Below are 112,312 nucleotides of genomic sequence, written 5' to 3' on the forward strand. Positions count from 1 at the left end.
AACGATACAGGATAAAGGAGATTGATCAGAAGCTGAGAAAAGAGAGGACTGTTAGAGAAGCGAGAATTCTGCACAGAGCTAAAAAGTTTGGAGTTAATGTTCCTTATATCTATGAAGTTGATTTGAAGGATATGAAAATTGTCATGGAATTCATTGAAGGAGAGCGTTTGAAGGAGTATTTGGAGAGAATCCCCATAGAGGAACGTTTAAAATTTTGCCGTGAAATTGGAAGACAAATTGGAAAACTGCATGAAGCTGGTATTGTTCATGGAGATTTGACAACATCTAACATGATTTTAAGAGATGGGAAAATTTACCTCATAGATTTTGGGCTGGCAGAGTTTGATAACACACTTGAAGCCCAAGGCGTTGATTTACATCTACTAAAGAGAGCTATGGAAAGCACACACTACAAATGGTTTGAGGAAGGCTTCGAGGCTGTTCTTGAGGGCTATGTAGAGGTTAGAGGCGAAGAGAAAGCTCAAAAGCTGAAAGAAAAGATAGAGGAGATTGAAAGCAGAGGCAGGTATGTAAGGGAGAGAAAGTGGATTAAGTGAATGCCCGCCACACCCTCTCAAAAATCTTCTTCTCTTTTCCTCTCTTGGCGCGGTAAAGCTTTTCAACAATCAGCTCTGGAGTGCTTTTGCCCAAAACCCCAAACTTTGGCTGTCTGTCAACAATTAGGTTGAGATTTTCATCCAAGCCTTGAGCTTCGATACCATCGACTCTCGCAAAGGGCAGCTCCTTCTTTAAATCCTCGCCCAAATGTGACACAATGATGACATAGAATCCTTTTTCATAAGCAATCTTCAAGAGCTCCGCTATTATCTTGACAGCAGCTCCGGGTTCTGTTATTGCTTCAAACTCGTCAATCAAAATCAGCTTTCTCCCATCGCTTGTCAGTGCTCTCACAAAGCTCTTTAAAGCTGTTTCAAAAGCTCCGGCACCGTAAATGGATCGCTTTCGCTTGAAGAAGAAAAGCTCGTCTAAAACCTCGACCCAAGCTTTCTCGGCATTAACTGGAAAGCCCATATGAGTTAAGATAACTATTTGAGAGGTAAGCTCAAGCAGTGAAGTTTTTCCACCACTGTTTGCACCTGTCAAAATAACGACCCTCTCACCGTTTACACCATTAAACTCTATTGGAGCCTTTCCAACAACATAGCTAACCGGCTGAGGATTCTTAATGAACAGATGCCTCCCATTTATGAAAGTGATTCCTCCTTCAATCAGCTCTGGGAATGTAAACCCTTCTGTAAATTCCTTCACAGCCCTTAAAAACTCCAGCTCATAGGCTTTGTTTATCTCCTCTCTAAGCTTTGGTATGAGGTGTTTTATTTCATCAAGAATTTCACGACTCTTCAAATACAACTCAATTTTGAGTTCCCTTTCCAGTTCTTGGTGCAAAGCCTCAATGCTCTCTGGAAGGACTTCGATGGGATAGAGGTTTTCTCGTGAAAACAGTTCAACAGTAAAGTTTAGCCTTTCACTGAGTCTTTTCTCCGCTTCATTTATTTCCTCAAGGATTTCACTCTCAATTTCGCTGAAGTGCTTAAATATTGCACCATAGTCCCCTTCTCTGAGCTCTTTTAGAAATTCCAATAGCTCCTTACCAGTCAAAGTTAGGCTGAATCTCTCAAGCTTTTCTGCGATTTTTTTGTTTAACCTTCTCTCTTCTTCTGCTATCAGCTCGTCAAGGTTTTCAATCAATTCTCTTCGCTTCATTATTTCCTCTAACTCTCCTAACTTTTTCAAAATTGATTCAGCAACACTTTTTTCTCCAAGAAGGTTAGCAATTTGTGATAAAGCTTTCAATGTCTCTCTATTCTCCCAAAGAGGCATGATATAGAGCTCAGGAGCAATTTCACTTATGCTAAGCTCGACGTCAATTCCAATCCCTACGGTGCTTAGGGTCAAATCATATCCTTCCAAAGGCTCTGTTGAGACTTCACACACTCCCAAAGCTTGGGCTTTTTCTAATTCACTTTCATCAACGACCAAAAGCCTATCGTGCAGAAAATCCTTTTTAAAACGAATTGGCTCGATTTTTGCCAATATCCCTTTCAGTTCTGGCACAATTCTTGGAAAGTTTTCTTTAAAATAAGTCTGTCTCCTAAGAATCTCCTTTTTGTCATTTGTGGGTTCAAATTTATCAAGATAAGCTAAGCTCTCCTTAAGTTGAATCCTTTTCTTTATTTCCTCACGGATGCTTTTGTAGATTGCTCTCGCTTCGCTGTTGAGCCTCATCTCTTGATGCTTATCGCAAAAGTTTATGAATATTTTCCCCTGAAATACAACATAAAGTTTAAAATTTTTAATGTGTATCGGTTGTTATGCTGTTTGGGAAACTCATTAGCCCAAGATATCACTTGAGAATTTGGAAGCTGAAATTTGAGAAAGAGAAAATTAAAGAGGGGTTAAGGCTGAGAAGCATCAAGTTCATTGAATTTCACGATAATTCTTACGATGCAGAGCTTAAAGTTGATTCTCTTCTCGCATCTGCAGTTAATGAAAAGTATGTCTACCTGATGAAGTTTGACGATGGAAATTTGCTCGTAATCAGCAAAAAGCCCTTAACCAAAGAGGGAATTCTAAAGCAAGACGCTTACTTGGTTCGTGATGAGGCTACACTAAAAAAGTTAATTTTAAGCCAAAGCTCTAAAAAAGCGCAGATTCTTATGGAATTCCAGCCCTTTATTGTCTGGTTTCCAATAGCGGTGATTCTGGTGTATCTGTCAAAAAGGATATCGACTTTGGAATTTCTCTTAGCATTCGGTGGGTATTTTGTTATAAAGAAGCTTCTCAGGATTTTGGAATACTACATCTTGGGGGTACTGCAGAGAATAGGGAAAAGGTGAAATTAAAGATAGTTTCCTTTGATCTTCTCGACAACTCTAATGTCATAAATCCTCGTAACCGGGTACTGTCCCTTCTCGTCTTTTTCCACGGCTTTCACCATGTCCCAGATTGTAAGTAAAGCGACACTAACCCCTGTTAGAGCTTCCATCTCAACCCCTGTCTTGTAGTATGCTCTTACTTCACAAGTTGCCTCAATGTAATCTTCTCCAAACTCAAAGCTTATGTCAACACCAGTTAGCGGAATAGGATGGCACAGCGGTATTATCTCCCAAGTCCTCTTTACTGCCAAAATTCCAGCTATCTGTGCAGCTGCAAGTACATTTCCTTTTTTAGTTTTACCCTCTTGGATAAGCTTTATTGTCTCCGGTTTGAGCCTTATCTTTCCTTTGGCAATCGCCTTTCTAAACACAACATCCTTATGACCAACTTCCACCATTTTAACGCCTTTTTCATCCACATGAGTGAGCTTCATGCAACCACCACTTTTTCTACAATGGAAAAGTATTTAAGCTTTGAATTCTTACAATACATCGAAGTCCGAGGTATGGGGGTGATAATATGGATGAGTTCATTGTCGCAACCACCGAGCATGTTCCTGGTTACAAAGTCGTCAAGGTTCTTGGCATTGCGCGAGGGGCAACCGTTAGGGCTAAGCACATTGGAAAGGACATCCTTGCTGGGCTTAGAAATATAGTTGGTGGTGAGGTCAAAGAATACACTGAAATGCTTGCCGAGGCGAGAGAAGTGGCAATTCAAAGGATGATCGAACATGCGAAGAGCATGGGAGCAAATGCCGTCATTGGCGTTCGCTTCATGACCTCGAGCATTGCCGCTGGAGCCGCTGAGATTTTTGCATATGGCACGGCAGTTATTCTTGAGAAAGAGTAGTTAACGTATCAATGACTTCCTCAATCTTTGGTTTTTGTGATATAATCGATCCAAAAAGGAAAATGAGAGTAGACAAATAAATTAAACGAGACATTGGGAATTCACCACAATAAGGCAATTAGGAGAGTAAAAGCAACAAGTAAAACGGTTATTGCGTCTATAACCCAGTTGTCATGTGCGGTCTTGCCTTTGGGCATTTTCATATCCATGTTCGTTTCCCTCTGAGATGTTGTCTGAGAAGTTATACTCCCACGATAACTACTCCAAGAAACCATCCTGTAGCTGCACCTAGCGTGGCTACTATGCCAGCCTTAATAAGTGCTGTTCCCATCGCTAGCCCCCCACCAATTGTTACAGCCCCCATTTTCTCGGAATGTGTAATTTTCCATACTACAAAGCTTTCATGCCCAACTGCTCCTCCTACCACCATCCCCATGGCTATCAATACCAACCCTATAACTAAAGCCTTCCTCCACATTTCAATCACCCCAAGCTTTCGGCAATTTTTGCCGTAATAGTGCTCTCAATTAATGCGGCAATAAAAATCAGAATCATTGAGATAAGAAAGAGTTTAAAGAATTCTTTAGCGTCCTCCTCGCTAATTATTTCTTCTTTCTTACCCAAGGCGAATCTTAACAGCTCGTAAGGAATCTTAAAACCAGCAGCACCAGCAATGATGATAGCAGGGATCTCGAAGATGCCGTGAGGGAGAATCAAGAGGAAGAAAGTTTTAAGCTCCCCTAAATTTAGATAAGCGTAGAACATTACCCCTACGTTTACACCATTAAAAATCAAGTTTAAGAAAGTTAAGCCACCAAACGTTAAAACACCGCCGAAAGAAAGCAATAATACAACCTTAAGGTTGTTAAGGAAAATATAATGGAAAGAAAACATGTTCTCATTAAATTCATGTTCCAAAAGGGGTGCAGAATTAATATCATAAAGAATCCCATAACGTTCTGAAAGACTTAAAACCAAAGAGAAAGCCAATAGAGAAAAGCAATGACGAAAGAATCAAAAATATTCTTCGCCTTTTCATAAATTTAACACCTCAAGGCAAGATTAAAAATGCTAGTGAAGCTATGATCTCTGTTATACCCGCAATTTTTAATATCATCTGATCTCTTGAGTTCAGGTAAAATATCATTCCCACAAACAACATTGCAACGGGAAATAGCGGAAACTTGAAACCAAATCTGAGATAAGCAACAGCATAATACATAGATGATATTAAAGAGGATATGAAAAGCGTCTTGTAAGTTCCCCGAATAATTATAAAACCAATACCCACAAGGAACAACAAGATAGCAATTGTACTCGTAGCCATTATGCTTCCCTCCAAAGGGTAAAAGTAAAAGTTCGAGAATAAAAGCTCATCCAACAATCAAAACTCCAGTCCCTATTAAACCTAACCCAAGATACGATGCAACGACAGTAGCAGTTGTTCTAACAGCCTGACGCTCGGCAATGCCCCAAAGTATACTACCAGCCGCAGTTACAGCAGACCCTGCTTCGACGGTACTCTTATCCCCACTTGTGTCCTTATGATGCCATGCATGCCAAGCCCATAATGCGAGTCCTATATTGCTGCTTTCAACCGCTCCTCCAACTACCATCCCTATGGTTATCAATACCAACCCTAACACTAAAGCCTTCCTCCACATTTGGGACACCTCCTGGTTCTTCATATTATGAATGTTGTGGATACTACTTAAAGTTTTCTTCATAATTATTGTCGCCGTGTTTTTTTTTTCTTATAATTTTGTTTGAACAAGTGACAATATATAAAAGGTAATTATTTTAAACAAATTAATTGCTATTCAAGAACTGGTGATGAGTGTGAAAGCCATCAACATAGCGATGAAGGATTTCGAAGTTAGCATTAGAACAAGAAAATTTCAAATAATAATAGCTCTCTTCACAATAATCTCTCTGGGAATGATTTATAGCTCAAAAAGACTTGGCATAAGTGCAAACTTATATAAAACGCCCTTCCAAATGCTCTTCCTCTCAAGCTTCTCCAATGCGTTCAACTACTCAATAGCCTCATTAGGAATTCTCCTTGGAGCAACTGCAATAAACGAAGAAATTGAAAAAGGAACCCTAAAGTTAGTAGCTTCAAAGCCAGTATATAGGGATGAAATAATTGCTGGCAAGCTCCTGGGGGGTTTGTTAACCCTTAGCGTAGCCTTAGCGTTGTTCTATATCTTAACAGTGGCTTTTGCACTAATCTTAGGAGTTCTAATAACCGGAGATGACCTGATGAAGTTTTTAGCAACTTTTCCCTTCAGCACGCTCTATGGATTAGTTTTCTTGAGCTTGGGTCTGTTAGTTTCAACACTCATTAAAAAATCTAAAAATGCTCTAATAATGTCAATTTTCCTGTTTGTCTTCTTTGGCTTTTTGCTTTCAATAATCGCTGGGGTAGTAGCATTTGCAGTGGCTGGCTTGCCTCCAGTTCCCAATATCCCCGAGAATGCTACAAATCTGAGCGATGAACAGCTTCAAGAGATATTCCTTAAAGACCAGGCATATCAGGCATGGCTGACCAAGCTGACAATAACGGCAGAGAAAATCCTTTATATCTCTCCAAACTACCATTATCAGGAAATAATCAGGATACTCTTTGGAGGAAAACCTCAAATTAGTGATATAGTATCGGCCTTAGCTTATGAGCAGAGTGTCGTGGAGGAAAGATCAATCGTAGAGAGTCTTGGGCTGGTATGGGAGAATATCACTGCACTACTTATCATGTTCATTTTTCCTTTTGCGATGGCCTATGTAAGGTTCATGAAAGCTGATTTGAGGTGATAGTATGTATGCCATAGAGATTGAAAACCTCACGAAGAGTTACGGGAATTCTAAAGCTGTCGACGGTTTAAGTTTGGAGGTGCATAAGGGAGATGTTTTTGGATTTCTTGGCCCAAATGGTGCCGGAAAAACCACAACAATACTAAGCATGTTGGGCTTAATAATCCCTGACAGTGGAACCGTAAAAATCTTGGGATAGATATCTTTAAGGGACTCCTACCACATATTATTCCGGTCAAACTTATATTAATAGTAAGCTTTATAAACAAGCACAGCATAAAGGAATGTAAAGCTTACTTTACAGGTGGTGACAATGAACCCAATTTTGAATGTTGCAATTAAAGACCTTCAAGAAAGTATTAAAACCAAACGACTAGCAATAACACTTGCAATTTTTATTTTAGCTGGAATTGGGATGGCTTACTGGCTAAAGAGTGTAATGATGAATGTTCCATTTTCATCCGGAGACGAGCAGTTTTTAAGCAGAGCCATAAGGGGAAACCTCCTTTCAACAGCAAAGAACTTTCTTGCAATATTTTCCATGCTGATAGGTGCTGATGCGATAAACAGAGAAATCGAAAGCGGAACGATAAAAGTGACACTTGGGCATCCTATTTACAGAGATCAGTTTATCCTTGGAAAACTCCTTGGAAGGGCAGTTACTGTTATGTTTGGCTTTGCAATTTTTTCTGTGGTGAGCACAGCATCGATGCTTATAATAGGGATTCCTCTCAACACTGACATACTTCTGACTTTCATAAAGCCTCTGCCGTTCTTCGTACTATTCTCCCTTGTGTACCTTTCACTTGGGGTGCTCCTTTCAACGGCGATAAAAAAGCCCTCGACAGCAATAATAGTTGCAATAATACTCCCAATTTTTCTTGAGATGGTTTATCCGATGGTTGTGTCTATGGTAATAGCCATCAAGGCCTTTGCCTCTGGTGGAGCATCACCCCAAGCAATTCAGGAGATCGTTAGGAAGGTGCAGACATTTCTCATGATACAGCCTGGTTTTCACATGGAAAACATTAACAATGCAATATTTTATGGAATGACTTCCTCTCAAATTGCTACCTCTGGCGTGGCATTTCAGGTATCACCTCAGATATCAGGTGTATCATATGTTGAAGCACTGAGCTTGGCTTGGAAGAACATAGTCTTACTTTTTGTCATGATGCTGATTCCATTTGCCCTTGCCTATTTGAGATTCATGAAAGCTGATTTGAGGTGATTCTATGTACGCTATAGAGATTGAAAACCTGACAAAAAGTTATGGAAATTTAAAGGCTGTTGATGATCTTACATTAAACGTCGAAAAGGGCATTGTATTTGGATTTCTTGGCCCGAACGGTGCTGGAAAGACAACAACGATATTGAGCATGCTCGGCCTTATCATACCCGACAGCGGGAGCATAAGAATTCTCGGACACGACGTTTTCAGGGAGCCAATTCAAGTAAAAGAAAAGATTGGATTTTTGCCAGAGAATGCCACCATCTATGAAGAACTAACAGCTTGGAAAAACTTGGACTTTTTCGCAAACTTCTATAGGTTTTCACGGCAAGAAAAGGAAAAGCGCATTGAAGAGCTTTTAAAGCTCGTTGGACTTTGGGATGTGAAGTACAGGAAAGTTAAGACATTTTCAAAAGGAATGAAGCAACGCCTGCTGCTTGCTCAAGCTCTGATAAACGATCCCGAGGTTCTTATCTTGGATGAGCCAACGAGTGGACTCGATCCTGAAGGTGCTTACTTGGTGAAGAGCATCGTAAAGGAAGAGCGCGAAAAAGGGAAGACGGTGTTCTTCTCCTCACACGTATTGAGCGAAGTCGAAGAACTAAGTGATAAGGTTGGAATAATTGTGAAGGGCAGGCTTAGAGCATTAGGAACCCTTGAGGAAATTAAAAAAGAATTCATGGAGCTTGAAGGGTATGAGATAAAGGTGGAAACCAAACAGCCTCTGCCCGAAATTGATCTGCCGGAAATAATAAGCATCAAACGTATCGGCGATAGTAGGGCAATAATATTTGCAAAGGAGGATATCAGGGAAGAGCTTTCGGAATACCTGTCAAGGAAAGGGATAACGATTCTGAGCCTTGAAATAGAGGAGCCAAGTTTGGAGGATGTTTTCTTGAAGACAATCTACAAGAGGTGATAAAAATGAAGAAGCTCTCTACTGTGATGTTGCTGTTTCTTCTTCTGTCTTCAATTGCTCAGGCTCAGCCATGGATTGAAGTTTTTCAGGGAAAGGTAAAGATAGGTGAAACCCTTATAGTGGGGAAGTATCAAATCAAGATAACGCAGGAGAAAGAAACTCTGATGCCCTATGCAATAATCTACAAAGGTAATGAGATAATAAAAGTTGCAGGGCTGAATGATACAATTGAAGCAGAAAAAATCAGGATAATCCCGGGAAGCTTTAATCCCGAAAGTGAAGAAGTCTTTTTGGTTGTCCAGTATGAGCCAAGCCTGTTCAATGAGATAAAACCCAAAGCAGGGCTTTCATTCAGTGTGAATGGATACTCCATAAAAATCCTAAACTCATCAGAAGAAAGCGCTGAGCTAAGCATAAATGGGGCTGAGATAATAGTGAAGAGCAACACATCCCGGGTTTATGACAAACTTGCATTTGTGTACAATGGTGAAATTCTGCGTGTTTATTATGCCGACGTCAGCGTTAAATTGGAAGAGAAGAGAGATTATGAAATCTATTATCCATTTGAAAGCCTAAACGTCAAGGCTGGGGAGGAAATTAGGATTCCAATTTCCATAATAAACAACGGAAACGATGAGCTGCAGCTTCCCGTTCAGGTAACTTCAAAGCCTCCCAGCTGGGACGCTAAGATAATCGACGGACAGAGTGGATATGATGTCAGTGAGATCATTCTTAGACCAAAAAGCTCTGCACAGCTTTTCCTTGATGTAAAGATACCCGAAGACAGTGAAGGTATTGAAACAGTAACCTTTGCAGTTGGTGAAGAAATAGGTGCTGTGAAAATCAGCGTTACAAAAGAAAGTGGCATGGAAGTGAAAGTTCCAATTCTCGGCGTGGAGGCTGAAGCAGGTGATACCTTAAAGCTTCCCGTTGAGATAATCAACAAAGGAAAGGAAAAAGAGGTCACCCTTGAGGTTAAAGGGAAGCCTCAAAACTGGAACGTTTACTTCATGCTTAATGGACAGAGGGTTAGGTCAGCCCTTCTGGATAAACAGTTATCTTTTACCCTCGTTATTGAAACCCCAAGGAATGCAGACCTTGGGATGCATAGTATAGCGTTCTCTGTAAACGGTATAGAAAAGAGGGTGTCGGTTTTCATCTACAGGACCCACAAAGGGGAACCCGCAAAGCTCATACTGACGGTCAAAGACGAAGATGGGAACTTTGTTGGAAAAGCAGAGGTAACGGTCGGAAATGAAACGGCCTTTACGGACAGCTACGGAAAAGTGGAGCTTGAGGTCAAGTCCGGAAAATATTTGCTTGTGATAGAAAAAGAGGGCTATGAGAAGTTTGAAAAAATCATTAAGCTTGAGGATGGAGAAGAGAAAAGCCTTGACGTAACGCTGGTCAAGCTTCCCTACTACTTTACCGTAGAGGGTCAAGGAGATATAGTGCAGGTTAAAACCGGAGGAATTGGAACGTATACGTTCACAATAAACAATCTTGGAAAGAATGATGATACGTATTCGCTGTCCTGTTTAGGAATCCCTGAAGAATGGTCTGCCGAGTTTTACATGAACGAAATCCCTATAAAAAACGTTCAGGTTGATGCAGGTAAATCAAAAGATGTTCTGCTCAGAATAATTCCTCCGTTCAATGCACAGCCCGGCAATTACAACATCACGATAAGCATAAAAAGCTCCTCCGGAATTGAAAGAACTCTTTCGCTGATGGTTAAGCTTGTTGGTGAATATAGGATTGAGCTTTATCCCCAAACACCGATGATAAGCGTTAAGGCTGGAAGTGAGGGAAGGGCTGTTGTAAACCTTCAAAACTCTGGAACAGCTCCAATAACCAATGTAAAATTTGAGGTCTCCGCTCCCCAGGGTTGGGACGTTAAGGTTGTCCCCAGCTCAATTCCTGAACTTAAACCGATGGTTTTTGGTGGTGGGAACGTCAAGGCAATTGCAGTGCCCTCTCAACATACGAGCGTTCAGGTTATCGTGAAGGTGCCAAAAACCACTCCTGCTGGGACATACCAGATAACCATCACAGCCAAGGGCGATCAGGCACAGGCAAGTACTCAGATAACGGTTAGAGTAACTCAGAGCTCAAAATCAGCCTACCTTGGAATTCTGATACTCCTCTTGACATTTGGTGCAGTGATATGGATGATGAGGAGGGTAGGGAGGAGATGAATGTCTTCAATATAGCAATGAAAGAATTTTACGTTTCAATAAAGAGCAAGCGCTTTGTCATAATCCTTCTCCTTTACGTTATTTACCTCCTGCTTGTGGCATACGCTTTAAGGAATCATCTTGCGGAGCTCTCAAAGCCAACTGTTGGCACTACAAATCTTGAGCCCTTTGGGACCAGAGGAGAAGTATTTCAAACACCGCTTTCAATGATGCTTATAGCTAACTTTTCCTTCTTCACGATAATTGGCGGCATAATGGGAGCCTCCCTTGGAGCCGATGCCATAAACAGGGAAATTGAAACCGGAACAATAAAGACACTTCTTGGACATCCCGTGTACAGGGATGAGGTAATAAATGGAAAATTTTTGGGAAATGGTCTCGTTCTTGGAATAACCGTCATGGTAGGATACCTTTTTACCGTTGCGTACCTTCTGATAATTGGAATTCCCATCGATGGTGAATCCTTTTTTAGGGGGCTTATTGCATTCCTTGTAACACTGCTGTACTCCCTTACGTTTCTAAGCATCGCAATTCTTATTTCAACAATGGTTAGAAAGCCCGAGACTTCGATGCTTATCTCAATCGGGCTGGCGATCTTCTTAACTCTGGTCTATGGAATTATAGTATCTTTAATTGCCGAGCATCTTGCCGGAGAAATGCCGCCTTATGGCCCAGCGTTTAGGGTGTGGAGAGAGAACGTTCTGCTCTGGGAGCAGAGGCTTCACCTCATAAATCCAGCCCATCATTATGCCGCTTTAGTGCTTGCTGTATTTGCAGGAGACAGAATAGCCAATTCATACCTCCCCCTGTCAGAAGTTCTGGCACTTGCACTGAACAACTTAGCAATGCTGGTGGTGTTTTTAATGCTACCCTTTGCCCTTGCTTATGTGAGGTTCATGACAAGTGATTTAAATTAAACAAATCAAAAATTGAAAGAGAAGTCAGCCCTTGGCAACTCCAATAGGTCTCATCCTTGCAACCAGCTTTGCAATTCCTGCCTTTGCAACGACATTGACGACGTTGTCAACGTTCTTATAAGCCCCCGGAGCCTCTTCAGCGACAACCCTTAGACTCGCTGCCCTGATGTAGATTCCTCTCTGCATGAGCTCATTTCTAAGCCTGTCCCCTCTGTACTGCCTTGTAGCGGCTTTTCTGCTGAGAACTCTTCCAGCGCCGTGGCATGTTGAACCAAATGCTTCTTTCATTGCCCCTTCGGTTCCAGCTAAGACATAGCTTGCGGTTCCCATTGAACCAGGAATAAGCACCGGCTGCCCGACGTCTCTGTAAATCCTTGGCACCGCCTCATGCCCAGGTGGGAATGCCCTTGTAGCACCTTTTCTGTGAACAACAACCTTAACTTTTCTTCCATCTACCTCATGCTCCTCAAGCTTGGCTATGTTGTGGGCAACATCATAAACAATGTGCATCCCAAGATCTTCAGCTTTTTGTCTGAACACTTCTTCAAAGCTCTCCCTTACCCAGTGGGTGATCATCTGCCTGTTTGCCCAAGCGAAGTTTGCAGCAGCTTTCATAGCACTGAAGTATCTCTGTCCCTCCTCGCTTTGGAACGGGACGCTGACAAGTTCTCTGTCTGGCCATGGGATCCTGTATTTTCTGTTGGCTTTTTCCATAATTCTGAGATAGTCGCTTGCAACCTGATGACCCAAACCTCTTGATCCTGTGTGAACCATCACAACCACTTGCCCCTCGAAAAGGCCGTAAACCTCAGCCACTTCTGGATCGAATACCTTGTCCACAACTTGCACCTCAAGGAAGTGATTTCCGCTGCCAAGAGAGCCAAGCTGTGGTGCACCTCTTCTCTTTGCTGTATCACTTACGTAAGAGGGGTTTGCTCCTTCCATTCCCCCTCCTTCTTCCAGTCTCTCCAAGTCCTCTCTCCATCCGTAGCCGTTGTCAACTGCCCACTTTGCACCCTCTGCTAAAACGTCATCAAGCTGGGTCCACTGAAGCCTGACCCTTCCTTTGCTACCCAATCCGCTTGGAACGTTCTTGAAGAGCGTATCAATGAGTTGCTTGATCTTTGGTCTTACATCCTTCTCGGTAAGGTTTGTTCTGATTAACCTCACTCCACAGTTGATGTCATAGCCCACTCCACCTGGGCTGATAACTCCTTCTTTGGCGTCAAAAGCCGCAACACCACCAATTGGGAAACCATATCCCTGATGACCATCTGGCATGACTATAGAATACTTGTAAATTCCAGGAAGCATGGCTACATTCGCAGCTTGCTCAAGTGTTCTATCTTGACGCATTTTTTGAATTAAAACATCATCTGCATAGACTCTCCCGGGAACCCTCATTCTCTTGTCAAACTTGGGTATCTCCCATCTTATCTGATCTATCCTTTTCAATGGAACCATTCCCCCACCTCCAATTAAATTAACTCTCTATGTAATTTAAGAGCTTTGCTTTACAGATCCGGCACCAATTGGACAATCCAAGTTCCATCTTCCAACTGCTCAATCTTCATGTCATGATATGTTATTGCCTTAACCTCCTCCTTGGGTTCATGTTTTCCATAATCTAAGGACTCTCCATAAGCTTTGGCTTTGAGCCTGTACCCCTCTTTGGTTTTCTCAATCTTGACTTCAAAGTCTGAAAATACAAGCCCTTCAGTATCATGGAGAATTAAGAGCTCCTCAAGGAAGTTGTAGAGCAGAGCATACAAATCCTCACCGCTAACTTCAATCTCTCTCACTTCTTTTGGTTCGACTTTTTCCACATCTACCATTACGTCAAACAGTGCTATGGCAACATTCTCAAAAGCTTCTTCAAGAGTTCTTCCGTATCCTCTAATTCCTATATCTGCGGTATGTTCATAATGCTCCCACTTTCTCATTTTCATTCTCTCACCTCCGATAGGTTAATATTCCTTGGGGGTTTATTAGGCTTGGGTGAGAATATGAGGGAGATAACTCCAAGGAAGATTATGGAGATGAAGGGAAAAGAAAAAATTGCCATGGTGACAGCTTATGATTATCCTTCAGCACTGATAGCAGATAAAGCGGGAATTGACATTATTTTTATTGGAGATTCCCTCGGCATGGTAGTTTACGGCGAGCCAAATACTTTAAATGTCTCTATGGAGCAGATGATTTACCACACGAGGGCTGTTGCTAAAGCCGTTAAGAGGGCCTTAGTCTTGGCAGATATGCCCTTTATGAGCTATGAAGTGAGCATTGAGGAAGGGCTTAGAAACGCGGCAAGGCTCATTCAGGCAGGTGCTGATGCTGTGAAAATTGAAGGGGGTTATGATCACAAGAAGCTTGTTAAAAGGCTTGTGAGGGCTGGGATTCCAGTAATGGGACACACCGGTTTAACACCCCAACGCTATCTCCGTTTAGGTGGCTACCGCCTGATAGGCGAAACTGAAGAGGAGATCGAGGAAATCCTTAGGGATGCAAAAGCTTTGGAGAAATCGGGGGCATTTGCTGTTGTTCTGGAGTTTGTACTTGCAGATGTGGCAAAACTTGTAACGGAAGAAGTTAAGATACCAACGATTGGAATTGGCTCCGGACCATATGTTGATGGGCAGGTTTTGGTCTGGCATGATCTTTTGGGAATTTATGAAAATGTTCCACCATTTGTCAAAAAATATGCCAACTTGGGAAGCATGATTCAGCTTGCCCTTGAAGAATACAGAACCGATGTGAAGGAGGGCAAGTTCCCAGAACCGAAACACTACTGGGAGTTTTTAGATAAGGAAGAGTTTGAAAAGAAGAAAAAGAGGGCAATTGAAAAACTCATGAGAAACTCATTAGAGTTCTTTGATGACTAACGCCGTTCACTCTTAATTTTTGAAACTCCCAGGGTTCCTATCATTATCAGAATAAAGCCCACAGCATGATACACCGTAAAATTCTCCCCAAGAAGTATTGACAGTCCAATGGCAACGGCTGGTGCTGGTGTTATTATTGCAGTAGCCTTTGAGAGGTTGATGAGTCTTATTGCTGAGTACCACAAAACTTGAGTTAGCGCAATTATCACTCCCTCAACTACAGCAAGTTTTGTAAATTCTAAATCAAGACTTAGAGCCAAAACTAAAAGAATCAGTCCCCCAAATGTGTTTCTGAGGGTAGCTATTAAATATGGGGAGTACTTCAACTGTTTGGCAATTGTGTGTCCGATCTGCCAGAATAATGGTGTTAGCAAAAGCAATACATCCCCTCTCTTAGGCTCTATAAATCTTCCCTGAGTTATTACAAGGACTATCCCCAAAAGAATTATCAGCGAAAGGACAAGCTGCTTTTTAGTTATCCTTTCCCTTAGGAATAGGTATGAAAGGACAAACGAATACAATACCTCACTCCTTGTTATCAGAGATGCATTTATTGCCGTGCTCATTCTGGCGCCATATGAGTACGCAATGTATGCCAAAGCGGTTCCAAAAAGGCCCACAAGAAAAGCTTTATGAAGATGCTCGGGGCTTTCTTTTAGCTCTTTCCATTTGCCTGAGGGCAAAATCATTACCCACAATATCAAAGAGGCAAACAATGCAGAAAACGCTGCAAAGCTGAGAGGGTTAACTGGATTTGATTTAATAACAACTGGTTCAATTCCTACAAGGATTAGTGCGATGAAAGCAAACAGTGTTCCCTTGGCTTCTTGATTCATACGGCTCACCAAAGGATTTGGATTATTCCTGCACAATCCCAATACACTCTAAAGCTTAATTAAAAATGCTTAAAGAGTTTGTGTATGCCTTGATAATTTATGCAGGGGAGAACAAAGTTTTGTTATGGCGCCGGGGCGGGGATTTGAACCCCGGAGGGCTTAACGCCCACGGACTCTCCAGGCCCGCGCCTTCCCTGGCTAGGCTACCCCGGCACTAAAAATAAGAAGAGCAATCATGAGATAAGCTCGATTTCGATTGTTACGTCTTCAGGAACGCGAATCCTCATTATCTGCCTCATAGCCCTCTCATCAGCCTCAATGTCAATAAGCCTTTTGTGAACTCTGAGCTCAAATCTATCAAAGGTTGCAGTTCCCTCACCATCCGGACTTTTCCTTGTTGTTATCCTGATTCTCTTTGTTGGGAGTGGTATAGGACCGCTCATCCTAACTCCTGTTCTCTCTGCAATTTGCTTGATTTGATCAGCTACCTCATTAAGGGACTTTATATTGGTGCTTGCAAGCTTGATTCTTGCTTTTTGCATTTTTGCCACCTCTTAAGAAGCTTCAGTTAAAAGAAAGAACTTAGAAAGAAAGGGCTTCACTCGCCCTTCTGAATGGATATGACCATACCAGCAGCGACTGTTTGACCCATGTCTCTGATAGCGAATCTACCGAGCTGTGGAATCTCCTTAACTGGCTCGATGACCATTGGCTTGGTTGGTCTGAGGATAACGATAGCTGAGTCACCGGTCTTGATGAACTGTGGGTTCTGCTCAACGATGTTACCTGTTCTTGGATCAAGCTTTGCAAGGAGCTGTTCAAATCTAACGGCAACCTGTGTGGTGTGTGCGTGGAGAACTGGTGTGTAACCAACGGTAATGGCTGTTGGGTGGTTGAGGACGATAATCTGAGCCTTGAATGTGTCCTTTGGTCTGACAACTGTTGGAGCCTTGTCTGGGTGTCCAGCGACGTCACCTCTCTTAATGTCGTTCTTGCTGACACCTCTGACGTTGAATCCGATGTTGTCACCTGGAAGAGCCTCTTGGAGTGGCTCGTGGTGCATCTCAATGCTCTTGACTTCACCCTGTATTGGCTTGTGGAAGATTGTACTGGCTGGCTCGAAGATGACTACATCACCGACCTTAAGCTTACCTGTCTCAACTCTACCGACTGGGACTGTACCGACACCCTTAATTGAGTAAACATCCTGGATTGGGATTCTGAGTGGTTTATCGACGGGCTTTGGTGGCTCTGGAATCTGATCAAGTGCCTCGATGAGTGTTGGCCCCTTGTACCATGGCATCTTGTCGCTCTTCTTAACGACATTGTCACCTTCCCATGCTGATGTTGGGATGATTGGGAAGTTCTTGTAGCCGAGCATCTTGAGGAGCTTCTCGACCTGAGCGGCAACTTCTTTGAACCTCTTCTCGTCGTAGTTAACCATATCCATCTTGTTTATACAGACAATTATGTGGTTGATACCAAGTGTTCTTGCAAGGAATGCGTGCTCCTTGGTCTGTGGCATGACACCGTCTGTGGCTGCAACGACGAGAACTGCAGCGTCAGCCTGTGAAGCACCGGTGATCATGTTCTTAACGAAGTCTCTGTGACCTGGAGCGTCAATGATTGTAATGTATCTGTGTGGGGTCTCGAACTTGGTATGAGCGACGTCAATTGTAATACCTCTTTCCCTCTCTTCCTTGAGCCTGTCCATGACCCAAGCGAACTTGAATGACTTACCCTTTTCACCCATCTCCTCGAACTTCTTAATGATCTGCTCTGGAATGTTGGCTGTGTCGAAGAGCAGTCTTCCAATCATGGTGCTCTTACCGTGGTCGACGTGTCCGATAAACACAATATTAACGTGTGGCTTCTCCTTTGCCATTTTTATCCACCTCCAAATTTCTGCCTAACCTTATTGACTGGGATAGGTTTTTAAAGCTTTCTGTAACCTCGGCTCTCTTGAGCGGGAAACCCGCTTTTTGCAAGAGAGCCTCATGAGTCCAAAGGAAGATACAGGAGAGGGTTTAAAAAGTTAACTAATTGCGGTTTTTGCAAAATGGTACTTTCAGAACAAAGAGCATCCAATGTGTATGCTCTAACTCGTTTTGTGTAGAACTCTTTGACTTTTTCTTTTGAAAGCTTCGCCCTTTAGGGTGGGGATGCAGTATTCTTGGGTCTGCCGTTCAAATCACTGAAAGCCTTTTAAGTTTTGGAGTGGTAAGGACTCTGAAAGAGTCCTTTCAGGGATAGCCCTCTTGGAGGGCTTTCACCGTGCCCCTGAAACGGACGCCGACAGGCGTCCTTCGAAAACTGCCCTCTTGGGCAGTTAGAGTTTGAGATACGATAACCCCGAGCCTGTCTGCTCTGGCAGGTAGGGGTAATGGGCCTGAGACCGGGCCTGCAGGCTGAGCCGAAACCGGTGACGGGAGTAGTGATGAGCCCCCAAACCAATGAAGCGCCCTGGAGGAGGGGTTATGACTCCCGAGAGGAACCCTCACCCTTCAGGGCGGGGAGGAGGTCAGATAAACTGTATTGCCGGCTTCATTTCCTTCAATTTTTCACCTCTCAACTTCAAACCAATCCTCAGCTCTCAGTGTTTTCTCCCTCCAGTAGGGAAGTGTAATCTTTGAATATCTAACATTTGGATTGTACGTAACTACCACCCTATATCTGCCCTTCCACGGGAAATACCAGTCCTTTATTTTCCCATCTTCATGTCTTCTGCCCCATGAAAACTCGTAGATACCAACAATTTCCTCACCAGGTTGAAGAACCTTGAGGTTTTCATCCGTTGGAGGCAAGAGCGAGGGTCTTGGGCCAGAATATTTAATCTGGGTTCCATTCTCAAAATAAATCTCGATACTTAGGGAGATCCATCTCATGGGAGCTATCACCCTCACCGGAGCAGCACCAACGTTTTTCAATCTGAGGGTTATGTTGAAAATTTCGTTTGATGTCAAAGCTTTTGGAGAAACACTAACAGAAAGAGACAAATTGCCTTTATATAACATCTTCTGGGTACTGTTTTCTACATTCTCAGAATTCATGATATCTACAGAATCAGAATCTTCGATCCTCTGATTCTTCCCGCCAACAATTAAGAGTACTAAAAGGAGCGTAATAAGAATTACCACCTTTTTCACTTTATCCACCTTGATCTATAAAGATATTCCACCCTCCGTTTATATAAACCTTTTCTGACATAGTTAATGGAAAATAATCCATAACTGTTACAGAAATACCATAGCAAAAATCAAATTGTAAAAAGTCAGAAGAGAAAAAGTCAGAACTGTGGACAGATGTCCTTCTCCGTTGGTGGGTTTGGATCGAGCCCCTTCCTCTGTCTGATCTGCCTAATTATTTGGATAGCAAGTTCCTGGGGAACTCTCTCGAATCCTGCATGTTCAGTGCTCCACAATGCTCTACCACTTGTTGCACTTCTGATTGCTCCAGCAAATCCAAACATCTCAGCAACTGGCGCCTTTGCAATGATGGTCATGACCTCACCTTCCTGCCTCATATCAAGGAGCTGACCTCTTCTCTGGCTGATTTCCCTGCTGACTGGGCCCATGTACTCGTATGGAACGTTGATGATAACTTTCTGGTATGGCTCGTAAAGGACCGGACCAGCTTTCATCATTGCACAGTGAATGGCTGTTCTAATTGCTGGATAAATCTGGGCTGGACCTCTGTGTACGTTGTCCTCGTGGATTTGTGCATCGACTAATCTAACGATAACCTTCATGACCGGCTCTTTTGCAAGTGGCCCCTCATCCATTGCTTGGTGGAAACCATCAATGAGTAAGTCCATAACCTCGTTGAGATACTGGATACCCTTGGTGTTGTCAAGGAATATGTTTCCTCTGTAGACATCAACAATACCTCTGGCGATATCGTAGTCCATTCCGAGCTCAGCAAGCTTCTTCGCAACAGCTTTTCTGTCCTTTGGTCTTCCCTCTGGAATTTCGCCATCTCTAATTGCCTGATAGATGTTGTCTGGCATTGGCTCAACTACAACGTAGAACCTGTTGTGCTTGTTTGGTGACTTGCCTTCAACGATTGGGCTGACCTTTGTGATGCTCTCTCTGTAGACGACAATTGGTTCTGAAACATCAACATCAATGCCCCAGTCTTCTTTGAGCTTGTAGAGCTTGACCTCTAAGTGCAATTCTCCCATACCGCTGAGTAAGTGCTGTCCAGTTTCCTGATCAATCTTAACTTGAAGTGTTGGGTCTTCCTTGGCTAATTGCCTGAGAGCCTCGATGAGTCTGGGCAGGTCTTTAATGTTCTTTGCCTCAATTGCAACTGTAACGACTGGCTCGCTTGTGTAGTGCAGAGCTTCGAACGGTTCAATTGGTTCTTGAGCGACTGTCTCACCAGCCATTGCATCTCTCAAACCAGTTACAGCGACAATGTTGCCTGCTGGAACTGCCTCCATGTTGACCCTCTCTGGACCCATGTAGATACCGACCTGCTGGATTCTGGCTTTCCTCTTTGCAGAGATAAGGTAAACCTCCTGACCAGTCTTAACGGTACCGCTCCAGACTCTGCCTGTTGAAACCTCACCGGCGTGCTTGTCAATGATGATCTTTGTAACAACCATGACCATTTTACCTTTTGGATCACATTTGAGCATTGCCTGACCGACATCGCTGTTGATATCACCGCGCCAGAGGTGTGGAATTCTGTACTTCTGAGCCTCTAACGGGTTTGGCAAATGCCTAACGACCATGTCAAGGACAACAACGTGGAGCGGAGCTTTCTTCCTGAGGGTCTTCAGATCACCTGCATTTGTTAGGTCAATTATTTCCTTAAATGAAACTCCAGTCTTTTTCATGAATGGAACGCTGAGAGCCCAGTTGTAGTAAGCTGAACCGAATGCAACGCTTCCATCGTTAACGTTAACCAGCCACTGTTTCTTGAACTCCTCTGGAGCATATCTCTTGATGAGCCTGTTAACGTCTGTGATTATCTTAACGAATCTCTCCTGCATCTGCTGTGGGGTAAGCTTAAGCTCTCTGATGAGTCTATCAACTTTGTTGATGAAGAGAACGGGCTTAACGTATTCCCTCAAGGCTTGTCTGAGAACTGTTTCAGTCTGTGGCATAACTCCTTCGACAGCGTCAACGACTATGATTGCACCGTCAATTGCTCTCATCGCTCTTGTAACGTCACCACCGAAGTCAACGTGACCGGGAGTGTCAATTAAGTTAATCAGGTACTCCTTTCCCTCGTACTCGTGAACCATTGAAACGTTAGCTGCGTTGATTGTAATTCCCCTCGCCTGCTCCTGCTCATCGAAGTCAAGGACAAGCTGCTTTCCTGCAAGCTCTTCGCTAATCATACCCGCCCCTGCCAGCAGGTTATCACTCAATGTTGTCTTACCGTGGTCAATGTGAGCAGCAATACCCATATTTCTAATTCTCTCGGGCTGAGTCATCAGCTCCTTAATTTTTGCAATCATCTCTTCCCTTCTTCCCATTTACACCACCTTCATGAGCATGTTCATCATTCAGTTAAAAAGTTGGGTTATAAATCTTTCCATAGGGAAGAATAGAGAAAGTTAAGCCATTATTGTTTCCAACTACCCGACTTTTGCTGGGAACTGTAGCGTCATGAATATAGAGAAACCTGTTAAAGGGTTTAACTCTTCAATACATTATCAAAGTCCCAAGTGCCCTCTCAGGTATTTTAAATCCACATCAGCTGTCATATCTATGTTTATTGGGGTCACACTAACTTTTCTCTCGACTTTTACTGCATACATATCAGTCCCTGGCTCAAGCACATCTCTTGGACATTGTGTGCCAACAATCCAGTAATAGGGAGTCCCTTTTGGGTCTATTCTCTCCTCTACTGACGGCTGGTACATCCTCCTTGCTAAGCGCGTGATCTCTATTGGAGTGCTTTCATCTGCATCATAGGGAATGTTAACGTTGAGCATATCAACGCCCTTTGGAAGCCCCTTTTCAAGAACTGCTTTCGCAATCTTTTTCAGAAATAACTTTGCCATTGTAAAGTCTATCTCTTCCCCTGCACCGAATTTGTACTTCTCTCTGTTCACTTCTAAACTTATCGCAATGCTTGGAATTCCGTGGGTTGCTGCTTCAATTGCAGCACTTGCAGTTCCGGAGATTGTGATTTCAGTACTCATGTTTTCTCCCAAGTTAATCCCGCTAATTGCTAAATCAAAACTTCCAAATCGAGCCAGTGCAAATATTACACAGTCAACGGGCATTCCATCTAAGGCATAAGCCGCTTTTACTCCATTTATCGTTACACGTTTCGCTCTCAGAGGTCTGTGCAGAGTCATTGCCCTTCCGCTTGCACTCCTCTGAAACATTGGTGCAACGACATAAACATCTCCAAGTCCTCTAAGTGCCTCAATTGCGGCTCTTATCCCTCTTGAGTAAATACCATCGTCGTTTGTTATGAGTATCTTTGGCATGGATTAATCTTGTCAAATCAACTTATAAATTTGTGGTAGAAAAATAAAAACTGTTCAGACTATTACTGAGTTCTGCTTGGATGGCAACTCTTCTGGAAGAGAGAAGTAAGCCACAATTTCAAGGATTCTCGCTACAAAAATTATCAATAGCCCAATGAGTATTATTGCAGTCAGAGCTCCTATGAAATAGAGTAATCCTGTCGTTTTAAAGAGATCTACATCTGTATGTTCAGCTATCAGCTCATAGCTTTTCTTGAGGTAGTAAGAACCAAGCGAAAACATAATCCAGAAAATTACAAAGCCCACAAGAATGCTCCCTATGATTGCCATTATTGCTCCAAAATTCTGCATTTCATGCTCAAATGCTCTTGGACCGCCCATTGCTATTATCGATGTTCCAAGAACTGCTATGATGGCGATTATTAACGCAAGAAACGCACCGATCTGGAGAATGAATGAGATGAGGTAGTTCTTGAAAATTGCTTCATCGCCGGTTTCATTCGAAATTTCTTTCACAGCTAAGAGAATAAGTACAATGCCGACTATGCTTAGGGCACTGCCCAGCCTTGGAACTACACCACCTACTAATGCTAAAATCGCGCCAATTCCTCCATACATCTTGGCTTGACTCAGTGTCATGACGATCACCTGGATAAATTACTAAATTTGTAGATATAATCTTTTCTCTTTTTTAAGTTGAAAATAATCACAGCAACTTTAAAAACCCAAGCCTCGATGCCTTGGTAGGTGAGAAAATGAGTTATTGGACAAGTGAAGACAACGTTGCTGGAAGAAAAGGGGTTGCATTGTTCATAATCCTACCAACTATTGGTTGCTATCGTTACAGAATAGGGCAAGCCTGCTACATGTGCTCATATCCTGCATCTGCACCAAAGATGCCGTGGAATCAGGAGGAAATAGTTGAATATGTGAAAAAGGCTCTTAAAAAAATTGAAGATAAAGAGAGAGTTGCCGTGAGAATCTTTACTTCTGGTTCATTTCTTGACGACGGTGAGCTTAAACCAGAGACGAGAAAAAAGATTTTCAAACTTTTGGCTGGGTATGATAATATCAAGGAAATTGTGATTGAATCAAGATCGGAGCTTGTGAGATACAATGCCGTTAAGGAACTTGCAGATATTGCCGAAGACAGGCACTTTGAAATTGCAATTGGGCTTGAGACCGCAAACAATGATATAGCGGATGTATGTATAAACAAGGGCAATACTTTTGAACAATTTGTCAATGCCAGTGAAGAAATAAGAAGTGCTGGTGCGAAGGTTAAAACATATCTCCTCCTAAAGCCAATTTTCTTAAGCGAGAGAGACGGGATTGAAGATGTAAAAGAGAGCATAAAAAAAGCCGCCCCTTATACTGATACATTTTCCATAAACATCACAAACATACAAAAGGGTACAGTTTATGAAAGACTCTGGGAAAAACGGGAATACAGACCTCCTTGGCTGTGGAGTGTTGTCAAAATATTAAAATGGGCAAAAATGACATTTCCGGAAAAAAGAATCCTCAGCGATCCAGTAGGAGCCGGCTCAAAAAGAGGCCCTCATAATTGCGGGAAGTGTGATAAGATGATTGCCGATGCAATAAGGAAGTTTTCAACAACCCAAGAACTCAAATATCTTGAGAATCTCGAGCATGAATGCATAGCGGAGTGGGAATATATAGTTCAGGAGGGGCTCTTAGACTGGCAGTTACTCACTTATTAAACTTCACCATGTTTTTACATTTGTAAACATAATTTATGGCAAAATCTTCTAAAAAAGTGTTCATTTGCATTGTCAAAACTGTTGAATAAACTCTTGAAACTCTCTTTTTAATGCACAAAGATATGTAATCTTTACTTTGGGCGATATCACACTTTTGGTTTTCGAAAGCTTTAAATGTTTTACATACGTAAAAACTTTGAGCAATTTGCAGGTGATGATTATGGCAGATGTCGAAATTAAGACGGAGGGCTATCTCACCATAGGAAAAACTGACCAGGTGGAAATTGACGTCGATACTTTTCTTTGCAAAGGCTGCGGGATCTGTGTTGAACTTTGCCCAAGAAAAGTCTTTGAATGGAGCAAAGAGCTGAGCGAAAAAGGTGTTCATTATCCTGTTCCAGTTCACGCTGATAAATGCGTTAAATGCAAGCTCTGTGAACTCTTGTGTCCAGATTTCGCCATAGCCGTTAGGTGGTAGCTATGATTATTCAGGGTGATGAACCAGAGCAGATTAGACTTTTAAGAAAGCTTTACCCTAAGGGAAACTATTTCATGCAAGGTGATGAGGCAATAGCGTATGGAGCGATCTTTGCAGGCTGTAGATTCTATGCGGGCTATCCAATAACACCAGCAAGTGAAATTGCCGAGACAATGGCAAGAGAATTGCCAAAAGTTAAGGGTTACTACATCCAAATGGAGGATGAGATTGGGAGTATTGCTGCTATCATTGGTGCTTCTTGGACAGGTTTAAAATCAATGACTGCTACAAGTGGTCCGGGATTCAGCCTGATGCAGGAAAATCTGGGCTATGCTATTATGACTGAAACTCCAATAGTTGTAGTTGACGTCCAGAGAAGCGGCCCGTCAACTGGACAAGCAACAAAAGGCGCCCAGGGGGACTTTTTCCAAGCAAGATGGGGAACTCATGGGGACCATCCAATTGTTGCTATTTCACCAATAAGCGTTGAAGACTCGTTCTGGGAAACGATAAGAGCATTTAACATATCCGAAAAGCTTAGGATTCCGGTTATTCTGCTTGCTGATGGTATAATTGGGCATACAAGAGAGCAGATAAGAATTCCAGATCCGGAGGAAGTTGAGATAGTTTACAGAAAGCTCCCCAAAGATGAGGAAGAGGCTAAATATCCATTTGGTGATGTTGATGGTTCTCTTGTTCCGCCGATGCCTCTCTTTGGTCACGGTTACTTCACTCATGTAACAGGCTCAACTCACAAAGAGACAGGTTTGAGGGATGTTTACACTCCAGAGGTTCACATAAAACTTGTAAACCGCTTGCACAAGAAGATTGAGAAGCACGAAAAGGAGATAGAAAAGTGGGAAGAGTATTTCACCGATGATATGGAAATCCTCGTAATAAGCTGGGGAGTTTCAGCTCGTCCCTCTCTTGGTGCTGTTCTCAAGGCAAGAGAGGAGGGCATAAAAGTTGGGCTCTTCATTCCAAAGACCGTACATCCGTTCCCAGGTAAAAAGGTTAAGGATCTTGCAAAGAAGGTCAGAGCAATTATCGTCCCAGAGATGAACCTTGGGCAGCTGATCCTTGAAGTGCAGCGCTATGTGAACGATGACGTAATTCTAAAAGGGGTTAACAAGATCGGTGGAATTCCTTTAACGGTTGAAGAAATTCTCCGCGAGATAAGGGGTGTGTGAGATGGCTAAGGAGATTTACACCAAATATAAAATGGCAAAATATCTGAGAAAAGAGGCTTTGCCGACAGCTTTATGCCCCGGCTGTGGTGGTGGCACTGTTCTCAATGCCTTTGCAAATGCAATTGACCAGCTCAAGATTGACCCAAGGGATTTGGTTGTTGTGAGTGGAATTGGTTGTTCAGCCTGGATTGCGTCACCGTACTTCTTAGCTGACACCCTTCACACAACCCACGGAAGGGCAATAGCCTTTGCAACAGGTGTTAAGGTTGGTCTGCCAGACAAAAAGGTCGTCGTGATTAGCGGAGATGGCGATTTAGCTGGAATTGGTGGAAATCATCTCATCCACGCGGCGAGAAGAAATATTGACATAACAGTCATCTTGGTGAACAACTTCATTTACGGAATGACTGGCGGTCAAGTGGCTCCAACAACACCTTTTGGTGCCAAAACGACAACAACACCCTACAGAAACATAGAGCATCCTTTGAACATAGCCGAAGTTGTGGCTGAAGCTGGAGCGAGTTATGTTGCAAGGTGGACAACTGCTCACGTTTACCAGCTCATTGAGAGCATAAAGAGAGCTCTCCAAGTGAAGGGCTTCTCACTTGTTGAGGTCATCTCACAGTGTCCAGTTCAGTTTGGAAGGAGGAATAAGATGAAAGAACCGGCTGAGATGCTCAGATGGTTCCTCAGGAACTCCATACCAATAAGCAAGGCAAAGAACATGAGCAAGGAAGAATTAGAAGGAAAATTTGTAATCGGGGAATTTGTTAACAGACAAAGGCCAGAATTCACGGAAGAGCTTAACAAACTGATTGATGAAGTTGCCGAGCACTTTGGTCTGGGTGATGAAGATGCAGATTAGACTTGCCGGTATAGGTGGGCAGGGTGTTGTTTTGGCAGGTGTAATCTTGGGTGAAGCCGCTGCAATTGAAGGACTAAATGTTGTTCAGACTCAGGATTACAGCTCAGCTTCAAGAGGTGGACACTCAATAGCTGATGTTATCATTTCAAAGGAACCAATCTACGACTTGATTGTCACTAAGGCTGATGTTCTTGTGGCTTTGGCTCAGCTTGGCTATGATACTACAAAAGACTCACTTAGAAAAGATGGGCTTTTAATAATTGACACGGATTTAGTTAAGCCGGATAGAGAGTTTATTGGGGCTCCTTTTACAAGATTGGCGGAGGAAAAAACAGGGCTGGCCTTGACAGTCAATATGGTAGCTCTTGGTTATTTGGTTGCCAAAACTGGAGTTGTTAAGAAAGAGAGTGTTGAAGAGGCTATAAGGAGGAGAGTTCCAAAAGGAACCGAAGATATTAATTTGAAAGCCTTTAGGGTTGGTTATGAGGAGGGATCAAGATGAAATATCCATTTCCCGTTGGCAAAAGTGATTTTATACAAGGTGATGAAGCTATAGCAAGGGCTGCAATTTTAGCGGGGTGTAGATTTTATGCAGGTTATCCAATAACTCCAGCAAGCGAGATTTTTGAAGCAATGGCTCTCTACATGCCCCTTGTCGATGGTGTATCTATTCAAATGGAAGATGAATTAGCAAGCATTGCTGCTATTATTGGTGCCTCATGGGTTGGAGCTAAAGCTATGACTGCCACAAGTGGTCCAGGATTTAGTTTGATGATGGAAAACTTGGGTTATGCCATTATGACTGAAACACCTATAGTTGTTGTTGACGTTCAGAGGAGTGGCCCCTCGACGGGGCAGCCCACTTTAGCAGCTCAAGGTGATGTTATGCAGGCAATTTGGGGAACTCACGGAGACCACAGCTTAATAGTGTTAACCCCTGCAACCGTTCAGGAAGCTTTTGATATGACCATTAGGGCATTCAACTTGGCTGAAAAGTACAGAACACCTGTTATTCTTCTTACAGATGCTGAAGTTGGACACATGCGTGAAAAAGTTGACATACCAAATCCAGAAGATATAGAACTCATTTACCGCAAGTTACCCGCAAATGAAGAGGAAGCAAAGTATCCATTTGGTGATATTCACGGTGATTTAATACCTCCAATGCCAATCTTTGGAAAAGGATACCGCACCTATGTTACTGGACTTACCCATGATGAGAAAGGAAGACCAAAGACAGTAGATGCGGAAATTCACCGCAAGCTTATTGAAAGAATTGTAAACAAGATTGAAAAGAACAAAAAAGATATCATCGATTATGAAACTTTTGATCTTGATGATGCTGAAGTAGCAATAATAAGCTATGGAATCGTTGCTCGTTCTGCAATTAGGGCTGTAAAGATGCTCCGCAGTGAGGGAATTAAGGCAGGCTTGCTTAAGCTCAACGTTGTATGGCCTTTTGACTTTGAGATGATCGAAAAGATAGCAGAGCAGGTAAATGCAATTTACGTTCCGGAGATGAACCTCGGGCAGGTGTACCATCTTGTCAAAGAAGGAGCAAATGGAAAAGCGAGAGTTGAGCTTATTCCGAAGATTGGTGGAGAAGTTCATACACCTCAGGAGATTGTTAAAGCCGTTAAGAGGTGTGAGAAATGTATCTGAAGCTCAGCTATGAAATTAGGGACAAATATCTAAGAAAGGACATGCTCCCAACGATTTTCTGTCCTGGCTGTGGTATTGGTTCAGTTTTACAATACACACTGAGGGCAATCGATGAGCTCGGTTGGAGTAAAGATGATGTAGTTTGGGTGAGCGGAATTGGATGTTCGTCAAGAGTTCCAGGATTTGTGGACTTTGATGGTCTGCACACAACTCACGGAAGAGCTTTAGCCTTTGCCACTGGAATAAAGATGGCAAATCCAGATTTGAAGGTCATAGCATTTATGGGAGATGGAGACACAGCAGCAATTGGCGGAAACCACTTCATTCATGCAATCAGGAGAAATTTGGATGTCACTGTAATACTCATCAACAACTTCACATATGGAATGACGGGAGGACAAGTAGCGCCAACTACACTTAAAGGACTTAGAGGAACCACGGCACCATACGGAAGCTTTGAAAATCCATTTGACATTGCTGAACTTGCTGTTGCCGCTGGGGCAAACTATGTCGCAAGATGGACTGTCTTTAACTATCTTCAGGGTATAAACAGCATAAAGAAAGCTTTACAAAAGAAAGGTTTCAGCTTAGTTGAGTTCCTTTCACCCTGCCCAATCAGCTTCGGAAGGAGAAACAGAATGAAAACTGCCCCCGAGCTGATAAAGTGGTACAACAAGATTACAGTGCCAATAAGCAAAGCAAAGAACATGAGCCCAGAGGAGCTTAAAGGTAAGATTATTATTGGTGAGTTTGTTGACAGGGACAGGCCGAGCTTGGATGAGGAATACGAAGCGTACAAGAAAAGGGCAAAGAAGATGATGGGGTGGGAAGAATGAGGAAAGAAGTCCTCATCAGCGGTTTTGGTGGTCAGGGTGTCATCTTGGCAAGTGTAATTCTCGGGAGAGCTGCAGCAGTTTATGAAGGTCTTTACGCTGTTCAAACTCAGTCTTATGGTCCCGAGTCAAGAGGTGGGGCAAGCAAGGCTGAAGTTGTTATAAGTGATGAACCAATTGACTATCCAAAAACTTTACGTCCAGATTATGCAGTTTTCTTATCACAAGAAGCCTACCAAAAATACCTCACTCATCTAAAGGAAAATGCCATATTAATCATCGAGAAGGATTTGATACCACACAGAAATGAAGAAGTCGAGAAAAAATTGAAGCTCAAAGTTTATGCTTTGCCACTTACTAAAATTGCTGAAGAAACAACAGGACTGAGCTTAACGATGAACATTTTGGCATTGGGATTATTTGTTGCATTAACTGAAATTGTAAGCAGAGAAGCAATAGAAAAAGCTGTCTTGGATGCTGTTCCAAAAGGAACAGAGCAGATAAACCTGAAAGCTCTCCACAAGGGGTTTGAGCTTGGAGAAAAAGCTCTAAAAGGCGAGCTTTAATTTTCTGTTTTTTCTTAAGTTTTTGTCCCACGGAAACTTTATCAACCATGACTTTTAATTATTGAACATGCTAATCAACGAAACTAAGAACAAGATGTGGCACGGAAAAGTCAAATTGGCGGACACTTTTTTTAAAAGGTTTAAAGGTTTAATGCTTACTCCTAATGTCAATTATGCCCTTGTGTTCATTCTGCCAGCCGAAACAAGGGCAAATGCTTCAATACATATGTTTTTCATGCTTCAGAGCATTGATGTTATATTTCTAAACTCGGCAAGAGAGGTTGTAGATTTCAAAAAAGCCAAGCCATGGCGTGTTTACATCCCCAGGGAAGCTGCAAAATACATTATTGAGGGACCCCACGGAATTATCAAAGCTCTTGATGTGGCAATAGGAGATAAACTAAGCTGGATAGTGGAGGATGAAAAGGAAAAAGCTGTACCCTCACCAAGCAATGTTATTAATGGAGTGTCATTTAAGAAAATTAACGGAACGATAAGCTTAGCTGAGCCGAAGCCAAAGCTTAAAGAGCCGTGATGTTTATGGAGTTTTTAGAGTGCATTAAAAAGCGGATCATCCAGGATGATGAGCTCAAAAATGAGCTTTATTCCCTAATCCTCTATGGTTCATTTGTAAGGGGAGATTTTCTCGAAAATGTAAGCGATTTGGACTTTTTTGCAGTAATAATAAAAGATGAGTCAATTATTCCAAAGCTTAGGCAAGTCTTGGAGGATTGCACCAAAGAAATCAATGCCGTTGAAGTTGACTTAGCGTGGGAATATCTGGAGAATATAAGCGATCCACTGAGAAGAGGAGTTCCTTTCAAGTTTTTGACCATCTATCAAGAAGATTTTCTTGAAAATCACATCGTCGTTTACGGCAAGGATATAGCTAATATCCTACCAAAATATAAATTTGAGAATCTTTTGAGCTGGAGAATAGAGCGAATTTTAAAGCTGATCGAGAGATCTAAGAGGAATCCAAAGCTGATGCATATATTAGCTGGAGAAACCGCAAGACTTTTAGCCCTAATTAATGGAGCAAAAAGCCTCAGGAAGAAGGATATTGTAAATGCTCTTGAGAAAATTCGGGATGAAGAAGCTCTCGAGGTATACAGAGCTTACCTGAATGGGAGAAAGCTCAAGTTCGATGAAGGATTCCTGACGAGGTTTATAGAAGCAAGGATTGATAGGATTAAAAAGATCCTTTAGGCCTCTTCCCTTAGAGCAATTGACATTTTACGTTAGAACACCCTAAAGTCAATAGCGATGTTATATTGGTAGGGGGCATAAGGTCTAACCTTCCTTCTTTCCAAGAATTTGACTTTCTTCCCGAGCTCTCTCGCAACAGTCTTGATTTTTTCCTCATGTTTCCCAAACAAGTCATCTTCATGAGAAAACCCATAATAGTGAATTATTCCTCCGCTCTTTACACTCAGCATAGCCTCTCTTAAAAATTCATGTGCGAACTTTGGAAGGTTCATGATGACTCTATCGGCTTTAATCTGACCAGCAACTTTTCTGACGTCTCCCAAGATTGGAATTACATTGGGCGTTTTATTCAGTCTCTTATTTTCTTCTAAATATTTTACCGCCCAGGGATTTATGTCGCATGCAAAGACGAGCCTAACTTTTTTTGCAAGCAAAATTGAATAAGGACCAACACCAGCAAACATATCGAAAACTATTTCTCCTTCTTTAGCTTTTTTAAAGATTCTCATTCTTTCTGTTGCTAAGCGAGGGGAGAAATAAACCTTTGCAACATCCAGCTTAAGCTTTATTCCATTTTCTCTATGCAATGTCTCTGTCCTCTTTTCCCCCGCTAAATGGATGAGCTGTCTAATCCTAAACTCTCCAGAAACTGCGCTTCCTTTTGCGAAAACAGCTTTTATATGCTTGTGAACTTTTAAAATTGCCTCTCCAATTTGTTTCCCATACTCCATAAGTTCCTCTGAGAGTTCAATTACTGCTATATCTCCAATTATATCAAAGGAAGAGGGAAGAAGAGATCTTAGATAGTCAGGAACATCTACAACTTCCCGATAGCTGTGAGGTCTCTTTTCAATTGGTTCAAATTCTGTCTCAACGATTTCAAATCCTTCAACTCTCTCTTTTATGGGAAAAATTAGAAAATCCCCCTCTCGCTTAACTTTGTAGTTTTTATCCAGAACATCAAGCTCGATAAGCTTTCTTCTTACTTTTTCACCTTCATGTTTATGAACTCTAATTCCAAGCATTTTTCATCAAATTCAGAAGGGAAGTGCAAATTTAAAAGAATTGTGAACGAAAACTTTTTAAATGGACTTAGGGCTTAAGATATTGGACGCCCCGGTGGTGTAGCCCGGTCAAACATGCGGGCCTTTCGAGCCCGCGCCCCGGGTTCAAATCCCGGCCGGGGCACCAGAACTCTTTTGCTTGCTTCTGTCCTTTCGGAAATATTAATAAAAACACGAAAGCAAAATTTTACTTTACAAAGAATTCTGCAAGAAGATCTATGTACTCCTCATTTACACCACTTAAGTATTTGCTTACTTTTTCTCCCGTTTGATTTCTGTCTTTTCCAGCGAGAATTATCACAATTTGCTTTTCTGTCCAAACATTTCTTTTAATGAATATTCCTTGCTCCCCTTTGATAATCTTCTCCTGCTCTTCTAAGCTTAGTGCTTGTTGTACATATTTTCCTACTCCATCGTATGCTTTTGGGCCCCCAAGGATTATTATAAATCTCGAGCTCTTGAGCTTCCCAAACTCCTGAGGTTTTGCTCTAATAACCATTACTCCAAAGCTTTCTAAGGATTTCTTGAGTTCTTTTCCTTTTATCTCCCAATCAATGTCATTTGCAAGTATGACTGTTTGTACAATTGGGGCAAATGTCTTAATGGGTCTAAATTCCGAGCTCCATTCGATCAAGTCTTTCAAAACTTTGAACTCTTTCCTCCCGCCAGCTTCAATTTCAAAGGAAACATATGCACTCCTGAATCCGTCTCCTCTATGGTTCTGATCTCTTGTTATTATTGCTCCCATGTAGTCAGTTGAAAGCGCCACTATGTCAACGATATCGGGATTTATTGCTTTCAGCAATCTAATTCTTTCGATAATCTCCTGAGATGCAGTTAAATTGAGCGTTTTAAAACCAACAGGAATTGAAATTTTGTCGTCTAAGATTTTTGAATCAATGATTTTGTCAATCAGTGTGAAATCCAGTGCAGATACGCTTTTTAGATAATTTGAATTCCCAAAAAGCTCCTCTTGAAGTTCGGCAAACTCCTTAATGTCATCTTTAACATCAAGCTTTAAACTCCGAATCCTATCTTTTGCAAACTTTAAGCTTTTAGGAGGCAGCAAATATTGCCATCCAAAAGCAGTTCTTGTCTCATTTGTGAATTCAAGAAGTGAAGTACTCTTAATGATTTCTCTGTTCTTTATTCCGATCTTGGCAGATGAAGGTATAAACGGCAAAATTGAGGGTATCTCTGATAAGTAAGACTTTCCCAATTCAACTGCTTTCAGCTTTACCTCCTCGATGAAGGGTAAAAGCTCAAGTCCCAAAGCTGTTGCTATACTGCCGTTTTTGTACGCTTCAAATCCTCCAATATGTTTACTCGAACCTAACTTTATGAGTTTGTTTTTAAATACAGTCCCATCATACAAAGTACCGTGAGTCACTATCAGTCCAGCATTGTTTATTCTAAGATATCTGAGAAGCTTGTCTATGTCCTTCCTTGAAATTTCCCACTCTTTCATCCACAAATTAGATAAAATAATCACATCTGGCTTGAACTCCTCTAATGCAGAAGACAGTTCATTGGAAGTTATCACTGCAATGTTGTATTCATCAGCAAGATATTGCCAGCTGTGGAAACTCAGGAAATCGGAGTGCTTACCAAAAGGTCTGAGCAGGGAGAGGACATCTTTGTAGTCACTCATGTTATAATGATATCTTTCAAAGGAGAGATTGACCATCAAATCCAAATCCTTGAGATTTTGAACCATTCCCCAAAGTTTTAGGGAAGGATCAACTATAAGTATCTTTTTGCCCCCGGGATTCGGAACAAAATATATCCCTACAGGACTTTCGACAATGTTTCCCTCTTTGTCCTCAATAACTGCCTTGAATTCGACTAAACTTCCCGGAGGTTGGGGAGGTATAGTTGCCTTTCCATAAAATGTCGTGAAATTGAATTTCTGGGTTAAGAACCTACTTGTTATTATGTTATACATAGTCTCATTTTCGTTTACCGTAGCTTCTGAAGCATAGAGCCACTTCCAATTTCCTCTGTTTACCCTATAGTAAATTCCCATCTTTACAATTCCAACGTCATCTATACCGTAAAGATAAACTGTATAGGAAGTATTTGGGGAAACAGTAAGGAATTTTGGATAAAGATTCCCAACAATTATAACTGGGGGACGTGGATTTTTTACAAGAGCAACAACCTCAGCATGGGTAGGAGGCAAGGCAGTCAATATCATTATCATCAACAAAAATAATGAGATATGTATCCTCCTCATTTTTCACCACCAATACTATTGTTTAGACTTCATGGTATTTAGCCTTTTGTTGAGTTAGATTTTTAAGAAAAAGATGGACAAATAATCCAGGTGGAAATATGAAAAAATTCATGACCCTAGTGTTGTCCTCAGTCATCCTTATCTTTACCGGCATAGCTTTTGGATCAGTTAATTTGCCTTTTTCTAAGATTTTGAGCACATTCACCCTTGAAAATTTAAAATTAGCAGTATATGACCCCAAGAAACTTGGCACAACTGAGACGATAATACTTCAGATAAGAATGCCCCGTGTGCTACTTGCATATCTTGTGGGACTCAGCCTTGCCTCTGCTGGAACAGCTTCCCAAGCTCTGTTTAAAAATCCTCTTGCCGATCCTTACATATTAGGAATAAGTGGTGGAGCTGCTGTAGGTGCCGCCTTGGCGGCTTTGTATTTTCCAACACACATGGGGATTTTTGCCCTTGTTGGAGCTTTGATTTCAGTTGGTATTGTTTACAATATTTCAAAAATTGATGACCACATACCGGTGGATACACTTTTATTGGCAGGAATCGCCTTTGGGTTTTTTGCTCATGCTGTAACCTCGTACCTCCTTTATGTTGGAAGAGAAAGAATCCACATGGCAATTTTCTGGCTCATGGGGACATTCAACGGGGCAACGTGGGATGATGTCAAGCTTGTTCTTTTTTCATCTATTGTGGGATTTTCATTTTTGATGCTTAGGTGGAAAGAGCTAAACCTTCTGCTTTTTGGAGAAGAGAGCATAGCACTCGGCTTGGATTTGAACTTCTATCGAAAAATTATAATATTTGTGATCTCCATGCTTACAGCGTTTGCTGTTGCAACAAGCGGAATAATTGGATTTGTTGGACTTATAAGTCCTCATGCCATGCGTTTAATGTTTGGACCAAACCACAAGAACCTCTTACCAGCAGCAGCTCTCTTTGGAGGGTCATTAATGGTATTTGCAGACTTACTGGCAAGGATAGTACTAAAACCTGCTGAAATACCTGTAGGCATAATAACGGCTCTGTTTGGGGCGCCTTTCTTCATTTACCTCCTTATGAAGCGTAAAAGGGGGGAACTTTATGCTTGAAGTTAATATTTCATTCTCATATGGTTCACGAAGAATCCTCCATGATGTGGAGTTTTCTGCTCAAAAGAACTCTCTCCTTGCTATCATTGGCCCCAACGGTGCGGGTAAGTCCACTTTGCTAAAGTGCATGGTGGGTATTCTTAAGCCTGAGGGGTATGTGAACTTTAATAACATTAACTTGATTGAGTTAAAACCTAAAGAACGGGCAAAGTTTATCACCTACGTTCCTCAAACCTCCGTTCCGGAATTTGCCTTCACGATTGAAGAGTTTGTTGAAATGGGCACATATGCAACAAGGGGCGATATAAAAGAAGCCCTAAGGAAAGTTGGGATGTGGGAAAGAAGAAAAGAATTTGTGACGAACTTAAGTGGCGGTGAATACCAGCTTGTCCTCATTGCGAGGGCATTGGCCCAGGGAAGCGAGGTAATTCTTTTGGACGAGCCCACATCTCACTTGGATATCAACCACGCCCTGCTTGTAATGAACCTCCTAAAGGACATCAAAGAGGAGAAAATAGTTATAGCTGTTATGCACGACCTAAACTTGGCATTACAGTACTCTGATGAAATTATTCTGCTGAACAAAGGGAAGGTTGAGTGGAAAGGAAATACTAAAGACCTCAAACCGGAAGTTCTGGAAAGAGTGTACAGTGTCAAAGCCAAGATACTTAAGGTTGAAAATAAGCCAATAGTTCTGGTGGAGATCTAAGGACTTAGTGCTTTCAAAAGCTCATGCGAGATTTCTTCCCTTATCTTTTCCCTGTTCTCCTCTGTTAGGACATAGAGCTTTCCTTTGTTTTTGAATCTATGCACCCATCTCCTATGCAGAGTTGCCAGCAGGGGCTTTTCACTCCTCAAAGCTTCCTCTATAACCTTTGCAAACTCCTTGCTCTTGAACTCCATCGCACCAATTTCGTCAATTATTATGACATCTGCATTTCGGATGGCTCTTCTTATTGCAGAAACTCCTATTTTGTCTAAATCTTCAACATTCACGAAATACTTTCCAACCCTGGGATATCCTTCTCCAACCCATGCTAAAGTGCCCTCTTCATTAGTATCAAGTGCCCTAATCTTAAATCCAACTCTTTTCCCTTGTTCTCTAACTTCCTGTGTGACCATCCCACCTATCCTAAAGCCACTCTTTCTGAGATCTTCTGCAATTTTAAGAACAAGAGTTGTTTTTCCTACTCCAGGCACTCCCGTTACAAAGATCTTCATGGCATCACCAGAATCTTTTAACATTGCTTAAAAATTAAAAAATTGTGGAAATCAAAGATGTGTCAGCTGTTGTTTTCTTCGCCGCTCTCATTATGGTGGTCTTCGTGATGTCCCTCTTCATGATGATTCTCTTCCTTGTGCTCCCTGCCTTCTCTATGATGCTTTTCTTTTTCCTCCCATCTTACCCTTATGAGCTCCTTCTCACTGTGATACCTTGTTTTTATCATATCTCTAAGCTGAGCTAAAAGTTGCTTGGCTAACTCATAGTTCCCGTTATCATATGCTTGTTCTACTTGTTCCAATAGGCTCTTCTCCTCAGTTACATTGAATCCAAGCTCTTCAAGTCTCTCAATTATGTCTTCAAGTTTTTCCAGCTGTATCTTGAGCTTCATAGTTTCATTTTTGTGCATCATTACCTGCATCTCCTCACTGCCCATTTTTATGACAACCTCTGCAAGTGATTTGGCTGCAATGGCAAGTCCGTACGCTTTTCCATATTTCGTTTCATTATATGCCTCTTTAGCTTCTTGGAGGTGATCCTTTGCCCTCTCAAGGAGTTTTTCGGCGGCAGGAATAGAGGTGTTTGCAATTAATGATTCAGCAAGGGCTGTTCTGTTCTCTGCAATTTGAATAGCAAGCAAGGCATCTTCTGCGGATATGGTCGTATTTTCACAAGTTACATTGGCGTTAAGCTTTTCACGGATCCTTTCTCTAACCCTCTCTGTAATGTTCTCTGAATATGGAGTGTTTATTATAACGACCGCTGTAGTGTTCAGCAAATTGAGTATCTGAGTCTGATTTTCAAAATTGTCTTCGTCCACATAGATTATGATTGTCCTTCCAGTTATGTTTTCAGCTCTTCTAATTGCCGTTACATCCTCTCCGTAAACGATGACAACTTTAACATTTTTCATCAATTCGGAGTAGTTTTCAAATAAGTACTGAAGCACTGCAAGGTTGGTTTCATATCTGTTTGCTCCCCATCTCCTGACATATGGTATTCCAAGATCTTGGAGGTCACTTAGATATTGATCAACTACAGCATTAGGACCTCCGATTACAAGAACTAAGTCCGGGGCTCTTGCAACTATCTCCGATGTAACATTTGGGTCGTAAATTCCCCACGGTGTTACAACCACAGATGCATTTAAGTACTCGGCAATTTTCTCAGCCAGAGCATGGTCAGCTTCATTATCACTCACTAATATTACTAAATTTAAGCTGGTTGCTGTTCCACTCTGAGCCTTTGATAAGGGTGCTGCACTTGCTAAAACCAAAAACCCAAACAAGAGAGCAAGTATTTTTCTTCCCATCATGCGCTTTCACCTCACTTATTTCTACTAAAAACGTTGTATTTAAGCTTTTTTCACGAAATCGTCAATTAACATTCACGTTTGTTTATAAAAAAGCCCCCATATCTCTTTTTGTCCTTTTTATCGTTAACAACCGTTTTTAATCGTTTATTATTGTTTAACCTCGAAAATAATGTTCGTTTTTAGGATTTTAGTGGTTAGCTACAGCAAATCTCTGATATATTCGCCACATCTTTGATTTTTAAATTTATAAAGAACAAAGCTTAAATCAGAAATTTGAGAAGTTCATTAGGTGGTGGAAATGAAGCTTAAGTACAAGCCAGAGGAACTTACCAAGCTCCCAAGGAGTGTTGAGTATAGAGATAAGAAAGTTTACCTCATTGATCAGAGGCTTTTACCTCGGGAGTTTAAGGTCATATCTCTAAGCACTGTTGAGCAGGTTGCAAAAGCCATAAAGACAATGCAGGTGAGAGGTGCTCCAGCTATAGGAGCAGCAGCTGCTTTTGGTTTAGCCTTATATGCCGAGAGGAGCAGGGCAGAAACAAAGGACGAGTTTTTTAATGGATTTTACAGGGCATATGAGATCCTGAAAAACACCCGTCCGACAGCGGTGAACCTTTTCTGGGCTCTCAATAGAATAAAAAAACTTGTCGAAGAACACAGAGAAGACAGCTTAGCTGAAATAAAGCGCTTGATAGTCAGGGAAGCTCAGAAAATAGCGGATGAAGATGTTGAAGCAAACCTAAGGATGGGACACATTGGAGCCGAAATTCTGCCAGAGGGGAATGTACTAACTCATTGTAACGCCGGAAGCTTGGCGACTGTTCATCTCGGCACTGTTGGTGCCGTTTTAAGGGTTATGCACAAAGAAGGAAAGCTCAACTTACTGTGGGTTGACGAGACAAGGCCGGTTCTGCAGGGTGCCCGCTTATCTGCGTGGGAGTATCACTATGATGGTATTCCACTCAAGCTCATTGCCGATAATATGGCCGGCTTTGTAATGCAGCAGGGAAAAGTTGATGCCATAATTGTTGGTGCCGATAGAATCGTTGCAAATGGCGACTTTGCAAATAAGATTGGAACTTATACTTTGGCTGTATTAGCTAAGGAGCACGGGATTCCATTCTTCACAGTTGCACCGCTATCAACAATTGACATGAGCCTTAAGAGCGGCGAGGAGATACCAATTGAAGAGCGCAGCAGGGAGGAAGTGCTGACATGCGGCGGCTGTAAGATAGCACCAGACGTTGATGTCTACAACCCAGCTTTTGATATTACGCCTCACAAGTATCTGACGGCAGTAATAACAGACAAAGGCGTTGTTTATCCTCCATTTGAGAGGAACTTGAAAAAGTTGTTTTGAGGATTTGGAGGATAAACTTTAATTTTCCCAACATCTTTCTTATATTCCGGTGATGCTCATGCAGTTCTTCAGCTTAAAGACGAGGATAGTCTTAGGGGAAGGAAGCTTGGGCTACATAAAGAGCATTGCAAAGAAGCACAGCAGAGTTTTAATATTCTCAAGCAAATCAATGAGAGTTCACGGGTTTTTAAATGAGGCAATGAACTATGTGGAAGATGCAAATGCAGAGGTTGAAGCAATAACAGGAGTTCCAGCAGAGCCGAGCTATGAATACGTCGAAAGTATAATGCCAAAGGTCAGAGAGTTCCAGCCAGACTTGATAGTTGCCTTAGGCGGAGGAAGTGTAATAGATGTGGCAAAGGCAGTTAAGGTTTTCTATGATGGCACAGAGCTTAAGTTTGAGGAGGTTGCATTCATAAGCCGCTTTGAGAAGCCAAAGCCAATTCCTAAGCTCAAGACTCCATTAATAGCAATCCCTTCAACGAGCGGAGCCGGGAGTGAGGTTTCAGCGGCGAGTGTTCTTAAAAAAGGAGATATTAAATACAACTTGGTAAGCTTTGAAATTGCGCCAGAGTTTGCAATTCTTGATCCAAGGTTGCCGAGGACAATGCCAAAAGAAGTTGCAAGGAACAGCGGACTGGATGTTCTGGTGCACGGAATTGAAGCTTATACAACAACCGCAGCGACACCTTTCAGCGATGCAATGGCGATCAAAGCCATAAAGCTCGTCTACAAGTGGTTACCGCTCTCAGTTCAAGGTGATGAAAAGGCAAGAGAAAATGTCCACTACGCAGCGACAATGGCCGGAATAGCTTTTCTTAATGCCCGCTTAGGATTGTGCCACAGCTTAAGCCATAAAGCGGCTTGGATTGCCCCTCACGGCTTGTTAAATGCAATATTCTTGCCCTATGTTATGGAGTTCAACATGAGGAGCGAATATGCAAGAAAACGCTATGCAGAGATAACAAGAGAGCTGGGCTTTAACACTGCTCAAGAGCTGATTGAAGTCATCAGAGAGTTCAATGAGATGCTTGGAGTTCCAAAGCTGAGTGAACTTGTAAGTGAGGAAGAATTCCTATCAAAGCTTGACGAAATGAGCGAAAAAGCCTACCACGATCCGCTGATAAACTTCAACCCAGTTGAGCCAAGCATTGAGGAAATAAAGGAGCTGTATAAGAGAGCCTTCTATGATTGAAGGATTTCTTTTACCCTTTTTACAAATCGTCTCACGGCGTCAAGGGAATTTATTACCTCAAAAATCTCTTCCCCATCAATATCATAGTACTCATGAGCGATAGCATTACGGTAGAACACAAGACTCTCCAGCACAGTTTGAAGATTTTTGTCAATGATTCCAGCTTTTCCAAGCTCTTTAAAAATCGCTCTATATGTCTTTGGAATTCCCAACCCATATGCGAGGATTAATTCCTCCCCCAAGTCTATTACCCTAATTTAAAATAACAAAGATAAGCATTGAAGAGGCATAAAATGTTTTTCTATCCCTTAGATCATCAACGTTCTTAATCTCCATGCTATCTAAATCACTAAGAAACCTCTCTATATCGCTGATAATCTTTCCAATTCTCTCGATGTCAAACATTGCTCAGTACCCTCTTCAGATGCCTTTCTAAAAGGGGTTTAAAATCCCAGTACTCCTTGAATGCTCTTGCTTTTATTCTATGGAGCTTTTTTTCATCTCTAACGAACAACGGCTTTCCTTCACTAAGAACTCTGAAGCGGATATATATCGGCAAATCCCAGAAAATTGAAATATCAATCTTTCGTGAGGAAAAGCTCAAGATTTCACGCCTTTGGGCTTTGGTTATTTTAGGTTCAGTTATCACGCAAATATCATAATCGGAATATGGTTTAGCTTTTCCAGTAGCCTGAGAACCAAAGAGATAAACAGCAATGATCCATGGATACAGCTTTAATTCCTCGACAACTTCCTCAATCATCAGTTGCAAATTGGTATCAAAATTAATAAAGGTTACTAATTATCCACTAACATGCATATCCTCCTTAGAAAAGCCATTGAAGAAAAGTTTGGCAGGCTTAATGAACTCCAGCTTAGAGCTTTTAGTGAGATTAGCTCAGGAAAGAGTGTTTTAATTATTGCTCCCACGGGAAGCGGAAAAACTGAAGCTGCTGTTCTGCCCGTTTTAGATGCAATTTTGAAGAATGGTTTAAAACCAATCTCCGCCCTCTACATCGCTCCCATCAAAGCTCTGAACAGGGATCTGCTTGAACGTTTGGAATGGTGGGGAGCTAAAACTGGGATTAGAGTTGAAGTAAGACACGGCGACACTTCCGCATATAAAAAAGCAAAGCAGACAAAAAACCCTCCACACCTTTTGATAATCACCCCCGAAACTCTTGGAGTTATTTTGACAATGAAATCGCTCAGAGCTTATTTGAAAAATATCAAATTCGTCATTGTTGACGAAATAGCAGAGCTCGTTGACAATAAAAGAGGAGTACAGTTAATTTTGGGTCTCGAGAGGCTTTCTGAGATTGCGGAATTCCAGAGAATTGGATTAAGCGCCACAATTGGAAATGAGGAGGAGATAAAGGAGTGGTTAAAAGCTGATGTCATTGTAAAGCCTTCACTCAGAAAGGAGTATTCAGTAAAAGTCCTCTTCCCCTCTCCTGATGAAAGAGATTTAAAGCTTGCTGAAAAGTTAAAGCTTCCTGTAGATGTGGCGACTCGTTTGAGGGTTCTCTGGGATATTGTGGAGAAGCATAAACGGGCTTTGATTTTCACAAATACAAGGCAGTTTGCTGAAATCTTAGCTCATCGCTTAAAAGCTTGGGGCAAACCAGTTGAAGTTCATCATGGAAGTTTGTCAAAAGAAGCGAGGATACAAGCTGAGAGGTTCCTAAAAGAGGGGAAAATCAAAGCTTTGATATGCACTTCTTCTATGGAGCTCGGCATCGACATAGGAGACGTGGATGTTGTCGTTCAATACATGAGTCCGAGACAAGTAAACAGACTAATTCAGCGCATAGGGAGAGCAAGGCATAGATTGGGAGAAGTTAGCAGGGGCTACATAATCACGGCTAATGTTGAGGATTATCTTGAAAGCCTAATAATAGCTCAAAGAGCTATTGAAGGAAAGCTTGAGAGAGTTAAGCCGTACGAAAATGCTCTCGATGTCTTAGCTCACTTCATTGTCGGCTTGCTGATTGAATATAAACATCTACCAAAGGATAAGCCATTTGAGATTGCCAAGAGAGCTTACCCATACAGAAACTTAAAATGGGAGGATTATGAAGGAGTTTTAAACATCTTGCAAGAGGCTCATCTGATAGGCTGTGATGAAGATAAAGGCATTCTCTTCTTGAGGAGAGGAGCTTATGCTTATTACTACGAAAATCTCTCAACAATTCCCGATGAGATATCTTACAGAGTTTTTGACGTTTCAAGCGGGCATATAATAGGTCGTTTGGACGAGAGCTTTGTCATGGATTTGGAGGAGGGAACGGAGTTCATAATGAATGGCAAAAGTTGGATCCTTCTTGGTATTGATGAAGAAGCAAAGCTGCTCAAAGTGAGAGAGAGCAAAAGCCTTGAGAGTGCAATTCCGAGCTGGGAAGGTGAGATGATTCCTGTTCCTTTAGAAGTCGCTTTGGATGTTGGAAGACTGAAAAGGGAGTTGCTGTTTGACTTTGAGAGAGCGAAAAGGATTATTAAAGATGTTGAATTTAGTGAGGAAGAGCTGAGGAAAGCCAAGGAAATTCTCGAAATGCAAGAGCCTTTAAGCACAGATAGAGATGTCGGTATTGAATCCCTGCCAAAGGCTCTTGTAGTCCATGCGGACTTTGGGAATCAGGTTAATGAAGCCATTGGAAGATTTGTGTGGAGTTTTCTCTCAATGAGATATGGTAAAGTTTTCACAATGAGAGCGCAAGCCCATGCAATTGTGTTTAAAACTCCATTTCAGCTCAATCCGAGTGAAGTGAAAAGTTATCTCCTCCAAGACGGCAGAGCTTTGCCCTTTGTGATTTCAAAAAGCTTAAGGGGGAGCATAATTTACAGATGGAGAATGCTGAACGTGGCAAAGAGGATTGGCGCTTTGAGGAGAGAAGCTAAAATAAGAAAAATCGAGAGACTTTTTGAAGGCACGATAATTGAGAAGGAAACCCTAAATGAGCTTTTCCATGACAAGCTCGACATCGAGAATGCAACTGAAATTTTGGACAAAATAAAAAGCGGCATAATTAGAATTAAAACCACCTTAAATTCTGAACCTTCACCATTAGCAGAGATGAATATAAACATCGGCGGAGAGTTCCTAATTAGCGGAGAGCTTGAAAAAGATGAAATCCTTGAGCTGTTCAAACAAAGGTTGTTGGATACTGAAGTTATGCTGGTGTGTATAAACTGTGGCTGGAGCTCAAGAACGAAGGTTTCCCGCTTGAGGGAGCGCTTAAAGTATCTGGAGTGTCCCAAGTGTTCTTCAAGAATGATTGCCGTTGCTCATCCAATTGATGCAGAAGAATTCCTCAAAGCTTTTAAAAAACTCAAACAGAGTAAAAAGCTGGAAAAAAGTGAGGAGAGAGCCTACAGAAAGCTAATAAAGGCAGCCGATTTAGTTCAGAGTTACGGCTTCGATGCAGTTTTGGCTTTAGCGAGCTACGGGACGGGGCCAGATACTGCAGCCAGACTTTTGAGCCAGTACAGAGGTGAGGCGCTACTGGTTGCTCTGATGGAGCGTGAAAGGGAGTTTATAAGGACGAGGAGATTTTGGGTGGATGGGAGAGATGGGAAAGTGAGAAAAGACTGAACACATCTATTGTTAACCTGTCTCTTAGACACTCCGAAAAGTTATTAAGTATCGCCCCGATACTAATAAAAGGGTGTTTATTTTGTTCAGCACGAGACCTGTTAGGAAGGAGGAAGAATTGTTCGGAAGGAAGCACAGGGAAGCTGTTGGAAGAATATATAATGCAATCCAAGATGGAGACTTTGTGGCAGTTCTTGGGCCAAGAAGGGTTGGAAAAACGAGCGTCATAAACGTCTTTCTGAACAAGTATGGCTCCGAGTTCTACTACCTCTACTATGACCTGGCCTTTGGAATGGGGAGGGAAGCAATAAGCTACTTAGAATTGACTCCCGTACGGACGAATATTCCAACAAAAGTCCTTGATTACTCCGCGTCCCTGAATTTTGGCATCTTAAGAATGGATATCAGACCCAGGGGGATAGTAGAGTTCCAGAACGCATTTATCGGGCTTTTGAGGTTTCTGAACAGGACGGGCAAACAGACTGTTATCGTCTTTGACGAAGCGCAGGTTCTCCCACGGTTCACACCGCTGAACATGCTTGGAATCCTCCAGACGATTTCAGATTCCTTTGAGAACGTTACGGTGATACTTTCTGGATCAATGCCGGGACTTCTTGAGCGAGTAATAAACCCAAGCGGCGAAAGACCGTTTTTTGCAAGATACGTGGAGAGGGTGAACATCACGAGGTGGTCAACTGAGGAAGGGCTGGAGTACCTCAAGCTGGGGCTTCCGTCCGTGGAGTTAGAGGAACTTAAGGAAGCAGTTATCGAGCTCTCGGGCGTTCCGGGCTTTTTAGCGTATTATGGAAAGCTCAGGACAAGGGGATTATTCCATTCAGAAGCTCTTGAGGAGACCGTGAAATACGCTATCAGGCTCTGGACCCTTGATCTGCAGAATTTTTTAAGGATATATAGATCCCCTGGATACATAGTTGCGCTACAAAGAGTTGCGAAAGGGCCATCAACTGGAGTAACCACTGAGGAAATAATAGCTGAGGTGAAAGCAACCACTGGACTGTCAGGGGTCAGAATAAAGAACATGCTCAGGAACCTTGTGGATGCAGGTCTGCTGGTAAAGCCGAGGAGAGGTCTCTACGTGATTCCGGAAAGACCTCTTAGGAAGGCTGTACTTAGTTTTAAAGGCAATTTCTCTAATCCTCGAACTTTTTGATGCCGCCAAGGTCTTTTCGCTGGATCAACCTGAGGAGCTTCACCGCGTAAAAGACCCAAAGTGCGTTCTTCTCGTCGTCCAAAAGACCGTCAATGAGTTCAAGAAGCTCTTTTTCAGCTTTTTGCATAGCGTTTTCAGAGAAGTCCGCGAACTCAAGCCCCTTAACGATAGCGAGGACTTCTGAAGGAATTCCTGTCTTAGGTGTTCTAACTTTCAAGTCTTCTGTCTCTGTTTTCCTGCCAGAGATTTCGGCGAGGAACTGACGGAACTCTTCAAGTTCTGGCTCAATGTCGATGCCGTTTCTCTTGAGGATGTATAGCGGATCGTCCGTTTTTTCTGCTAGTGCCTGATAGAGTGCGTCGAGTTTCTCTTCAGATACATCTCCTGTTAGTTTATCCACTATTTTCGATGCTTTTTGGATAGCGGTTATTATTTTTTCTTTATCTTCGTTCTTTACAGGAATTCCTCTTTCTCTTGCTGCCGATATTATTTCATCTGCTACTTTTTCGGGATTTTGCTTCATTTCACCGTACTTTACTCCACCGAGCACTAGTGAATCAAATGCGTCGCCCACTGCATGTCCGACATGTTTTGACGTACTCTTGGCAATGTGGGAGAGTGTGAGTGCAAGGAATGGATGGAGAAGCATTGTGCGTAGATCTTCTGGGTGCTTTTGCTTTACGTTTTTATGGTAGAAGTCACGGGATTCCATGCTCCTTATATATATAGGGTTCACCTGTGTCATCCACATGCTTTACAGCCTCTAGCACCTTATGGATTCTCTTCTCGTCCTGTTCGGGATCCACACGCTTGAGCAGCTTTGGGATGTTTCTCGTACCACGTACTATAAGGAATCCGATTTTTCGTACCTGGTCCCGAGTCAGCCCGTACTTTCTTGCGAGTTTTGCGTATATATCTTCTTCCTCTTTCTTCTTCCCCCCGAATATGAACATCCCGGCCAAAGGCAGAAGTGACAAGGGCACCACCCCTCAAACCTCAGCATTGAAAGAAATAAGCCTTTCGAAGTCCTTTAAATCCCAAACAAGCCAGTTCTCCTTCTTTTCCACTCTCTTAGCAACCAACCCATAAACCATTTCCCACCCTTCCAATCCTACAAGTTTGCTTTTCCTCTCCAACTTTTCCAAAATTCTCTTAGCTTCTCTCTCACTCAAATTCTTCCATTTAACCTCCACAAACAACACTTTCCTCTCTCGCTCATTCAAAGCAAGCAGATCAATCTCCTCTTTTTTGTGCCACCACTTCCCAATCCTCATGAACCTGAAAGGCAACTCTTTCCGTTTATTCAGCTCAATTAGAAATTGCTTTGCAATTTCCTCAAAAATCCAGCCAAGGTAGTTGTTGAAGTCCTTCATCACGAGCTCAATGAGCTCTTCACCCTCTCCGGTCTCTATTAAATCTGAGTTGGGATAAACGTAGCGAAACCAAAAAGCAAAATACGGGTCAGTTATGTAGTACCTCCCCTTCCTGCTCTTCCAGCTTGCCGTTACGGGAATTTCTCTTCGCACTAAGTCGAGGTCAATGAGAACACTTAGATATTTCCCTACAGTGGCTCTCTCCAAACCTGTTTCGTTTACGATTTCATTGAGCGTAGTTTTTCCCCTCGCTATCGCTTCCATTATGGCAAAGTAGTTCCTCGGCTCCTCGAGTTCCTCCCTAAGGATAAAAAGTGCATCTCCATAGAGGAACGAATCTGCTCTGAAGTAATCCAGCAGGTTTTCTTCAATGCTCTTTTCGTCATTGAACTCAAGAAGATATGCTGGGGTTCCTCCCAGTATCCCATAGACCTTTACAAACTCCTCAAGAGAATACCGCGGAAAGAATTCCTTCGCACTGAAAAAATTCAGGGGTTTAAGCTTCATCTGTGCAGTTCTTCTGCCGTAAAGGGGGCTTTTATAGCCGAAAAGCTTTTCCACCATGGAAATGCTGGAGCCGCAGATTATGAGAAATATTTTCCCCTGCGAGAGCTTTAAGTCCCAGTACTCCTGAAGTATTGAAGGCAAAACCTTGTTCCCCTTCACAAGATAGGGGAATTCATCGATAACGATGATGAGCCTATCTTTGAGAGATTTTTGATGAAGATACTCAAAAAATGCGTCCCAGCTCTGAAGTGGATTTTTCCTCAGAAATTCATCGTTAAAATACTCAGCTAACTTTTCCGAGAAGCGTTTTAGATTCTCAGATTCACTCGTTTCCCTTGCGAGGAGATAAACCCCTCCATGTTTCTTTATGAACTCAAGCAACAGAGCTGTCTTTCCGATCCTCCTTCTTCCGTATACAACTATGAATTCTGCTTTCCCCCTTTTCAACCTCTCCTCAAGCAGTTTCATCTCGGTTTCCCTATCGATGAACATATTATATACTCACCAGTAAATTACTTGCAAGTAAACTATTTAAGATTTTCGAAATTTTGACCGCTCTCCCTTCAGGATAATTGCAAAATCTCCAGATAGAGAACTCCTATTGAAAAGAAAAACAAAAACCTCAGCTCTTCCCAAAAATATCATTCACGGCAGTTAAGAACTCACTCGCTTTAACGACGTCTCTCACATCTATATGCTCATTCTTTGTGTGGGAAATATCCAAGTTGCCGGGTCCAAAGACTATGGTCTTTGTTCCGTTGTACATGAAGTTTATTGCGTCTGTCCAGCTCCTCATTCCTCCAAATTCATCCAAGCCAGTTAAATCCATTGCCCTCTTAGCTATCTGAACAATCTCCTCACTCTCATCAAGCTCATAACCATCCCATATCTCTGTGTATTCATATCTCAGCGTGTACTCCTCAAGTATTGGATCAAATAAGTCAAGAATATCCTCAACTTCTTGCTCCGGTAACAGACGAGCTTCAAGACGACCCTTACATAGAGCTGGGATTAAGTAATATGGGTTTTCACAGACAAGCTCCTGCAGTCCAACGTGGGGGTCAAAGTACTTTCCTTTCTGCTTAAATGGTTCCAAAGCCTTAAGCTCCTCTAACATTTTATAAGTCAGCTCAATGGCATTTTCTCCACTTTCAGGACAAGCCCCGTGGGCTTCTTTTCCGTCAACCTCAAAGTAAGCCTCAATGTTTCCAGCGTGGGCTATGTGAACTTCAAGATCAGTTGGTTCCAAAACAATTGCCATCTTTGGTCTGTACCGTTCCATAAACAAAGCGGATCCTCTTCCTCCCTTTTCCTCATCGCTGACAAACACAATTCCAACGTTTAAGTCCTTGTCTTCCTTCTTTAGGCTTTCAAGCATAAGCAAAATGCTCGCCAAACCTCCTTTTACATCGCTCGCTCCAGTTCCATAGACGATGTTGCCTCTTATGAATGGTTGAACCCTTATGTCAATTGTATCCATGTGCACCTCATAGAAGAGCTCGGCATCAGGATTAACGATGAGGTTTATTATCTCGCCATCGCTCTCTATATGGACATCATAACCGAGTTTGTGGAGGAACTCCATGATATGCAACGCCAGTCTGTCTTCCTTTCCTGAAGGGGAAGGGATTCTCAGCAGATTAATCAAAATTTCCTTGGCTCTCTCAGCTTTCATTCAAATCACCTAACCATTAGTAGTGGTGAGCCTTTATAAAGTCTCCCTAACTTTTTAAACCTTGGCGCTAATTTTCAAATGGGCGATGAAGAGTTTTACCCTTGCTGACGAGACTCGCTCCCTCGGATGAGGACGCGGTCCCCCCTGGAGCCCCTTTTGAGGTGATGAACATGATTCCCATCGAGATTCCGCCGAACACTGTAATGCTCAAAGGCATTGGCTGGGACTCAAACATATACTTAGTTAGAGACGAAAATGAAGCGCTGATAATAGACACTGGGACTGGAGTGTACTGGCACAAATACATAGATATCTGGCTCAATGAGAACTATTTGAAAGGTGCTGAAAAAATTACAATTTTCAATACCCATGAGCACTTTGATCATGTTGGTGGGAACATGGCTTTTAGGAGATATTTCGAGGAGAGAGGAATCAAAGTTTACTTTGCAGCTCATAAATATACGGCTGAAGCATTGGAACGCGGAGATGACTACGTGATACTCTCATTCTACCATGGAAGAAGCTACACTCCCCATGAAGTCCACCTAAAGCTGAGTGGTGGAGAGGCTTTGCGAGTTGGCAACCTTGAGCTGATTGTAATTCACACTCCCGGACATACAAGGGGAAGCGTTTGCCTGTATGAGCCGAATGAAAAGCTGCTCTTCACTGGAGACACAATTTTCAACAAGACTGTTGGAAGGACGGATTTTCCTACAGGAAGCTTAGAGATGCTCAAAAAGTCTCTCCAGAAGCTTGAAAAGCTTGACGTCTATCTTGGTTTGCCGGGTCATGGAAGGGTAATTAAAAACTGGAAAGAAAACCTTGAGTACATAAAGCACCTTCTGGAGGACTTCGAATGAGAAAGGGCTCGGTAAAAGAGGCATTGGCAAAGATAAAGTACGACCCAAGAGAAAACGAGAGCGATTACTACATAGTGATTGAACACCGGGGAGCTTATGAAAACATCAAGAAAATCCCCGTAGAAATCATTGAACTTGGGCACGGCTACTTCTTTATTGGTGAAACGCAGATTCCTTATCACAGGATTTTGGCGGTTGTTAGGAAAGATGGGAAAATCGTGTGGAGGAAGAGGGGAGTAAGCGAAGAGCTTAAATTCTGAAGTTTCCTATACCGTGTTTTTCATCAAGTTAAGTTTTTAATCAATCAAAATCACCCTTCATCTGGTGATGGTATGATAGACGCTCACGCTCATTTTGAGTTTTATAAGCGGGATGCACCAAAAATTATAGATGAGTGTAAAGCTGAGCTTAAAGCCGTTGTTGACTCAATAACGGAGTACAGAAAAGCTCATGTATGGAAAAGCTGGGAGATGCTGAAGCCTTACTTCGGCTTTATCTTCCCAACGCTTGGCTATCATCCAAACGAAGCGAGACGGGGGAATTGGGAGAAGGTTAGGAAGGTTGAGGAGTTCATATGGGATCATAAAGATGAAATCGTTGCAGTCGGCGAAATTGGCTTGGACTACCACTACGCTGAAAATGAAAAGCAGAAAGAAAATCAGATGAACATTTTCAAGCACTTCCTCAAATTAGCACTTGAGATTAAAAAGCCTGTAGTCATTCATGCCAGAGAGTCTGAAAAAGAGGCATATGAAATTGTTCAGCACTATGGTGTAAATGCTTACTTCCATTCTTTCGCTGGAAGTAAAGAGCTGGCGAAGGAGATTGCAGAGAACGGACATTACATCGGGATAAACACTGGTATTGTCTTCATTCCAGAAGTCAAAGCTGCGGCAGAAGTTCTCGATGTTGAGGCAGTTTTGGTAGAAACAGACTCTCCTTATATGAGCCCATTTAAAGGACAGAGAAATAAGCCTTGCTACGTAAAGGTAGTAATTGAAGAGATAGCAAAGCTTAAAGAGCTGAGCTTTGAAGAAGTAGAGAGGATAACTGAGGAAAATGCTATTAAATTTTTCAATCTAAAGCTGAGGTGAGAAGATGCACATCATGGAAGAGCTCAAAACCCTTTGCAGAGAGCTTGGAGAGGAAAGCCTAATTCCAAGAATTGAGTCATTCATAGCCCTAAACAAAGAGTTCGAATCCAAAAAGGGCAAAGAATTTGTTGAAGTTTCCATATTGGGATTTGCAGAGGGAATTCTGACAACACTCAAACTCAAGTATCCTGAGAATGAGAAAGTTAGGAGCTTGCTTGAGAAAGTAAGCACTCAGAGGAAAGAACTCGATATAAAGTTCAGAAAACCAAAGCCGCCGATTTTTGATGAATGATCAGCCCTGGCTGTAGTCATCATCGCAGAGCTCAGACCGTAGAAAGGTCATCACATGCCCGCCATTAAATTGTTTTATTCCTTAATTTTTAAGTTTTTCAGTAGAACTCCTTGAACAGCTCGACCTCCTGTATGTACGAGCGTTTAAGCTTTAGGGCTGTTTTGGCTCTCTCAAGTTCCCTTCCTAGGTAAAAAGCATGCCTCGGTGAGATTTGGAAGTGCTCAAGAATTGTGTCAATTATTGCATTTGGTTCTTCTCCCACTATCGTCAAAATCTGCTCGGATCCTCTATGAGCAATCACCCAGATTTTCCCCTTTTTTGTAGAAATCCTGAAGTAAATATCTTCGAGCTTAACTTCCTTCTCTTTAGCTTTAATTATAGGGGATTTAATCTCATACTCAACTTTCTCGCTCCTCTTCTCCTTCAAAATCAGCAGATCAAAACCTAAATCTTTGGGCATGTCGAAGAGCATCATGTCCAAAGCTCTCCTCAGCTCCTTGACTGCTCCTCTACATTTGGGGCTAACTTCCGTAGTTAAAAGCAGAGAAATTTTCAGTTCTTTGGCGAAACCTGCCATAACTGCGTTTATCCCAACGCTGTCAGCATCAATTAGTTCAACAACATTGCCAACACCAGCCAATAGTACATCATCTGGATTTCTCTCGCGATAGAGCTGAAAAGCTGTGATTGAGCGGGCTAAGTTAGGGATATGCTCAAGAATAAGGTCGGGAATAATTCGTTTATAACCTAAATCAATGGCTTTTTCTTTGAGCATTTCCAAAAATTCAACTCTTTCATGTGGATCCCTTGGAAAGAATCCTTTTTTCTGGTTTGTAGGTATTAAAACCACTGGTTTCTCAATCACAATCTCCTCAAGGTTGCTCTCGTCAATGCTGAGGAAAAGGTCGGCATAATCTAAAGCTCTCTCAATTTCCTTCGTGTTTAAGGAATCAAAGCTTACTGGAACATCATATCCTCTTTCCCTCAGAGCATCTCGAACTTCTGGAATCACCTCGATAAATTCCAGATTCGTTTCTCCGCTTACCATCCCAATGTCTATGATGTCTGCTCCACTCTCGAGGTAATAAACCGCTTTATCAACTGTCTCATCAACGCTCAGCTCTGGTGCATCGACTATCTCAGCTAAGATTCTGTGTGGAAAGTCAAAGCCTACCGGCAGGTTTCCAATTAAGAAGTTGTAGGGCTTTTTGAGGGCTCTTTTGATATAAACTTTGTTTTTCGTCTTATTTTTGATATCCTCAACCTTCTTAAGCGCATCCCGTTGAAAGAGATCATCGGCGGGAACTTCCTTGCTCAGCTTGAAGCCTTCTCTCAACGCTTTCAAAACTTGAGGCAGATCAAAGGCATATTTCGGTCCTTTGAACGTTGGGATGCCAAGTTCATCTTCGATTATTTGAGCTGAGCCCCTAACAAGGCCGGGGATGAGAATTAAGTCGTGATCTTCACTTTTTATGCCGGCTTTTTTTAGGTAGTGGGCTATGAGCTTTGGTGTCAAAAAAGCGGCTACGCTGACGGGAGCTACAAATACATCGCAGTCTTTACCGTATTTTCTCACCAACGGCTCAGCAAGTTTTCCCGTCACAAGGAGGATCTTCATGTACTTAACTCCGCTTCTTAAGTTATAAAACCTCTCCCAAAATTTTATTAACTCAAGTGCTTCCTCTTTAACTAAGGTGAGTTGGATGATCGAAGTTGAGAACTTAACTAAAAAATTTGGGGACAAAATTGCCGTTGATGGAATAAGCTTTCATGTTCACGATGGTGAAATTTACGGTCTTCTGGGACCAAATGGAAGTGGCAAATCAACCACAATGAAGATCCTTGCCGGAATTTTGAAGCCCACCACCGGAAAAGTTCTGGTTGAAGGGATAAATGTCGCTAAAAATCCAATTGAAGTTAAAAAAATAGTTGGCTATGTTCCAGAGACACCAATTTTGTATGAAAGCTTAACACCAAGCGAACTTTTCAACTTTGTCGGAAGCATAAGGGGGATTCCTAAAGATAAACTTGAAGAGAGGGTGAATTACTTTGTTAAGGCTTTTGGCATTGAGGAGTATTTAGAGCAGTTCATTGGAACGCTCAGCTTTGGAACTCAGCAGAAGGTTTCTCTGATAACCGCTCTTTTACATGACCCAAAAGTTCTCATCTTGGATGAGGCTATGAATGGGTTAGATCCAAAGTCAGCCAGAATTTTAAGAGAGCTTCTGCTTGAATTCAAAAATGAAGGAAAGAGCATAGTTTTCTCCACACATATTCTGTCCTTAGCTGAGGTCATCTGCGATAGAATCGGCGTCATCTATCAGGGAAAGATAATTGCAGAGGGAACAATTGAAGAGCTTAAAGAGAAAGCCCATGAGGAAAGTCTCGAAGATGTCTTCCTCAAGCTCACAGAGAGCAAAGATGAGATTGTTCATATAGTTCAGGCCCTCAAGGAAAGCCTATAGGTGTGTTAAATGTTTGAGGTTGTTAAGATTCTTTACCGCGAGCTCCATTACCAGATTTTAAAGAGGAATCCACAGATAGCAAATGACGAGAAAAAATTCAAAAAGCACCTCAAGAATGCAGTCAGCATAAAAAGAAACGTTGCAATTCAGAGCATAGCTTTCATTTTCTTTGGAATCATGATGGCTATAGGACTTTTCTTTTCTGATGACAAAACCTATATAGTTGCGATGCTGTCTTCTTTGGCATTAATTCCATTCATATTTTCACTTTATGTTACAACAGTCCAATCGTCTTATGTGGTCTCGCTCGGTTTGTTTGAACCAATGAAATCTTTACCGATAAGAATTGGAGCACTCTATTTAAGTGAGCTCTTGGGAATTGATCAAATCCCAGCGTTGGCAATGATTTTGCCAAGCATAGCTGTTGTCAGTATGAGGTATCCTTTGAATGGAATTTTAGCTCTGCTGTGGGTTTTCGTGGGAATGCTTGCTGGTCACACAATTGGACTAATAATATACTCCACTTTTGGGCTTAGGATTAGCTACAGAAAAAGCAGAAGCGGAAGCTTAAAAAATCTTCTTAAAATTCTGGCGATATTTGCGTTTATGGGACTGTTCTATGGGGTAAGCTATATGCAAGGGTACATTCAGGAGCACAGCGAAAAGGTTGCTGCAGTCATTGGCAGGTACTCTATAGCTTATCCCTTTACAATTTCCTCGATTTTTGATCCAAAGAAGAGCGTTGTAATGCTTTTGCTTTATGTTGCGGTGTTTATTCCTCTCTACCAGCTTGCTCTCAAAAGAGTCTGGAGCGGGATTCTTGAACCAAAGCTCGAATCTGAAAAAACCAAGACATCAAAATTCAGAGCCTCTCTTGGTGGAAAAGTCCTCAATCTCACACTCAAGGATTTGAAAATAATCTTCCGAAAGACTGCAATGATAACTGGGTTTTTGATGCCAATTTATGTTTTACTGCCCCAGATACTCATGACAATACAAAGTGGAAATCTTTCAATTATGAGAGCAACTTACTTCCTCTTCATCTTGGGGGTCTTTACAATCCCTGGAGCAGATGCCGTGCTTAAGGTAGAGGGCAAAGTTTTAGACTTCCTCAAATCCTTGCCGCTCACCAAGAGAGAATACGCCCTCAGCAAAGCTCTCTCAATGTCTGTGATCCCTATGCTACTTTCGGGCTTGATTTTGATTCTCGCCGTTTATTATGATCCAAAGGCTCTCATCCTGTTCCCCTATATATTCCTACTCCCCCTGAATGCTTCATTTCTGACAATGGCATATTTCTTCCGCTATGAGGAGGTTGAGCTTGGAATCCCAGAATTCAACATTGGGCATATGATTGTACTTATGATTCTGGTCGGGATGCTCTTTGGAGTAATTACCCTTCCATTGTTTCTGCTTACGTATCCGCTTGAATATTTCATAAGCTTCGGAATTGGTTTGGTAAGTTTAGGGATTTTGTATAGGTTACTTTAGCTTTATTACCTTCTTAGAACTCTCTCAACAACAGGATCAATAATTTTGTACTTTTTTCTGCCATCTTTAAGCTCCGGCGTAATCCAGCTCATTTTTTCAAGATTCCGAAGCAATTCAGCGAGCCTGGAGTTTGGAACTCTCTTGCTGTTTCTCTCCAGATAATCTTTTATAAGCTCCCATCTGTCGTACCCTCTTGCTATTGCCTTTAGTATCAGAACGTAGCGGAGGCTTCTTTTTTCCAGCTCCTTTAATTCCCCTTTTAAAAAGTCCTCAGCTCGTTTCATAACACCTTCTAAGGCTTTTTCGAGGCTTTTAATTTTAATGTATTCGTTACCAAAATCAACAAGCCAACCTGGAATCCCATCGAGTATCTCAACGGCTTTTTCAATATCATCTTCGCTTATTTGGATGCTTACTTCTTCAAATCCCTGTCTAAGAAATTCCTTTGAGAGTTCTCTTGAGAATGGGACGATGGTAAGTTCCTCGCAGACTCTCCCATAAAGAGGACTTTCATAATTATCAATTCCAATAAAGTCATGAAGAAGTCCTACCTCAGAACCAGTTAAGATAAAATGAACGTTCCTAAGATTATCATAGCTGTATGCAAGCAGTGCCAGGAACTCTTTTCCTCCTTTGGAGCCATAAAACCTCAGATACTGGGCTTCATCAATTCCTATTACAACACCAACGTCATTAAGAGCTTCGAGAACTTCCGAAAGAAGGACTTCTCTTTTGAACCTTACGTCAACTCCAAAAAGTTTGACACCTCTAATATATTTCAATGCATCTATGATTTTTTCCTTGAATTCACCTTTTAGAGAGTTTAGAGATTTTTCGAATGTTCGAATTAGCACGTCATTTGTTATCCAGCCTCCAGAGTCAAAGTACAGCTTTCTTGCGTCAATATAAATACCATTTCCGAGTTCATTAAGAGCGACCCTTAAAATTGAACTTTTGCCTATCCTTCTAATTCCTAAAAGCAGAACCAATGGTTTATCAGCGAGCTTCTTAAGCGACTCAATTTCTTCTTCTCTGTCAAAAAGCTCTTTCCTATCCATCTTTGGTCGTGGATCAAATAACATAAGTAATGCCCCCGTTACTAAGTAACGCCCCCATTACTTATAATCCTTTTGAATGAAACTTGAATTGAAAAGAATCAGCATGTAATATGAAAAACCCCTAATACTTTCTTCCCCTTTCTCAACTCATTGAAGAGCTTTATTGCTTCTGGAGTCGGTTTTTCTACAATTTCCTTGCCTTTGACAAGTTCCTTAGCTTCAGGTAATAGCCTTAAAGCACCATAAATTCCGGTTCCTACAATCAAAATATCAAAATCCTCTCTAAGGTAATCCTTCAGCTCATCCGGATCAAACTTGTGACTTGTTCCATGCTTTTTCTTTGACAGCTCTTTTTTTCTCCGTTCAATTTTTCCAGAAGGATAAATAACAATGTCATATGGGTATTCCTTACCTTGGACAACAATCTCTCCAAACCTCACAGAATCAATCATAAGCTCACCTCCCTTAGGCTTCTCAATGCATCATCAAGTATCTTACCATGATCAAAAGCCAGCTTTAAGCTCTTAATCTCATCAAAGCTGAAGACTTTTGCCTCTCTGGCATCATCTCCTCCCCTAAGATTTCCATGCCCTTTGGCTAAGAATGCTATTGTAACTGTATGTCCCCTTGGGTCTCTGTTAGGATCGCTGTAAACTCCAATGAGCTTTATCAGCTCAACATTCAGCCCTGTCTCCTCCTTTGCCTCTCTAATTGCTGCATCTTCTACTCTCTCTCCGTACTCAACGAAGCCACCTGGCAAAGCCCAGTGGTTTTTGAAAGGCTCGTGTTTGCGTTTTATTAAAACAATGCCATCCTTATAGAAGATCACTAAATCAACCGTTAAGCCAATGCATTTATGAACTTCGGCTTTTAATTCGGGGTATTTTTTTAAGATGAGCTTTGTTATATCCCTTTTGACTGGAGCCATATCATAACCTTTAGGAGCTTTAATTAGCAAAACATACCTGTCCATACCTCCCACCCCGAGTTTTTGCCTCAGAGAAGTCCCGTATCATCACTTCTCAGCGTGCTGACGTCTCTTCATCGGTCACTATTTTTTCGACTTTCACATTTTTAGCATTTTCTCTGGCTTCGTCAAAATCAAAGAAAGGAGTGCGATATTTAAGGAAAAATGCGGTGAATGAGACCGTCATTTTTAATGCTTTCATGAATGGGTATTGCTTGTAGAAGTATGAGAAATATGCCAAAAAAGAATCACCAGCACCTGTTGTTTCAGCAACTGACATTTTTATGGGCTCAAAGTGATACCTTTCCCCTCTATAAACTGCTTCTCCTCTATCAGCTCCATTAGAAATGAGCATGACTTCTGGTTTGTTATCTATCTCATCGAGCATCTCAAACTCATTAACATCTGCATGGACAATTTTGGCGTTGCTTAAAAATGAAGCGTTGGTTTTCTTTAGTCCAACTTTCCCGTTTTCAAAGCTCCTGACGAATCCCTGGACATCAATGGAGATAAAGCCTCTCATTTTCTTTACGATCTCTCCTGAAATCTCATTGGCAACAGGATTTAGAAGTATAATGTCCCAGTTATCAGTAGGAATCTCAGATACTCTAAAAGAGTCAGCTTTGGACAGCAGCCTTAAGATTCGTGTGTTTTCATCGAGATATCTAAGCTCGTAGGTTGTAGTGTATTTTGAGGGAAGAAGCGTAATCCAAATTCCCCTTTCTTTAAGTTCTCTCAACCATTCTTTTGGGAAATCTTTTCCGACTTTGGTTATAATTTCCACATCACAGAAAGGAGAGAGCACCAAGGCAGAATAGTACACTCCCCCACCAATTCTCTCAATTCGAACATTCCCTCTGAGTATTATATCATGGGTTAAATGTCCTACTATCAAGCACTTCATACTTAAATCCCACTTCAGCTCTTATGCACTATAATTTAAAAGCTTGTTCATCAAAAAATTTATTACTTGAAAATCCAACTTTTGTTGGTGTTTCGTTTGATTGAGGGCATATATGTTCCCCATGTGACACCATTTGATGACAATGAGAACATCAATGAAGAAGCCCTGAGAGAGCTTATTCACTACTTTGAAAATGCCAGGGTGAGCGGTTTTGTAACCTTGGGGAGCAATGGCGAGTTCCCGTATCTGAACTTTGAAGAGAAGATGAGAGTTTTAAAAATAGTTTGCGAAGAAACAAACCTGCCAGTTATTGCCGGTGTAACTGAAAATTCAACACGAGAGACTGTAAAACTGGCAAAAGAAGCTTGGAATCTTGGTGTTGATGCCCTTTTGATAGCTCCCCCCTATTATTTCAAACCCAATGAAAAGGAGCTCTTTGCTCACTATTCTGCAATAGCCCAGAGCGTTGAAGCTCCGATCCTGATCTACAATGTTCCCAAGTTCACTGGCATAAACATTCCAATCCAAGTAATTGAGCACTTAGTTGAAGAATATTCGAACATAATAGGGATTAAGGATTCAAGTGGCTCAATTGGGAGGATAGGTGAGCTTATCAGAAGACTCGGCGAAGATATGAGCATCTTAGCTGGAACTGCGGATTTGATTTATCCAGCATTGGCATTAGGAGCCCATGGAGCAGTTATAGCTGTTGCAAATGTTGCTCCCCGCTTATGCGTTGAGCTTTACACCGCTTTTCTTGAAAAGAAATATGAGAGAGCTAAACGTCTTCAACTGATGATAAACTATCTCAACGAGATCTTGGTGAAAAGATACAACCAGATAAGTGCAATAAAGGAAGCTATGAACATGCTTGGCTTAAATGTTGGTTACCCAAGGATGCCCTCCCTGCTACTTGATGAGCAGGCTGTTCAAGAGATTGAATTTGCACTTGCAGAGGTTGGATTGCTGTGAAGGCTCAGCTACGTCGATCCCGGGCATCAATACCCCAAAGGCCAATCTACATCATCGCCTGGGTATATATTAAAAAAGAAGTTAAAAAGTTTTAAATCACAAAACATTCAAGTACTTATGAACCTGAAAGCTCAGCCCAACGTTTTCTCTCCCCAAGATTTTAGCAGCAGCTTTATAAAACTCCATCAGTTGCTTTTGTGTTAAATCAATTGGCTCCTTTGGCTGAATTACCAGTGGGGCTGAGCCTTCAAGAAGAGAAGCATACCATTCGATGTTTTCAAGCTTGGTGTCTTTTGTAACCACAAGCTTGGCATAGACCTTTGCACCAGCCTTCCTCAAGATTTTAATGCTCTCAACTTCCATCATCACTAAATCTCTCCACGCACCTGTTGCTCTTGCGCTTTCATCCTTTATGTCAACGCTTGCGTAATCGACAAGATGGGCAATTTCGGCAATCCTCTCTGGAAAACCTCCGTGAGTTTCGAGGAAGTTCTTAAAGCCGAGTTCACTCGATTTTTCCATTAGCGCTTTCAAAGGTTTAATTTGTAGAGTTGGTTCTCCCCCAGTGTAGCTGATTGAATGAACATCTCCCGTGTCAAGGCTCAAAATAACATCAACAACTTCATCCAAGGTGGCTGGATTGGGTTTGTATTTAAATTCTCCAGAAAAAGGCTCAATCTCATAGCGCCACTGTAGGACTTTTGAGGCGTCTATAAACTGCCTTGAGTCGCACCACACACATCTAAGGTCGCAACCAGCAAATCTGACAAAAATCTGTCTTCTACCGAAAGCTGAGCCTTCCACACTCCCTCCTTCACCCTGCCAGCTGTTAAAGATCTCAGCTAAAATAAGCCTATAGCTCAATTCCCTTCACCTTATCGCTCACATAGCCCTCAAGGATTTCAATTCTAACCTCTCTCTGCTCTCCAGTTAAATCTGCCATCAGCCTCACCGCATTTGCATAGTCCCACAGCCTCCTCTTTGCGTCTTCGTCGATTACCTCACACATCACTATGATCTCTTTTGCATTTTCCCTGCTTGCAATCTCAACTACCCTCATTGCATCACTAACTGTGAAGAGCCCCTTCTTTTTGAACAGCATGAAACCCACCTCAAACGTATTTCATTAAAAGCCCCACGGCTTCTTCCAAAACTTCTCTATCTTCAGCGTCCACTACTCGATCGAGATAATGGAGCGCCTTAATATTTAAAATTAGGTATGCCTCATCTCTATTTAAGCCTAAGTCATATGCCTCATAGAACACAATTTCCCGCTCTAATGCTTCATTGAGCATCCTAATGAAATAATCAATCTCTTCAACGCTTAAATCACTCCAACGGCTTTCAATTTCATCAAAATACCTCTCCAAAATTCTCAAGGTTTCATAATCAACTTTAAGCGTGCCCTCAATGTACGGAAACTCTCCAATGCGGAATATCTTTATCCCTTCATCATCCTGAATTCCCACATAGTCCCACAGAAGGAACCCCTCAATAACATTCCCTCCTCCATAGCGGCTTGTTAAGTATGTGAAGCGTTCCATGATATTTTCCATGTCCATTAAAAACTCTTCTTCATCCTCAAATCTCACGATTTTGCTTATTGTTCCAGTCATTGCTTACACCTGTTGTACTTTCATACTTCATGTAGGGCTAAGTGTTATAAGTCTTTGGCTCCTACATTATTATGCCCGAGGAGTATTGGGTTGCGATGACCTCGGGACCCCCAGGGGGGCGACATCTTTAATGCCCCCCGAATTTCCCACACTCCAGAAAAACTAAAGGGTTCAGAAAAGGGAAAAAGATGAGTTCATTCCTCTTTTATCATCACTAAGAACATCTTGAACTTGTCTACCGCCTTTAAAGCGTGAGGTTCGTTGGCTGGCATCACTATCATGTCTCCTTCTTCAAGGTAATAGGATTTCCCTGAAATCACAACTTCAGCTTTGCCTTCTAAGATATAAACAAGCGCGTCAAAAGGAGCAGTATGCTCGCTCAATCCTTGATCCTTATCAAACGCAAAAACTGTTACTGTGCCGGTTTTCTTATCTATTATGGTTCTGCTTACTACTGCACCTTCCTGATACTCCACCATGTCCTTCAGCTTTTTAACTTTCGGGTGTGCATTCATTTGAGGTCACCTTTATAAACCTCTCAGGGAACATATAAATACCCTGCGCCACACAGTATTTTTATATCCTCCTTTCAACTGTCTCAAGGTGTTACTATGGTCACACTGATCATAGCAGAAAAACCGAATGTCGCAAAAAAGATTGCATATGCCCTTGCTGAAAGAAAACCAATAAGAAAAACACTTTATGGGGTTCCATATTATGAATTAAGCCGTGATGGAAAGAAGATCATCGTAGCTCCAGCAGTTGGTCATCTCTATACATTGGCTCCAAAAACCAAAACCTATGGCTATCCGATTTTTGACATCGAATGGGTTCCGGTCTATGTTGCTGAAAAAGGAAAAAGCTATGCTAAAGATTATATCAAAGCTTTGAGAGAGCTTGCAAAAAGAGCTGATGAGTTTATTGTGGCTTGTGATTATGATACTGAAGGTGAAGTAATCGGTTATACAGCACTAAAATATGCCTGCGGTGTTGATCCAAAGAAAGCAAAGCGTATGAAGTTCTCTGCATTAACAAAGCGGGACATCCTCAAGGCGTGGTACAACCTTGAACCGACAATAAACTTTGGAATGGCAGATGCCGGAATAGCCAGGCACATCCTCGACTGGTACTGGGGTGTCAACCTTTCAAGGGCTCTGACGCATGCCATAAAGCGTGCAAGCGGTAAATGGATGATTTTGAGTACAGGTAGAGTTCAAGGACCTACGCTCAAATTCTTAGTTGAGCGGGAAAAGGAAATTGCAAACTTCAAGCCAACCCCATACTGGGTCATAAAGATGACTTTGGAGAAAAACGGGAAGCAGTATACAGCCACCTACGAAAAAGAGCGCATCTTAGATGAGGAAGAAGCAAAGCGCATTGTTCAAGAGGCTAAGAAAGGGCCAGCTTTTGTCGAGAAAGTTGAAGTCAAGCAGCAGAAGAGAAATCCCCCACATCCATTTGACTTGGGAACACTCCAGAGAGAAGCTTACTCTGCTTTTGGTTATTCTCCAAAGAAGACCTTAGACATTGCACAGCGTCTTTATGAAATGGGAATCTGCTCATACCCCAGAACATCTTCTCAGAAGCTCCCAAAAAATCTAAACTACAAATACATAATTCAAAGCCTCGCAAAGATCCCTGAATATAAACCTTTCGCCCATGAGCTTTTGGGTAAACCTCAGTTGAAACCAGTTGAAGGGCAAAAAGATGACCCAGCTCATCCAGCAATTTACCCTACTGGTGAACTGCCCAAACCCGGAGAGCTAACTCAGGAGGAAAAGAACATCTACGATTTGATAGTTAGAAGATTTTTGGCAGCATTTGCAGATCCAGCAGTTAGGGAGATTATGAAGGTCATAATAAACTCAAACAATCACCACTTCATTTTGAGTGGAGCAAGGACAGTAAAGGAGGGCTGGCTTAAAATTTACGGTAAATATGTCAGCTTTGATGAAGTTATTCTGCCCAAGTTTAGAGAGGGAGAACCTGTCAAGGTTATTCAAATCAAACGTGAGAAAAAGAAGACAAAACCTCCCGCGAGATATTCGCCGGCAAGTGTTATCAAGAAAATGGAGGATCTGGGAATAGGAACAAAGGCAACAAGAGCACAGATTTTGGAGACGCTTTATCAAAGGGGATATATCGAGGGAAAAAAGAAAATTAGGGTAACCCCTCTTGGCATGAAGGTAGTTGAAGCTTTGGAAAAGAACGTACCAGAAATTGTAAGTGTTGAGCTTACAAGGGAATTTGAAGAGAAGATGGACGAAATTATGAAGAGAAAGCTTAGCAAGGATAGGGTCATTGAAGAAGCAAGGGGTCAGCTGATAAAGATTCTCAGGGAGTTTAAAGCCAAAGAACTTGACATAGGCAAGGAACTCATGGAAAAGTTGTTGGAACGTGAAAAAAACAAAAAATCAAAGAAAAAAACTGCTAAAGAGCTGACAGCTGAGGAAGAAGAAGCCATAAAAAACGCTGTTGAAAATCATGAAAAGAAAAGTAATAACCTAATAATTGTGGGAAAATGTCCCAAATGCGGTGGGGATTTAGTTGTGAGATACAACAGAAAAACTGGGAAGCGGTTTGTAGGTTGCTCTAACTGGCCCAGTTGCGATGTCACATATCCTCTTCTTCAGAGAGGGAAAATAATCCCCACAGGAAAAGTTTGTCCCGAGTGCAATGCTCCAGTAGTAAAAATCAAAGAAGGGAAGAAGGAATACGAAGTATGTCTGGATATGAAATGCAAAAAGAAAATGGACAAAAATAAATATTAGCCAGCAAAAAGTATTACAACTCCCCCAACAAAACAAGCAAACCATAACACAAACGCCTTTATCATCTGACCCTTTTCCTCTTCATAAAATCCTGCAATTGACGTCTTATAAATAAACCATCCAGGATAAAGCACCAAAAATATCACGAAAAGATATGCTGCTGTCTTTGGTGATGTCGGTCCCATTATTCTTGCCAAAATGCTACCGACTATGGGCAAAACAGCAAGTTTGTAGGCAGTTGCCAACTTAGGTTCACCCCAAATATTAAATTTTACACAATTGTATAAAAAACTTTTCAAGAAGGATGCAGATTGTTTGTAATAAGTCAAAAAATAGCAAACTTAAAAGTTGCCAAAATTAAAGCGCCTCTTTCAGAAGTTTAAGCATCTTTGGTTTGAGTAGAATCCTTGGATGCTTTATCAGTGCTTTGAAAACTTCCTTGTAGTCTCCAGCAGCTATCTTTTCAGCATCTGCACCGCTTAATGCCTGAACTGCAGCATCAAGCTCATCATCACTGAGCTTCTCACTTATCTGCCTGACCTTTAGAATCCTAAGCAATTTTTGACCTTCTCCAGCCCACCATTCTTCTGTGTAACCTTTGAGAAGTTCAAGGTTCTCTTCGCTCAAAGCTTTGTCGATCCACTTGCTCGCTATTGTTGCCGCTTCCATGGCTTCCGCCATTCCTCCTCCGTGCATTGGATTTACTTGTCTTGCCGCATCTCCGACAACTACAACGTTGTCTTTAACGAGTTCTTTCAAAAAGCCGCCAACAGGAACTCCACCGACGTTAACCTCCAGAATCTTTGTTCCCTTTATGTTGTTCTCTTTGAGCCACTTTTCGAGGTAGTATTTTGCTGTTTTGGGATTATCTCCGTTTATTCCAATTCCAACATTTGCCCTATCTTCATCTTTTGGAAAGATCCATACGTAGCCTCTTGGGGCGATGTTATTTCCAAAGTAGAGGTGAATCAAATCTGGATCGAACTCAAAATTCTCGATTATCATTTCATATTCATAGGCTGAATCAATCTCGTGAGGTGGTAAAAAGCTGTTTATTCCAGCCCATCTTGCCACTCTGCTTTCTACCCCATCAGCCGCGACAATAACGTCAGCATAAATCTCCAAAGGTTCGCCTTCGTGCTTAGCCTTAACTCCAGCTATCTTGCCTTCTTTTCTTATTAAGCCAACAGCCTCTGTCTTTGCCATAACGTCTGCTCCAGCCTTGGCTGCATAATATGCCAGCATCTTGTCAAAGATTTTCCTTTCCAAGATTACACCTGCAACCCTATCATACCTGATTTCAAGTCTATAGCCGCTCGGGGAATATATTGCAGCACCATAAATTTCCCTATTTATAAAACGCCTATCCAACGGAATGTCATACTTTTTAAATGCCTCTATTCCTAAGCCTTCTCCACATCTTTTTGGTGTTCCAATTTCGGCTTTTTTGTCAATCATGAGAACACTGTATCCCTTTTTAGCCAAATTCCTTGAGAGAATTGGCCCCGCAATGCCGGCTCCAACCACTACAACATCATAATGCAGCTCCATTTCACTCACCCTCCTTGGCACTCAATGCTCCAACTGGACATGCCAAAACGCAGAACTTACACCCAATGCATTTTTCTTGAAAGAACTTCCATTCGTCGTTTTCAATTATTATTGCTTCTTTTGGGCACACTGCTACACAAGAGCCACAAAGATAGCACTTTTCTTTATCAATTAGAATCTCAACCTGTGGAAGCGCCATAGATGGACCCCCTTGCTATTTTGCCACTTTTCTCAATTTTTCCTCGTCTATCTTTATTGTTCTGTCTTTTATTGTTAACGGTACAAACTTGTTTAGCTCTTCAGCCTTCTTGATGACCTCCCTCTCCTTGATGTTTAAGCGATCGCTGAGATCTTCAATTGTAGCTTCACCATAAAGCATCAAATAGTGAAGTATTGCCAGCTGTGTCATGTCTCCGATCTCTTCCAAATAGCGTTCCTTTATCGTCTTCACAAGCATATCCCTATAGCTTTCAAGAGACTTTAAAGCCTCCAGCAGGATGTGCAGCTGTTTATTGGCATCAATAAGGTTGAGAACCATAGACTGAAGGGTATTGGGAGACTCTTCAAGGTTTTCCAGATCTATTTCAAATCTCTTCAACTTGGGCTTTTCGTCCAGCTTTATGCCCCTGTACCAAAATAAATTAGGAGTCACAGTGACAACATAAGTGCTTGACAAAGTTATTTTATAATACTTCCTAACAGGCCCTATGAATTTACCTTCCTTCTCGTATGATTTGAGGAGTCCCTCCCTTTCCATGATTTTGAGGTGTTTTGAGACTGCCGTTGAGGAAACGCTAACCTTATTGCTTAATAAGCTGAAGTAGCATTCAGTACAAGTTAAATGACTGAGCAAATCTCTCCTCACCTTATTTCCCAGAATGTAAAATATATCCGGTTCAGACATGTCCCCCACCTACTCAAATTTGTAGCGTAAAGCTTATATAGTGTGCATCCAACCTTTGGTTGACAACTTTAAATTTGCAAACTTTATTAAAATGTTGCACTCTAAAGGTTATAAACCTTTAGCTCAAGAATTTGGAGGTGTTTGGAATGGGATTGATAAGCGATGGAGATAAGAAGGTCATAAGAGAGGAGTTTTTCTCAAAGCTAACTAACCCAGTCAAGCTCATCGTGTTCATTGGCAAAGATCACTGCCAGTACTGCGAGCAGTTAAAGCAGCTTGTTCAGGAAATCAGCGAGCTGAGTGATCTTGTTAGCTTTGAAGTTCATGACTTCGACACTGAAAAGGAACTGGCACAGAGATACAGGGTTGACAGAGCTCCAGTTACAGTAATCACCCAAGACGGAAAGGATTTTGGCGTCAGATACTTTGGTCTCCCAGCAGGGCACGAGTTCGGTGCATTCCTTGAGGACATAGTTGATGTCTCCAACGGAACAACTGACTTGATGAAAGAAACCAAGGAAACACTCAAAGAAATCGATAGGGACGTCAGAATCTTGGTCTTTGTCACCCCAACCTGTCCGTACTGCCCCATGGCAGTTAGAATGGCTCACAAGTTTGCCCTCGAAAATGCACTTGCTGGAAAGAACAAAATACTTGGAGACATGGTTGAGGCTATTGAGTACCCAGAATGGGCTGACCAGTACAGGGTGATGGCGGTTCCAAAGATTGTCATACAGGTTGACGGTGTCGACAAAGTTGAGTTTGAGGGCGCATATCCAGAAAAGATGTTCCTTGAGAAACTTCTTGAGGCACTCGAGTGATTTTTTTAAAGCCTTTTTCTATTTTAATTTTGATGACAATGAGGATTTTCATCATCAAAGCAAATCATGCTCATACAAAAGCGGATTTCAGTCTGAAAGATCTACCCGGGACAAGTGGTAGGATTGATTTACTCTGCCGAAGCATTAACTCCGCTTTTTTGCTCTCCCATGGCTTTCGCAAAAATGTTAGGGTTTGGCTAAATCTAAATGGTCCTCCGAATCCGCCTAAAACCATTCGATTCGAAGGTAGCGAGATTAGACCCAAGACAATAAATCCAGATGAGAGGAGCATTGCAAAACTGATAATTAAAGCACTAAAAGCTGGCGAAAGGATCAAAGATCCCAGCAAAGAGCATCAAGTCTTGCCCGGAATTCACATCAGCAATTTAACCTTTGAGGACATAATCAGAAAAACCCTCAAGACTGCAAAGCTCTACTACCTTCACGAAGAAGGTAAACCGATAGCTGAGGTTAACTTTAAAGGAAACATTGCGTTTATTCTTGGAGATCATGTTGGATTATCTGATGAAGATGAGGCTTTCCTTGAAAACATTGCAGAAAAGATTAGCATCGGAAGAAAGAGTTACCTAACCTCACATGTTATTGCCTATGTCAACATCTTTCTGGATAATTTGGGTATTTAGGCTTCTTCTTTTTCGAATTCAAGCTTTAATGCTGTGTGCTCCTGCTTAATTTTTTGGACAAGTTGGGATATTTCATCACTTAAGCTTCTTAGCTTTTCTGATAGCTTGCTGAGCTCTTCAACTACAAGTTCGAGGGCTTTCTCGCTCTCTTCTACCTCACGCATTGCTTCTGCAAGCTTTTCTTCTTCCTCCTTCTTGTAAATCTCGATTTTCAGGCTGTCAAAATTCCATTCAATTTTTCCATCTTTAATATCAAACTCAGCCTCAATTCTTACAACGTCCTCTTTTTTAACTCCAATTTCTTGGAATTTGTTGAAGAGATACTGGTTAAGCTCGGCGGCAGCCCTAACAACTTCTTCGGGATTAACTTTTCCCCTTGTAATAGCGAATAAAACTTTTCTCACCTTGTTTGCATAACCAGCCGCTCTAACAAAACCAGTTAAGAGGCGGGGCATGTTAACCACCATATTCTTTTTATTGTTTAAAATTATAAATCAGTATCGGTGAACTGCATGAATATCCTGATTTTTGGACCTCCTGGAAGCGGAAAATCCACACATTCTCGAAAAATAATTGAAAAATACAATCTGGTATATATCTCCTCCGGCGATATAATTAGGGGAGAAATAAACAAAGGTACTACACTTGGAAGAGAGATGGAGAAATATCTTTCACAGGGAGATTTAATCCCCGACATTGTGGTTAATACTCTTGTCCTCTCAAGACTTAGGAGAACACGAAACAACTTTATAATCGATGGATATCCCAGAACTGCAGAGCAGGTTTTGGCATTGGAGAACTATTTATATGATCACGGAATTAGGCTGGATGTTGCAATTGATATATTCATATCAAAGGAGGAAAGCATTGAGAGAATAAGTGGAAGGAGAATATGCAGTAAGTGCGGGGCAGTATACCATGTCCACTATAAACCACCAAAGATCCCAAACACGTGTGACATATGTGGCGGGAAGATCATCCAGAGACCTGATGATAAACCGGAAATCGTTTCAAAGAGGTATGACGTTTATATAAAAAACATGAGACCAATAATCAAGTTCTATAGAAAACAGGGGGTATATGTCCAAATTAACGGTCATGGTGGAATTGAGGAAGTGTGGGAGAGAATCAGACCGCTTTTAGATTACATCTACAACAAAGAGAAAAAGAGAAAGGAGCATGAATGACAGAAAAATCTTTTATTTCAAACAACAAACTTGACTTGGGTGAGTCTTGATGAAAGTGAAGTTTTATGCAACATTGAGAGACCTGACCGGAAAAAAAGAGATTGAAATCAAGGGTGTAAAAACCGTAAAGGAACTTTTGGACACGCTTGACAAGATGTTTCCAGGGATCAAAAAAGAGCTAATTGATGAAGATGGAGACGTTAACGGCATGATACTCGTCAATGGACACAATATTGTCCATCTGAAGCTTTGGGATACAGAGCTGAAAGAGGAGGATGTGGTACATATATTCCCCCCCGCTGGTGGTGGTTAATGGCTGTTGCAGAAATTTGCCTCTTTCCTCTCGGAACAGATACTCCAAGTGTTGGAAATTATCTTGAACCAGTGATTGAGGAGATAAGAAGGAGTGGGCTAAAGTACATGGTCTGCCCAATGGGAACCGTAGTAGAAGGCAATATTGATTCAATTCTTAGACTAATTAAAAGATGCCATGAAGTAATTTTCAAAGCTGGAGCAAAAAGGGTGGTAATAAGTGTGAAAATTGATGACAGGATAGATAAACCTATCACAATAGAAAGCAAGCTTGGGATTTAAGATGGCACAGTATTTTGATAAAATTGCTTACCGCTATGATGCATGGTATCAAACAAAGGTTGGGCAGTACGTTGATAGAACGGAAAAAAGGCTCATTTTTTCTATGATTAAAACGAAAAGAGGACGGGCACTTGACTTGGGCTGTGGTACTGGAAATTACACCCTCGAGCTCTATAGAAGGGGCTTTGATGTGATAGGGGTTGACCTGAGTCAAGAAATGCTCAAAATTGCCAAAGCTAAAATCCCAGATGTTCTTTTTATCCGGGCCAATGCATACAACCTGCCATTCAAAAAAGAAGCCTTTGATTTGGTATTAAGCGTTACAATGTTTGAGTTTATTCACGAACCTGAAAAAGTTCTGAATGAAATATACAGGATATTAAAGCTAGGAGGGGAAGTGGTTATTGGAACCATGAATGGAAAAAGCTTGTGGTTCCTCTTCAAGCGAGTTAAAAGCCTGTTTGTTGAAACAGCATACAGATATGCAAGGTTCTACACTTCAAAAGAACTGGAATCACTCTTAGCAAATGCAGGATTCAGCGATGTGGAAAGCAAGAGTGTTATATTTTTCCCATCATTCTTCCCGTTTGTTGGGATTGCAGAGAAAGTTGACCGCAAAGTTAACAAAAAGTTGAAGAATCTTGGGGCGTTCATAGCTGTTAGGGGAGTTAAGAAGTGACAGAAAAGAAGGAGATACTCTTGATAACAAGAGAAAAAGCATTCGAAAGAGCAAGACACCTCAAACGAGAAAACGAGCTTATCTACGGCGTTAAATTCATCATAGATCATAAATATCTTCCGCTTGATATCCTGATACCTACTCAAAGAGAGCTAAGTGAAGCAAAGCTGCTAATTGTTTTACAGGAGATCAAGCATGGTTACGACGCTCCTATTATAGTGTTGGAACATCAGAAGAAATATTACATCCTTGATGGTCACCACAGAGCTTATGCACTTAAAAAGCTGGGGTTTTCTCAAGTGGAATGCCTAATTCTAAAACCAAAAAAAGAAATTAAAACAAAAATTGAAGAAACAGTTCAAAGATCAAAACTAAAAAGTTTAGACGACATAAAAATAGTGAGAAACAAACACTAACCCTGGCTATAGATCACATACTCTTTGTCCGCTATAAACACTGGCTCAATTCTCTTGCCTCTTATAATAACTTTATCGGCACCGTACTTCTGCTTGAGCTGTTCTATATACTGGGCAAAGACTTGAGGCATCTCCACATCTGCAGTTATTGTGTTTACACCAGCTTTAACTGAAATGCCTTCTTTAACTGGTACATACTTTATGATGTCCATATATGGCTCAAATGCTGCATTCTCGTCCTCATTGTTTGTTCCTTGTGTTCTGACCAGATAGATAATTGTAGCCCTCAAATATAGGCTAACTGTGTAGTCCTTGTCAAACTCTGCCTTTAATGTGAGTTTACCGCTTTTTCCCTCTGGGACAACATAAATTGGGTTGGAAAGTTTGCCATTGAATTCTGGGGCACTTACTAATGCTCCCACAGGGCCTTTTTGGATGAGTACAATCTCATACTTAGTTGCATTTGGAACATTGAGCATTACTTCAACTGGTTTCTCATTCAGATGATCAATGTTAACATTGGTTGCTATTGTTTCATCTGCTATCAGCTTTCCGTTTTTGTATGCCCTGAGCTTTATTGTCGCATCCTTCACGTCTCTACCAAAGGCTGATATGTAGAGTCTGGCTTTATACTCTCCGGGCTCAAGCTTTTTGATAGGGCTCCACGTTCCATTTTTATAAACCTCTATCTTGTAAACTACAAATGGGTGGAACTCATAGACGTTAATGTCGCCCGTTGATTTAACAAGCCGGAAGTTTGGAACCCCATTTCCTCCTAAAAATGCCATCCTGATAAAGTTGCTGAAGGCTATTTTGTGATATGTAAGAAGAGCATAATTGGGAAATATCCACACGATACCGGGATATGTTCCCTGTTCCCTGACTACTTCTCCAGTCTGAACAAATATAGCCTGTATGGGTTCAAGCTGCTGGTTCTGGATTTGAATTATAACCTTTTTCTTGCCGTTCTGCTCAATTACCCTTATAACCTGGTTTTGGTTGAGCACATAGAGATTGTTCCCATATTTCTGGAAAGGCAGGATCATGCCAAGATTATCCCTCTCCTTTCTGCTTATTGCTCCCCCGAGATAGCTTATTGCGTTAAACTTGAAGATGTCTTGCGTCCACACTATGAAGTAGTTGAGCTCCCAGCTTTCAAAGTCGACCTCACTTTTTGTTCCATCATTTGCAAGGAATCTTGCTAAGATGTAATCCCTATCCCTTGCATGCCCTCCATCAGCAGGAGCTCTCCTATTACCGAGAAGGCTCGACTCTATCCAGTACCCATAATCCCACCATGAAGTGGCAGTTGAAAGCTTGGGTGTATTCTGGTTCAGCCACTTTAATGTTTCTTCCCAAGATGGGGTTACTGAGCCCGCTCTTGCCATGGCTTTTGCTTGAGAATTCATGCTTGTTGCACCAACTACTGGAATTGGAATAAAGAGAATTATTAGAAGCACAGCGTACAAAGCCTTCGTGGATGCTTTCTCCTTCATGTTCTCAACAAAGCTAAACAGCTCTCCGATAAGTATCCCGAATACCAAAATGACGGCACCTGAAGCTAAGAACAGGAACCTCACTGCAGTCCACATTAAGTAGAGGGACATTGTATAGTAAATCAGTACAAACAGCTGCTTTTCATCGATTTTTCCTTCTCTGGACAAGCTAAGCACAAAGCGAAGTGCCACCGCTAAAATTCCAAGCAGAGAGATTAAAAATATCATTCCATCTGAGGATTTCACTGCATAGTATCTTGAGACATCATTCCAAGTTGTCTTTGCAAGCTCTTGAACGGTTTCATAAACCTGAGTTGACTGGTATGCCCCACTCATGAGCTTAAACAGCTTTGGACCTACATATGCGTATGCTCCAGCGAATCCCAGAAGGACTATTATCGCAACTACAGCAAATCTGTGTTTTCTGTCAGAATAGTTCAGCTTAAATCTCTCACCATAGAGCATCACCAGGGTTAACAGTACAAGTGCTATGAATACCTCGAAGGCAAACCTGATAAAGCTCCTGACGCGTATTATGCCGGGTAGAGTTAGCAAATACCCCAAAATGAGCACTGCAAAATATGCTGGATAAAAGTCTTTGATGAACTCTTTGAATTTTTCGATTTTTCCAAAGATAAACAGAAGGATAGCATAAACGCTACCAAAACCAAGAAGAACCATTAATCCAAATGGAGAACCGTTCCACACACTCAGAGAGGTGACGGAAAATATCACAAATAATGCCCCCCACAGATATCTCTTTCTGCTTTTCGAGTCCAGATACATAAACAGTGCAATGACGGCATAAAGGAACAACATCAAAAACGGTCCATCACCTCTGTTGTTTCCTGAAAATGTCCTCACAAAGTGTGCTGTGGAAAACATCATGACTAAAGCGGCCCAGAGCCCAGCCCAGTCTGAATGGAACTTCTTTCCAAGTAAGTAGATTGCAATAATGCTGAAGAATCCGACCAAAGGTGGCCAGAGCTTAAAGACCGCTATTTCGCTGTATCCAAATATGGAAAGGAATTTGTACAGCAATGCCGGTAGCATGTAAAGTCCAAGGGGTTCGGCTATCTTAGATCCAAAAGGTGCATCCGCCATCATGTAGTATTTTGGTATCCACTCCTTTATTGTGAGCTTATAAATTTCAAAATGATAGAATGTGTCGGGATCTATGAAGTACTTGTAGCTTGCTGTCTGATATCTGATTTTGAAGCCAATTAACGCAACAATCACGACTAAGATTGGAAAAGCGTACCTTCTGAGTTTGTTAAAATCGAATGATTGTTCGGAATGAGTTTTTTGCTCTCCGGATTTTTCTTTAACTTTCGTCTTCACCATTCAAACCACCTCATTCAACGGTAACGGATTTTGCCAGATTCCTTGGCTTGTCCGGATCATTACCCCTCAGGACCGATAGGTGATATGCTAATAGTTGCAGAGGAACTATATAAACTATAGGACTTAGAACTTCATCAACTTTGGGCATCTTTATCAAGATATCACTGACCTTTCTCAATTCTTCGCTGTCTCCCAAGCTTATTATCAGTGCTCCTCTGGCCTTAGCTTCTTGAATGTTGGATATCATCTTCTCCAAGGTTTTCCCGCTTGGTGCTATTGCAACTACTGGGACATCTTCCTCGATCAACGCCAGAGGACCGTGCTTCAGCTCTCCAGCGGAAAGTCCTTCCGCATGTATATAGCTTATCTCCTTAAGCTTGAGTGCCCCTTCAAGGGCAGTGGCAAGGCTTATGCCCCTTCCAATATAGAAGAAGTCCCTCTTTTCTTTAAGACGTTCTGCAAGATTCTTTATTTTGTTTTCGTACCCAAGAGCGGCTTCAATGTACTTTGGCATATCATATAACTCCGCTTCAATCTTCTGAAGGTACTCTCTATCAGCAGTGTTGAGATACTTCGCAAGTGCAATCGCAAGCATGCTAATAACAGTCAACTGGGTTGTGTATGTTTTCGTTGCGGCAACACCGATTTCTGGTCCTGCATGGGTGTAAAGCACAAGATCGCTGAGCCTTGTAGCCATGCTTCCAACAACGTTTACTATACTGAGAACTTTAGCACCCTTCTTTTTAGCCAACTTTATTGCAGCCAAAGTATCTGCAGTTTCTCCGCTCTGTGTGATTGCTATAACAAGGGTATCTCTATCAATTAAATCCTCAAACTCGTACCTAAACTCACTTGCGTCTTCAACTACCGGCACTTTCTTCACGAGTCTCTGGAAAATGTATTTGCCCACAAGTGCAGCATGATAAGAGGTCCCCATGGCGACGATGTATATCTTTTCATAATTTGCAATTTCTCTTGCGATTTTGTCAATCATCCCCAGGTTTCCATATATAGCCTCTTTTACAGCTTTTGGCTGTTCATGAATCTCTTTAAGCATGAAGTGCTCATACCCTTGTTTTTCTGCCATTTCCAATGTCCAGTTAATTTCGTGGACTTTCTTTTCTTTGACTTGACCTGTTTTTAGGTCTTTTACAACAAAGGAATCTTTTGTCACGACAGCATATTCCCCATCATCAAGGAACACAGCCTTATTTGTATACGGTAAAAATGCGGGAATATCTGAAGCAGCAAACATCTCTCCATGTCCAATCCCTAAAACGAGCGGACTCTCATTTCTAACAAAATACAAATGCTCTCTATCATGAGTATATATTATCCCGAGGGCAAAAGAGCCTTTAAGTCTCAGCAGGGCATACCTAAGGGCATCTTCAAAGTTATTAAAATCCTTCAGGGCATCTTCAATTAAATGGGCGATAATTTCAGTATCTGTATCACTTTTGAACTTATGCCCCTTTCTGAGGAGCTCATCTTTGAGCTCAATATAGTTTTCAATTATTCCATTGTGAACCACTGCAATTTTGCCGGTACAATCAGTGTGCGGATGAGCATTGATATCATTTGGGATTCCATGTGTTGCCCATCTTGTGTGCCCTATTCCCCTCTTTCCGGGCATCTCAAGAAGCCCAAGCTTTTCTTTGAGCTCATCAATCTTTCCAGCTCCCTTTCTGATGTATAGTTTCCCATCCTCTTCAGTGACAATGCCGACAGAGTCGTATCCCCTGTACTCTAACCTCTTCAGACCATCAACAAGAACATTACATGCTTTTCTTTCGCCGATGTATCCGATAATTCCACACATGCCCGATCCCTCATGTGATCTTTTTACTCCCTTTTGTTAGATGCTTTCCTTAATTAAAAGAGTTTCTCTAAAACCATTTCAAAACTGTTTTTAAAGTAATTTCTTAAGGTTTTGTATGGTGTAGAACGGTTTAGCATCCTTCCGCTGTATAACAGCTCCCGTTTCTGCCTCCCGATATGTTCACCAATCTAAATGGTTGATTTCTCATTTATCATATTGTTATCAAAAAGCCTATATAATCGAACCCTTCAATTTCTTCGGGTGGGAGAATGGACAAAAAGCTCGATGAGTTCATAGGGTCTCCAATAAAGGTAAGACAAGAGAAAGCCAGAAAAAATAATAAGAAGAAACGTCTCCGGATGACCAAACTTGACAATTTCCTTCCAGAAGAACACATAAACTATTTTAAGGCGTTGAGAATTGGGTCAAAACGGATAAGAAATGTTAAAATTAGTGAAATATCTAATGAGGAATGAAGAAATTTTTAAACTTTAATTGTTGCTGGTAAGAATAAAGAGGGGATAGCAATGGATGGTGGGAATCTCCTGAGGCTAATATTTACTTCAAGACTGCGACGTGATCTGATACTGGCGCTTGGACGTGGGCCTAAAGTCTTGAGAGAGCTTCAAAATGAGCTTAGATCAACGCCTTCTTCAATACTCCACGCTTTAAAAGCTCTGGAAAGTAGAAATATTGTGCGTCAAAATGAAAGCACAAGAGAGTATGAGCTTACAAACATTGGCTACTTAGTCTACATTCAGCTCAAGAATGTTGTAGATTCACTTGAAGCTATCTCAAAGTTCGAGAATTTCTGGCTAACTCACGACGTTAAACCGGTTCCAGAAGAGTTTCTCAAAACCATTGGAAATCTCAAAAACTCCAAGCTTGTTGTGGCTTCACCGGATGAATTAAAATCTCCTCATGAACTGTACACGGATCTCATCAAGAGGGCAAAATGGGTGAGGGCGATTTCCTCTGTGGTGTTCAGGGAATACTCGGATGCTTTTTTAGAGCTTGCATTTAAAGGGGCTGATATCGAAGCAATTTTACCAGAAAAGACATATGAAAAGTTCATCAACATGCTTGAGGACGAAGAGCTGGGTGCCCTAAAGAAACTTTCCAATATGCGAATTTATACCTTAGAGTGGAATCCCAGAGTTTCATTTACAGTTACAGACTACGTGCTTGCCTTTGGGCTTCTCTTTCCGGATGGGCGATATGACATGACCATGGATTTGGTCAGTTATGATCCTAAAGCAAGAAAGTGGGCGCTTGATCTTTTCCACCACTACAAGCAGTTTGCAAAGAGAGTGCTTTGAGCTTCAGATGGGCTCAGCAATTATGGCTTTATCTTTATATTGGAAGATATATGCCCTCCTTTCACCCTTCAAGTTATTCTCAACTTTTCTTCTAAAGCGCCAGTATTCGCTATCGGGTATCGAAATTCTAAGCGTTGCCCTCCCAAATCCTTCTCTCCTCAGGAATTCATTAATTCTGAGAGGGTGAAACTTAACGATTCCGGTAATGACATAAGCCCTTTTGAAGTACTCGCTTTTGATTTCATCATCACTGGTTGCTAATACACGGCGTTTTTCTCTTAATAACATGTAAAGCTTGCCCTTGACTGTGTGAAATAGCTCGTTTATTAAATCAGCATAGTCAATACTCTGGGGGATTTCATAGAGATATTCCTTAGGCTCGCTCCATTCGATGATGTTTTCAAGATCTGGATTGCTTTCAAGCCTAACCCCTTTTGGCAAGAGCACTGCAGAGCGTTCAGCTTTTGCTAAGGGCTCAAAGTAGAAAGTTAATCTGTTCAGCTGTCCGTATAAGTCAATATACTCAAATTCGCCTTTCCAGGGGACTTTTTCGCGCCTAATCTGTGGGGGTAGGTCGAATATAAATGCATCTGTTTTATGCTTGTAAGCTTCATAAATCTCGAGGGGACTTGGAAGTAAATCTTCCAGCCTCCTTTCGGGCATTTCTGGTGGACGAGCGGGGTCAGAGAATATCACATCCGCATTTACCTGCTTTATGACCTCCTCACTTAAGGAATCACCATGAATGAATTTTATCTTCTCTTTAACGCCATACTTCTCCGCGTTTTTCATTGCATAAAACAGCTTCCTCTCATCAATATCAATTGCATAGGCTTCTTCTGCATATTTAGCGAAGAAGATAAGCTGTATACCAATCCCACAGCTCACATCAGCTATGCTTTCTGGCTTTACCCTCTTAGCCCTGTATTCGGCAACTGCCTCATGAGTAGCATACCTCAGCCCTTCTAAATCCATCCATAAATCCCTTCTTGAGAATTTATCTTTAGCCCTAATTCTGGCTCTCGCTATCTCGATTATCTCGTCAGCATTCTCTCTTGGAAGTCTCGCTTTAATCTTTCTCTCATCAAACCCTTTCTTTATCATCTCAACTGCAAGTTCAATATACTCTTCCATTCTCTCACCGCTATTTCCTTAGGATGGACTCTTTTAAATTTTTGCGAAAAAGTTTAAAGCAGAAAAGAAAAGAAAAGATGGGAGAAGAAATGAAGAGAAGAGAAAAGCTCTACTTTGCACTGCTCGCTCTCATCATTGTTGGAACATTTTACTACACATACAAGCAAGCTTCAAGCGAGGGTTTATATGATTATATTGGTGATGAAGTCTGGTACGTTTCAGCTTCTCGAAACGTTTTACACCGCTTAGGAATTGATGTCCATTACATCAATGAAACTACTGGAAGTGAAGGTGTTAACATAGTATTTCTCACTGAACCTGAAGTTAAGGGAGAAGTGAAGGTTTCTTTTTGGAGGTTTACAATTCTAAGAACTTATACTGCAGCTGAACCTCCAAAGGTCCCGGATTTTGTCTCAAAACTTGGGATAAAGGTTGAATACATTCCATTTAATTTTTCTCAAGAATACAATGTTGACCTTATGAAAGTTAAGATTTGGCAGATTGCCCAAAAATACAACTACACAAAGTACACCCCATATACGAATTTTCCAGCCGTATACTATGAGATTCCAAAGAGCAATTTCAGCAGATTTGTTAAAGACGTAAAAAAGATTGAAGGTGTTGATGTAATCCCAGGTTTTCGGTACCCTGATAAAGAAGGCATCCAGAATTACCTTAACACTGAGCATCCGTTTCTGGCAAAAGATTTCATAATGCTGGGCATGTTAATCCAAGACAAACCAGTATTCTGGCGTCTGCCTGGCTTAATTGCCCATGTAATAATTAACCTCCTCGTATTTTTCGCGGCATTAAAAATTACGAGAAGCTACCTGGCGGCATTTATTGCCCTGGTATTCTCTGCCTTTGACCCTCTGCTGTATGCTACTTCACTGGCAGCAATGCTTGACATTTATGTTGCTCTATTCACTGCAATTTTTATGTATGTGATGGTTATTGGTGATTATCCTTTGAGTGGCATTTCAATCGGCTTAGCTGCAGCAGCAAAGCTCAACGGTGCATTTCCTTATCCCGTCTTGGTGATAAAGGCACTAAAAGATAGGATGAGCCTTAAGCGATACCTCCTGATTCTCTTTGTGCTCCCAGGAATTGCCTTTTTAATCCCGGAAATTCCAATAATAATGGCAATCGGCTTTCAGAGATGGATTGAGGAGTTCATAGCAAGCTTTTCATGGCATCTGAGCTTTAAAGGTGAACATCCAGCAAATTCACCTTTCTGGCAGTGGTTCATAAGCCTAAAGCCTTTCCCCTTTCACTACAACCCCGATGTCTTTGCAGCCACTGATCCAATTCTAATGCTCTCGATGATAGTCTTCATATTCGCTATTCCCTATGCCGCCAAGAAGAGGGGAAAAATCCTTATACCCTTTGGCATCTTTTGGTCAACAATTGGGTTTTATGCTCTCCAGTGGGTTCTCGGTGGAAAAACACAGTTTTCGTTTTATGCAACTCCTCTCGTCCCAGCTGGGGCTGTGACACTTGGGGTTATGGCGTATGAACTGATAAAATGGGAGTACTTTGAGGAATCGCTGAAGTTTTACTGGGGCTGGATTTTGAAGATTGTAGATCCAATTGTTCGGCTAATTCAGAAGGAATTTATTCAAAAAACTACGAAAGCTAAAACCGAAGAGAAAGAACCTCAAGAGTTCACTTCAGAAAATCAAGAAGATTCTTCTGCTTTCTTTGAGTCTGAGCCTTAAGCTTTTCTTCAATTTTCCTTAAGGTCTTCCAGCTCTTTCTAACTATGGGCGGAAATTCGCCATGCTCTTTGTAGTACTCCTCAAGAAATTTTCTCGTCCTTGGATCGCTTGGATAACCAGAGCCAATTTCACCGTACTGCTTTTTGAGCTTCTCAATTGCTTTATCTCTCGTGACTTTGGCTAAAATTGATGCAGCAGAGACTGGGAGATACTTAGCATCAGCCTTATGTTCAGCAATTATTTTTGGGGAGAAGTTCAGGCCTTTCCCAATTATTTCGCCAAAACGTTTCTCCTTTATGTCGGCGGCATCAATGTAGAGGACATCGGGTTTCACTTTTAGGGAATTAAGAACTCGAACAAAATTTTCAATTTCAAACTCATTCATCGTTCCTTCTCTTTCATCTATCTGCTCCGGACTCAGCTCAATAATTGCATAATCGTCTAAAAGTTCAATTATCTCATTGAACAGCTTTTCTCTTCTCCTTGGTGTCAGCTTTTTGGAATCTCTGACTCCAAGAGCCTCAAGCTTGCTTAAGTTTTTCTCATCAATTACAACTGCTGCTATGACGAGAGGACCTATAACCGGCCCTCTTCCTGCTTCATCAATTCCTCCAAGCTTCATTCTTGACACCTCATTTCCTGAATACTAACGTTCCGTAAATCACACCCAATAAAATAGTTGCTATTCCGCTTGGAGGAATGTTGGTAGCATATGCCAAAAATATCGACAGAATTTCAATACTAAGTGTCAGAAAGAGACTTATACCCACGATTTTTCTTAAATCATCACTGAGCATCATTGCAATTGCACCGGGAAGCACAGCAACAACTTGAAGCGTTATTAAGCCAACTGTTTTGACTATCAATGCTCCAATTGCGCCTACAATGATATAAAGTATCATTAGATACGCTCTAACATTCCCTCCATAGCTTTCCACTCCCTCAGGATCAAAACTTACATAAAGGAAATCCCTATAGAGAAGGAACATAAGCAGGAAGAGCAAAAAACCGCCAAAGATTAACATTTCCAGATCAGAGATTGTTATCAAAAAAACTTCCCCAGTGAGATAAGCAACTATGCTTTCCGAAAGAGCAAAATACGGTTTTGATGCTGTGACTTTGTAGAGAATTCCAAAGCCAAGAACTGTTGCTCCTGCAACAAAGCTTGAAATTATTCCAATGGCAGTATCGCTTGTAAATCCTCTGTTTTCAATTTCTGCTATTATGATAACAACAACAACTGTCACAACGAGAGCAACCCACACAATTATACCAAGATTGCCAACTAAGAGTCCCAAAATCATTCCCAGCACTGCTCCAAAGAGAAGGGAGTGGAATGTTGCATGAGTCAGAAAAGCCAGACCCTTCATGTTGATTAGGGGACTGAGCATGCCAAGGAGAACACTTATCATCATGCTTGCAAAAAGTGCCCTTAGTAGGTATTCCGGAATCACTTTCTCTCACCCCTGTGGATGTGCACATCTCCAATGATGCAGTATAATTTGTCCCCAACTCTCACTGCTTTTGATAGTGAACCATAGACCCTGCTTATTATTTCGTCCCTGAGAACCTCAGGCGGTGTTCCAAATGCAATAAGTTCTCTGTTAAGAAGCATGACTTTGTCGCCGATCTCTGTAAGAGGATTAACATCATGAGTCGTGATTATCATTGTAATGCCTCTTTCTTTCTTTATCTTGTTTAAGATACCTGCAACTTCAGCTCTTGCGCTTGGATCCAACGCAGAGAGGGGCTCATCCAGGAGGAGGAGTTTCGGATTGGAGATCAACGCTCTTGCTAACAAAACCCTCTGCTTTTGTCCTCCGCTGAGCTCTTTGAAAAGCTTATCTTTTATACTCTCCAGCCCAACAAAGCTCAGTGCCTCCTCTGCGGATTTTAGAATTTCCTTTGGGATTTTAAAGTGTACAAAACTTTTTTTATAGATTTGCCCCATTGCAACGACTTCAAGCACTGTAAGGGGAACTCTCTCATTTAGGTAATGGCTTTGAGGTACATAAGAGATTAAGTCTTTAGATTCATGCGGCGGTTTACCAAAAATTGACAGCTTTCCAGTGTATTCTTTATGGAATCCAGCCAATGTTCTGAGTAGAGTTGTTTTCCCCGCACCATTGGGCCCCATTAGGAGCAGAGTTTCACCCTCATGGAGTTTAAAGGTTAGTCCTTTAACTGCTTCGTAGTTCCCATAGTAAATGCTGACATTCTCTGATATTACTGCTTCCATACCCTCACCCCAGAATTTAGGCTTACCTAAATGTCTGTAAGACAAGAGTACTTTAAAAATGTTTGTTTACTACACAAAAGCTTGCAAAAGCGTGAAGTATATTTCAATTCTCTTAGAGTCTTATTGGAACGAGTAATAGGGACTGTTGGAGGAGCAATTTCATCAATAATCTTTCAATTCTCTTGGAGTCTTATTGGAACGGCATTTCGGCTCGTTCCTCGCTTCTTCCGTACACGGCTTTCAATTCTCTTGGAGTCTTATTGGAACTGCATGAATAAGAATATTCCAATCAGAATCAGTCCGATCTTTCAATTCTCTTGGAGTCTTATTGGAACTTGCAAGAATATCTCCAAGGTTCGCAACTCCGCTCAGCTTTCAATTCTCTTGGAGTCTTATTGGAACGTTAGCTCGTAAATCGTGTTCTCAGGGATTGTGAATGTCTTTCAATTCTCTTGGAGTCTTATTGGAACCGGAGGATGGCCCAAGATGCACTAAAATAGAAAAATACTTTCAATTCTCTTGGAGTCTTATTGGAACTTCCTAACACCAACACCCGTCCTAACCCTAACACCCTCTTTCAATTCTCTTGGAGTCTTATTGGAACTGGAATCGGCTGCTGCTCAAGGAACTCAATCAAAGATTCACTTTCAATTCTCTTGGAGTCTTATTGGAACAGGGCGGGATTTTGCCTTATTTCCCCAATAAGAGTATAAGAACTCTTGAATTATAAAAGCTTTTTGTCGAAGGGTCAATAACAAAGCCAAGATAACCCTCTAATTAGCGTACTGATATCACTCCACTACCCCAATTGGCGGTTCCTTTTATGATTCCAGCCGATGCACAACAATGCCCGTAGCACTTCCAAAACCTTCTCACGCTTTAAAATCCAAAAATCTAACTTTATTGGCTTTTAATTTTAAAATGGTCAAATTTCCATGAGGAAAGCATACCAAAGAAGTCCCAAAGATCCTAAATCCAAATGTGTACATTCAAAACGTTACAATTTTAACAAAAATTTGCAACGCAAAGTAATTTAACAACAAACAATTACTAAAAACATCCAAACCACTCACAAACCCTCATTTTGAAATTAATTAGAGTTAACAGTCAAAAACTACAAAAACAGAGAAGATAATGAGAAGCGAAAGTTTTTCAGTCGGCATAATAGTACTCTCCTCTTTCCTTTTGCTCTCTGTCCTTAACGCTGCCCTCTTTATTTGCCCTCGGCCTTCCGGTGTCGGGGTCTCTTCTGAATGTGATTCCAACAGAAGCAAGAAAGCGGTTCATGCCCTCTCTCATACCCATTGGCTTTGTCGCTTTACCGAATTTACCCGGTTCACCTTCAAAGACGATCAAGCGGTCGCTTATGTAGTCGATCATCAAAACATCGTGCTCAACAACTAATGCCGTCTTCTCATTCTTCTCCATCAGATGCCTTATTGCCCTTGAAACTGCCAATCTCTGCTCAACGTCGAGATAAGCTGAAGGCTCGTCCAACAAATAGAGGTCAGCATCTCTAAGCAGACATGCAGTTACTGCAACCCTTTGTAGCTCACCGCCGCTGAGCTCATTCACTGATCTGTCATACAGCTCTGGAATGCCAAGGGGATTCAGCAGTTCGGTCTTGTAGAAGCTACTCATGAGTTTTGATGCATCAATCTTGCTTAAAAGCTCAAACACAGTTCCTTCATAGTCTGCTTTTATGTACTGAGGCTTATAGCTTACTTTGAGCTCCCACTCAACTTTTCCTTCTGTCGGCTCCTCAACTCCAGCGAGCATCTTCACGAAGGTGGTCTTACCAATTCCGTTTGGCCCAACTATGCCAACCACTTCTCCCTTATACAGTTCTCCGCCTTCAACTTCCAGCCTAAAGCTTCCATAGTCTTTAACTAAAGATGGATACTCAACCAGAACTTCTCCTGTTTGACTCTTCCTCTCGCTCAGCTTTGTGAACCTTATTTCATACGGCCTAAAGCGGACGTTCTCATCTGGAAGGTAACCGTCGAGGAATATGTTTATCCCAACTCTCGTTCCCTTTGGCATTGAGAATATACCATAAGCTCCTGGTTTACCATAAACTACGTGGATAATATCGCTTAGGTAGTCAAGAACTGCTAAATCGTGCTCTACAGCTAAAACTGACTTGCCTTCTGCAGCAAGTTTTCTTATCAACCTCGCTGCCTTCAGCCTCTGCCTTATGTCGAGATACGAAGAGGGCTCGTCGAAGAAGTAAAAATGAGCATCTCTCAACACTGCCGCAGCTATTGCAACCCTCTGCAGCTCACCACCGCTCAACTGCCGGATTTCTCTATCTAAGATACCCTCCAGTTCAAGCTCTTTAACCACTTTATCAAAGAGCCCTCTTTCATCCGCTCTCTTAAGCAAATCCCTCACTTTTCCTTTAACTACTTTGGGGATTAAGTCCACATATTGGGGCTTTACAACGGGTTTTATCTCCTTATTCTTCAGCTTTTCAAAGTAGTTCTGGAGTTCATTTCCTCTAAAGGCTTTAATCACGTTGTCCCAGCTGTCGTTGTCGCCGCAGAGGTTTGGGAGCAGTTGGCCTGCTAAGATTTTAACAGCTGTTGTCTTACCGATACCATTTGGCCCCAAAATTCCAACTACCATACCCTCTTTAATTACTGGCAGCCTGTAGAGGACAAATCCATTTACGCCGTATCTGTGAACACAGTCCTCACTGAGCTGTTCTGGAAGATTCACGATGGTTATTGCATTGAAAGGACACTTATGCACACAGATTCCACAGCCCGTACATGATGCCTCTTGAATTATCGGCTTGTAATTTTCTTCGTCTATTATTATTGCCTCTCCGCCCATTCTGTTGACGGGACAAACCCTTTCACAGAGGAAGTGACCGCACTTGTCAGGGTTACACTTATCATAATCAATGACCGCAACTCTCATTTTTCTCACCGGTCTATGGTTTTCAGAAAGGGTTTAAAATGTTGCGATATCTTACCTTGCCTTCCGAAAGCTTCGCCCTTTAGGGCGGGGGTGTGATATTCTTGAGTCTGCCGTTCAAATCACCGAAAGCCTTTTAAGTTTTAAAGTAGTAAAGACTCTGAGAGAGTCCTTTCAGGGATAGCTCTCTTGAAGGGCTTTCACCGTGCCCCTGAAACGGACGCCGACAGGCGTCCTTTGAAAACTGCCCTTTTGGGCAGTTAGTGTTTGGGAGGCGATAACCCCAATCCGGTTTTGCCGGTAGGGGTAATGGGGGCGAGACCGTCCCTGGGGGCTGAGCTGAAACTGGCAACGGGAGTAGGTGATGGGCCCGCAAACCGAACCGCCAATGGCGAGGGGTTGAACCCCTTCACGGCGGGGAGGAGGTCAGATCTGAATTTCCCAAAAATTTATTTCTTCTTCGGGTATAATTAGACACATGATAAAAGAACTTTTCAGCAATCTTGAAAGCGAAATAGTTTCAGTTAGGGAGTTCCCACCAAAAGAGGGGATATATGGAGAGTTTGCATTTAAAAATCCCGAAATAAATCAGCTCGTGGAGAACTTGGGATTTAGGCTGTATAAGCATCAGGTTGAAGCGCTTAAAAAACTCTATTCTGGAAGAAACATTGTTGTAACAACTCCTACAGCCTCCGGTAAGAGTGAGATCTTCAGGTTGGCTATTTTTGATAACTACCTTTCAAACCCTCAGCACACTTATCTCCTGATCTATCCAACCCGCGCTTTAATAAACAACCAGTATGAGAAATTTTCCCTTGAGAACTTCCACTTCTTTCAGATAACAAAGAAAATGGTGAATGCAAAGATTTTAACGGGAGATGTTGAGTGGAACGAGAGAAGGATAATTTTAAGAGAAAAGCCCAGAGTCATCTTCACAACCCCAGATATGCTCCACTACAACATCTTAAGGAATTTGAAAGACTACGAATGGCTTTTAAAGAATTTGCGGTATTTGGTTGTTGATGAGCTTCACGTTTACAGAGGGGTCTTTGGGACAAATGCCGCTTACGTCTTCAGACGGTTGCTAAAGGCATTAAAGCGTTTAGGTGCAAAACCTCAAATTATAACCCTCTCTGCAACTCTCAGAAATCCGAAAGAGTTTGCTGAGGACTTTTTTGGTTTGGAGTTTGAAGCTGTTACAGGGGCAACAAATCCATTTCCAAAGCGCTATCTAATTCTCTTCGAACCTCGAAGGCTGAATGAAATGCAGCTTTTGAGAGCCGTAGTTGAGAAATTGGCAGAGAAGGGGGTTAAAACTCTTGTCTTCTTTGATTCAAGGAAAGGAACTGAGAAGCTCATGAGGTTTCTGCTTTCATCACCAGCTGTTTACAAAACATCCACTTACAAAGGAACCCTTCCCAAGAACATCCGTTGGGAAATTGAGCGGGACTTTAAAGAAGGAAGGCTTTTGGTTTTGCTAACAACAAATGCTTTAGAGCTTGGTATAGACATCGGAGACTTGGATGCCGTCATCAACTATGGAATTCCACCAGATGGACTGTTTTCTTTAATCCAGCGCTTCGGAAGAGCTGGACGTTTAAAAAAGAGGGAAGCAATAAACGGCATTGTTCTTAGAAAGAACGGTCTGGACTATTACTACAAAGAGCACTTAGATGAGCTTGTTGAGCGGTTGGAGAAAGGAATAATCGAATATATGCCCGTTAATTTGAAGAATCGCTTGGTTGTCAAAAAGCATCTTCACTACCTCCTGACCGAGCTTAAAGTCCTTGACTGGGATGAGCTGAACGATTTCGAAAAAGCCGTAGCTGAAGAGCTGATAAAGGAGAAAAAGGCTAAACTCTACGAAAACCCACTAACTGGGAAGAAGGAGCTTAGAATTTTAAGACCAGCTTTTAGCTATTCATCAATCAGAACGGCAAGTGATGAAAGTTACTTCTTGGTTTTAGATGAGCCGTGGATAAGGTATAAGCTACTGGAAAAAGAAAGCTTAAGCGACCTTCTGCGCTTCATAAACTGGCTCAAGCTTAAAGGTTACCTCATTGAAGAGGTTGACAACCCAGAGTACTATCGCTCATTACTGCCGGGAATGGCATACTTCTCAAGAGGAGAGCTTTACATGGCTAAAGATAAGCTGAAAATTGGAAAATTCCACTTCATCTTTGCCAAGCAGCTTAATAGATTTTGGGAAGTTGAAACTTTTGCCTCAAAGCGTGAAGAAGTTGAAATTCTTGAGATCTACAAGAAAAAGCAGTTCAAAGATGCTGAAATCTATATTGGCCGGCTCAAAGTTAAGCATAGGTATTGGGGCTTTGCTGTGAAAGGAAAAGATACACATCTCTACCTCCAAGAGCTGATCAAGCTTAGAGAAGAGGGTATTCTGAAAGGTGAAATTTATGCACCTCTTGTTGGAGGGTTTGAGTTTACGGAACTGAGCGATGAAGAATGGGAAATCCTCGACTGGGAAAAGTTCGCCAAGGTTGAATTTGATGAGCCTCTGGAAAGAGAATTTGAAACTGATGGCATCTGGCTTGTGTTTCCCGATAAGATTAGAGAGATTGCCAGAGAGGAATTCCATAAGTTCTTTAGGATAGCACTTGAGAAAGATCAAGGAGATTTGGCGTTTTCCATCTATGAGCGTTTGGATAGGAGGAAGCTCTTTCCGGAGCTTTTAGGAGCTACAACCTACTACATAAGAAAAACAATTGGAGATGTTCTTGAGAAAGCAAAGAGTAAAGATGATGAGCTTGCATTAGCTATAAAGAAAATGATTGACAGCAAAGACGGCATAGGGAACGGATTGCATGCAATAGAGCACAACATGATAAAAATTGCCCCAATCTTTACCTACGTTGACAGCAGAGAGCTTGGTGGCTACAGTTATGAGAGCTTTCCGAATCCACCACACATAGGGAAGCCGATAGTCTTCATCTACGATGGAAATGAGGGAGGCTTTGGATTAGCAGAGATACTCTATGAAAATGCAGAAAAGTTGATGGAAAAAAGCTTTGAGCACTTGAAGAGCTGTAAATGTATAGATGGATGCCCGCTTTGTGTTTATTCGCCTAAATGTGGAACATTCAACGAGTTCTTAGACAAGTGGCAGGCGATGAAAATTTGGGAGGGGGTTTTGAAGTGAGCATTATAATCCTTTAAATACTCCTCATGAAAAGGGGCCTTAATTTAATCCGTCCCCGTGTTTTCTCGATTAAAAGATTCATGAGAGACCCAGCTTCACCTTTTCTTATTTCCACTGTGAACCTTACACGCTCTCCATATTCCTCGTCAACAACTTTTCCACCGTTTTTCTCAACAGTTTCCTTGACTGTATGGTAAAGGTTGTAAGGAAATACTGTCTCAAAGCGCTCTGTTTCGAAAATCTCAGATATCCCCGCGTTTTCAATCGCTAAACTTGCTGCATCACTGTAAGCCTTAACTAATCCACCGTATCCGAGTTTTATGCCTCCAAAGTACCTCGTAACCACAACGACGACATTGCTAAGTCCTTTGTTTTGAATGACCTTAAGGACGGGCTTTCCAGCAGAACCTTTGGGCTCGCCGTCGTCGTCATAACGGAGGGCAAAGCTTTTACCATCATTTATCAGATAAGCAGAAACATTGTGAGCTGCATCTCTGTGATGTGCCTTTATCTTGGCTATGAATGCCTTTGCTTCTTCCTCCGAGTTCGCCGGAGATGCATAGCCTATAAAGACAGACTTCTTAATAACAAGTTCAGCAGTCCCTATGCCTCTGAGTGTTTTATAACTCATATATCATCCTCTCAGCGTCGCTATCAGCTTCTTCTCATTCAGCAGCATTGCTATTGCATCCTTAACGTCTTTAACCACTATATCGCTTGCTAAAAGTGCATCAACTGTTGCTCCTTCTTCACCCACCACACAGAAAGCTAATTCAGCATTTTCAAGCATTCTAACGTCGTTATTGCCGTTGCCTACTCCAATGTACGGTTCATACTTCATTGCCTTCTCAAGCTTGTCATTGCCATCCCTAACGCGCTCGATTTTGACGTTTAAGCCTTTGAACTCCTCTTCTAATGTCCCAAAGGTATCTGCACTTAAAACAACTACGATGTATTTCTCGCTGAGCCTTTCAAGAAGCCTCTTGACTTCCTCGCTTACTCTCCCTTCAACTCCCAGAGTTCCGTTTAAGTCAAAAACAACTGCTCTGGCTTCAATTTTCCCGTAGTTTGGGACTTCGATTGTCATATTATCACCACTGAGAGAAGGGTTTAAAGGGTCTTAAGCCTTTTGGGAAAAAGTTAAATTTCGAAAATATGTTAGTTCACTTGAGAAAAATGAATGAGGAAATCATAGAAGAGCTAAAGAATTTTGCAAGGGATTTAGAAAAATTGTTGGGGGAGCGGTTAGTAGCAGTTATAATCTTTGGATCTGTTCTGACTTCTGAAAGCTTTGAAGACATTGATATTCTTGTAGTAGTCGATAACACTTCCAAAGATGAACTCAAGGAAATTAGGAGGCTAAAGATCAAATACAGATACAAACTTGGCAAATACATTGATCTGAACATTTGTGAGTTTAGTGACCTCAACAAAGGTGTTGTATATATTGCAGTGGCATTTGGAAAGGAGATTTACTCAACAGGAAAATGGAAACAAAAAAAGGAAGAAATAAAGAAGAGAGCAAAAGAACGAAAACTTCAGTTCATAGAAAAACATGGAAAAAGGGTGGTTAGATGGGAGTTAGCAGAGCTTATAAGTTGAGGCTTATTCAAGCAGATATTGACTTGGCAAAGAGTGCATATGAAAAAGGGTACTATGAGATGGCAATATTTCACTGCCAGCAAGCAATAGAAAAAAGCCTAAAACTACTCCTTGAAGAAAAAGCTGGCAAATACGTCAGAACCCATGATTTGATGTTTCTGAGGGATTTAGTTGGGGAGTTTGAGGAAATTAGGGAGCTTTTGTTGGACGATGAATTTTTAGATAGACTTGAAGAGGGTTATTTCTATGGAAGATACTGGGATAAACCAATAGAGCCATTTGAGGATTTTGAAGTCCAAAAGGCAATTTACTTAGCGGAAGAGATTTTTAAGAGAATTAAAGGACTGTTAGGGTGATTATATGAGGATTGCTTGGGGGATCAGCGGAGCAGGGCATCTCCTCAAGGAAAGTATTGAAATTCTCGAGAAATTGAAGGATAAGCACGAAATTAAAATCTTCTTATCAAGAGCGGGCGAGGAAGTTGCCAAAATGTACAAACTTTTTGATAGGCTTGAAAAGTTTCCTCTTGTTAAGGAATCTAAACAGGGCTTTTCCTTTCCCTCATGTGGCGCCTTTAACTTGGAGAGATTTGATGTATTCATTATCTCTCCCGCAACTTCAAACACCGTTGCCAAGATTAGACTCGGAATCGCTGATTCCCTCTTATCTTGCTGTGCTTCCCAAGCTTTGAAGAGCAGGGTTCCACTGATATTGGTTCCAACTGACTCAAAGCCCGTTGTCGAAACTAAAGCCCCAAATGGTCAGATTTTCAAGATATATGTTAGAAAAGTTGATTTGGAACACCTAAGAGCACTGAAGAGAGAAGGAGTTATAATTTTGGAGCATCCTTATGAGGTTGAAAAGGCTTTGGAGCGATTTCTATGGACATAATAAAAGTTCCCATCGCTGTCAATGTAAACGTAATCTGGAGAGTAGCCTGGTCCTGAATATAAATTATGCCCATCAAGGCGATACCAAAGGGATCTGGCGGCTTCAAGTTTGTTAAGCTCGTTAAGAATTGATAAATCTCCGTGAGTAATCATCGTAAGTAGTTTTTTCATGTATGCATCGCTTATCTGAAAGCTTATGTAAGAGGCAAAAAATTCATACCCCGTTATGAACTCTTTGGATATGTCCTTAAGTGGATATGCAGGAGTAACTTTGATTCCAAATCTTTCGTAAAATTCTCTTAATGCAAACTTATCCGGTCTGTATGGGATCAGCCCAAGAGCCATCAGTTCAATGGTTTCTCTGGAATATTTTTTAGGCCAATCTGGTTCAAAAGGATATATATGCTCTGGAATCTTGGGATAGGGATCAAGACCAAGAACATAAAATGCTCTATAACTGCTCCCGATCAATAAAGGAACTCTCCATATAACGATAACCTCGGAGTGGTCAAGCTTCCCTCCGCTTAAACTTGCGGGGATTTGAATAGCCCATGCGTCTATGTTGAAGTCCATGAAAAGGTTGTTCAGGAAAACTACCTCGGTCTCTCCGTCATATCCGCATATTCCCGATTCCAGTGTTCCCACTATTGGCACGTCATAAGAATGGACGTAAATGTTCACAAAATATGCAATATGGAGGGGAGTAATCGAGTAAAAAGGAACTGGTTTTTTGTAGTAGTTGAGGAGCTTACGCTTTGCATCGTCGTAAAAAAATTTCATGGCACCGTCAAGTTTTATTTTATGATAACGAGTGAAGCCCAAATCCGGGTAAACAGCTTCATAGACCTGCAGGGGTTTAAACTCAGCAGCTTTTCTCCACATGTATTCAATTTGTGACTCTGTATATAGCTGGGCATTCTGAAACCAATACCGTCCTTTTCCGTTAAAGTATATGGGGAATACCAGAGGGTAATGAGCCAGTACAAGACTAATGGAGTTCTTGTTTCCTTTTGCATCGTAGGCTTCTATTGTTATGGTATAGTTCCCCCATTTTAATGGGAACTGAATGACGTGCGTATAGCTCAGAGACTCCGTATTTATTTTGGTGCTGCTTTTTTCTTTTCCGTTTACAAAGATTCTAACCTGACGTGGCGGATTTGCGTTATCTTCAATAGTTAAGGATACTTCAACAGCACCTGAGGGCAGACTCTCTACTCTACCTCTCATTCTTGGCGGAGTTCTATCGTTTATGTGCTCTTTCTGGAATTCAGTCCATGTATTATATACCTTAGAGATTTCGAATTTATGAGCATTCCTTATAAACCACTCTCTGTAAGTTGTGTTTGACAGCATCTCATGCCTAACTGCATTTATCCCCGAAATAAACTCAGAAATCTCATATGGTTCAAATCCGCCAAAAAGCCCCTGCATGTTGTCTATAGCATTAACGATTTTTGGTGGCAGTCCAGATAAAGACATGCTGAGCTCTTTAATCAGCTGAATGTATTCAGTTAAGCTTCTTACTTGGTATATATAATGCGAGTTCTCTATCCCAGTGCGGATATGTGGTGGGAGGGTAGAATAAACATTCACGAACTCCCTAACCTGAGCATTGAAGATCTGCACCTTTTTAGAAAACTCTTCCAAGGTGTATGGAGAATCTGAAAAGAGGAATCTCAGCATATCATCTCTGAGAGCAAGGGGCACTGAATTTAGGGTTTGGGTAACTTGCCAGCACAGTTCTGCAAATTTTTCCGTGTCGGTAATTTCGACATCTTCAAAGAGTGATGTATGGTATTTATAAACAGGATATACCTTTTCTATAATCTCAAGCTCCCCTTCACTTATTTTCCCGTCACTTAGAAATCCCAGCTGTTCTGCAATGTACTCATAGTCTGACTCAAGGGAGTATGTATTTACCGGTACAACAGGCTTTTTAACTTGAGGGGGTCGAAACGCAAGCATGAGGGCAAGAACATATATCACAATCAGGATTAATCCAGCTTTACGTAAGTCAATCTGCATAACATTTCCCTATTTGTAAAATGGGTCTGTTACCTTATCAACTTTTCTGGACATATTTGCTGAGCTGAAATATCTTTAAATATTACCTTAGGTTTAGCTATTTTGGTGGTGTTATGAAGAAGATCGTGAGGTTTGGGGTTTCTATTCCACAAGATTTGCTTGCGAAATTCGACAAGATTATTGATGAAAAAGGATACACAAACAGAAGCGAAGCTATTAGGGACTTGATTAGGGACTTTATTGTGAGGCATGAATGGGAGGTTGGTGATGAGGAGGTTGCTGGAACAATTACAATAGTTTACAACCATGACGAAGCTGAGGTGGTTAAGGAGCTCCTGGATTTGCAGCACGACTATATTGATGAAATTGTATCAAGTTTGCATGTCCACATGGATGAGCACAACTGTCTTGAAGTTGTGGTTGTTAAAGGAAAAGCCACAAGGATAAAGAAAATTGCCGAGAGACTTATAAGCCTCAAGGGAGTTAAGCATGGAAAGCTTGTTATGACAACAACGGGTAGGGAGCTTGTCTGAAGAAAAGCTTATAAGTCAACCCTCTCTCATCTTTTCTTGGGTGCCGGGGTAGCCTAGCTCGGTAGGGCGGGGGACTCGTAATCCCCAGATCCCGGGTTCAAATCCCGGTCCCGGCTCCATACAAACTTTTTCTAACGAAGAGTTTGATCAAAGTTTGCTGTGCTCCAAGCTTGAAGTCAGAACACTTTGCTCACCCTCACTAATTCAGTTTTGTTACCTCCCTTTACAGAGACGATAAAAGCTTATGGAGCGAGATTAGCGGATATCACTATCAGGTTGTCAAGAATATCAGGAAGGTATCTTCCCAATCTAAATATCCACCAGACTGAAAATATGCCTACACCGTAAGCAAGCCCAAAGAAAAAGGGAAAGAGGATATAGCGCTTATTCTTAATTGTCCCTTCACCCTCATCATTTCCCAAACCGTCTCTCCCTCTTCTGATACTCCCTAATTATCCTGAGAAAATCTATTTTTCTGAACTCCGGGAAGTACACATCAACGAAGAAGAGCTCGCTGTAGGCAATTTGGTAGAGCAAAAAGTTGCTTATCCTGATCTCGCCCCCGGTTCTTATAACGATATCAGGGTCGGGCATATTGGGGATATAAAGATATTTTTTCAAAAGCTCCTCATCAATGTCCTTTTTGGTTATGTTTCCATCTTCGATATCGGCAACAATTCTCTTTATGGCATCAACTATCTCACTTCTCCCACCATACGCCAGAGCTATGTTTAGAATATAATTGCTGTACTTTCTTGTAGCTCTTTCCGCTTCCTCAGCGGCTTTTCTCACGTTCTCTGGCAGAAGCTCTCTCCTCCCAATCACGTTAACTCTAATGCCATACTTATGGACTCTCTCATCATGAACCAGTTCCTTAAACTTCTGCTCGAAAAGATTCATAAGGGCATTGACCTCTTCAGGACTCCTTTTGAAGTTTTCAGTAGAGAACGCATAAACAGTTAAAGTTTTAATGTTAAGCTCCCTACACCACTCTAAAATCTCCTCAAGCTTTTTAGAGCCAAAGAGATGTCCATACCAAGGAGGTTTCTCAAGCTTCCTGGCCCATCTCCTGTTTCCATCCATGATAATTGCCACATGTTTGGGAATCCTGCCATTAGCCTTTACCTTTTCCAGAAGATAGCGCTCATACAAATCATAAACTGGCTTAAATAAAATATGGGGAATGTGGGAGATCACCCTGTAAATTAACATTCGGCATCACTTTGTTTTCCTTCTGCCTCTAAGGTGCTTTTCAGCAAGTTCTATATAAATTTCAGCATTTCTCTTGGTCATCTCAATTTCTTTCTCGCTGAGCTGTCTGACCACCTTTCCTGGAACTCCAATGACCAAGCTATAATCTGGGATTTCTTTTCCTGGTGGAATTAATGCTCCAGCTCCAACGATAACGTGATTGCCGATCTTTGCTCCGTCAAGGACAATAGCACCCATCCCTATGATTACATAGTTTCCAATCCTTGCTCCGTGAACAACCGCATTATGTCCAATGGTCACATACTCGCCAATTATTGTCGGCTGTCCATGTGATGTGTGTATGCTGACGTTATCTTGGATGTTTGAACCTTTTCCGACATAAATCTGCTCAATATCTCCTCTGAGAACAGCTGATGGCCAAACACTGGTCTTTTCTTCAAGAACAACATCCCCTATTATAACAGCATTTTCATCAACAAAAGCACTTTCATGGATTTTAGGCTTCTTTCCCTCAAACTCATAAATTGCCATTTTCACCACCACACTGAACTTTCCGGCAGAACTTATAAATCTTGACCAGACATAATTTAACTGATAACTGTGGAAAATTGAGGGGGTAGTATGAGGTATAGAAAGGGGGCAAGTGCCGAAAGGGAGCTCATTAAGATGCTCGAAAAGGAGGGTTTTGCTGTTATCCGCTCTGCTGGAAGCAAAAAAGTTGATATAGTTGCTGGAAATGGGAAGCTTTACTTCTGCATTGAAGTTAAAAGCACTAAAGGGGAAAAACTCTATGTTAATGCAGAGGATGTAGACAAGCTGATGAATTTTGCAGAAAAATTTGGAGGTAAAGCGATTATTGCGGTGAAGTTCATAAGCAACGGCTGGTACTTTTTTTATCCGAATCAGCTTACAAAAAGCGGCAAAAACTATAAAATAAGCTTGAGAGATGCAAGGTATAAAGGGTTAAGGTTTGATGAAATAGTCGGAAAACAAATGTCCCTGGATGAGGTGATTAAGCGTGAATAAATGGCCTGCTATTGCTATAATTTTGGTATTGATGTTTCCCATTGTTCCGCTGGTGAAAGCTCAGCCGTTAATCATAATAAGCGTTTCGCAGGAATACTTCGAAGGTAGACCTGGAGATATCATAAAAATTCCTGTTACGGTTAGAAATGTTGGAAATGAGACTGCTTACAACATAACTGTGTATATTTCTGGACCCGTTAAGGGCTTCCAGTACACAATGGCAGCAATATCTAAGCTTGAACCCAATCAAAACACCACTGTTGAACTTACCATCTATATCAAAGATGATGCAAGAGCCGGAACATATGATCTGAAAATTGTCGGTCGTGTTGGTGCACTTCTTTTTGAAAAGCCAATAAAGGTGAGAGTCCTTACGGTCATTGACTATAAGCTTGACATCCAAGTTAAGGACAGATACCTCTATGGCAGTGATGTTGAGGCTACACTTATCGTAAAGTCGCTTTCAAATGGAGTTATAGTTGGAACAATAAGTTATGAACTGTATTCCGAGGAGGGCTTGCTGAAAAAAGATTCTTGGGTAACATACATAAATCCCCAGGATAAGTGGTCATATACTCTGTTTCTTCCAAAACCTGATGTTGGAAAATATACGATAATTCTAAGAGCAGAGTTTGCTGGAATCACAAAGACAATCACAAAGAACTTTTTAGTATACAGAAGAAACCTTACCTATGAAGCATACTTTGAGAATGGCATAATCTATGTGAGGGTTGTGGATAAAGAAGGGAATGGGGTTAAGGACGTACCAGTCGAAATTGAAGGAGTGCTTTTTAAAACTGATCCATATGGACTTGTCAAATACGAAGCCAAAGAACCTGGGGTTTACAAGATAAAGCTAAATCTTGACGGAAGAATCGTTGAAACCTTTGTTGAGGTTAAAAAGCTGTTCATCAGCTGGGAGCAGAAAAATGGGACGTTGATTTTATATACCCGAGATGCTTCTGGGAAGGGAATCTCAAATGTCAGCATTGAAGCGATCGGACCAAACGGCAGGGTTTATGCGGTGACAGATGAGAACGGACGAGCAGAAATAAGTTTAAATGAGACAGGATATGGATTGATCACAGTGAAGGCTGAGAGCTCAAGGTACATAGGAGCAGAGATAAGTATAACTGCTGAAAAACCAAAGCCCAAAGAGACAACCATAACAATAACCACGACAAGAACTCCGACACCAATCCAGCTTAATGAGACACCAACCCAGATTGAGCAGCCGAAAAGGGGCTATGGTTACCTGCCTATAATCTTCGTCATTTCTGCAGTGCTCTTTGGGACTACATCGTATGTAGCGTTTTTCATGCCAATAATACTTGAAGAGCAACTTGATAAGTACTACTTTGTTAAAGTCAAAGCTCCCAAGCTGAGAGGTATTAAAAACTTAAGATATGAGAAGGTGATAAATGCAGTTGATGCAAGGGCTACAAAGGGCAAAGTCAGCATTGATGGCAATAAAGTGGTATGGGAAATTGAAGAGCTTGGGCCTGAAGAAGAGGCATTTTTGCAGGTTTTGCTTTGATTCTGTTTTTAATTTCTCGTCGAGCACATAAAACCTTTTAAGCATAGTTAAACACACTAAGATAGGAATCTAAACGAGGTGGTGAAAGTGGTAGACTTTGAGCTTTTGAGGAAAGTTGTTGAAGCTCCCGGTGTCAGCGGATACGAGTTTTTAGGAATTAGAGACGTTGTTGTTGAGGCTTTGAAGGATTACGTTGATGAAATTAAAATTGACAAGCTTGGCAATGTTATTGCCCACAAAAAGGGGAGCGGACCAAAAATCATGATTGCGGCACATATGGATAAAATCGGCCTGATGGTAAATCACATTGATAAAAACGGCTACCTCCACGTGGTTCCTGTTGGAGGAGTTGATCCAAGAACATTAGTTGCCCAGAGGGTTAGAATATTTACAGAGAACGGAGAACTCTATGGAGTTGTTGGTCACATTCCGCCACACCTAACAAAGCCAGAGGAGAGGAAAAAAGCTGCAGACTGGGATACGATTGTTGTTGATGTTGGTGCAGACTCAAAAGAAGAAGCTGAAAAGATGGGAATTAAAGTTGGAACAGTTATGGAATTTGCCCCGGCATTCACAAAGCTCACGGAGAATAGGTTTGCATCTCCATATTTGGACGATAGAATTTGCCTTTATGCAATGATAGAAGCTGCGAGAGCTGTTGAAAATCATGAAGCTGACATATATTTTGTTGCAAGTGTTCAGGAGGAGGTTGGCTTGAGGGGTGCAAGGGTTGCAAGCTATGCAATTGATCCTGAGATTGGAATTGCAATGGACGTAACATTTGCTAAGCAGCCCGGAGATAAGGGCAAAATTGTCGTTGAGCTTGGCAAAGGTCCCGTTATGGACGTTGGTCCAAACATAAATCCAAAGGTCAGAGCATTCGCCGAAGAAGTCGCTAAGAAGTATGAGATTCCGCTTCAAGTTGAGCCGAGCCCAAGACCAACAGGAACGGATGCAAACATCATGCAGATCAATAGAGAAGGTGTTGCAACTGCCGTTTTAAGCATTCCAATTAAATACATGCACTCACAAGTTGAATTAGCTGATGTGAGAGATGTTGACAACACAATCAACCTGGCCAAGCATTTCCTTGAAGAACTCAAGCCTATGAATTTAATCCCCTGATTTTCTTAATACTTATTTTCCAAAAGCCTTATCTTTTATTGGCGCAGAGTTACTATTGATGTTGGGTTGATGTTCCTGTCTACTGAGAGTTCCATGGGGGACTAAAATGGCAAGACTCATAGTAGTTCCAATAGTTTTGGAAAAAATTGAAAAAGACGTTGTTGTCGCTGTTGCTGATTATGTTGAGCAGTTTTACTCAAGGTTTGGGCTGCATGCTGTTATTCTCTCAGAAATCGGTATAGACAACTTTTCTGTGGAATACAATTGGAATAGGAGGCAGTTTCTTGGAAGGACATTCCTTCCTACTTTGGCACAAATTAAAGACACATTAAGAGCCGGGGCTGCCCTTGGCATAACAGACGCTGATTTATACGAAAAAGGCTTAAACTTCATATTCGGTCTGGCAAGCCCATACTTGAAGGTCGCGATAATTTCGTTACACAGGCTCAGACCTGAGTTTTACGGGGAAATTAATAATGGGGAATTATTGAAAAATAGAGCGATAAAAGAAGCCATGCACGAGCTGGGCCATGTGTTTGGTCTCGAGCACTGTCCAAATCCCAAATGTGTTATGCATTTCTCCAACTCAATCCTTGATACGGATTTAAAGAGCAGGGAATACTGTGATAACTGTTTGAAAAAACTTAAGGAGGTATTTAAATGATTGAAATTGAGCTTAAAGGGTACGCCAATGATAGAATTTTTGAAAAAGTTAGGGGAAGATTTGAATTCATGAGAAAAGAGATGCATGAGGATATCTACTACCAGCATCCGTGCAGGGATTTCTCTAAAACTGATGAAGCTCTACGGATTAGGATAAAACGGTTTAACGGACATTTTGAGGCATTTTTAACCTATAAAGGTCCTAAACTGGATGACATGTCAAAAACCCGAAAAGAGATAGAAGTTCCTATAAGCGACGTAGATGCATATTCTGATTTACTGACTTCCTTGGGGTTTGAAAAAGTCCTAACTATTGTGAAAGTCAGAGAAAAATACTACGTTGAAAAAGGTGTGACAATTACGCTTGATGAGGTTGAAGGATTGGGGAAGTTCATCGAAATTGAAAAGCTCGTTAAAGAAGAAAAGGACATTAAAAACGAAGTCAAAAAGCTTCGGGGGATTCTTGAAGATCTTGGGGTTGAAAGATTTGAGCGGAGATCTTATCTGGAGCTTCTGCTTGAGAAGTTGAAGAAAAATGGTTCCCAAACTTAATAAATTCAGGAAACATCTCGGCAAACTCACAAAAGGAGAGAAAGACGATGCTATATTCGGATTAGTTGAAGCAGCTTTAAAGCGGGAAGACATTAATGCGGCAATAAGTGAAGTCAGGCGAATTAAAAACGATTATTACCTTTTTCTTGGGGTTCGAAGTATCGTAAAGAAGATAGTTCAATTAGCTAAGAAAAGCATTAATAAGTTTGGAAGCGTATTGAAACATGAAAAGGAAGCTTTTAGGGAGTATTTAAAAGAGCTTGTTATTCTGGCAAATTCCATAACAGAAGAAAGGTTAAGGGCTATTGTTTTTGCAGATATTGCAATCGCATTTTATCTGATTGATGAAAGCCTCGAGGGAGATTTGGCACTAAGAACAAGCCTTGATCTCGCTGAAAAGCTGAAAGATGACGATGTAACTTTTGAAATAGTTTACTCGCTGGTAGAAAATGATCTCCTTGAAAAAGCAGCATATGCAATGAATCTCGTTAGAAACAGGAAGAAGCTGGATGTAATTCTTTCATATATGGCGCTCCATCTTTATAAGGAGGGCAGGGAAGATGATGCAGCCAAAGTAATTACACACATCCAGAGCGATTTCCATAAGGTCATGGCACTCTGGAAAATGGCTGAATTCGAGTCCAAGAGGGACAAAAAGAAGGCGGAAGAAATACTAAAAAAAGCTATGGAACTTTTAAAGGACATAGAGAATCCAGTGTTGAGATTCGAAGCATTTGTAAAGATCGCTGAATTACAGGAGGAACTTGCTGGTAGATTTAGATTTTCATGATGCTTTTTAACTTATTTATTAACTCTCTCTCACTGAGTGCTGATCTCTCTAAAAGTCCCTTCTTTTTTAGTTTGTGGGATATTCTAACGCTGGCAGGCAATCTGATTCCAAGATTTTGAAGAAGCTCCACTTCTTCAAAGACATTTTTTGGTTTGCCCTCCAGCACTATTTCGCCTTTATCGAGAACCACAACTCTATCTGCGAAACTCAGGATGTACTCTGTATTGTGCTCTACCAGAACTATTGTAATGCCCTGCTCCTTATTTAACAAGGTTATCAAGCTCAATACCTGCTCTCTACCAAGGGGATCAAGTTGTGAAGTGGGCTCATCCAGAACTAAAACCTCAGGCTTCATTGCCAAAACGCTTGCAATCGCCAACCTTTGTTTTTGACCACCGCTTAAGTTTGGAGGAAATTCATTTTCAAGACCCTCCAAACCTGCAATCCTTAATGCCCATTTGATTCTCCTTTTTATCTCTTCAGGATCCAAACCAAGATTTTCGAGACCAAATGCAACTTCTTCTTCGACAGTCATGTTGAAAAGCTGAGAATCGGGATTTTGAAGAACGAGACCCACAATTGTAGACAGCTTTGCGACGCTTGTCTCTTTGGTGTTGTATCCCTTTACGTAAACATCCCCTCTAAGCTCTCCCCTTATAGAGTGAGGTATTATCCCGTTAAAGGTGAGGCATAGGGTCGATTTTCCACTCCCGCTCGGTCCAAGTATCCCGACAAATTCTCCCTTCCTTATCTTCAAATTGATATTCTTAATGGAGTACTCTTTTGCCCTTGAGTATCTGAAACTCAGATCCTCAACTCTTATGAGCATTATTACTCCCTCTCCACGACTCTCGGTATCAACATCAGGGCACTGACTATAAAGACAAGTGTGGAGAATATCTCAAGCCTTCCAATCCACATATGGAGGATCAGGAGTATCTTTATGTCCAAAGGAAGGGCAGGAGATGTTATACCAACACTCAGCCCTACGTTTCCTTGAGCGGAGGCAACCTCAAAGAACGCATTGGCAATGGAGACTCCAAGTCTTGCCATTACCCACACGGTTCCTATAAGCAAGAAGGCGAAATAAGTCATGGTAAAGCTGAACACCTCCTGAATTTCGTCTTCTGAGAAGATGTAATTACCGACCTTCCTTTTTATGACTGCGCCTTTGGGAAGAATTGCCTGTTGGATTGTCCATTTTAGACTTTCGTAGGTCAGCGTTATTCGAATGAGCTTTATACCACCTGCCGTACTTCCCGCTCCTCCTCCCACAACCATCAAAAATCCTATTAAAAGCTTTGCAAGCTCGGGATATTTCGAAAGATCATCGATTGAAAACCCTGTACATGTTATTGCAGATACCGCATGAAAAACACTTTCTCTAAACGCTTTGGCGATCTGCATGTGGTTCCAAGTTATTAGGGAATAGCCTATCAGCACTATCGTCGGAATAAGGAAAATGAACATGTATCTTACCTGAATATCCTCGAAAAAATGCCTTATACTCCGGTTTTTAAACATCTTATAATGAACCGTGAAGTTTACTGCACCCATTATCATGAGAAAAATAGTAACTGCTTCTATACTCAAGCTGTTAAAGTATCCTATGCTCAGGTCGTGAGAGCTCATACCACCGGTTCCTAAACCAGTCATTGAATGAATAACTGCATCAAACATTGGCATTCCGTTGATGTAATAGAGATAGATGCCCAATAGGGTTAGAATTGCATATATCTGGAAGATTATTTTAGAAGTATTGGCCAAGTTTGGAAGTATTCTTTCAGTCCTTGCTTCAGCCTTGTAAAGCCTTGCTGCTGCAACTCCTGGGCGAATTAAAATAGTAAGGGCAACCAAAACAATTCCAATTCCGCCGAGCCACTGCATCCATGAACGCCAGAAGAGGAGTATGTGAGGATAGCTTTCAAGATTGCTCATCATCGTTAGCCCTGTTCCAGTCCAAGCAGACATGCTTTCGAAATACGAATCAATGAAGCTCATATGGGCTATTTTCATGAAGGGAACAACACTTATAAATGAAGCAAAGAGCCAGACAAATGCAGCTGAGATCATTGCCTGCCTGAGGTTTACATCTTCAATCATCTTGACGTGTCTCCCAAGCCAAGCCCCAAGGAGAATGCTTATTACTCCAGGGATTACAAAGTAGTAAACATAAACAATCTCATTCGGATAGAACCACACAATTAGAGGGGGGATCAGATAAGCCAGACCGATACCTTGAAGCAGTGCACCTATTAGATTTTTAACAACAAAGAGATCTTCAGTTAAATTTATGTATCTTCTGACTCCAAGCATTCGCTCACCACAAAACTAAAAATCACAAACAAATAAAAGATTTTCGTGAGGGTGGAGCATGGGAGTTTTAATTAAGAACGGAATTATGCCAAATGGGAAGAGAGGCACTATATACATCGAGGATAACAGAATTGAGGACATAAATGGCGAAATTCGGAAAGATGACTTTGTAATTAACGCCCAAGATAAGCTCATCCTTCCAGCGTTTTACAACACTCATACTCATCTTCCAATGACCTTTCTCAGGGGGATTGCCGAAGATATGTGGCTTAAGGACTGGCTTGAAAGAGTTGTTTGGCCTGCGGAGAAATACATTAACAGGGAGTATGTTTACTGGGGGGCAATGCTTGGAGGACTTGAGCTGATTCGGTCTGGAATCGCAGCAGTTGCTGATATGTATTTTTTCATGGACAGTGTTGCCAAAGCCTTAGAACTTTTGGGGTTAAGGGGAGTTTTGGGCACCACCATTTTTGAATTTCCTTCTCCCGATGCTAAAACACCTGAAGAGGCTTTTAAAATTGTTGAGAGGCTTGTAAAGAAATATAAAAACCATGAATTAATAAAACCAAGCATTGCTCCTCACTCAATTTACTCCTGCAACCTTGAAATACTTCAGCAAGCAAAGGAAATTGCAGATAGATATGGACTTTTGATCCAGATTCACTTATCAGAAACAAGGTGGGAGGTTTATGAAGTTCAGAAACGCTACGGAAAAAGACCCGTTGAGCTCCTGGAAAGCATCGGGTTTTTGGATAAAAATCTTCTATCTGCTCATGCGGTTTGGCTCACAAAGGCTGAAATAAAGACTCTTGCCAAGTATGGTGTTAAAGTGTCTCACAATCCTATCTCTAATTTAAAACTTGCTTCTGGGGGAGTCATGCCATATCCAGAAATGAAGGAATACGGTGTTCTCGTAACATTAGGGACAGATGGAGTTGCAAGTAACAACAGCTTTGATATGTTTGAAGAGATGAAAGTTTTTGCCATATCTCAGAAAAATCACCGCTGGGATCCAACTATAGCAAAAGCGGAAGAAGTATTCAAGGTTGCAACTGAAAACGGTGCAAAAGCCCTTGGATTTAAGGCTGGAAGAATTGAAAAAGGATATCTGGCGGACTTAATGATTATTGACATTAACAGACCGCATCTCAAGCCGTTTTATGATCCAATTACCCTTGCGGTTTATTCCATGAGGGCTGGAGATGTTGACGGTTTGATAGTTAACGGAAAGCCTTTAATGTTGAATAAAGAAATCCTTGTCGTAAATGAGGAAAAAACTATAGAAAAAGCCGAGAAAAAGGCACTTAAACTTTATGAAAAGATTGTGGGGGTAGTTAAATGAATGAAAAAATAGAAAAGCTCATTAAAGCTGGTGAAATTGCAAAACAAGTTAGAAAGGAAGTAATAAAGCTGATAAAACCTGGTGTTTCGCTGTATGAAATAGCAGAGTTTGTTGAAAAACGAATTGTAGAGCTTGGGGGAAAGCCTGCATTTCCATGCAATTTATCACTAAACGAGCTTGCCGCCCACTATACCCCGTATAAGGGTGATGACACTGTTCTTAAGGAAGGCGATTATTTAAAAGTCGACCTTGGGGTTCATATTGATGGATATATAGCAGACACTGCAGTAACAGTTAGAGTCGGAATGAAAGAGGACGACTTAATGAGAGCCGCAAGAGAAGCGCTTGAAAATGCTGTAAGTGTTGTGAGAGCAGGAGTTAAAATAAATGAGATTGGAAAAGTAATTGAAGAAACCATAAGAGGTTATGGTTTTAACCCAATAGTGAACCTTAGTGGGCACGTGATCCAGAGATACAAGCTGCATTCTGGAATTTCGATCCCTAACATTTACAGGCCTCATGATACATATACACTGAAAGAAGGGGAAGTACTGGCGATAGAGCCTTTCGCAACTACCGGAGCTGGACAGGTTATTGAAGTTCCTCCAGCATTGATATTTATGTTTGTAAGAAACAGACCTGTGAGGATGCCTCAAGCAAGAATCCTACTCAATTATATAAAAAAGAACTTCTCTACTCTGCCTTTTGCATACAGATGGGTGCAGGATTTAATGCCAGAACCACAGCTGAGGTTAGCATTAATGCAGCTTGAAAAAGCTGGAGCAATTTACAGCTACCCAATATTGAAAGAAATCCGGGGAGGATTAGTGTCTCAGTTTGAGCACACAGTAATTGTTGAGAAGGATGGCGCAAAGGTGATTACGTAATTGTTTAATTATTTTGTTGTGTTTTTTAAATCATATAAAAAGCTCGGCGTTGGCGCCGGGGCGGGGATTTGAACCCCGGCGGGCAAACGCCCAGTGGATCTCGAGTCCACCGCCTTCCCTGGCTAGGCTACCCCGGCTCCATGAGATTGTTATACTGAGCTTTTATAAAGCTTATCAGCAAAAACTTTATTAACATTTTATTACTAAAATATTTTCGAGCTCCAATCAAAGAGAAGGTTTAAATGGAACAAAAGCGTAGATAAAATTGTAAGGAGGTGACAGAAGTGGTCGGAATTCTTGTAGAAGAAGTTATGACAGACAAATTTGCAAAAATTGATGTGAATGCACCACTTTCTGAAGCAATTGGAATCTTTGAAAAAGAAGATCCAGATTTAATTCTTGTGTTTGATAGGAGCACATACAAAGGTGTTGTCACTCAGGATTTAATAATTAAATCCCACCTTAAGTGGGATCCAACCAAGGCAAAGGTAAAGGATGTTTACAAACCTGCTCCTGTTATCAAGCCCCGTGATGATCTCAGCCATGCTGCAAAGCTCATGATTGAGACTGATTTGAGATCACTGCCTGTTGGAGAAGATAAAACAAACATTTTTGGTGTAATTAGTGATCTGGCTATTTTAGATAGAGTAATCAAGGAGGAATTTGGAAAGAGGAAAGTTAAGGAGTTCATGACAACAGATGTCATTACTCTTAAACCAGATGATACAGTGGCAAAGGCACTTGCAACAATGAGAGACCATGCAATTTCGAGAATTCCAATTGTAAACGAAGAGGGCAAGCTTGAAGGTCTTGTGACACTCCATGACTTAATAATCCGTTTCATAAAACCAAGATTCAAGGCACAATATGGGGAGCTTGTGGGTGAAAAGATACCCCCCTTCTCAACCCAGCTGAGAGAAGTCATGATCAGAGGAGTTATAACAATACTTCCAGATGCAACAATAAGGGAAGCAGTTGCCACCATGATTGACAACCGCATTGACGGTTTGGTTGTTGTTAATGAAGAAAACAAGGTCGTTGGTATCCTAACAGTTAAAGATTTGCTGCTCCCAATCTCCAGGATGGTGGAGAAAGAAGCCAAGTTCTACCTTCAGCTCGGAGGAGATGCGCACATACTGAGCGACTTTACCAGAGAGAGGATCATAAGCGACATAAAGAAATTCGTCGATGGATACGCTGATGTTCTTGGTGATGAAGGAATAATCTACCTGTACATCAGAAGGTTCAATGAGAAGTTCAGGGGGGTACACCTGTATCAAGCCAGGATGAGGGTTGTAACAGATAGAGGGGTTTTTGTGGCAACAGGTGAAACGTGGGGAGCTATTCAAGCAGTCCATGACGCACTCAGAGCCATTGAACGACAGATTCTCCAAAAAGTAGAGCTTCAGAGGGACTTGAGATATGCAAAGAGATTCCTTGATAAGCTTGAACTCTGGCGCTGATTCAGAACTTTGAAAACTCTCTTTCAATAAGTTTTCTCTCTTTTTCTTCCAGCGCATCCAGTTTCACGACAAGAATTAATGTCCCATTTTTAGAGATAACATGATCTTTAAGGCTCAGTAAAAACTTGAAAGCCGCCTTAAATCCGTTTTCAAGCATGAGATATTCAAAAGCGTCAACGTAGACTACGTTATACCCTTGCTTTAATCCTCTTGCAACAAGATCCACAAGAATATCTATTTTTGTTGGGGAAATGGCAAAAATTCTTGGATCTTCCTCGATGTTTCCTTCTCCAACTCTGGTTATCCAATATATAATGAAGTCGTTTCCTAACTGAAACGTTCGTGGATCCTTTCTTGTAATTATAATAACGTTATTCTCAAGAAATAGTGTGGGGAACATATACTCGACCTCTTTGCTATCGGTGAACAAGTAAATTTCTTTTGGAAGTATTTTCTCTCTTTTTTTCTGAGGTGGCATTATTGGATAAAAAGCAAATTTAACCGCACCAATCGCGGAAATTACTCTAAAAACACCTGCTAAAAGAAATGCTGCATTGACGAATCTTGGCATTTCTCTTATGAGAGGATACATTAAATTAAGTGCACCGAGGAGTATCAACCCCCATGGAAAAAGCTCTTCGAGTGTCTTCTTCCTGACAATATACCTTCTGAGCATAATACCAAGGTATATCAAAGATACTCCAAATGCAAGGGATGAAGGGAGGGCTCTTATAGCAAAAGGCAACTCATCAAAAAAAGGCGTTGCTGCAAAGAACAACCATAGATAGACGAGGGATACATATACTCCCATGCCAATTACGTGTCTAATCTCTGCACGTTTGCTTTTGAGGTGTATTACACCCCACATTATGAGCAGTGATATCAGAAAATTTGGAATCATGCCGGCTATTTCATACACTTCTTCTTTTATCTGTATTCCAAGTGGATCTAATATATAGCTTTCAATATCCAAAGCATTTATAAAAAATGCAAACATGAGTAGTGCCCAACCTTTTTCTCTTGTCTTGATGAACCTATATGTGACAACCAAGAAGAGTATCCATCGGGATATAAAATTGAGAATCCCAATTATTGAAGCTGTTTCCAAAACTCCTCACCTTTCATGTATTTCCTTTTGCTGCTTAACAATAACCAAGCTGTTTGGAGGAATATTTTTATCAACTATTACTCCAGGCCCAACAAATGAGTTGCTACCAATCTTCCTTCCAGGGTATATTGAAACATTTATTCCGACCTTGACGTTGTGCCCAATAATCGCTCCCAATTTTCTTCTTCCGCTGTCTTCAAGCTTGCCTTTTACTTCAACTTTTATCGTTTTATTATCGTGCCTTAGATTGGCTGTTATGGTTCCAGCCCCTAAGTTTGTATTCTCCCCAATGATTGAGTCACCCACGTAGTTTAAATGGGGGGCATTGCTGTGGTCCATTATTATTGAGTTTTTAATCTCAACTGCATTTCCAATGTGACAATGGTTGCCGATGCTCGTATACGGTCTTATAAAACAGTTAGGGCCGATTTTGCAGTTCTTTCCAATTTTTACCGGACCAACGATATATGCACCGCTTTTAACAACTGTTCCTTCTCCAATCTCAACTGGTGGTATTATCGTTGCTCCCTCTTCCACAGTTCCTCTGATCTCATGCTTTAAGTGATTCTTGAGGATGTACTCGTTCAAATTGAGCAGATCCCAAGGTCTTCCGATGTCGTTCCAATAGCCATCGTAAACTGCATAGGCAACTTTTTTGCCTGATTTTATCATAAGGTTAATCGTGTCTGTTATTTCGTACTCACCGCGCTTGCTCAGTGGAGTTTTTTCAATGAATTCAAAGACATCTGGCTTGAATAAATAGATTCCCAGATTTGCATATCCCCTAACGTTTCCCGGCTTTTCTTTGATTTCTTTCACGTATTCCCCTTCAACCTCTACTTTTCCAAAATGGCTCAAATCTTCAAACTCCTTAACCAAAAGAGCAGCATTTGCTTTCCTAAATGCATGAAGAAGAGCTTTCACTGCCTCTCTCTCAAAGTAGATATCCCCATTTACCGCCAAAAAGGATTCACCCTCAATATATTCCTTTGCAGAATATATTGCCCTCGCAGTGCCTTCGCCCTCAGTCTGCTCCACGTAAGTGATTGGTTTACCATTATATTCATCCCCTAAAAACTCAATCAGCTTCTCTTTCTGGTATCTGACGATGATTATGAATTCGTCAACGAAAGGATACAGATTCTCGAGAACGTACTCTATAATTGCCCTGTTTGCAACTTTCAGCAGGACTTTAGGTCTGTCATCGGTTAAAGGCTTTAGTCTTTCTCCCTTTCCAGCTGCAAGTACCACACCTTTCAAATTAACACCCCCATTATCGAGACAACCACCGCTATGCTACCAAATACTATACAGAACTTGGAGAAATTTAACCTTTCTGCTAATTTAAGCATCCCCTCAAGTGTCAGCAGGCTTACAATAAACGCACTAAGCACGGCAACTAAGGACACTGTGATGGGCTCACTTACAGCTTGAAGCTCCAAGAATAGGGCACCAAAGATCGCCGGAACTGCCATCAAGAAGCTAAGTCTCACAGCTTTTTTCTGATCAACCCCAAGCAAAAGCAACGCTCCAATAGTCATTCCTGAACGTGAAATTCCTGGCAAAACAGCAATACCTTGGGCGATACCTGCAACCATAGCTTCCACAATCGTAACTTCCTTTTTTCTCTTCTTTCTAACAATTTGCCCAAATTCGTCTTTGGGTTTTTCCCTGCTCTTAGCCAAGATGACCCCAGTTAGTATCAAAGCAAAGCCTACTATTCCGTTCACAGCCTCAGCATTTAGTGATGTGACAATTGTCTTGAATGCCCTATAAAGTGGAAGTCCAATAACTGCGGTGAAAAGTGTTGAATAAAAAAGAAACGTCTCCTCCTCGCCCCATCTCAATGTCACAAGATTCATCAGAATTCTCCCCAGTTCATACCTGAATTTAAACAGTACTGCAAAGAGTGTTCCAAAATGAAGGAGCAGAGCATAGGAGTAAGCTTTTTCAGGAGAAATCCCAAAAAAGTTCATCATCGCCAGCATGACCTGCCCCGAGCTGCTTATCGGCAACCATTCGGTAAATCCCTGCAATATACCCATTATAACCGCTTCGATGTAATTCATGACAGATCACTGCTTGAGTATTTGGGCACTTGGAAACATAAACTTTTCGAGAAAAAAGGCTTTATACTGTTCGGCTAATCTAATTTTGGTGGTGGAGATGAGAATTACAATCCTCTTTGAAAACCACAGTGGATTTAAGAAAGGTCTTTTTGGAGGACATGGCTTTTCCGCTTTAGTGGAGCACAAAAGATACAAGATATTAGTTGATACGGGAGTTGATGGAGAAATTTTGTTGAGGAACATGGAGGCATTGGGAATTAAACCTGCAGATATCGATTATCTCTTCTTGACTCATGGGCATTACGATCACACAGAGGGCTTAAAAGCTCTTCTTGGAGCAAGGAGAGGAAAGAAGCTGACAATCATCGCTCACCCAGACATATTTGCTAAAAGAGTTGCATTAAAGCCGCATTTGAGAGATATAAGTCTGCCGTTTAAGAGAGAAGAGCTTGAAGAGTTGGGAGCAGAGTTCATATTGACCAGAAGCCCCATCCAGATTGTTGAGGGCATCTATTCAAGCGGAGAAATTGAAAGGACTACATGGGACAGAACCGTTGGATACAGAATTGAGAGCGGAAAGCTCGTGAAAGATGATGTAAAGGATGACATAGCTCTAATTCTTGACTTAGGTGATAGTGTAGCAGTAATAACTGGCTGTGGACACAGCGGAGTAATCAACATAGCCATGCACTCACAAAAAGTCATGAACAAGTCAATCAGAGCTCTCATCGGCGGATTTCACTTAATCGGTGCAAAGCCTGAGCTCTTGGAAGAAATCACTGAGAAACTGAAGGAGCTAAAAGTTGAGAAGATTTATGCTGGCCATTGCACGGGATTTGAAGCAATGGGATTTTTCATGACTGAATTTGGAAGAGCCTTTGAGCCGCTTTACGTAGGCAAAGTTATCGAGCTGGGATAAATTATCCATAAAATTCTTTTTAAGGCAACTTTTTCTCCTTTTAACCATGTATGAACTGACAGAGGACTACAAACTCAGAAAAATCACAAAATTTGAGCTGGATATGGTTGATGAGCGAGATGATTTGCTGATCATTCCCCCTTCATCTAAAGCCGGCCCCTGTGGAAATGACTGCGTATTCTGTTATCTTACTCAAAATCCTCCCCAGATGATTTATCGAGTTGCCAAGCATGACACTTTAAATGACCCCGAGCTGGAAAGGAGAGTTGCCTATGCAAGAGAACACTATGATTTGTGGATTCGCGTTACAGATACATCAGCAAATGTTCGATTTGATGAAAATCGCATAGAATCACTCTACAATGCTGGCTTGGATGAGATTCAGATTTCCCTTCACACCACTAAAAAGGATGTCAGGATAAAGCTCATGCACAACAGAAATGCTGGAAAAGTTATTGATTTAATTCCAAAAATTGTAGAACACTTTAGAATGATTGCCGATATAATTCTAACTCCTGGATACAACGTCAGTGATATTGGGAAAATTTTGGATGACTTGGACAGTTTTGGAGTTCATGAAGTCAGACTCTTTCCGGTTGGGGTTACAAGATTTTCAAAAACGAGGGCACTGACAAGAGAGGAGCTTCTCTTTGTGAAAAGCGTTGCATTGGAGAAGCAAAAAGACCTGGGTATTGAAATAGTGATTCCTCCAATTTTCCAAGCTCTTTTAGGAGAGTTCACAACTGGCTTGGAGCCCTTTGACATTGAAATGAATATTCCAACGTATATCTTAACGGGCGAGCTTGCATATCCGGAGATGAAGCGCCTATTCCCAAAGCTCAACGTTGTCATGGTTAGGAATGAGGTATTTGGTGGGAATATTGGCACAGCGGGACTTTTGACGGGATACGATGTATTGAGGGCTATTAAACAGCTACCGGAGGTGGATTTAGGCATTCTCCTTCTCCCGGAGGTCATGTTTCATGGTGATATAACTTTAGACGGCTGGAAGAGGGAAGAGCTCTTTAACAGAATCCTGATTGAAAAAGGCTACATCGTTGAGACTGCGCTTGAGCCTCAGGAGATCCCAAAGATTTTGGAGAGATTCTAACTCCAAAGCTTTAAAAACCTCTCTGCAAAATCAAAGAAAGGCGAGACGAAGAAAGAGGTGAGAGAGATGAAAAACCCATTTGAAAAAATGCCAACCATTCTTTTAGCTGATGAGCTTATTGATAAAGCCTTTAGGAGAGCTGAGAAAGCAGCTTCATCCTTCACTCCGCGAGGGAATAAAATAAGCAAAGCGAGACAGAGGGAAGAGCTTAGAATAAGAACAGTTTCAAACGTCATTAGGGATAATTTAAGGAAAATCCTTGACAGAACGCCTGGTGTCTCAACCCTGCCCCCATTCTATCAGGAGTTAGTCGATACACTCGTTGATAGGAAGATGTTCCATAAGGCTTTAGCCTCTGTGAATTGGGCGATAAAGACAATAAGAACGCTTGAAGAGAGATATGTGGAAAAGGTTAGATACTCAAGAGACCCAAATGAGATTGCTCAGCTTAGAAGGCAGTTTTACGGAAGGGTTGCAAGCGTCATTAAAGATATAGCAGACAACTTAGAGTATCTCAACAAGGCGAGAGATGTTTTGAAAGATTTGCCAGTCATTGACCTCAGCCTGCCAACCATTGTCATAGCTGGACATCCAAACGTCGGGAAGTCAACTCTTCTCAGGCAGCTCACAAATGCGAAGCCAGAAGTTGCAAGTTATCCCTTCACAACCAAGGGAATTAACGTTGGGCAGTTTGAGGAGCACTGGCTCAAGTATCAGGTGATAGACACTCCCGGTTTGCTTGACAGACCTCTGAGTGAGCGCAATGAAATAGAAAGGCAGGCAATTTTAGCACTAAAGCACCTTGGAAAAGTGATAATTTACATCTTTGACCCATCAGAGTACTGCGGATTCCCACTTGAAGAGCAGATGCATCTCTTTGAAGAGATTTATGAGGAGTTCAAAGAGTTTCCATTCATAGTCGTTTTGAATAAAGTTGATGTGGCTGATGAAGAAAAGATAAGGAAAGCGGAAGAGTTCTTGAGAGCGAAAGGGATAGAACCCATAAGAATTGTGGCTAAAGAGGGGCTTGGAGTCGATGAAGTTAAAAAGAAAATACTGGAAATCCTAAAACCAGAGCTGGAGGAAGAAATTTCCAGAGTAAGTTAAAAAGATTGCCAAAATTTAAATTATAAAAAAGGTTCAAAATCAGGCGCTCTTTTCTTCTTTTATCAAAACAGCGTTAATGACACCATCTTGCCCCGGTCTTGAGGTAACGATTGCCTTTCCAATCTCAGTCTGAATGATTGCGCCCTTTGTGATGATGTTTCTTCTAACGTATTGCCTGTTTGCTGGGTTCTCGACGACACCGAGTATCTTTACCTTTTTGCCCTTTCCTCCATCAAAGACGTTTGCATAGAGTGCCTGGACAAGTCTTACCTTTCTGTTTCCACCAAATGTCCTGATGATCTTTCTCTCCTCTCTGTATTCACCAACTCTGGTGAAAGCTGGCTCTCTTCCAAGCTCCCTCTTTCTCTTCTTTCTTGCGAGGACAATTCTTCCACCTGAAGGCTTTTTGAGTGATCTTCCTTGCCAGATTGCCATATCTCTCACCTCACGATGATCCTAATCCTAAGGGCATTTTAAGGAGTTTGTTTATAAGCTTTTTCCCAGAAAAATTTAAAACATTTCAATCAATTACTGATTAAGGTGGTAGTTGTGGGAGCTATAAATGCCTTTGCCAAAACTATAGAAACCATAACTAAAAATCCAAAACTCTTGCTCATACCCATTATTATTGCACTCATAATTGCACCGATCTCGGCTTATCTCCTGAAGAACTACACAGCCCTGTTTACAGAAGAAATGCAGAAAAACTTTGAGCAAAAGCAGGAGGGGAACGTTATAGTAGAGGAGCACGGTAGCATAATTCCAAAAGAAAATATGGAGAAATTCATGAGCTATATTAAGATCATCATTCTTCTCGGCATTCTTTCGGCATTGCTAAATGCAATTGGTCAGTATGCGGTTGTAAAAGGTGCCCTTACAGCAGAAAAAGGTGAGGAGTACTCCCTGATTCAGCTTTTCGTAGATGGAATTAAAAATATGATCCAAGTATTTGTTGTCAATGTGATAATAGGGCTGATTATCTTTGTAATAATAATGGTTCCGTTAATTCCTGCATTCCTTATGCTGGCCGCTGGAGCTATGCTTAAGTCCGAGGCATTCTTTATGATGGTTCTATTCTTCGTCCTACTTCTTGAACTGCCCTTGGTTTTCTTCCTTGTTGGCTTGGGCTCAATGGCCGTTCCAATATATGTAATCAAAGGGTCAATAGGGGCAGCATTTGAATGCTTTAGTGTAGCTTTCAAAAACAAGCTTTCGACTTTAGCATTTGGGATTTTGCTGTTGATTTCTGTGATTCTTATCATGGTAGTGCCGGGC

The 112,312-nt window shown here is 41.5% G+C and carries 120 protein-coding genes, 4 tRNA genes, 1 pseudogene and 1 CRISPR repeat array (2 of these 126 cut by a window edge); of the genes and pseudogenes, 64 read left to right on the forward strand and 61 right to left on the reverse strand.

Going from position 1 to position 112,312, the window contains the following annotated elements:
• Positions 1-557, forward strand: partial view of a Kae1-associated kinase Bud32 gene (locus TERMP_RS02905; protein ID WP_048159905.1) — the 3' portion only. 109 nt of this gene lie to the left of the window's left edge; the window shows 557 of its 666 coding nt (coding positions 110-666); the start codon falls outside the window, past its left edge; it ends in the stop codon at positions 555-557.
• Here the strand turns inward: TERMP_RS02905 and TERMP_RS02910 are convergent.
• A complete protein-coding gene (locus tag TERMP_RS02910) occupies positions 550-2,247 on the reverse strand; it encodes a P-loop NTPase family protein (protein WP_013466860.1) in 1,698 nt (565 codons plus the stop codon). The genes TERMP_RS02905 and TERMP_RS02910 overlap by 8 nt on opposite strands.
• Before the next feature lie 86 nt (positions 2,248-2,333).
• Between TERMP_RS02910 and TERMP_RS02915 the strand changes: the two genes are divergently transcribed.
• On the forward strand, positions 2,334-2,858 hold the full coding sequence (locus TERMP_RS02915) for a hypothetical protein (RefSeq protein ID WP_013466861.1): 525 nt from the start codon (positions 2,334-2,336) through the stop codon (positions 2,856-2,858).
• A gap of 2 nt (positions 2,859-2,860) precedes the next feature.
• On the opposite strand, the gene moaC is transcribed toward TERMP_RS02915, so the two are convergent.
• Positions 2,861-3,331, reverse strand: coding sequence for a cyclic pyranopterin monophosphate synthase MoaC (gene moaC / locus TERMP_RS02920; RefSeq protein WP_013466862.1), 471 nt, complete (start codon positions 3,329-3,331; stop codon positions 2,861-2,863).
• A gap of 86 nt (positions 3,332-3,417) precedes the next feature.
• Here moaC and TERMP_RS02925 point away from each other — a divergent pair, with 86 nt between their 5' ends.
• Positions 3,418-3,747: a YbjQ family protein gene (locus TERMP_RS02925; protein WP_013466863.1), complete on the forward strand. Its 330-nt coding sequence runs from the start codon at positions 3,418-3,420 to the stop codon at positions 3,745-3,747.
• A gap of 241 nt (positions 3,748-3,988) precedes the next feature.
• On the opposite strand, the gene TERMP_RS02930 is transcribed toward TERMP_RS02925, so the two are convergent.
• From TERMP_RS02930 to TERMP_RS02945, 4 genes are all read right to left on the reverse strand, one after another.
• Positions 3,989-4,225 (reverse strand): hypothetical protein, encoded by a 237-nt coding sequence (locus TERMP_RS02930; RefSeq protein ID WP_013466864.1) that lies wholly within the window; start codon positions 4,223-4,225, stop codon positions 3,989-3,991.
• Positions 4,226-4,230: 5 nt separating this feature from the next.
• A complete protein-coding gene (locus tag TERMP_RS02935) occupies positions 4,231-4,641 on the reverse strand; it encodes a stage II sporulation protein M (protein WP_081452198.1) in 411 nt (136 codons plus the stop codon).
• A 157-nt stretch (positions 4,642-4,798) separates the two neighbouring features.
• Positions 4,799-5,089 carry a hypothetical protein gene (locus TERMP_RS02940; protein ID WP_148221056.1) on the reverse strand — a complete coding sequence of 97 codons (291 nt, stop codon included), beginning with the start codon at positions 5,087-5,089 and terminating at the stop codon, positions 4,799-4,801.
• Between the two features lie 31 nt (positions 5,090-5,120).
• Positions 5,121-5,411: a hypothetical protein gene (locus TERMP_RS02945; protein WP_013466867.1), complete on the reverse strand. Its 291-nt coding sequence runs from the start codon at positions 5,409-5,411 to the stop codon at positions 5,121-5,123.
• A gap of 169 nt (positions 5,412-5,580) precedes the next feature.
• On the opposite strand from TERMP_RS02945, the gene TERMP_RS02950 reads away from it, so the two are divergent.
• From TERMP_RS02950 to TERMP_RS02975, 6 genes and pseudogenes are all read left to right on the forward strand, one after another.
• Positions 5,581-6,558 (forward strand): ABC transporter permease, encoded by a 978-nt coding sequence (locus TERMP_RS02950; RefSeq protein WP_237702855.1) that lies wholly within the window; start codon positions 5,581-5,583, stop codon positions 6,556-6,558.
• 4 nt (positions 6,559-6,562) lie between these two features.
• Positions 6,563-6,754: pseudogene (locus TERMP_RS02955) on the forward strand (ATP-binding cassette domain-containing protein); the annotation flags it as partial.
• Between the two features lie 117 nt (positions 6,755-6,871).
• The gene (locus tag TERMP_RS02960; RefSeq protein ID WP_013466870.1) at positions 6,872-7,789 is read left to right on the forward strand and encodes an ABC transporter permease subunit; all 918 of its coding nucleotides are present in this window, start codon (positions 6,872-6,874) and stop codon (positions 7,787-7,789) included.
• Positions 7,790-7,793: 4 nt separating this feature from the next.
• Positions 7,794-8,708, forward strand: coding sequence for an ABC transporter ATP-binding protein (locus tag TERMP_RS02965; protein WP_013466871.1), 915 nt, complete (start codon positions 7,794-7,796; stop codon positions 8,706-8,708).
• Between the two features lie 5 nt (positions 8,709-8,713).
• Complete coding sequence (locus TERMP_RS02970; RefSeq protein WP_013466872.1) at positions 8,714-10,906, forward strand: NEW3 domain-containing protein; 2,193 nt, start codon at positions 8,714-8,716, stop codon at positions 10,904-10,906.
• Positions 10,876-11,823 carry an ABC transporter permease gene (locus TERMP_RS02975; RefSeq protein WP_013466873.1) on the forward strand — a complete coding sequence of 316 codons (948 nt, stop codon included), beginning with the start codon at positions 10,876-10,878 and terminating at the stop codon, positions 11,821-11,823. Before TERMP_RS02970 ends, TERMP_RS02975 begins: the two co-directional genes overlap by 31 nt.
• Positions 11,824-11,847: 24 nt before the next feature.
• Here TERMP_RS02975 and TERMP_RS02980 read toward each other — a convergent pair whose 3' ends face one another.
• Both TERMP_RS02980 and TERMP_RS02985 read right to left on the reverse strand, forming a co-directional pair.
• A complete protein-coding gene (locus TERMP_RS02980; protein ID WP_013466874.1) occupies positions 11,848-13,287 on the reverse strand; it encodes an RtcB family protein in 1,440 nt (479 codons plus the stop codon).
• Between the two features lie 50 nt (positions 13,288-13,337).
• Positions 13,338-13,766, reverse strand: a complete 429-nt coding sequence (locus tag TERMP_RS02985) for an archease (protein WP_048159907.1) — start codon at positions 13,764-13,766, stop codon at positions 13,338-13,340.
• A gap of 63 nt (positions 13,767-13,829) precedes the next feature.
• Between TERMP_RS02985 and panB the strand changes: the two genes are divergently transcribed.
• The gene (gene panB / locus TERMP_RS02990) at positions 13,830-14,705 is read left to right on the forward strand and encodes a 3-methyl-2-oxobutanoate hydroxymethyltransferase (RefSeq protein ID WP_013466876.1); all 876 of its coding nucleotides are present in this window, start codon (positions 13,830-13,832) and stop codon (positions 14,703-14,705) included.
• Here the strand turns inward: panB and TERMP_RS02995 are convergent.
• The 8 genes from TERMP_RS02995 to TERMP_RS03030 form a co-directional block, all read right to left on the reverse strand.
• Entirely contained in the window at positions 14,702-15,541 is an 840-nt protein-coding gene (locus TERMP_RS02995) for a DMT family transporter (protein ID WP_013466877.1), read from the reverse strand. The two genes, panB and TERMP_RS02995, sit on opposite strands and share 4 nt — an antisense overlap.
• Positions 15,542-15,666: 125 nt before the next feature.
• Positions 15,667-15,754, reverse strand: a tRNA-Ser gene (locus tag TERMP_RS03000).
• Between the two features lie 20 nt (positions 15,755-15,774).
• The gene (rpsJ, locus tag TERMP_RS03005) at positions 15,775-16,083 is read right to left on the reverse strand and encodes a 30S ribosomal protein S10 (RefSeq protein ID WP_013466878.1); all 309 of its coding nucleotides are present in this window, start codon (positions 16,081-16,083) and stop codon (positions 15,775-15,777) included.
• A gap of 56 nt (positions 16,084-16,139) precedes the next feature.
• The gene (tuf, locus tag TERMP_RS03010) at positions 16,140-17,426 is read right to left on the reverse strand and encodes a translation elongation factor EF-1 subunit alpha (RefSeq protein WP_013466879.1); all 1,287 of its coding nucleotides are present in this window, start codon (positions 17,424-17,426) and stop codon (positions 16,140-16,142) included.
• 676 nt (positions 17,427-18,102) lie between these two features.
• Positions 18,103-18,687 carry a hypothetical protein gene (locus TERMP_RS11245; RefSeq protein ID WP_052296223.1) on the reverse strand — a complete coding sequence of 195 codons (585 nt, stop codon included), beginning with the start codon at positions 18,685-18,687 and terminating at the stop codon, positions 18,103-18,105.
• Between the two features lie 140 nt (positions 18,688-18,827).
• Complete coding sequence (locus TERMP_RS03020; protein ID WP_013466881.1) at positions 18,828-21,026, reverse strand: elongation factor EF-2; 2,199 nt, start codon at positions 21,024-21,026, stop codon at positions 18,828-18,830.
• Between the two features lie 180 nt (positions 21,027-21,206).
• Positions 21,207-21,992 carry a 5'/3'-nucleotidase SurE gene (surE, locus tag TERMP_RS03025; RefSeq protein ID WP_013466882.1) on the reverse strand — a complete coding sequence of 262 codons (786 nt, stop codon included), beginning with the start codon at positions 21,990-21,992 and terminating at the stop codon, positions 21,207-21,209.
• 54 nt (positions 21,993-22,046) lie between these two features.
• Positions 22,047-22,631, reverse strand: a complete 585-nt coding sequence (locus TERMP_RS03030; protein ID WP_013466883.1) for a DUF996 domain-containing protein — start codon at positions 22,629-22,631, stop codon at positions 22,047-22,049.
• Between the two features lie 116 nt (positions 22,632-22,747).
• On the opposite strand from TERMP_RS03030, the gene TERMP_RS03035 reads away from it, so the two are divergent.
• The 10 genes from TERMP_RS03035 (at position 22,748) to TERMP_RS03080 (ending at position 30,519) form a co-directional block, all read left to right on the forward strand.
• Positions 22,748-23,716 (forward strand): archaeosine biosynthesis radical SAM protein RaSEA, encoded by a 969-nt coding sequence (locus TERMP_RS03035; RefSeq protein ID WP_013466884.1) that lies wholly within the window; start codon positions 22,748-22,750, stop codon positions 23,714-23,716.
• Between the two features lie 220 nt (positions 23,717-23,936).
• Positions 23,937-24,194 carry a 2-oxoglutarate ferredoxin oxidoreductase subunit delta gene (locus TERMP_RS03040; protein WP_013466885.1) on the forward strand — a complete coding sequence of 86 codons (258 nt, stop codon included), beginning with the start codon at positions 23,937-23,939 and terminating at the stop codon, positions 24,192-24,194.
• 2 nt (positions 24,195-24,196) lie between these two features.
• Positions 24,197-25,384, forward strand: a complete 1,188-nt coding sequence (locus TERMP_RS03045; protein WP_013466886.1) for a 2-oxoacid:acceptor oxidoreductase subunit alpha — start codon at positions 24,197-24,199, stop codon at positions 25,382-25,384.
• Position 25,385: 1 nt separating this feature from the next.
• Positions 25,386-26,249 carry a 2-oxoacid:ferredoxin oxidoreductase subunit beta gene (locus TERMP_RS03050; protein ID WP_013466887.1) on the forward strand — a complete coding sequence of 288 codons (864 nt, stop codon included), beginning with the start codon at positions 25,386-25,388 and terminating at the stop codon, positions 26,247-26,249.
• Positions 26,239-26,751, forward strand: a complete 513-nt coding sequence (locus TERMP_RS03055; RefSeq protein ID WP_013466888.1) for a 2-oxoacid:ferredoxin oxidoreductase subunit gamma — start codon at positions 26,239-26,241, stop codon at positions 26,749-26,751. Before TERMP_RS03050 ends, TERMP_RS03055 begins: the two co-directional genes overlap by 11 nt.
• A complete protein-coding gene (locus tag TERMP_RS03060; RefSeq protein ID WP_013466889.1) occupies positions 26,748-27,911 on the forward strand; it encodes a 2-oxoacid:acceptor oxidoreductase subunit alpha in 1,164 nt (387 codons plus the stop codon). Before TERMP_RS03055 ends, TERMP_RS03060 begins: the two co-directional genes overlap by 4 nt.
• The gene (locus TERMP_RS03065; protein WP_013466890.1) at positions 27,902-28,747 is read left to right on the forward strand and encodes a 2-oxoacid:ferredoxin oxidoreductase subunit beta; all 846 of its coding nucleotides are present in this window, start codon (positions 27,902-27,904) and stop codon (positions 28,745-28,747) included. The genes TERMP_RS03060 and TERMP_RS03065 overlap by 10 nt, the downstream gene beginning before the upstream one ends.
• Positions 28,744-29,310, forward strand: coding sequence for a 2-oxoacid:ferredoxin oxidoreductase subunit gamma (locus tag TERMP_RS03070; RefSeq protein WP_013466891.1), 567 nt, complete (start codon positions 28,744-28,746; stop codon positions 29,308-29,310). The genes TERMP_RS03065 and TERMP_RS03070 overlap by 4 nt, the downstream gene beginning before the upstream one ends.
• A gap of 67 nt (positions 29,311-29,377) precedes the next feature.
• Entirely contained in the window at positions 29,378-29,845 is a 468-nt protein-coding gene (locus TERMP_RS03075; RefSeq protein WP_048159738.1) for a DUF192 domain-containing protein, read from the forward strand.
• Positions 29,845-30,519: a nucleotidyltransferase domain-containing protein gene (locus TERMP_RS03080; RefSeq protein ID WP_048159739.1), complete on the forward strand. Its 675-nt coding sequence runs from the start codon at positions 29,845-29,847 to the stop codon at positions 30,517-30,519. Before TERMP_RS03075 ends, TERMP_RS03080 begins: the two co-directional genes overlap by 1 nt.
• A gap of 32 nt (positions 30,520-30,551) precedes the next feature.
• Here TERMP_RS03080 and trm5b read toward each other — a convergent pair whose 3' ends face one another.
• Entirely contained in the window at positions 30,552-31,544 is a 993-nt protein-coding gene (gene trm5b / locus TERMP_RS03085; protein WP_013466894.1) for a tRNA (guanine(37)-N1)-methyltransferase Trm5b, read from the reverse strand.
• An 88-nt stretch (positions 31,545-31,632) separates the two neighbouring features.
• Here trm5b and TERMP_RS03090 point away from each other — a divergent pair.
• Positions 31,633-31,710 (forward strand) — tRNA-Glu (locus TERMP_RS03090).
• Between the two features lie 60 nt (positions 31,711-31,770).
• On the opposite strand, the gene TERMP_RS03095 is transcribed toward TERMP_RS03090, so the two are convergent.
• Positions 31,771-33,819 carry a hypothetical protein gene (locus TERMP_RS03095; protein WP_013466895.1) on the reverse strand — a complete coding sequence of 683 codons (2,049 nt, stop codon included), beginning with the start codon at positions 33,817-33,819 and terminating at the stop codon, positions 31,771-31,773.
• Positions 33,820-33,917: 98 nt separating this feature from the next.
• On the opposite strand from TERMP_RS03095, the gene TERMP_RS03100 reads away from it, so the two are divergent.
• Together TERMP_RS03100 and TERMP_RS03105 are read left to right on the forward strand one after the other, a co-directional pair.
• Complete coding sequence (locus TERMP_RS03100) at positions 33,918-34,916, forward strand: FecCD family ABC transporter permease (protein ID WP_013466896.1); 999 nt, start codon at positions 33,918-33,920, stop codon at positions 34,914-34,916.
• A complete protein-coding gene (locus TERMP_RS03105) occupies positions 34,909-35,625 on the forward strand; it encodes an ABC transporter ATP-binding protein (protein WP_013466897.1) in 717 nt (238 codons plus the stop codon). The genes TERMP_RS03100 and TERMP_RS03105 overlap by 8 nt, the downstream gene beginning before the upstream one ends.
• Here the strand turns inward: TERMP_RS03105 and TERMP_RS03110 are convergent.
• Both TERMP_RS03110 and TERMP_RS03115 read right to left on the reverse strand, forming a co-directional pair.
• Positions 35,622-36,137 (reverse strand): NTPase, encoded by a 516-nt coding sequence (locus TERMP_RS03110; protein ID WP_013466898.1) that lies wholly within the window; start codon positions 36,135-36,137, stop codon positions 35,622-35,624. The genes TERMP_RS03105 and TERMP_RS03110 overlap by 4 nt on opposite strands.
• A 62-nt stretch (positions 36,138-36,199) precedes the next feature.
• Complete coding sequence (locus tag TERMP_RS03115; RefSeq protein WP_013466899.1) at positions 36,200-37,453, reverse strand: cell wall-binding repeat-containing protein; 1,254 nt, start codon at positions 37,451-37,453, stop codon at positions 36,200-36,202.
• 298 nt (positions 37,454-37,751) lie between these two features.
• Between TERMP_RS03115 and mtnA the strand changes: the two genes are divergently transcribed.
• Entirely contained in the window at positions 37,752-38,813 is a 1,062-nt protein-coding gene (mtnA, locus tag TERMP_RS03120) for an S-methyl-5-thioribose-1-phosphate isomerase (protein WP_013466900.1), read from the forward strand.
• Between the two features lie 58 nt (positions 38,814-38,871).
• Complete coding sequence (locus TERMP_RS03125) at positions 38,872-40,008, forward strand: iron-containing alcohol dehydrogenase (RefSeq protein ID WP_013466901.1); 1,137 nt, start codon at positions 38,872-38,874, stop codon at positions 40,006-40,008.
• Here TERMP_RS03125 and TERMP_RS03130 read toward each other — a convergent pair.
• From TERMP_RS03130 to mntA, 3 genes are read right to left on the reverse strand one after another with little or no spacing between them, the layout of a single operon-like run.
• Positions 39,999-40,250 carry a DUF86 domain-containing protein gene (locus tag TERMP_RS03130; protein WP_013466902.1) on the reverse strand — a complete coding sequence of 84 codons (252 nt, stop codon included), beginning with the start codon at positions 40,248-40,250 and terminating at the stop codon, positions 39,999-40,001. The genes TERMP_RS03125 and TERMP_RS03130 overlap by 10 nt on opposite strands.
• A gap of 10 nt (positions 40,251-40,260) precedes the next feature.
• Complete coding sequence (locus TERMP_RS11515; RefSeq protein WP_013466903.1) at positions 40,261-40,413, reverse strand: hypothetical protein; 153 nt, start codon at positions 40,411-40,413, stop codon at positions 40,261-40,263.
• Positions 40,406-40,771: a type VII toxin-antitoxin system MntA family adenylyltransferase antitoxin gene (gene mntA / locus TERMP_RS03135; protein ID WP_013466904.1), complete on the reverse strand. Its 366-nt coding sequence runs from the start codon at positions 40,769-40,771 to the stop codon at positions 40,406-40,408. Before mntA ends, TERMP_RS11515 begins: the two co-directional genes overlap by 8 nt.
• Before the next feature lie 51 nt (positions 40,772-40,822).
• On the opposite strand from mntA, the gene TERMP_RS03140 reads away from it, so the two are divergent.
• Both TERMP_RS03140 and TERMP_RS03145 read left to right on the forward strand, forming a co-directional pair.
• Positions 40,823-43,600 carry a DEAD/DEAH box helicase gene (locus tag TERMP_RS03140; RefSeq protein ID WP_013466905.1) on the forward strand — a complete coding sequence of 926 codons (2,778 nt, stop codon included), beginning with the start codon at positions 40,823-40,825 and terminating at the stop codon, positions 43,598-43,600.
• 73 nt (positions 43,601-43,673) lie between these two features.
• Entirely contained in the window at positions 43,674-44,771 is a 1,098-nt protein-coding gene (locus TERMP_RS03145) for an AAA family ATPase (protein WP_373419379.1), read from the forward strand.
• On the opposite strand, the gene TERMP_RS03150 is transcribed toward TERMP_RS03145, so the two are convergent.
• From TERMP_RS03150 to TERMP_RS03165, 4 genes are all read right to left on the reverse strand, one after another.
• Positions 44,752-45,483: a hypothetical protein gene (locus tag TERMP_RS03150; RefSeq protein WP_048159740.1), complete on the reverse strand. Its 732-nt coding sequence runs from the start codon at positions 45,481-45,483 to the stop codon at positions 44,752-44,754. The genes TERMP_RS03145 and TERMP_RS03150 overlap by 20 nt on opposite strands.
• On the reverse strand, positions 45,470-45,748 hold the full coding sequence (locus TERMP_RS03155) for a hypothetical protein (RefSeq protein WP_013466908.1): 279 nt from the start codon (positions 45,746-45,748) through the stop codon (positions 45,470-45,472). Before TERMP_RS03155 ends, TERMP_RS03150 begins: the two co-directional genes overlap by 14 nt.
• Positions 45,749-45,760: 12 nt before the next feature.
• Positions 45,761-47,143 (reverse strand): ATP-binding protein, encoded by a 1,383-nt coding sequence (locus TERMP_RS03160; protein WP_013466909.1) that lies wholly within the window; start codon positions 47,141-47,143, stop codon positions 45,761-45,763.
• A gap of 130 nt (positions 47,144-47,273) precedes the next feature.
• Positions 47,274-48,326, reverse strand: coding sequence for a M20/M25/M40 family metallo-hydrolase (locus TERMP_RS03165; protein ID WP_013466910.1), 1,053 nt, complete (start codon positions 48,324-48,326; stop codon positions 47,274-47,276).
• Between the two features lie 170 nt (positions 48,327-48,496).
• Here TERMP_RS03165 and TERMP_RS03170 point away from each other — a divergent pair, with 170 nt between their 5' ends.
• The 4 genes from TERMP_RS03170 to TERMP_RS03185 all read left to right on the forward strand — a co-directional run bounded on the left by TERMP_RS03170 (position 48,497) and on the right by TERMP_RS03185 (position 50,572).
• Entirely contained in the window at positions 48,497-49,186 is a 690-nt protein-coding gene (locus tag TERMP_RS03170; protein WP_013466911.1) for an MBL fold metallo-hydrolase, read from the forward strand.
• Positions 49,183-49,446, forward strand: coding sequence for a DUF504 domain-containing protein (locus TERMP_RS03175; protein WP_013466912.1), 264 nt, complete (start codon positions 49,183-49,185; stop codon positions 49,444-49,446). Before TERMP_RS03170 ends, TERMP_RS03175 begins: the two co-directional genes overlap by 4 nt.
• A 72-nt stretch (positions 49,447-49,518) precedes the next feature.
• A complete protein-coding gene (locus TERMP_RS03180) occupies positions 49,519-50,280 on the forward strand; it encodes a YchF/TatD family DNA exonuclease (RefSeq protein WP_013466913.1) in 762 nt (253 codons plus the stop codon).
• 4 nt (positions 50,281-50,284) lie between these two features.
• Positions 50,285-50,572, forward strand: a complete 288-nt coding sequence (locus TERMP_RS03185; protein WP_013466914.1) for a DUF3216 domain-containing protein — start codon at positions 50,285-50,287, stop codon at positions 50,570-50,572.
• A gap of 97 nt (positions 50,573-50,669) precedes the next feature.
• Here TERMP_RS03185 and TERMP_RS03190 read toward each other — a convergent pair whose 3' ends face one another.
• Positions 50,670-52,190 (reverse strand): dihydropteroate synthase-like protein, encoded by a 1,521-nt coding sequence (locus TERMP_RS03190; RefSeq protein ID WP_013466915.1) that lies wholly within the window; start codon positions 52,188-52,190, stop codon positions 50,670-50,672.
• Between the two features lie 85 nt (positions 52,191-52,275).
• On the opposite strand from TERMP_RS03190, the gene TERMP_RS03195 reads away from it, so the two are divergent.
• A complete protein-coding gene (locus tag TERMP_RS03195) occupies positions 52,276-53,037 on the forward strand; it encodes an ABC transporter ATP-binding protein (protein ID WP_013466916.1) in 762 nt (253 codons plus the stop codon).
• Positions 53,038-53,046: 9 nt separating this feature from the next.
• Positions 53,047-54,528, forward strand: a complete 1,482-nt coding sequence (locus tag TERMP_RS03200; RefSeq protein ID WP_013466917.1) for a hypothetical protein — start codon at positions 53,047-53,049, stop codon at positions 54,526-54,528.
• A 5-nt stretch (positions 54,529-54,533) separates the two neighbouring features.
• Here the strand turns inward: TERMP_RS03200 and TERMP_RS03205 are convergent, their stop codons facing one another.
• The 4 genes from TERMP_RS03205 to TERMP_RS03220 form a co-directional block, all read right to left on the reverse strand.
• A complete protein-coding gene (locus tag TERMP_RS03205; RefSeq protein ID WP_013466918.1) occupies positions 54,534-55,610 on the reverse strand; it encodes an AAA family ATPase in 1,077 nt (358 codons plus the stop codon).
• Between the two features lie 74 nt (positions 55,611-55,684).
• Entirely contained in the window at positions 55,685-56,038 is a 354-nt protein-coding gene (locus TERMP_RS03210) for an Mth938-like domain-containing protein (RefSeq protein WP_013466919.1), read from the reverse strand.
• Positions 56,035-56,559 carry an NUDIX domain-containing protein gene (locus tag TERMP_RS03215; protein ID WP_013466920.1) on the reverse strand — a complete coding sequence of 175 codons (525 nt, stop codon included), beginning with the start codon at positions 56,557-56,559 and terminating at the stop codon, positions 56,035-56,037. Before TERMP_RS03215 ends, TERMP_RS03210 begins: the two co-directional genes overlap by 4 nt.
• 49 nt (positions 56,560-56,608) lie before the next feature.
• Entirely contained in the window at positions 56,609-57,457 is an 849-nt protein-coding gene (locus TERMP_RS03220; protein WP_013466921.1) for a carbohydrate kinase family protein, read from the reverse strand.
• 87 nt (positions 57,458-57,544) lie between these two features.
• Between TERMP_RS03220 and dapA the strand changes: the two genes are divergently transcribed.
• Positions 57,545-58,429, forward strand: coding sequence for a 4-hydroxy-tetrahydrodipicolinate synthase (dapA, locus tag TERMP_RS03225; protein WP_235507162.1), 885 nt, complete (start codon positions 57,545-57,547; stop codon positions 58,427-58,429).
• A 96-nt stretch (positions 58,430-58,525) separates the two neighbouring features.
• Here dapA and TERMP_RS03230 read toward each other — a convergent pair whose 3' ends face one another.
• The 4 genes from TERMP_RS03230 to TERMP_RS03245 form a co-directional block, all read right to left on the reverse strand.
• Positions 58,526-59,293, reverse strand: a complete 768-nt coding sequence (locus TERMP_RS03230; RefSeq protein WP_013466923.1) for a 7-carboxy-7-deazaguanine synthase QueE — start codon at positions 59,291-59,293, stop codon at positions 58,526-58,528.
• A complete protein-coding gene (locus TERMP_RS03235; RefSeq protein ID WP_013466924.1) occupies positions 59,283-59,531 on the reverse strand; it encodes a hypothetical protein in 249 nt (82 codons plus the stop codon). Before TERMP_RS03235 ends, TERMP_RS03230 begins: the two co-directional genes overlap by 11 nt.
• Positions 59,532-59,541: 10 nt before the next feature.
• Complete coding sequence (locus TERMP_RS03240; protein WP_013466925.1) at positions 59,542-60,045, reverse strand: hypothetical protein; 504 nt, start codon at positions 60,043-60,045, stop codon at positions 59,542-59,544.
• 194 nt (positions 60,046-60,239) lie between these two features.
• Positions 60,240-60,560 (reverse strand): cupin domain-containing protein, encoded by a 321-nt coding sequence (locus tag TERMP_RS03245; RefSeq protein ID WP_013466926.1) that lies wholly within the window; start codon positions 60,558-60,560, stop codon positions 60,240-60,242.
• A 96-nt stretch (positions 60,561-60,656) separates the two neighbouring features.
• Here TERMP_RS03245 and topA point away from each other — a divergent pair, with 96 nt between their 5' ends.
• Entirely contained in the window at positions 60,657-62,816 is a 2,160-nt protein-coding gene (topA, locus tag TERMP_RS03250; RefSeq protein WP_013466927.1) for a DNA topoisomerase I, read from the forward strand.
• On the opposite strand, the gene TERMP_RS03255 is transcribed toward topA, so the two are convergent.
• From TERMP_RS03255 to surR, 4 genes are all read right to left on the reverse strand, one after another.
• Positions 62,813-63,061 carry a hypothetical protein gene (locus TERMP_RS03255; RefSeq protein ID WP_013466928.1) on the reverse strand — a complete coding sequence of 83 codons (249 nt, stop codon included), beginning with the start codon at positions 63,059-63,061 and terminating at the stop codon, positions 62,813-62,815. The genes topA and TERMP_RS03255 overlap by 4 nt on opposite strands.
• Before the next feature lie 112 nt (positions 63,062-63,173).
• Positions 63,174-64,361, reverse strand: coding sequence for a geranylgeranyl reductase family protein (locus TERMP_RS03260; RefSeq protein WP_193385913.1), 1,188 nt, complete (start codon positions 64,359-64,361; stop codon positions 63,174-63,176).
• A 7-nt stretch (positions 64,362-64,368) separates the two neighbouring features.
• Positions 64,369-64,566 carry a DUF362 domain-containing protein gene (locus TERMP_RS03265; protein ID WP_013466930.1) on the reverse strand — a complete coding sequence of 66 codons (198 nt, stop codon included), beginning with the start codon at positions 64,564-64,566 and terminating at the stop codon, positions 64,369-64,371.
• Positions 64,567-64,581: 15 nt separating this feature from the next.
• On the reverse strand, positions 64,582-65,271 hold the full coding sequence (gene surR / locus TERMP_RS03270; protein WP_013466931.1) for a sulfur metabolism transcriptional regulator SurR: 690 nt from the start codon (positions 65,269-65,271) through the stop codon (positions 64,582-64,584).
• Between the two features lie 146 nt (positions 65,272-65,417).
• On the opposite strand from surR, the gene pdo reads away from it, so the two are divergent.
• Positions 65,418-66,092 carry a protein disulfide oxidoreductase gene (gene pdo, locus TERMP_RS03275; protein ID WP_013466932.1) on the forward strand — a complete coding sequence of 225 codons (675 nt, stop codon included), beginning with the start codon at positions 65,418-65,420 and terminating at the stop codon, positions 66,090-66,092.
• Positions 66,093-66,130: 38 nt separating this feature from the next.
• Entirely contained in the window at positions 66,131-66,736 is a 606-nt protein-coding gene (gene trmY / locus TERMP_RS03280; protein ID WP_013466933.1) for a tRNA (pseudouridine(54)-N(1))-methyltransferase TrmY, read from the forward strand.
• Here trmY and TERMP_RS03285 read toward each other — a convergent pair.
• Positions 66,733-67,191: a single- stranded DNA-binding family protein gene (locus tag TERMP_RS03285; RefSeq protein ID WP_013466934.1), complete on the reverse strand. Its 459-nt coding sequence runs from the start codon at positions 67,189-67,191 to the stop codon at positions 66,733-66,735. The genes trmY and TERMP_RS03285 overlap by 4 nt on opposite strands.
• Positions 67,192-67,248: 57 nt before the next feature.
• Here TERMP_RS03285 and TERMP_RS03290 point away from each other — a divergent pair, with 57 nt between their 5' ends.
• The 5 genes from TERMP_RS03290 to TERMP_RS03310 are packed head-to-tail and all read left to right on the forward strand — an operon-like array spanning position 67,249 to position 69,612.
• On the forward strand, positions 67,249-67,923 hold the full coding sequence (locus tag TERMP_RS03290; protein WP_013466935.1) for an adenylate kinase: 675 nt from the start codon (positions 67,249-67,251) through the stop codon (positions 67,921-67,923).
• A gap of 49 nt (positions 67,924-67,972) precedes the next feature.
• On the forward strand, positions 67,973-68,236 hold the full coding sequence (locus TERMP_RS03295; RefSeq protein WP_013466936.1) for a ubiquitin-like small modifier protein 1: 264 nt from the start codon (positions 67,973-67,975) through the stop codon (positions 68,234-68,236).
• Complete coding sequence (locus tag TERMP_RS03300) at positions 68,236-68,517, forward strand: MTH1187 family thiamine-binding protein (RefSeq protein WP_013466937.1); 282 nt, start codon at positions 68,236-68,238, stop codon at positions 68,515-68,517. The genes TERMP_RS03295 and TERMP_RS03300 overlap by 1 nt, the downstream gene beginning before the upstream one ends.
• Position 68,518: 1 nt before the next feature.
• On the forward strand, positions 68,519-69,196 hold the full coding sequence (locus tag TERMP_RS03305) for a class I SAM-dependent methyltransferase (RefSeq protein ID WP_013466938.1): 678 nt from the start codon (positions 68,519-68,521) through the stop codon (positions 69,194-69,196).
• Positions 69,193-69,612, forward strand: coding sequence for a ParB/RepB/Spo0J family partition protein (locus TERMP_RS03310; RefSeq protein WP_013466939.1), 420 nt, complete (start codon positions 69,193-69,195; stop codon positions 69,610-69,612). The genes TERMP_RS03305 and TERMP_RS03310 overlap by 4 nt, the downstream gene beginning before the upstream one ends.
• On the opposite strand, the gene TERMP_RS03315 is transcribed toward TERMP_RS03310, so the two are convergent.
• Entirely contained in the window at positions 69,609-72,452 is a 2,844-nt protein-coding gene (locus tag TERMP_RS03315; protein ID WP_013466940.1) for a peptide transporter, read from the reverse strand. The two genes, TERMP_RS03310 and TERMP_RS03315, sit on opposite strands and share 4 nt — an antisense overlap.
• A 10-nt stretch (positions 72,453-72,462) precedes the next feature.
• Positions 72,463-74,271: a glutamine--fructose-6-phosphate transaminase (isomerizing) gene (glmS, locus tag TERMP_RS03320; RefSeq protein ID WP_013466941.1), complete on the reverse strand. Its 1,809-nt coding sequence runs from the start codon at positions 74,269-74,271 to the stop codon at positions 72,463-72,465.
• 269 nt (positions 74,272-74,540) lie between these two features.
• Here glmS and TERMP_RS03325 point away from each other — a divergent pair, with 269 nt between their 5' ends.
• Positions 74,541-74,747, forward strand: a complete 207-nt coding sequence (locus TERMP_RS03325; RefSeq protein WP_013466942.1) for a PCNA-inhibitor — start codon at positions 74,541-74,543, stop codon at positions 74,745-74,747.
• Between the two features lie 51 nt (positions 74,748-74,798).
• Complete coding sequence (locus TERMP_RS03330) at positions 74,799-75,590, forward strand: helix-turn-helix transcriptional regulator (protein ID WP_048159741.1); 792 nt, start codon at positions 74,799-74,801, stop codon at positions 75,588-75,590.
• Between the two features lie 3 nt (positions 75,591-75,593).
• Here TERMP_RS03330 and TERMP_RS03335 read toward each other — a convergent pair whose 3' ends face one another.
• Positions 75,594-76,724: a 50S ribosomal protein L11 methyltransferase gene (locus TERMP_RS03335; RefSeq protein WP_013466944.1), complete on the reverse strand. Its 1,131-nt coding sequence runs from the start codon at positions 76,722-76,724 to the stop codon at positions 75,594-75,596.
• Positions 76,725-76,801: 77 nt separating this feature from the next.
• Between TERMP_RS03335 and TERMP_RS03340 the strand changes: the two genes are divergently transcribed.
• Positions 76,802-78,442, forward strand: a complete 1,641-nt coding sequence (locus TERMP_RS03340) for a dolichyl-phosphate-mannose--protein mannosyltransferase (protein WP_237702858.1) — start codon at positions 76,802-76,804, stop codon at positions 78,440-78,442.
• On the opposite strand, the gene rnhB is transcribed toward TERMP_RS03340, so the two are convergent.
• The 4 genes from rnhB to TERMP_RS03360 form a co-directional block, all read right to left on the reverse strand.
• Positions 78,390-79,064, reverse strand: coding sequence for a ribonuclease HII (rnhB, locus tag TERMP_RS03345; RefSeq protein ID WP_048159742.1), 675 nt, complete (start codon positions 79,062-79,064; stop codon positions 78,390-78,392). The genes TERMP_RS03340 and rnhB overlap by 53 nt on opposite strands.
• 10 nt (positions 79,065-79,074) lie before the next feature.
• Positions 79,075-79,896: a metal ABC transporter permease gene (locus tag TERMP_RS03350; RefSeq protein WP_013466947.1), complete on the reverse strand. Its 822-nt coding sequence runs from the start codon at positions 79,894-79,896 to the stop codon at positions 79,075-79,077.
• On the reverse strand, positions 79,893-80,681 hold the full coding sequence (locus TERMP_RS03355; RefSeq protein ID WP_013466948.1) for a metal ABC transporter ATP-binding protein: 789 nt from the start codon (positions 80,679-80,681) through the stop codon (positions 79,893-79,895). The genes TERMP_RS03350 and TERMP_RS03355 overlap by 4 nt, the downstream gene beginning before the upstream one ends.
• A 100-nt stretch (positions 80,682-80,781) precedes the next feature.
• Positions 80,782-81,355: direct repeats of the CRISPR family, unit length 30 nt; unit sequence CTTTCAATTCTCTTGGAGTCTTATTGGAAC.
• A 478-nt stretch (positions 81,356-81,833) separates the two neighbouring features.
• Positions 81,834-83,606 (reverse strand): ribosome biogenesis/translation initiation ATPase RLI, encoded by a 1,773-nt coding sequence (locus TERMP_RS03360; RefSeq protein ID WP_013466950.1) that lies wholly within the window; start codon positions 83,604-83,606, stop codon positions 81,834-81,836.
• A gap of 475 nt (positions 83,607-84,081) precedes the next feature.
• Here TERMP_RS03360 and TERMP_RS03365 point away from each other — a divergent pair, with 475 nt between their 5' ends.
• Positions 84,082-86,760, forward strand: a complete 2,679-nt coding sequence (locus TERMP_RS03365; RefSeq protein ID WP_013466951.1) for a DEAD/DEAH box helicase — start codon at positions 84,082-84,084, stop codon at positions 86,758-86,760.
• Between the two features lie 13 nt (positions 86,761-86,773).
• On the opposite strand, the gene TERMP_RS03370 is transcribed toward TERMP_RS03365, so the two are convergent.
• Together TERMP_RS03370 and TERMP_RS03375 are read right to left on the reverse strand one after the other, a co-directional pair.
• On the reverse strand, positions 86,774-87,391 hold the full coding sequence (locus TERMP_RS03370; RefSeq protein WP_013466952.1) for a YigZ family protein: 618 nt from the start codon (positions 87,389-87,391) through the stop codon (positions 86,774-86,776).
• Between the two features lie 3 nt (positions 87,392-87,394).
• On the reverse strand, positions 87,395-87,847 hold the full coding sequence (locus TERMP_RS03375; protein ID WP_013466953.1) for an HAD family hydrolase: 453 nt from the start codon (positions 87,845-87,847) through the stop codon (positions 87,395-87,397).
• Between the two features lie 89 nt (positions 87,848-87,936).
• Between TERMP_RS03375 and TERMP_RS03380 the strand changes: the two genes are divergently transcribed.
• Genes TERMP_RS03380 through TERMP_RS03390 form a run of 3 tightly spaced genes read left to right on the forward strand, consistent with a single transcriptional unit; the run spans position 87,937 to position 89,253 of the window.
• Entirely contained in the window at positions 87,937-88,362 is a 426-nt protein-coding gene (locus TERMP_RS03380; protein ID WP_013466954.1) for a nucleotidyltransferase domain-containing protein, read from the forward strand.
• Positions 88,335-88,718, forward strand: coding sequence for a HEPN domain-containing protein (locus TERMP_RS11250; protein WP_013466955.1), 384 nt, complete (start codon positions 88,335-88,337; stop codon positions 88,716-88,718). The genes TERMP_RS03380 and TERMP_RS11250 overlap by 28 nt, the downstream gene beginning before the upstream one ends.
• A 4-nt stretch (positions 88,719-88,722) precedes the next feature.
• Positions 88,723-89,253, forward strand: a complete 531-nt coding sequence (locus TERMP_RS03390; protein WP_013466956.1) for a flavoprotein — start codon at positions 88,723-88,725, stop codon at positions 89,251-89,253.
• Here TERMP_RS03390 and TERMP_RS03395 read toward each other — a convergent pair.
• A complete protein-coding gene (locus tag TERMP_RS03395; protein WP_013466957.1) occupies positions 89,211-91,277 on the reverse strand; it encodes a hypothetical protein in 2,067 nt (688 codons plus the stop codon). The genes TERMP_RS03390 and TERMP_RS03395 overlap by 43 nt on opposite strands.
• Positions 91,278-91,390: 113 nt before the next feature.
• Here TERMP_RS03395 and nikR point away from each other — a divergent pair, with 113 nt between their 5' ends.
• On the forward strand, positions 91,391-91,810 hold the full coding sequence (gene nikR / locus TERMP_RS03400) for a nickel-responsive transcriptional regulator NikR (protein WP_013466958.1): 420 nt from the start codon (positions 91,391-91,393) through the stop codon (positions 91,808-91,810).
• Positions 91,811-91,852: 42 nt separating this feature from the next.
• Positions 91,853-91,929 (forward strand) — tRNA-Thr (locus tag TERMP_RS03405).
• A 123-nt stretch (positions 91,930-92,052) separates the two neighbouring features.
• Here the strand turns inward: TERMP_RS03405 and TERMP_RS03410 are convergent.
• Genes TERMP_RS03410 through TERMP_RS03420 form a run of 3 tightly spaced genes read right to left on the reverse strand, consistent with a single transcriptional unit; the run spans position 92,053 to position 93,553 of the window.
• Positions 92,053-92,232: a hypothetical protein gene (locus tag TERMP_RS03410; protein WP_013466959.1), complete on the reverse strand. Its 180-nt coding sequence runs from the start codon at positions 92,230-92,232 to the stop codon at positions 92,053-92,055.
• Positions 92,222-93,022, reverse strand: a complete 801-nt coding sequence (uppS, locus tag TERMP_RS03415; protein ID WP_013466960.1) for a polyprenyl diphosphate synthase — start codon at positions 93,020-93,022, stop codon at positions 92,222-92,224. The genes TERMP_RS03410 and uppS overlap by 11 nt, the downstream gene beginning before the upstream one ends.
• Positions 93,023-93,028: 6 nt before the next feature.
• A complete protein-coding gene (locus TERMP_RS03420; protein WP_013466961.1) occupies positions 93,029-93,553 on the reverse strand; it encodes a gamma carbonic anhydrase family protein in 525 nt (174 codons plus the stop codon).
• Between the two features lie 90 nt (positions 93,554-93,643).
• Between TERMP_RS03420 and hjc the strand changes: the two genes are divergently transcribed.
• The 6 genes from hjc (at position 93,644) to TERMP_RS03450 (ending at position 98,715) form a co-directional block, all read left to right on the forward strand.
• Positions 93,644-94,048 (forward strand): Holliday junction resolvase Hjc, encoded by a 405-nt coding sequence (gene hjc, locus TERMP_RS03425; protein ID WP_013466962.1) that lies wholly within the window; start codon positions 93,644-93,646, stop codon positions 94,046-94,048.
• Positions 94,041-95,585 carry a COG1470 family protein gene (locus TERMP_RS03430; RefSeq protein ID WP_013466963.1) on the forward strand — a complete coding sequence of 515 codons (1,545 nt, stop codon included), beginning with the start codon at positions 94,041-94,043 and terminating at the stop codon, positions 95,583-95,585. Before hjc ends, TERMP_RS03430 begins: the two co-directional genes overlap by 8 nt.
• Before the next feature lie 87 nt (positions 95,586-95,672).
• The gene (locus TERMP_RS03435; protein ID WP_013466964.1) at positions 95,673-96,710 is read left to right on the forward strand and encodes a lysyl aminopeptidase; all 1,038 of its coding nucleotides are present in this window, start codon (positions 95,673-95,675) and stop codon (positions 96,708-96,710) included.
• A 106-nt stretch (positions 96,711-96,816) separates the two neighbouring features.
• Positions 96,817-97,374, forward strand: a complete 558-nt coding sequence (locus tag TERMP_RS03440) for an archaemetzincin family Zn-dependent metalloprotease (RefSeq protein ID WP_013466965.1) — start codon at positions 96,817-96,819, stop codon at positions 97,372-97,374.
• Complete coding sequence (gene cyaB / locus TERMP_RS03445) at positions 97,371-97,925, forward strand: class IV adenylate cyclase (protein WP_013466966.1); 555 nt, start codon at positions 97,371-97,373, stop codon at positions 97,923-97,925. The genes TERMP_RS03440 and cyaB overlap by 4 nt, the downstream gene beginning before the upstream one ends.
• Entirely contained in the window at positions 97,909-98,715 is an 807-nt protein-coding gene (locus TERMP_RS03450; RefSeq protein ID WP_013466967.1) for a hypothetical protein, read from the forward strand. The genes cyaB and TERMP_RS03450 overlap by 17 nt, the downstream gene beginning before the upstream one ends.
• Here TERMP_RS03450 and TERMP_RS03455 read toward each other — a convergent pair.
• Together TERMP_RS03455 and TERMP_RS03460 are read right to left on the reverse strand one after the other, a co-directional pair.
• Positions 98,702-99,544 (reverse strand): ATP-binding cassette domain-containing protein, encoded by an 843-nt coding sequence (locus TERMP_RS03455; protein WP_013466968.1) that lies wholly within the window; start codon positions 99,542-99,544, stop codon positions 98,702-98,704. The two genes, TERMP_RS03450 and TERMP_RS03455, sit on opposite strands and share 14 nt — an antisense overlap.
• Positions 99,545-99,546: 2 nt before the next feature.
• Positions 99,547-101,031, reverse strand: a complete 1,485-nt coding sequence (locus TERMP_RS03460; protein ID WP_013466969.1) for a TrkH family potassium uptake protein — start codon at positions 101,029-101,031, stop codon at positions 99,547-99,549.
• Positions 101,032-101,089: 58 nt separating this feature from the next.
• On the opposite strand from TERMP_RS03460, the gene TERMP_RS03465 reads away from it, so the two are divergent.
• Entirely contained in the window at positions 101,090-102,373 is a 1,284-nt protein-coding gene (locus TERMP_RS03465; RefSeq protein WP_013466970.1) for an amidohydrolase, read from the forward strand.
• Positions 102,370-103,260, forward strand: a complete 891-nt coding sequence (gene map / locus TERMP_RS03470; protein ID WP_013466971.1) for a type II methionyl aminopeptidase — start codon at positions 102,370-102,372, stop codon at positions 103,258-103,260. Before TERMP_RS03465 ends, map begins: the two co-directional genes overlap by 4 nt.
• 50 nt (positions 103,261-103,310) lie before the next feature.
• Here map and TERMP_RS03475 read toward each other — a convergent pair.
• Positions 103,311-103,397: transfer RNA gene (locus tag TERMP_RS03475), tRNA-Ser, on the reverse strand.
• 147 nt (positions 103,398-103,544) lie between these two features.
• On the opposite strand from TERMP_RS03475, the gene TERMP_RS03480 reads away from it, so the two are divergent.
• A complete protein-coding gene (locus TERMP_RS03480) occupies positions 103,545-104,723 on the forward strand; it encodes a CBS domain-containing protein (protein ID WP_013466972.1) in 1,179 nt (392 codons plus the stop codon).
• 1 nt (position 104,724) lies between these two features.
• Here the strand turns inward: TERMP_RS03480 and TERMP_RS03485 are convergent, their stop codons facing one another.
• From TERMP_RS03485 to TERMP_RS03495, 3 genes are read right to left on the reverse strand one after another with little or no spacing between them, the layout of a single operon-like run.
• A complete protein-coding gene (locus tag TERMP_RS03485; RefSeq protein ID WP_013466973.1) occupies positions 104,725-105,831 on the reverse strand; it encodes a DUF835 domain-containing protein in 1,107 nt (368 codons plus the stop codon).
• 6 nt (positions 105,832-105,837) lie between these two features.
• The gene (gene glmU, locus TERMP_RS03490; protein ID WP_013466974.1) at positions 105,838-107,091 is read right to left on the reverse strand and encodes a bifunctional sugar-1-phosphate nucleotidylyltransferase/acetyltransferase; all 1,254 of its coding nucleotides are present in this window, start codon (positions 107,089-107,091) and stop codon (positions 105,838-105,840) included.
• Positions 107,088-107,900, reverse strand: a complete 813-nt coding sequence (locus TERMP_RS03495) for an undecaprenyl-diphosphate phosphatase (protein WP_013466975.1) — start codon at positions 107,898-107,900, stop codon at positions 107,088-107,090. Before TERMP_RS03495 ends, glmU begins: the two co-directional genes overlap by 4 nt.
• Before the next feature lie 97 nt (positions 107,901-107,997).
• On the opposite strand from TERMP_RS03495, the gene TERMP_RS03500 reads away from it, so the two are divergent.
• The 3 genes from TERMP_RS03500 (at position 107,998) to TERMP_RS03510 (ending at position 111,037) form a co-directional block, all read left to right on the forward strand.
• A complete protein-coding gene (locus tag TERMP_RS03500; RefSeq protein WP_013466976.1) occupies positions 107,998-108,819 on the forward strand; it encodes an MBL fold metallo-hydrolase in 822 nt (273 codons plus the stop codon).
• A 46-nt stretch (positions 108,820-108,865) separates the two neighbouring features.
• Complete coding sequence (locus TERMP_RS03505; RefSeq protein ID WP_013466977.1) at positions 108,866-109,930, forward strand: DUF512 domain-containing protein; 1,065 nt, start codon at positions 108,866-108,868, stop codon at positions 109,928-109,930.
• A gap of 66 nt (positions 109,931-109,996) precedes the next feature.
• Entirely contained in the window at positions 109,997-111,037 is a 1,041-nt protein-coding gene (locus tag TERMP_RS03510; RefSeq protein WP_013466978.1) for an NOG1 family protein, read from the forward strand.
• A 39-nt stretch (positions 111,038-111,076) separates the two neighbouring features.
• Here the strand turns inward: TERMP_RS03510 and TERMP_RS03515 are convergent, their stop codons facing one another.
• Entirely contained in the window at positions 111,077-111,472 is a 396-nt protein-coding gene (locus TERMP_RS03515) for a 30S ribosomal protein S8e (RefSeq protein WP_013466979.1), read from the reverse strand.
• 105 nt (positions 111,473-111,577) lie between these two features.
• Between TERMP_RS03515 and TERMP_RS03520 the strand changes: the two genes are divergently transcribed.
• Positions 111,578-112,312, forward strand: partial view of a hypothetical protein gene (locus TERMP_RS03520; protein WP_148221059.1) — the 5' portion only. 210 nt of this gene lie beyond the right edge of the window; the window shows 735 of its 945 coding nt (coding positions 1-735); the start codon lies at positions 111,578-111,580; its stop codon lies off the right edge, out of view.

Source organism: Thermococcus barophilus MP (assembly GCF_000151105.2).
GTDB classification, from domain to species: Archaea; Methanobacteriota_B; Thermococci; order Thermococcales; family Thermococcaceae; genus Thermococcus_B; species Thermococcus_B barophilus.

Bases quoted from the DNA above. Each gene is read 5' to 3' on its own strand.
- TERMP_RS02910 (WP_013466860.1), bottom strand. From the start codon at position 2,247: ATGAGGCTCAACAGCGAAGCGAGAGCAATCTACAAAAGCATCCGTGAG.
- TERMP_RS02915 (WP_013466861.1), top strand. From the start codon at position 2,334: ATGCTGTTTGGGAAACTCATTAGCCCAAGATATCACTTGAGAATTTGG.
- moaC (WP_013466862.1), bottom strand. From the start codon at position 3,331: ATGAAGCTCACTCATGTGGATGAAAAAGGCGTTAAAATGGTGGAAGTT.
- TERMP_RS02925 (WP_013466863.1), top strand. From the start codon at position 3,418: ATGGATGAGTTCATTGTCGCAACCACCGAGCATGTTCCTGGTTACAAA.
- TERMP_RS02930 (WP_013466864.1), bottom strand. From the start codon at position 4,225: ATGTGGAGGAAGGCTTTAGTTATAGGGTTGGTATTGATAGCCATGGGG.
- TERMP_RS02935 (WP_081452198.1), bottom strand. From the start codon at position 4,641: ATGTTTTCTTTCCATTATATTTTCCTTAACAACCTTAAGGTTGTATTA.
- TERMP_RS02945 (WP_013466867.1), bottom strand. From the start codon at position 5,411: ATGTGGAGGAAGGCTTTAGTGTTAGGGTTGGTATTGATAACCATAGGG.
- TERMP_RS02950 (WP_237702855.1), top strand. From the start codon at position 5,581: ATGAGTGTGAAAGCCATCAACATAGCGATGAAGGATTTCGAAGTTAGC.
- TERMP_RS02960 (WP_013466870.1), top strand. From the start codon at position 6,872: ATGAACCCAATTTTGAATGTTGCAATTAAAGACCTTCAAGAAAGTATT.
- TERMP_RS02965 (WP_013466871.1), top strand. From the start codon at position 7,794: ATGTACGCTATAGAGATTGAAAACCTGACAAAAAGTTATGGAAATTTA.
- TERMP_RS02970 (WP_013466872.1), top strand. From the start codon at position 8,714: ATGAAGAAGCTCTCTACTGTGATGTTGCTGTTTCTTCTTCTGTCTTCA.
- TERMP_RS02975 (WP_013466873.1), top strand. From the start codon at position 10,876: ATGGATGATGAGGAGGGTAGGGAGGAGATGAATGTCTTCAATATAGCA.
- TERMP_RS02980 (WP_013466874.1), bottom strand. From the start codon at position 13,287: ATGGTTCCATTGAAAAGGATAGATCAGATAAGATGGGAGATACCCAAG.
- TERMP_RS02985 (WP_048159907.1), bottom strand. From the start codon at position 13,766: ATGAGAAAGTGGGAGCATTATGAACATACCGCAGATATAGGAATTAGA.
- panB (WP_013466876.1), top strand. From the start codon at position 13,830: ATGAGGGAGATAACTCCAAGGAAGATTATGGAGATGAAGGGAAAAGAA.
- TERMP_RS02995 (WP_013466877.1), bottom strand. From the start codon at position 15,541: ATGAATCAAGAAGCCAAGGGAACACTGTTTGCTTTCATCGCACTAATC.
- rpsJ (WP_013466878.1), bottom strand. From the start codon at position 16,083: ATGCAAAAAGCAAGAATCAAGCTTGCAAGCACCAATATAAAGTCCCTT.
- tuf (WP_013466879.1), bottom strand. From the start codon at position 17,426: ATGGCAAAGGAGAAGCCACACGTTAATATTGTGTTTATCGGACACGTC.
- TERMP_RS03020 (WP_013466881.1), bottom strand. From the start codon at position 21,026: ATGGGAAGAAGGGAAGAGATGATTGCAAAAATTAAGGAGCTGATGACT.
- surE (WP_013466882.1), bottom strand. From the start codon at position 21,992: ATGCCAAAGATACTCATAACAAACGACGATGGTATTTACTCAAGAGGG.
- TERMP_RS03030 (WP_013466883.1), bottom strand. From the start codon at position 22,631: ATGACACTGAGTCAAGCCAAGATGTATGGAGGAATTGGCGCGATTTTA.
- TERMP_RS03035 (WP_013466884.1), top strand. From the start codon at position 22,748: ATGAGTTATTGGACAAGTGAAGACAACGTTGCTGGAAGAAAAGGGGTT.
- TERMP_RS03040 (WP_013466885.1), top strand. From the start codon at position 23,937: ATGGCAGATGTCGAAATTAAGACGGAGGGCTATCTCACCATAGGAAAA.
- TERMP_RS03045 (WP_013466886.1), top strand. From the start codon at position 24,197: ATGATTATTCAGGGTGATGAACCAGAGCAGATTAGACTTTTAAGAAAG.
- TERMP_RS03050 (WP_013466887.1), top strand. From the start codon at position 25,386: ATGGCTAAGGAGATTTACACCAAATATAAAATGGCAAAATATCTGAGA.
- TERMP_RS03055 (WP_013466888.1), top strand. From the start codon at position 26,239: ATGCAGATTAGACTTGCCGGTATAGGTGGGCAGGGTGTTGTTTTGGCA.
- TERMP_RS03060 (WP_013466889.1), top strand. From the start codon at position 26,748: ATGAAATATCCATTTCCCGTTGGCAAAAGTGATTTTATACAAGGTGAT.
- TERMP_RS03065 (WP_013466890.1), top strand. From the start codon at position 27,902: ATGTATCTGAAGCTCAGCTATGAAATTAGGGACAAATATCTAAGAAAG.
- TERMP_RS03070 (WP_013466891.1), top strand. From the start codon at position 28,744: ATGAGGAAAGAAGTCCTCATCAGCGGTTTTGGTGGTCAGGGTGTCATC.
- TERMP_RS03075 (WP_048159738.1), top strand. From the start codon at position 29,378: ATGCTAATCAACGAAACTAAGAACAAGATGTGGCACGGAAAAGTCAAA.
- TERMP_RS03080 (WP_048159739.1), top strand. From the start codon at position 29,845: ATGTTTATGGAGTTTTTAGAGTGCATTAAAAAGCGGATCATCCAGGAT.
- trm5b (WP_013466894.1), bottom strand. From the start codon at position 31,544: ATGCTTGGAATTAGAGTTCATAAACATGAAGGTGAAAAAGTAAGAAGA.
- TERMP_RS03095 (WP_013466895.1), bottom strand. From the start codon at position 33,819: ATGAGGAGGATACATATCTCATTATTTTTGTTGATGATAATGATATTG.
- TERMP_RS03100 (WP_013466896.1), top strand. From the start codon at position 33,918: ATGAAAAAATTCATGACCCTAGTGTTGTCCTCAGTCATCCTTATCTTT.
- TERMP_RS03105 (WP_013466897.1), top strand. From the start codon at position 34,909: ATGCTTGAAGTTAATATTTCATTCTCATATGGTTCACGAAGAATCCTC.
- TERMP_RS03110 (WP_013466898.1), bottom strand. From the start codon at position 36,137: ATGAAGATCTTTGTAACGGGAGTGCCTGGAGTAGGAAAAACAACTCTT.
- TERMP_RS03115 (WP_013466899.1), bottom strand. From the start codon at position 37,453: ATGATGGGAAGAAAAATACTTGCTCTCTTGTTTGGGTTTTTGGTTTTA.
- mtnA (WP_013466900.1), top strand. From the start codon at position 37,752: ATGAAGCTTAAGTACAAGCCAGAGGAACTTACCAAGCTCCCAAGGAGT.
- TERMP_RS03125 (WP_013466901.1), top strand. From the start codon at position 38,872: ATGCAGTTCTTCAGCTTAAAGACGAGGATAGTCTTAGGGGAAGGAAGC.
- TERMP_RS11515 (WP_013466903.1), bottom strand. From the start codon at position 40,413: ATGTTTGACATCGAGAGAATTGGAAAGATTATCAGCGATATAGAGAGG.
- mntA (WP_013466904.1), bottom strand. From the start codon at position 40,771: ATGATTGAGGAAGTTGTCGAGGAATTAAAGCTGTATCCATGGATCATT.
- TERMP_RS03140 (WP_013466905.1), top strand. From the start codon at position 40,823: ATGCATATCCTCCTTAGAAAAGCCATTGAAGAAAAGTTTGGCAGGCTT.
- TERMP_RS03150 (WP_048159740.1), bottom strand. From the start codon at position 45,483: ATGGAATCCCGTGACTTCTACCATAAAAACGTAAAGCAAAAGCACCCA.
- TERMP_RS03160 (WP_013466909.1), bottom strand. From the start codon at position 47,143: ATGTTCATCGATAGGGAAACCGAGATGAAACTGCTTGAGGAGAGGTTG.
- TERMP_RS03165 (WP_013466910.1), bottom strand. From the start codon at position 48,326: ATGAAAGCTGAGAGAGCCAAGGAAATTTTGATTAATCTGCTGAGAATC.
- TERMP_RS03170 (WP_013466911.1), top strand. From the start codon at position 48,497: ATGATTCCCATCGAGATTCCGCCGAACACTGTAATGCTCAAAGGCATT.
- TERMP_RS03175 (WP_013466912.1), top strand. From the start codon at position 49,183: ATGAGAAAGGGCTCGGTAAAAGAGGCATTGGCAAAGATAAAGTACGAC.
- TERMP_RS03180 (WP_013466913.1), top strand. From the start codon at position 49,519: ATGATAGACGCTCACGCTCATTTTGAGTTTTATAAGCGGGATGCACCA.
- TERMP_RS03185 (WP_013466914.1), top strand. From the start codon at position 50,285: ATGCACATCATGGAAGAGCTCAAAACCCTTTGCAGAGAGCTTGGAGAG.
- TERMP_RS03190 (WP_013466915.1), bottom strand. From the start codon at position 52,190: ATGAAGATCCTCCTTGTGACGGGAAAACTTGCTGAGCCGTTGGTGAGA.
- TERMP_RS03195 (WP_013466916.1), top strand. From the start codon at position 52,276: ATGATCGAAGTTGAGAACTTAACTAAAAAATTTGGGGACAAAATTGCC.
- TERMP_RS03200 (WP_013466917.1), top strand. From the start codon at position 53,047: ATGTTTGAGGTTGTTAAGATTCTTTACCGCGAGCTCCATTACCAGATT.
- TERMP_RS03205 (WP_013466918.1), bottom strand. From the start codon at position 55,610: ATGTTATTTGATCCACGACCAAAGATGGATAGGAAAGAGCTTTTTGAC.
- TERMP_RS03210 (WP_013466919.1), bottom strand. From the start codon at position 56,038: ATGATTGATTCTGTGAGGTTTGGAGAGATTGTTGTCCAAGGTAAGGAA.
- TERMP_RS03215 (WP_013466920.1), bottom strand. From the start codon at position 56,559: ATGGACAGGTATGTTTTGCTAATTAAAGCTCCTAAAGGTTATGATATG.
- TERMP_RS03220 (WP_013466921.1), bottom strand. From the start codon at position 57,457: ATGAAGTGCTTGATAGTAGGACATTTAACCCATGATATAATACTCAGA.
- TERMP_RS03235 (WP_013466924.1), bottom strand. From the start codon at position 59,531: ATGCTGTTCAAAAAGAAGGGGCTCTTCACAGTTAGTGATGCAATGAGG.
- TERMP_RS03240 (WP_013466925.1), bottom strand. From the start codon at position 60,045: ATGACTGGAACAATAAGCAAAATCGTGAGATTTGAGGATGAAGAAGAG.
- TERMP_RS03245 (WP_013466926.1), bottom strand. From the start codon at position 60,560: ATGAATGCACACCCGAAAGTTAAAAAGCTGAAGGACATGGTGGAGTAT.
- topA (WP_013466927.1), top strand. From the start codon at position 60,657: ATGGTCACACTGATCATAGCAGAAAAACCGAATGTCGCAAAAAAGATT.
- TERMP_RS03265 (WP_013466930.1), bottom strand. From the start codon at position 64,566: ATGGCGCTTCCACAGGTTGAGATTCTAATTGATAAAGAAAAGTGCTAT.
- surR (WP_013466931.1), bottom strand. From the start codon at position 65,271: ATGTCTGAACCGGATATATTTTACATTCTGGGAAATAAGGTGAGGAGA.
- pdo (WP_013466932.1), top strand. From the start codon at position 65,418: ATGGGATTGATAAGCGATGGAGATAAGAAGGTCATAAGAGAGGAGTTT.
- trmY (WP_013466933.1), top strand. From the start codon at position 66,131: ATGAGGATTTTCATCATCAAAGCAAATCATGCTCATACAAAAGCGGAT.
- TERMP_RS03285 (WP_013466934.1), bottom strand. From the start codon at position 67,191: ATGCCCCGCCTCTTAACTGGTTTTGTTAGAGCGGCTGGTTATGCAAAC.
- TERMP_RS03290 (WP_013466935.1), top strand. From the start codon at position 67,249: ATGAATATCCTGATTTTTGGACCTCCTGGAAGCGGAAAATCCACACAT.
- TERMP_RS03295 (WP_013466936.1), top strand. From the start codon at position 67,973: ATGAAAGTGAAGTTTTATGCAACATTGAGAGACCTGACCGGAAAAAAA.
- TERMP_RS03300 (WP_013466937.1), top strand. From the start codon at position 68,236: ATGGCTGTTGCAGAAATTTGCCTCTTTCCTCTCGGAACAGATACTCCA.
- TERMP_RS03305 (WP_013466938.1), top strand. From the start codon at position 68,519: ATGGCACAGTATTTTGATAAAATTGCTTACCGCTATGATGCATGGTAT.
- TERMP_RS03315 (WP_013466940.1), bottom strand. From the start codon at position 72,452: ATGGTGAAGACGAAAGTTAAAGAAAAATCCGGAGAGCAAAAAACTCAT.
- glmS (WP_013466941.1), bottom strand. From the start codon at position 74,271: ATGTGTGGAATTATCGGATACATCGGCGAAAGAAAAGCATGTAATGTT.
- TERMP_RS03325 (WP_013466942.1), top strand. From the start codon at position 74,541: ATGGACAAAAAGCTCGATGAGTTCATAGGGTCTCCAATAAAGGTAAGA.
- TERMP_RS03330 (WP_048159741.1), top strand. From the start codon at position 74,799: ATGGATGGTGGGAATCTCCTGAGGCTAATATTTACTTCAAGACTGCGA.
- TERMP_RS03335 (WP_013466944.1), bottom strand. From the start codon at position 76,724: ATGGAAGAGTATATTGAACTTGCAGTTGAGATGATAAAGAAAGGGTTT.
- TERMP_RS03340 (WP_237702858.1), top strand. From the start codon at position 76,802: ATGGGAGAAGAAATGAAGAGAAGAGAAAAGCTCTACTTTGCACTGCTC.
- rnhB (WP_048159742.1), bottom strand. From the start codon at position 79,064: ATGAAGCTTGGAGGAATTGATGAAGCAGGAAGAGGGCCGGTTATAGGT.
- TERMP_RS03355 (WP_013466948.1), bottom strand. From the start codon at position 80,681: ATGGAAGCAGTAATATCAGAGAATGTCAGCATTTACTATGGGAACTAC.
- TERMP_RS03360 (WP_013466950.1), bottom strand. From the start codon at position 83,606: ATGAGAGTTGCGGTCATTGATTATGATAAGTGTAACCCTGACAAGTGC.
- TERMP_RS03365 (WP_013466951.1), top strand. From the start codon at position 84,082: ATGATAAAAGAACTTTTCAGCAATCTTGAAAGCGAAATAGTTTCAGTT.
- TERMP_RS03370 (WP_013466952.1), bottom strand. From the start codon at position 87,391: ATGAGTTATAAAACACTCAGAGGCATAGGGACTGCTGAACTTGTTATT.
- TERMP_RS03375 (WP_013466953.1), bottom strand. From the start codon at position 87,847: ATGACAATCGAAGTCCCAAACTACGGGAAAATTGAAGCCAGAGCAGTT.
- TERMP_RS03380 (WP_013466954.1), top strand. From the start codon at position 87,937: ATGAATGAGGAAATCATAGAAGAGCTAAAGAATTTTGCAAGGGATTTA.
- TERMP_RS11250 (WP_013466955.1), top strand. From the start codon at position 88,335: ATGGGAGTTAGCAGAGCTTATAAGTTGAGGCTTATTCAAGCAGATATT.
- TERMP_RS03390 (WP_013466956.1), top strand. From the start codon at position 88,723: ATGAGGATTGCTTGGGGGATCAGCGGAGCAGGGCATCTCCTCAAGGAA.
- TERMP_RS03395 (WP_013466957.1), bottom strand. From the start codon at position 91,277: ATGCAGATTGACTTACGTAAAGCTGGATTAATCCTGATTGTGATATAT.
- nikR (WP_013466958.1), top strand. From the start codon at position 91,391: ATGAAGAAGATCGTGAGGTTTGGGGTTTCTATTCCACAAGATTTGCTT.
- uppS (WP_013466960.1), bottom strand. From the start codon at position 93,022: ATGTTAATTTACAGGGTGATCTCCCACATTCCCCATATTTTATTTAAG.
- TERMP_RS03420 (WP_013466961.1), bottom strand. From the start codon at position 93,553: ATGGCAATTTATGAGTTTGAGGGAAAGAAGCCTAAAATCCATGAAAGT.
- hjc (WP_013466962.1), top strand. From the start codon at position 93,644: ATGAGGTATAGAAAGGGGGCAAGTGCCGAAAGGGAGCTCATTAAGATG.
- TERMP_RS03440 (WP_013466965.1), top strand. From the start codon at position 96,817: ATGGCAAGACTCATAGTAGTTCCAATAGTTTTGGAAAAAATTGAAAAA.
- cyaB (WP_013466966.1), top strand. From the start codon at position 97,371: ATGATTGAAATTGAGCTTAAAGGGTACGCCAATGATAGAATTTTTGAA.
- TERMP_RS03450 (WP_013466967.1), top strand. From the start codon at position 97,909: ATGGTTCCCAAACTTAATAAATTCAGGAAACATCTCGGCAAACTCACA.
- TERMP_RS03455 (WP_013466968.1), bottom strand. From the start codon at position 99,544: ATGCTCATAAGAGTTGAGGATCTGAGTTTCAGATACTCAAGGGCAAAA.
- TERMP_RS03460 (WP_013466969.1), bottom strand. From the start codon at position 101,031: ATGCTTGGAGTCAGAAGATACATAAATTTAACTGAAGATCTCTTTGTT.
- TERMP_RS03465 (WP_013466970.1), top strand. From the start codon at position 101,090: ATGGGAGTTTTAATTAAGAACGGAATTATGCCAAATGGGAAGAGAGGC.
- map (WP_013466971.1), top strand. From the start codon at position 102,370: ATGAATGAAAAAATAGAAAAGCTCATTAAAGCTGGTGAAATTGCAAAA.
- TERMP_RS03495 (WP_013466975.1), bottom strand. From the start codon at position 107,900: ATGAATTACATCGAAGCGGTTATAATGGGTATATTGCAGGGATTTACC.
- TERMP_RS03500 (WP_013466976.1), top strand. From the start codon at position 107,998: ATGAGAATTACAATCCTCTTTGAAAACCACAGTGGATTTAAGAAAGGT.
- TERMP_RS03505 (WP_013466977.1), top strand. From the start codon at position 108,866: ATGTATGAACTGACAGAGGACTACAAACTCAGAAAAATCACAAAATTT.
- TERMP_RS03510 (WP_013466978.1), top strand. From the start codon at position 109,997: ATGAAAAACCCATTTGAAAAAATGCCAACCATTCTTTTAGCTGATGAG.
- TERMP_RS03515 (WP_013466979.1), bottom strand. From the start codon at position 111,472: ATGGCAATCTGGCAAGGAAGATCACTCAAAAAGCCTTCAGGTGGAAGA.